Source organism: Micromonospora sp. NPDC047620, assembly GCF_043205005.1.
In the GTDB taxonomy this organism is placed as follows: Bacteria; Actinomycetota; Actinomycetes; order Mycobacteriales; family Micromonosporaceae; genus Micromonospora.
This window is the reverse complement of sequence record NZ_JBIDDG010000009.1, coordinates 56,611-169,417: the sequence shown is the minus strand read 5'-3', so window position 1 is coordinate 169,417 and position 112,807 is coordinate 56,611. Positions and strand designations below refer to the sequence as shown.

Genomic DNA, 112,807 nt, shown 5'->3' with positions numbered 1-112,807 from the left:
CATCTCCGTACTCGCTCGGCCGGACCGTCGGGTCCGCTGGTTTCCCGGGGCCGGCGGGAGGTCGCCGGTGCCCACGGGCACGTCTGTCGTACGGGCAGTCTCGCCCGTGACCGCGCCGCGCGCGGCGGGTTCCGCCCGGCGCCGGCCGTACGGCGGCTGCACGGTGCGGAACGGGCCGCCGCCGGTCTCCCGACGGCGGCCCGGAGGTCCTCAGCCCTGCCGCTTGGCGGGGCGGCCCTTCTTGGGGTTGGTCGGCTTGGCGCCCGGCTTGGGGCCGGCGACCTTCGGCGTGGCCGGCTTGGCCGGGGCCTGGGGAGCCGGCTTGGCGCGGCCCAGCAGGCCGGTCTTGGCCGGCTGCACCGGGTTGCGGGCCGAGGTGCCCGGCTTGCCGGTGGTGGCGCTCGGCGGCGGCGGGAACTTGCGCAGCACCCACTGCTGCTGCGCCAGGGTGGAGAGGTTGTTAATGACCCAGTAGATGATCACACCGATGGGGAAGATGGCACCGGAGACGAGCAGCGACAGCGGGATGCCGTAGAGCATCAGCTTCTGGATCATCCGCTGCTGCGGATCCTCGGCCCAGCCGGTCTTGAGGATCATCTGGCGGCTGGTGAGGTAGGTCGTGCCCATCATCAACAAGACCAGGATGCCGGCGATGACCTTGACGGTGGTGCCGTTGGCGTTCAGCGCCGCCAGCTCGTCGGCGGTCGAGCCGAACTTGCCGGCGATCGGCGCGGTGAAGAGCTTCGCGGCCGAGGCGCTCTCGAACTGGCCGACCGTCCAGCCGTAAAGGGTCTTGCCGCTCTCACTCTTCCCCGGATCGAGTCGGCGGAGCACGTGGAACAGGCCGAGGAAGACCGGGATCTGGAGGACCATCGGAAGGCAGCCCATGAGCGGGTTGGCCTTTTCCTTCCGGTAGAGCTCCATCATCTCCTTCTGGAGCGTCTCCCGGTCACCCTTGTGCTTCTCCTGCAGCGCCTTCACCTGCGGCTGGAGCGCCTGCATCGCCCGCTGCGACTTGATCTGCTTGACGAAGACGGGGAAGAGGATCACCCGGACGGTGACCACCAGGAAGACGATGGCGAGGATCCAGGCCCAGTTCGTGCCGAGCACCGCCGCGTCCGGCACCCCGATGGCCTCCCAGGCCCCATGCCAGGCCAGCAGGATCCACGAAATCGCGTAGTAGATCCAGTCGAGACTCAATTCTCAGGCTCCAGTCACATCGGCACGGCGGCGTCCGCCCGGCTCCGGCACCGGGTCGTGTCCACCTGGGTGGAAGGGGTGGCAGCGCAACAGCCGCCGGACCGTCAGGCCAGCTCCCCGGACAGCGCCGTGCCGCGCGACCGCCTCGAGGGCGTAGGCGCTGCACGACGGGTAGAACCGACAGCGGGCCGGCAGAGCCGGACTTATCCACCGACGGTACGCGATGATCGGCCCGCTCAGCACCCGGGCACCGATCGTCGCAGGCCGTGGCGCGGCCGGCCCGGCGGTCACCGCGACCGCCGTCCGCGGGGCGCCCGCGCGGCGGCGATCGCCGCGTCCAGGTCGGCGCCCAGTCGCGGGTACGCCGCCTCGGCCGCCGCCGGCAGCGCGCGGACGACCAGGGTGCTCCCGGGGGGCAGCTCCGTCAGCCGCTCGCGGACCAGGTGCCGCAGGCGGCGGCGGACCCGGTTACGGACGACCGCGTTGCCCACTGCCTTGGACACGACGAAGCCGGCGCGGGCCGGCGCGGAGGGTTGCTCCGCACCGCTGCTCCGCGCCGGCTCCGGCGAGGTTGCTGTCGCGGCGTCGGGGGTCGACGGCAGGCTCAGGTGGACGACGATCGCGCCACGGCCGGCGCGGCGGCCACCCCGGACCGCTGCGGCGAAGTCAGTGCTGCGCCGCAGTCGCTGTGCGGCCGCCAGCACGACTGCCCACGTCCCCCCGGACCTGACCCCGGTCGGCCTCAGGCCGACAGGCGGGCGCGGCCCTTGGAGCGACGGGTCGAGATGATGGCGCGGCCGGCACGGGTGCGCATGCGCAGCCGGAAGCCGTGGGTCTTCGCGCGCCGGCGGGTGTTCGGCTGGTAGGTGCGCTTGCTCACGTCAGGCTCTCCGTTTTCGTACGCCCCGGGCAAGGGGACGCCGGGGTCGTGTGGTGGTCCAGGCCACCTCGGCGGTGGCCCCCGATCGGTGCTGCCCGGCGATGCGGGACCTCGGCGATGCGGGGAAGCGACCGCGGACAGCAAGCACCCATCACCCTAGCAGAGGGCGAGAGAGCAGCCGATCCAGCCTACGCAGGCGGGCAACCACCGTCAAACACCCCCATCAGGGCGGACACCGGTGCTCCGCCGACGACCGAAGCGGCGGTTTTCGCTGATGTTGCCAAGGGTCGCCGCGCGTCGGCGGTTGATGGCGCGCGGACAACGCTGTTACCGTGCCCGATTGCGGTCAGCGTCGAAAGGTCCGGTCGTCGCTGGCGGGCAAGACCGGACAAGGTAGTGAATCGTTCGGCACGGTGAACCCGCTTCAGCGCCCGTTCAGGCAGGGGGGCAGGTCCGACCCGCATCCGGCGGGCGGCCACAATCGGTACGTACACAGGCTGTGGATAACTTGTGGACGAGGACCGGTCGGCCGTCCGGGTGGGTGTCGTTCCGCCCGTGAACGCGGCGGGCCCGGGGCGACCGACCGGAGAAGACGGCGGCGTCGGCGGAGCAGAGGCGAGGGGGTGGCACGACGGTGACCGGCACGACCGACCTTGCCGCGGTGTGGACGGCGACGACCGACGAACTCGCCGACGAGATCATCTCCGCGCAGCAGCGGGCGTACCTGCGGCTGACCCGGCTGCGGGCCATCGTCGAGGACACCGCGCTGCTCTCCGTCCCGGACGCCTTCACCCGGGACGTGATCGAGTCCCGGCTGCGCCCGGCGATCACCGAGGCGCTCACCCGCCGGCTGGGCCGGCCGATCCAGGTCGCGGTGACCGTACGCGTGGCCGACGACAACTCCGGCCGCCCGGCGGGCACCGTCTACCGCAGCGCCCCGGAGCCGGGGCCGGTGGACCACGACGGCGGGCCGCGCGACTTCGGCGACCGGCCGGTGGCGTTCGACGGCGCGGCGGTGGGCCTGCTGGACGGCGCGGCCCTCGACCCCGGGCAGCAACCGCCGCTCATCCCCGAGCAGGCGCACCCGGAGCGGCGGCCGGACGGCCCGGTCCCGGCCGCGCCGCCGGTCGACGACGGGCTCCGGCCCGGCCCGGGCGACCGGGACGGCCAGGAGGCCCTGTTCAGCACGGCGTTCGCCGAGCCGCCGCGGCCCGACCGGACGGCACCGGCCCGGCGCGCGCCCGACCGACGCGGCTTCGACGAGCAGGCCGCCCGGCTGGACCCGCCGACCGCGGACACCCGGGGTTTCGAGCCGCGTTACCGCGAGGACGCCGTCTCCCCCCGGGACCAGCACGTGATCCGGGCGCTGCCCCGGGACACCGGCACCGACAGCGGACCGGGCCGGGGTGGCGTGGATCACCGGCCCGGCGGCCGGGACGACCGGCGGCTGCCCGGCGGCGTCGAGAGCGGCGGCAACCGGCTCAACCCGAAGTACATGTTCGAGACGTTCGTCATCGGCTCGTCCAACCGCTTCGCCCACGCGGCGAGCGTCGCGGTGGCGGAGTCGCCGGCGAAGGCGTACAACCCGCTGTTCATCTACGGCAGCTCCGGGCTTGGCAAGACGCACCTGCTACACGCCATCGGGCACTATGCCACGACGCTGGGCAACGCCCGCTCGGTCCGGTACGTCTCGACCGAGGAGTTCACCAACGACTTCATCAACTCGCTCCGGGACGACAAGACCAGCGCGTTCCAGCGGCGCTACCGCGACGTCGACATCCTGCTGATCGACGACATCCAGTTCCTGGAGACCCGCGAGCGCACCCAGGAGGAGTTCTTCCACACCTTCAACACGCTGCACAACGCCAACAAGCAGATCGTGATCACCTCCGACCGGTCGCCGAAGCAGCTCGCCACCCTGGAGGACCGGCTGCGTACCCGGTTCGAGTGGGGGCTGCTCGCCGACATCCAGCCGCCGGATCTGGAGACCCGGATCGCGATCCTGCAGAAGAAGGCGGCGCAGGAGCGCCTCTACGCCCCGCCGGACGTGCTGGAGTTCATCGCCTCGCGGGTGTCGAACTCGATCCGGGAGCTGGAGGGCGCGCTGATCCGGGTGACGGCGTTCGCCAGCCTGACCCGGTCCACGGTCGAACTGTCGCTCGCCGAGGAGGTGCTGCGGGACTTCATCCCCGACGGCGCCGGGCCGGAGATCACCGCCGACCAAATCATGGTCTCCACCTCCGAGTACTTCGGCGTCAGCCTGGAGGACCTGCGCGGGCACTCCCGCTCCCGGGTGCTGGTGAACGCCCGCCAGGTGGCCATGTACCTGTGCCGGGAACTGACCGACCTGTCGCTGCCCCGAATCGGGCAGGCGTTCGGCGGGCGGGACCACACCACCGTCATGCACGCCGACCGCAAGATCCGCCAGCAGATGGCCGAGCGCCGCTCGCTCTACAACCAGATCGCCGAGCTGACGAACCGGATCAAGCAGAACACCTGACGCGTACGCCCACCGTCGCGCGGTGGGCGGGAAGTGACGGAAGCGCCCGGCCGGACCACCGGCCGGGCGCTTCCCCTTCTCCACAGCCGGCCCGTGCTTGACCCTCGACATGGTGGAGACCACACCATCGAAGCCGTGTCCGTCCACCGCCCGGATCGTTGTCCACAGCTCGTTGTCCACCGCCTGTGGATAACTACCGTCCGCACAATCCTCGGTTACCCACAGGTTGTGGAGAAACCCTGGGGACGACGCTGTGGACGCCTGGGGACAACGTCGTCGTTGTCCACCGACGACGGTCCGCCTGTGGGCAAGCTGTTGAAGGTTCTGGGGATGACGCCCGTCGAGCCGGTTCCGTCTGTCCACAGGACTGGGGAGAAAGTCCGTGGATTACCGGTGGAAAACCGGTGGACAACGGTGGAAAACCTGGGGGCAGTCGCCGCCTGTGGATCGCGACACGGGTTGTACCCCCGGTTCTCCACAGCCAAACCACCGGTGGATAACGTGTCTGACCTGCGCAGACGGCGGTTCTCCACAGTTTGCACAGGTGCGATGAAGATGACGAGTTATCTCTTCTAAGACAACAAAAACCAATCACCACCGTTGGACTTCCTGTGGATTGGCCGGACCCGCCGTGGGCGGGCCTCCGGCATCGGGAAGTCCACGGGGTCGGGCGCACAGCCGATGCCCGCGCGCCCTAAGGTGCAATGGGTACCCGCACGGACAGGCGGGTCGGTAGGCAGCGGTCGGCATGAGAGAGTTGTCGCTGACGTCGACGCGGAGGCATTGATGAAGTTCCGAGTGGAGCGCGACGCGCTCGCCGAGGCCGTGGCCTGGACCGCGAAGAGCCTGCCCAACCGGCCGTCCGTACCGGTGCTCGCGGGCGTGATGCTGCGCGTCACCGACGGAAACCTGCAGGTTTCCGGCTTCGACTACGAGGTTTCCAGCCAGGTGACCGTCGAAGTGCAGGGGGACGCCGACGGGGCCGCCCTGGTCTCCGGCCGGCTGCTTGCCGAGATCACCAAGGCGCTGCCGGCCAAGCCGGTGGACATCGCCGCCGTCGGGGCGCACCTCGAACTGGTCTGCGGCAGCGCCCGGTTCACCCTGCCCACCATGCCGGTCGAGGACTACCCGTCCCTGCCGGAGATGCCGGAGAGCGCCGGCACCGTCGACGCGGCCGCCTTCGCCGCCGCCGTCGCCCAGGTCGCCGTCGCCGCCGGCCGCGACGAGACGCTGCCGATGATGACCGGCGTACGCATCGAACTCTCCGGCGGAACGCTGGCCATGCTCGCCACCGACCGCTACCGGCTGGCCCTGCGCGAGATGGAGTGGAACCCGGACGACCCCGAGGTCAGCATCAACGCCCTCGTGCCGGCCCGGACGCTGCACGACACCGCCAAGGCCCTCGGCCCGCTCGGCGGCCAGGTCACCATGGCGCTTTCCCAGGGCGCGGCCGGCGAGGGGATGATCGGCTTCGCCGGCGGCACCCGGCGCACCACCAGCCGGCTGCTCGACGGCGCGAACTACCCGCCGGTGCGCTCGCTCTTCCCGGCCGCCCACAACGCCGAGGCCCGGGTGTCCGTCAGCACCCTGATCGAGGTCGTCAAGCGGGTCGCCCTGGTGGCCGAGCGGACGACCCCGGTGCTGCTCAGCTTCAGCGCCGACGGCCTGGTGGTCGAGGCCGGCGGCACCGAGGAGGCGCGGGCCAGCGAGGCCATGGAGGCCACCTTCACCGGCGACCCGCTCACCATCGGCTTCAACCCGCAGTACCTGATCGACGGCCTCGCCAACCTGGGGGCCCAGTTCGCCGTGCTCTCGTTTGTCGACGCCTTCAAGCCCGCGGTGATCTCGCCCGCCGGCGAGGATGGCGAGGTCGTCCCGGGGTACCGCTACCTCATCATGCCGATCCGCGTCTCCCGCTGATCGCGCCCGAGAAGACCCCGACGCACGGAGGTAGGAACACATGCAGCTCGGCCTGGTAGGGCTCGGCCGGATGGGCGGTAACATGCGCGAGCGGTTGCGCGCCGCCGGGCACGAGGTGGTCGGCTTCGACCACAACGCGGAGCTGAGTGACGTCGCGACCCTGGCGGAGCTGGCGGAGAAGCTGGAGTCGCCGCGCGCGGTCTGGGTCATGGTCCCCGCCGGTGTCACCGACGCGACCATCGACGAGCTCGCCGGCGTCCTCGGCGAGGGCGACATCATCATCGACGGCGGCAACTCGCGGTTCAGTGACGACGCGCCGCGTGCCGAGCGGCTCAACGAGCAGGGCATCGGTTACCTTGACGCGGGCGTCTCCGGCGGCGTCTGGGGCCGGCAGAACGGCTACGCGCTGATGGTCGGCGGCGCCCGGGAGCACGTCGACCGGCTCATGCCGATCTTCGAGTCGCTGAAGCCGGAGGGCGAGTTCGGCTTCGTGCACGCCGGGCCGGTCGGTGCCGGGCACTACGCCAAGATGGTGCACAACGGCATCGAGTACGGCCTGATGCACGCCTACGCCGAGGGCTACGAGCTGCTGGCGAAGTCCGAGCTGGTCACCAACGTGCCGGGGGTGTTCAAGTCCTGGCGCGAGGGCACCGTGGTGCGCTCCTGGCTGCTCGACCTGCTCGACCGGGCCCTCGACGAGGACCCGGAGCTGGCCGAGCTGAGCGGCTACACGGAGGACACCGGCGAGGGCCGGTGGACGGTCGACGAGGCGGTCCGGCTCGCCGTGCCGCTGAACGTGATCACCGCCTCGCTCTTCGCCCGGTTCGCCTCCCGGCAGGACGACTCGCCGGCCATGAAGGCCGTCGCCGCGCTGCGTCAGCAGTTCGGCGGGCACGCCGTCCGCAAGCGCTGACCGGTATCCACAGGCTGTGTACGTCCGCCGGCTCGAACTGGTCGACTTCCGCTCGTACGAGCGGGTCGGCGTGGACCTGGAGCCGGGGGCGAACGTCCTGATCGGCGCCAACGGCGTCGGCAAGACGAATCTCGTCGAGGCGCTGGGCTACGTGGCGACCCTGGATTCGCACCGGGTCGCCACGGACGCCCCCCTCGTCCGGATGGGCGCGGCCTCGGCGGTGATCCGTTGTGCCGTGGTGCACGAGGGACGCGAGCTGCTGGTCGAGCTGGAGATCGTGCCGGGCAAGGCCAACCGGGCGCGGCTGGGCCGGTCCCCGGCCCGCCGGGCGCGGGACGTCCTCGGCGCGCTGCGGCTCGTGCTGTTCGCCCCGGAGGACCTGGAGCTCGTCCGGGGCGACCCGGCGGAGCGCCGCCGCTACCTCGACGACCTGCTGGTCAGCCGCCAGCCCCGCTACGCCGGGGTGCGCGCCGACTACGAGCGGGTGGTCAAACAGCGCAACGCCCTGCTGCGCACGGCGTACCTCGCCCGCAAGACGGGCGGGTCGCGGGGCGGGGACCTATCGACCCTGGCGGTTTGGGACACCCACCTGGCCCGGCACGGCGCGGAGCTGCTCGCCGGCCGGCTGGAGCTGGTCGCCGCGCTCGCCCCGCAGGTGGCCAAGGCGTACGACGCGGTGGCGGCGGGCCGGGGGGCGGCCGGGATCGCGTACCGGCCCTCGGTGGAGCTGACGGAACCGACCACCGACCGGGAGGCGCTGGCGGCGGCGCTGGCCGCCGCGCTCGCCGAGGCCCGCACCGCCGAGGTCGAGCGGGGCACCACGCTGGTTGGCCCGCACCGCGACGAGCTGGCGCTGACCCTCGGTCCGTTGCCCGCCAAGGGGTACGCCAGCCACGGCGAGTCGTGGTCGTACGCGCTGGCGCTGCGGCTGGCCGGGTACGACCTGCTCCGCTCCGACGGCATCGAGCCGGTGCTGGTGCTCGACGACGTCTTCGCCGAGCTGGACGCCGGGCGGCGGGAGCGGCTGGCCGGGCTGGTCGGCGGGGCGAGCCAGCTGCTGGTGACCTGCGCGGTCGACGACGACGTGCCGGCGTCCCTGCGCGGCACCCGGTACGCCGTCGGCGAGGGGACGGTGCGCCGTGTCGGATGAGCAGCTGCCCCCCGCCCGCCTGGGCCCGGGGCGCGGCGGGCCGGCCGGCGGCGACTCCGGCAGGACGACAGGTGACCCCGGCGGCGCGGCGGGCGGCGGGGACGCTCCGGCCGGCGCCAGCGGGCCGGAGCTGGCCCGGGCGGTGCTCGACGCCGCCAGGGCCCGGCGGGAGGCGGCGGCGCGCACCCGCCGGCGTGCCCCCGGCGGTGGCGCGGGTGGCGACGGCGACGGCGGCCCGCAGCGTCGCCTGCGCGGCTACTCGGGCCCGGGGCCGGACCCGCGGGACCCGCAGCCCCTCGGCGCGGTGCTCAACCGGCTGGTGAAGGCGCGCGGCTGGCAGCAGCCGGCGGCGGAGGCGACCGTGTTCGGCGCCTGGGAGCGGGTGGTGGGCCCGGAGGTGGCCCAGCACAGCCGGCCGGTCAAGCTGGAGGACGGCGAGCTGACCGTGGAGGCCCGGTCGACCGCCTGGGCCACCCAGCTACGGCTGCTGGCCGGCTCGCTGCTCCAGCAGATCGCCCGCGAGGTCGGCCACAACGTGGTGCGCAAGCTGCACATCCACGGCCCCGCCGCGCCCTCCTGGTCGAAGGGCCCCCGCCGGGTACGCGGACGCGGCCCCCGGGACACCTACGGCTGACGGTCAGTGACCGCCGCGCCGGGCCTCCCGCTCGGCGCGCTTGCGCTCCCGCTGCTCGCGGCTCCACTGCTTGCGGCGCTCCAGGTCCTGCTTCCAGGCCTCGCGGGCCTCGTTGGAGCCACCCTGCACGGCGCCCTGCACCTCCGGCGGGCCGGCCCAGCGCCGGAAGGCCCACGCCATCAGCCAGCCACCCTCGCCAGAGCCGCCCTTCGGAGCCGGCTTCTCCTCGCTCATCGACTGACCCTTCCGTTAGCGTGCAAATAATTAGTACCCCAACCATTGGTACGATACCAACGACGACGAGGAGGTCCAGCCCGTGCCCGACGATTTCGACGGAAATCCCCTGGCGCTGGAGCAGCAGGTGTGCTTCGCGCTCTCCGTCGCCGCGCGCGGCGTGGTCGCGGTCTACCGGCCGCTGCTGGAGCCGATGGGGCTGACTCACCCGCAATATCTGGTGATGCTCGCCCTGTGGCAGTACGCGCCACTGTCCGTACGCGACCTCAGCCGCTTGTTGCAGCTTGACCCGGGCACGCTGTCGCCCCTGCTCAAGCGCCTGGAGGCGAACGGCTACGTCCGGCGGGAGCGTGATCCCGCCGACGAGCGCAGCCTCGCGGTGACGCTGACCCCGGCCGGTGAGGCCCTGCGGGAGCGCGCGGAGCAGATCCCGCCCGCGATCGTCGAGCGGCTGGGCCTGCCGATCGCGGACCTGCGTCACCTGCACACCGTGCTGACCCGGGTCATCACCGCCGCCAACCGCGCCGGCGCCGCAGCCCCGCCAGACCCGCGTGGGTCGGGCGGGGCGCCGGGTCAGGCGTCGGCGTAGACGGCGAAGCCGCGGTCGGCACAGCGCCGGTAGAAGGCGGCCAGCACGCTCAGCTCGGCACAGGTGAAGTTCCACTGCGGCGGCGCGCCGCTCTCGTCGCGTAGCGCGTCCAGCCGGCTGTCGAGCCAGCGCAACTGCTGCTCGGCCAGCCGCCCGTCGGCGAGCAGCGACCGCAGCACCTGGCTCACGGAGTCGAAGGTCACCGCCTCGCCGTGCGGGCGGTGGCCCGCCACGAACCGCTCGATGCCGCCGGCGACCCAGGCGCAGCCGTCCGGGTCGATCACCGGGTCCTCGTCCTCGGCGGCGGCGTCGGTGGCGTAGAGCACACCTTCGAGCCCGAGCAGCAGGTCCACCAGCTCGGTGTAGGCGGTGGCCCGGACGGTGCCGGTCTTGGCGATCAGCTCGGCGAGCGCCGCAGTCGGCGCGGAGATTCGCGGCATGTCGACGATGTCGCCGAAGTCGACGAACTCCGCCGGCGCGACCGGGTCGTAGAAGCGGCCGGTCCGCGGCCACTGCACCGCGACGTTGTCCAGCCCCATCTGGCGTCACCTCTTAATGAGCGTGTGTCGGTTCGATCGGGTCGATCGTCCGGTTCCGGCCGGAAAAGATCAAGGCCGGGCCGTCGGCGCGGCGGGGCGGGTCTTTCCTGCCCGTAGGCCGACACCGATCGTCGGCCGGTCGCGCCCTCGATCGGGCCCTGGCGTGTAGGGGGAGTCGCGGGCGGCGCGGTTCGGCCGGCTACGTCGGTCTGAGACGCCTCGCAGGGGTGCCGAGTGGTGGTTCTGTCGCTGCCGCACAGTAAGATTGACCCCGAGACGAAGACCCGGTGCGGAGCGACGAGACACGGGCCCGGTGCGGGGCCCGCGATCATTCTCCATGCCTGGTTGAGCCGATCGCGATCCGCGGGCAACCGCGGCGACCGGCGCGTTCGACCCGTACCCCGGAATTGTCCCCGGTGCCGGTCCGCGTGCCGACGTCGCGTCCTGTCCGCCGAACCCGCGCCCGACGCGCCACCAGGCGCGCACGGCGCGAGAAAGTGGCCGAGGGTGGCAGCGCAGGACAAGCAGGAGTACGGCGCAGAGTCGATCACCGTTCTCGAGGGTCTGGAGGCGGTCCGCAAGCGGCCCGGTATGTACATCGGGTCGACCGGCGAGCGTGGTCTGCACCACCTGGTGTGGGAGGTCGTCGACAACGCGGTGGACGAGGCGCTGGCCGGGCACTGCGACACCATCGACGTGGTGCTGCTCGCCGACGGCGGGGTCCGGGTCACCGACAACGGCCGGGGCTTCCCGGTGGACCTGCACCCGAAGCTGAAGAAGCCGGGTGTCGAGGTGGCGCTGACGGTGCTGCACGCGGGTGGCAAGTTCGACGGCAAGGCGTACGCGGTCTCCGGCGGTCTGCACGGCGTGGGCGTCTCCGTGGTGAACGCCCTCTCCACGAAGATGGCGGTGGAGATCCACAAGTCCGGCTTCGTCTGGCGGCAGCAGTACCACAACTCCAAGCCGACCCCGCTGGAGAAGGGCGAGACGACGGACCGGACGGGCTCCGCGGTCGCCTTCTGGCCCGACGCGGACGTGTTCGAGACGGTCGACTTCGACTTCCAGACCATCTACCGGCGGCTCCAGGAGATGGCCTTCCTCACCCGTGGCCTCACCATCCACCTGCTCGACGAGCGGGTTCCGGAGGGCGAGGAAGGCAAGATCCGCGAGGTCACCTTCCAGTACGAGGGCGGCATCGCGGACTTCGTCCGGCACCTCAACGCCTCGAAGAACCCGATCCACCGGACGGTGGTCGAGTTCGGCGCCGAGGAGGAGGGCATGTCGGTCGAGATCGCCATGCAGTGGAACGAGTCGTACGGCGAGTCGGTCTACACCTTCGCCAACAACATCAACACGCACGAGGGCGGCACCCACGAGGAGGGCTTCCGGGCCGCGCTGACCAGCGTCGTCAACCGGTACGGCGCGGAGAAGAAGCTGCTCAAGGGCGACGAGAAGCTCTCCGGCGAGGACATCCGCGAGGGCTTGGCCGCGATCATCTCGGTCAAGCTCACCAACCCACAGTTCGAGGGCCAGACCAAGACCAAGCTCGGCAACACCCCGGTGAAGAGCTTCGTGCAGCGGGTCTGCAACGAGTGGCTGGTGGACTGGTTCGACCGGAATCCGGCCGAGGCGAAGATCATCATCCAGAAGGCGTCCCAGGCCGCCCGGGCCCGGATCGCCGCCCAGCAGGCGCGCAAGCTGGCCCGGCGCAAGTCGCTGCTGGAGTCCGGCTCGATGCCCGGCAAGCTGGCCGACTGCCAGTCCACCGATCCGCGCGAGTCCGAGGTCTTCATCGTCGAGGGTGACTCGGCCGGCGGCTCGGCCAAGCAGGGCCGCGACCCGCGGACCCAGGCGATCCTGCCGATCCGCGGCAAGATCCTCAACGTGGAGAAGGCCCGGATCGACCGGGTGCTGAAGAACAACGAGGTCCAGGCGCTGATCACCGCGTTGGGCACCGGCATCCACGACGACTTCGACATGGAGAAGCTGCGCTACCACAAGGTGGTGCTGATGGCCGACGCCGACGTCGACGGCCAGCACATCCAGACGCTGCTGCTCACCCTGCTCTTCCGTTTCATGCGCCCGCTGGTCGAGCTGGGGCACGTCTACCTGGCCGCCCCGCCGCTCTACAAGATCAAGTGGAACAAGCGGGGTGACGACGCGCAGTACGCGTACTCGGACCGGGAGCGGGACGGGCTGATCGCGCTGCGCCAGCAGAAGAAGCCGAACGCGAAGCCGGACGACATCCAGCGGTTCAAGGGTCTCGGCGAGATGAACTACCCGGAGCTGTGGGAGACCACGATGAACCCGGCGACGCGTACGCTGCGTCAGGTCACGCTCGACGACGCGGCAACCGCCGACGAGTTGTTCAGCGTGCTGATGGGTGAGGACGTTGAGGCGCGCCGCTCGTTCATCCAGCGCAACGCCAAGGACGTCCGGTTCCTGGACATCTGACGGGGCTCGGCGGGCCGACCGGTCATCCACCGGTCGGCCCGGCAATCCACAGAGTTATCCACAGCATGGCCGGTTTCCACAGCCGTTATCCACAGCACGAAAACGACTCTGAGTCTGATAAGGGTTAACAGTGACCGATATCCCCGAGTCCACACCGAACGAGCCCGAGGTTCCCGAGACGGTCGGCGCCGTCGTCGCGCACGACCGCATCGAACCGGTCGGGCTCGAGGTGGAGATGCAGCGCTCCTACCTCGACTACGCGATGAGCGTCATCGTCGGGCGGGCGTTGCCGGACGTCCGGGACGGGCTCAAGCCGGTCCACCGCAAGATCCTCTACGCCATGTTCGACTCCGGCTACCGCCCGGACCGCGGCTACGTGAAGTGCTCCCGCGTCGTCGGTGACGTGATGGGTCAGTTCCACCCGCACGGCGACTCGGCGATCTACGACGCGCTGGTCCGCATGGCGCAGCCCTGGTCCCTGCGCTACCCGCTGGTCGACGGCAACGGCAACTTCGGCTCGCCCGGCAACGACCCGGCCGCCGCGATGCGGTACACGGAGTGCAAGCTCGACCCGCTGGCGATGGAGATGCTGCGGGACATCGACGAGGACACCGTCGACCTGCAGGACAACTATGACGGCCGGGCCAAGGAGCCCACCATCCTGCCGTCGCGGATCCCCAACCTGCTGGTCAACGGTTCCGAAGGCATCGCGGTCGGCATGGCCACCAAGATCCCGCCGCACAACCTGCGCGAGATCGGCGCGGCGGTGCAGTGGTGCCTGGAACATCCGGACGAGGACGAGGCCACCACCCTCGACGCGCTGCTGGACATCGTCAAGGGCCCCGACTTCCCCACCCACGGCCTCATCGTCGGCACCCAGGCGATCCAGGACGCCTACCGCACCGGGCGGGGCTCGATCCGGATGCGCGCCGTGGTGGAGGTCGAGGAGGACAAGCGTGGCCGCCCCTGCCTGGTGGTCAGCGAGCTGCCCTACCAGGTCAACCCGGACAACCTCGCCGAGCGGATCGCCGAGCTGATCAAGGAGGGCAAGCTCGCCGGCATCGCCGACATCCGCGACGAGTCCTCCGGGCGTACGGGCATGCGGATCGTGCTCGTGCTCAAGCGCGACGCCGTCGCCAAGGTGGTGTTGAACAACCTCTACAAGCACACCCAGCTCCAGGAGACCTTCGGCGCCAACATGCTGGCGCTGGTCGACGGTGTGCCGCGCACGCTCAACCTCGCCCAGTTCATCCGCTACTACGTCGACCACCAGATCGACGTGATCCGCCGGCGGACGGCGTTCCGGCTGCGCAAGGCCGAGGAGCGGGCGCACATCCTGCGCGGTCTGGCCAAGGCGCTGGACGCCCTCGACGAGGTGATCGCCCTGATCCGGCGCTCGCCCACGGTGGAGGACGCCCGGCAGGGCCTGATCCGGCTGCTGGAGATCGACGAGATCCAGGCGACCGCGATCCTGGACATGCAGCTGCGCCGGCTCGCCGCCCTGGAACGCCAGCGGATCCTGGACGACCTGGCCAAGCTGGAGCTGGAGATCGCCGACCTCAAGGACATCCTCGCCAAGCCCGAGCGGCAGCGGAAGATCGTCTCCGAGGAGCTCGGCGAGATCGTCGCCAAGTGGGGCGACGACCGGCGGACGAAGATCGTGCCGTTCGAGGGCGAGGTCTCGATGGAGGACCTCATCGCCCGCGAGGACGTGGTCGTCACCATCACCCGCACCGGCTACGCCAAGCGGACCAAGGTCGACCTCTACCGCTCCCAGCGGCGCGGCGGCAAGGGCGTCAGCGGGGCGACGCTGCGGCAGGACGACATCGTCAGCCACTTCTTCGTCTGCTCGACCCACGACTGGATCCTGTTCTTCACCAACAAGGGTCGGGTTTACCGGGCCAAGGCGTACGAGCTGCCCGAGGCCAGTAGGGTGGCCAAGGGCCAGCACGTGGCGAACCTGCTCGCGTTCCAGGCCGACGAGCAGATCGCGCAGATCATCGAGATCCCGAACTACCAGGTGGCTCCCTACCTGGTGCTCGCCACGAAGAACGGCCTGGTGAAGAAGACGAGGCTCGAGGAGTTCGACTCCCCCCGGTCCGGCGGCATCATCGCGATCAACCTGCGCGACGAGGACGAGCTGGTCGGGGCGGCGCTGGTCGCCCCGGAGGAGGACCTGCTGCTGGTCTCCAAGAACGCGCAGGCGATCCGGTTCAACGCGAGCGACGAGGCGCTGCGCCCGATGGGTAGGGCCACCTCGGGCGTGATCGGCATGCGCTTCAGCGAGGACGACGTCCTGCTGGCCATGGAGGTGGTCCGCGAGGGGCTGGACGTCCTGGTGGCCACGAACGGGGGTTACGCGAAACGTACCCCGATCGAGGAATACCCGGTCCAGGGCCGGGGAGGTAAGGGCGTGCTGACTGCGAAGATCACGGAGCGACGTGGTGGTCTGGTCGGCGCGGTGGTGATCGACCCGGACGACGAGCTGTTCGCGATCACCAGCAACGGTGGTGTCATTCGGACTCCGGTGAAGCCTGTACGCCGTACCCGTGACCGGAACACAATGGGGGTCAAGCTGATGGACCTTCCGGACGGCGTGACTATCGTGGCGATTGCTCGCAATGCCGACGAGCCTGACGAACAGGACTAGTTGAATGACGGAGACACAGGCGAAGTCGGGGAACACGGGGACCTCGGCCAACCCGGTCGACGAGGAGGCCGCCAAGAGCGGCACACCAGCGACCGGCCGCGCGGCCGTGGGCCGGGCCACGGTCCCCGCCGACGCGCCTGCCCCGAAATTCACCCGGGCTCCCGGCATGACACCGCCGCCGGACAAGCCCTCCGAGGACGCGGACGCGGCGGACAGGACCGAGACGGTGGGGGGCGACAAGCCGGCCCCCGCCGCCAAGCCGACCGCCGCCAAGCCGACGACGACACAGCCGCTCACGGTCGGCGCCGGCCAGCCGACCGGCGCCACCGGCACACAGCCGAGGGTCACGGGCACTGCCACCGGCACCCAGCCCCGCGTCACCGGCACGGCCAAGCCGCAGCCGGACGGTGGCCGTCCGACCGGCGCCGGCCGGCCGGCCAACGGCGGCGGCCTGCCGCCGGGCATCAGCGGCGCGGCCGCCGTCGGAGCCGCGCGCGTGGGCGAGGCGGTACGCGCAGCGCGTACGTCGGTCAGCTCGGCCGCGTCGCGTGGACCGCGCCGGGCCCGGCTGAACCTCAAGCGGATCGACCCCTGGTCCGTGATGAAGTTCGCCTTCGCCGTCTCGGTGGTGCTCTTCATCGTCGTGGTGGTGGCCACCTCGGTGCTCTACCTGGCCCTCGACGCGATGGGCGTGTTCGCCAGCGTCAACGACAGCCTGACCGACCTGGTCAGCGCGGGCGGCGGCCAGAGCACCAGCGGCTTCCAGATCACCGCCAAGAGTGTGATCCTCAGCTCGGCGCTGATCGGCCTGGTCAACGTCGTGCTGTTCACGGCGCTCGCCACGCTCGGGGCGTTCGTCTACAACGTCTGCGCCGACCTGGTCGGGGGCATCGAGCTGACCCTCGCCGAGCGCGACTGATCCACCTCGGGTAGCCGGGGCACCGCCGATGCGCGGAGCCCCGGCTTCCGTGCGTCGGGGGGCAGGCGCCGGGCGCGCCGTGCCGCGTGGCCGGCGAAATGGCCTGGGCCGGGCGCGGCGCCTCCGGTAGGTTCAGGGGCGACGGCGACACCCGATGTCCGGGTGGCCCCCGATTTGGGGCCGGGCGGGCGGATGGGTTAATGTTGCTCGTCGCTACGCGGGGCTATAGCTCAGTCGGTTAGAGCGCAGAGCTGATAACTCTGAGGTCGCTGGTTCGATTCCAGCTAGCCCCACCGCACATTCGTCCGACGGCAGTCGAGCGCGAGGGGTAGGCCCCAATGTTCAAGAAGCTTCTGATCCTGGCCGGCGTCGTCGGGGTGGCTGCCGTGGTCGCCAGGAAGATCAAGGCTTCCAACGACGAGCGCGCCCTCTGGCACGAGGCGACCACCGCGCCCGACCTGCGCTGATCGCACTAGCCACTGCCCGCACCGGCGGCATCGTCCGCCCCGGGGCCCTAGCTCAACTGGCAGAGCACTGCCTTTGCAAGGCAGGGGTTAGGGGTTCGAGTCCCCTGGGCTCCACCAGCACTTTCCTTGGTTGATCTCGGTGCCGAGTGCAGCCAATCATCACGCCGACCCTCCTGACCCAGGTGCTGGTGACTACAGGTATCTGATGCCGGCGTTGGTGATGTGAGCCGCCAGCATGCCGTGCGCCGAGTCGTCGGACCACATATCGACGTGTCCGCTCTCACGCACAAGATCGTCGCCTGTTACCGGGACGCCTCGTTCCCATTGCGCCGGCCAGCCCTCGAAACGGCGCACCTCGATGAGGCCGCGGGACGCCAACGAGACCAGGCCCGGCCCGAGGACCTCAGCCACCCGCTGCCGTGACGGTGCCTCGGCCCAGCCGAGTTCCCACAGGGATAGCGGCGAATCTTCCAGGGGAGAGAGGACCAGCTCTTCTGCGAGGTCCAGCCCTTCGTCACCGTCCATGGCACCCGGGATCAGGTAGTGCGACGCCGCGACGGCGTGCCGTCCGGATTGCCTCCGGCCCGGCGCAGCAGCGCGAGCAGCCCGTGGCCGTCCTCGATCCTCGCGTCCGGTTCGACGCCGGGAAGCGCCGCCTCCCGGTCCGTGCGGGGCGACCGCATCAGGATCGCCGCGCCGACTCCGGCGCGACGGGCGCAGACGACGTCACGGTGCACGCTGTCACCGACGAACCAGCAGTCGCCGATCGGCACCGCGAGCGCGCGGGCCGCCAGGAGCGCCAATTCCGGGTTCGGCTTCCGGGGGCCGGCTTCGTCGCTGTAGAACTCGGCCCCGAACAGGTCGGAGAGCCCTGCGGAGGCGAGGAAGTCCCGGTGGGCGGCACCGCAGAGCGTGTTGCTGACGACCGCCATCGGGAGGCCGGCCCCGGCGGCGTGGCGCAACGCCTCGGGGATGCCGGGACGCACGGCCCACTCCTCCCGCCAGGTCCAGGCGTACGCCAGCGCGGTTGCCTCCCGCTCGACGGCGTCGCGGGCCTCCTTCGGCCAGGAGCGGGTCACGAAGTCGGCCCACACCCGCCCGTGCGGCAGCTCTACGGGATCGCCGGTCCTGCCCACGTCGTCGCGCCACAGGGCGTACGACCGCGCGCCCTCGGTCAGGTCCCGGGCGATCTGCTCGCTCGGTACCGCGCCGTCGACGAGCCGGAACAGTCGTCGCACCAGCACCGGCGGGGCGGGCTGCTGTGGCGGCGCATCCGCCAGTACACCGCCGAAGTCCAGCAGCAGAGCCCGAGGAAGACGGAGCATGCCGCCATCCTCGCGTACGGATGGGAAAGAAGCAGCGGCCGGCGGTCACAGTTTTGCCTGGCCGCCCACTAGCCGCCCGCCCCGGCACGTTAGCGTCGAGCCGTGACCACCGGATCCCCGCGCGTGCTCCCGGCCGACAGCGGCATCGCCGAGGCCGCTTCCGTCCTGCGTACCGGCGGGTTGGTGGCCTTTCCCACCGAGACCGTCTACGGGCTCGGCGCCAACGCGCTGGACGCCCGTGCGGCCGCCCGGATCTTCGAGGCGAAGGCGCGGCCCAGCTTCGACCCGCTGATCACGCACCTCGCCGACGCGGCCGAGCTGGAGAAGCTGGTCGGGGCGGTGCCGGCGGCGGTGGCGGCGCTGGCCGAGCGCTTCTGGCCGGGGCCGCTCACGCTGATCGTGGACCGGCCGGCGGCGATCCCGCCGATCGTCACCTCCGGGCTGGCGACGATGGCGGTCCGGGTGCCGGACAACGCGCACGCGCGGGCGCTGATCGCCGAGGCCGGGGTGCCGGTGGCGGCGCCGAGCGCGAACCGGTTCGGTCAGCTCAGCCCGACCCGGGCCGAGCACGTGGTGCGGGGCCTTGGGGCGGCTGTGGACGTGGTGCTCGATGGCGGGCCGACTCGGTGCGGGATCGAGTCGACCATCGTGGACGCCCGGGGCGAGCGGCCGGTGGTGCTGCGCCTCGGCGCGCTGCCACTGGAGGCGCTGGAGGAGGCCGTCGGCCCGGTGACCGTACGCCCCGGCAGCTCGGGGCAGCCGGTCGCGCCCGGCACGCTGGCGGCGCACTACGCCCCGCGTACGCCGTTGCGGTTGGCGTCGGGCGGCGAGCCGCCGGCGGCCGACGGGGTCCGGCGGAGCTTCCTGGCCTTCCGCGAGCCGCCAGCGGGCGACTGGGCGGCGGTCGAGGTGCTCTCCGCCGCCGGTGACCTCACCGAGGCCGCCGCGCGGCTGTTCGACGCGCTGCACGAACTGGACGCCACCGGGGTCGGCGAGATCGTGGTCGAGCCGGTTCCGGAGGTCGGCGTCGGCCGTGCGATCAACGACCGGCTGCGCCGCGCCGCCGCCACCTGGCAGCCGGCGGACTGACGCCCGACCGGGGGCGGCGGGGCTCGACGAGGCGGCGATAGCCGCTGGGGATCGACCCCCTTGCCGGTTGTTGCCCGACGCGCCGGACGGCTCCTGACCGGCCCGGCCGGGGTCCTGTCGAGCTGCCCCGTTCATGAGACCGATGGGCGGGGCAGCCAGGTGAAGCCACGGGCCGGGCGGCCGGGCCCAGGTGAAGTTCACGGTGCGGCCCACGGCTGACGCCGACGGGCGTGCGGCGGACGGGCCTGCCCCGTCTGTGGGGCAGCTCGACAGCGTCGGCAGGGAAGGCTGACGGCTCAAGCGGCGGTCACCGCTGCGACGCCGCGTCGCCCGCGCCGCCGTCGGATTGTTCCGCGTTGCCGTCGGATTGTTTCGCGCTGCCCTCGGATTGTTCCCTGCTGCCCTCGGATTGTTCCGCGCCGTGCGGGCCGGACTGCGGCAGGCGTTCCACCAGGCGGCTGAGCGCCCCGTTGGCGAAGGTCGCGCCGAGCGCCGAGCCTGTGGCGATGGTCCAGCCGACCGGCCCGAGCGGCGTGCAGCCGAAGAACTGGCTGACCCCCGGGGTCTGCACGACCGCCGCCAGCGCTCCGAGCGACACGGCGGTGGAGGCGAGCACGGCCGGGCTGGTGCCGCCGGCCAGCACGGTCTGCCCGAGCTGGGTGCCGACCAGCGACACCAGCGCGACCGTGCCCGCCCGCCGGGGCCGCCCGGTGTAGCGGGCCAGCGTCCAGCCGGCGGTGGCGCCCAGCGTGGTGGCGGCCGCGCGCAGCCCGATCTCCCGGGTCATCGTCTCGCCGAGGGAGGTGTCCGGGCCCTCCCGCAACAGGCTGTCGGTGCGGTCCGCAGCCGGGGGCCGGATCGCGATCGCCAGCGCCGGAGCGAGGTCGGTGAGCAGGTTGACCAGGAGGAGCTGTCGCCCGGTGAGCGCCGACCGGCCGGTGGCGGCGGCGGTGAGCACGCTGAACGCGATCTCGCCGAGGTTGCCGCCGACCAGGATGCTGAGCGCGTGGCGTACCGAGGACCACATCGCCCGGCCCTCGACCAGGGTGGCGATGATGGTCTCCAACCGGTCGTCGGTGACCACCAGGTCGGCGGCCGCGCGGGCCGCCGGGGTGCCCCGCTGGCCGAGCGCGATGCCCACGTCGGCCAGCCGGATCGCCGGCGCGTCGTTGGCGCCGTCCCCGGTCATCGCGACCGTACGCCCGCACTTCTGCAACGCCTGGATGATGCGCACCTTGTGCGCGGGGGTGCACCGGGCCACCACGTCCGTGGCGGCCAGCCGGGTTGCGAGGGCCTCGTCGTCGAGCTGGTCGAGTTCCGTCGCGGTGACCACCCGCTGCCCGTCGTGGTCGCTGATGGTGGCCGCGATCGCCTCGGCGGTCGCCGGATGGTCTCCGGTGATCATGATGGTGTGCACGCCGGCCTGGCGGATCCGGCGTACGGCCGGGGCGGCGCTCTCCCGCACCCCGTCGGCGAGGGCCAGGTAGCCGAGGAAGGTCAGGTCGCGCACCTGCTCGTCGGTGACGCCGGGCGACGAGACCCGGCACTCCGCCACGGCGAGGATCCGGTGCCCCGCCCCGGCCCGGTCGGCGAGCGTCGCGTGCAGCCCGTCGCGCCCCTTGTCGTCGAGCGGCTCGTCGCGTCCCCCCGGCGTACGCCAGGCGGAGCATCGGGGCAGCACCGACTCCGGCGCCCCCTTCACGCTGAGCAGCAGCAGGCCCCCGCTGCGCCCCACCGTGGCGTGGTAGCCGCGAGACGGCTCGAACGGCAGGCCGCCGACCGACTCCCACCCGTCCGCGCCGGTCTGCTCGACCACCCCCGCCGCCTGGGCGCCGTAGCGGACGGCGCGGTCGGTCTGCTGGGCCAGCGCGTGCGGGTCGGCGGCGGCCGGGGTGGCCCGCAGGGCGGCGGCGAGGGTGGCGTGCTGACCGTCGTCGAGTCGGTCGACCGGGGCGTACCGGCTGTCGTCGCCGACCCCGGCGAGCATCAGCTGCCCCTCGGTGAGCGTGCCGGTCTTGTCGAAGCAGAGCACGTCCACCCGGCCGAGCGCCTCGATGGTGCGTGGGTTGCGGACCAGCGCGCCGTGCTCCGCCAGCCGCCGCGCGGCGGCCAACTGGGCGGCGCTGACCAGGAACGGCAGCCCCTCCGGTACGGAGGCGACGGCCAGGTTCGCGGCGGTCGCGGCGGTCTCCGCCAGCGGTACGCCCCGCAGCAGGCCCGCGCCGGCCACCGCCACCGCCGAGCTGGCGGCCAGCGGGATCGCCGCCCGGGTCAGCCGGCCCAGCCGGGCCTCCACGCCGCTCGCCGGAGGGGCCTGCCGGGCCATCGCCAGGCTCCGCCCGGCCTCGGTATCCGCGCCAGTCGCCACCACCACCGCCGTGCCCTGGCCGGCGGCGACGGTGGTGCCCTCGTAGAGCATCGACCGCCGGTCGGCGACCGCCGCGGCGACGACCGGCTGGTCGGTCTTGCCGACCGGCAGCGACTCGCCGGTGAGCGAGGACTCGTCGGTCTCCAGGCCGGCCGACTCCAGCACCCGGCAGTCGGCCGGGACGGCGTCCCCCGATTCGAGGAGGATGACGTCCCCCGGCACCAGGTCCTCGGCGGGCAGCACCCGTTCCGCGCCGTCCCGGCGCACCCGGGCGGTCACCGCCGAGCGGGACAACAGCTCGGCCAGCGACCGCTCGGTGTTGCGCTGGTGCACCGCGCCGAGCAGCGCGGACCCGCCGACCACCCCGCCGACCAGGGCGGCGTCGACCAGCGAGCCGAAGGTGGCGGAGAGCACCGCCCCGGCGGCGAGCACCGGTGTCAGCGGGTTGGCCAGCTCGTCGACGAAGGCGCGCAGCAGCCCGGTCGGCCCGGTGGGCTGCCCGGTCCCGCCGCTCCGGCGGCGCTCGGCCTCGGCCGTGGCCAACCCGCCCGGAGCGGTGTCGAGCTGGTCGAGAACGGCCGAGGACGGCATCAGGTGCCAGGCGGTGACCGCCGGCGCCGGGGCGTCCGCCCGGTCGGGCAGGCGGCGCGCCCGTACGACGCCGTGCGCGAAGGCCAGCGCGGCCGCGCCGTTCACGGCGGCGAGGGTGCGGCCGGGCAGCTGCGCGGGTGCGGCGGTGAACGCCCCCAGCGCGCCGAGGCCCGTGCCGGCCAGGGCCAGGCCGAGGTTCTGCCGGGTCATCCGGCGGGCCACCCCGGTCGCCTCGATCAGCAGCGCCACCACCCGCAGGTCGGTGCCGACCAGCAGGTGCGCGCCCCAGGGCGGCAGGTCCTCCGGGGCGGAGATTCCCAGGCCGCAGTCGGCGACGCCGAGCGCGGCCCGGTCGCCGGAGGCCACCATCACCACCGCCCCGGCGAACTGTAGCGTCCGCACCGACTCGGCCAACCGGTCGCCGCCGGGCAGGTGGGCGTCGGCGAAGCCGTACCGCCGGTCGTCGTCGCCGGCCACGACGACCCGTAGGCCGGCCTGGCGGGCGGCGGTCGGCAGGGCGTCCACGCCCGGCGCGGGCTCCGGGTCGACCCGCAGCACGGCGGCGAGGGTGTCGCCGTCGGCCAGGCCGAGCAGGGATCCGCCGCCCGCGCGCAGCCGATGGCTGTCGGTGGTGTCACCCGGGTCCTCGGCGTCCAGCGCGTCCAGCGGCCCGAGCCGCCAGCCGTCGGCGCTCCGCAGCTCCCACGGTGCGGCCGGGTCGAACAGCGTGAACGCGCGTGTCGCCACCTGTCCGACGTCCGCCCCGGCCAGCGGCGCCAGGTCCGCCAGCACGCCCCGGTCGGAGCCGAGCACCGCCGCGTCCAGCACCAGCGTGTCGATCCGGTCGAGCTCGCGCAGCACGCTGCGGTCCATCGCGATCACCCCGCGCCGGGCGAGGATCCGGCCGAGCTGTGCGGCGTAGCCCTCGCGGCCGCTGCCGGGAGCCTTCGGCAGCGCGGAGAGCCCCAGCGCGGCGGCCCGCTTCGGGCCCACCACCGGCGTGGCGGCGGCCGCGGCGGCGGCGCCGGCGGTGAGCATCCGGACGACGTACTTCTCGGCCGGGCCGTCCGGCTTCGGGCGGGGACGCTCGACCTTCGGCGTCCGGGCGACGGCCCGCTCCGGGTCCCCGGTCAGCCGTGGCTCCGCCTGCGTCCAGGCCCGGAGCTGGGCCCGCGCCTCACCCCACTGCACCACCCGCTGCGCGCCGTCGAGCACGATTCCGGTCCAGCCGCCGGTCAGGCCCTGCACGACCGCCTCGGCCAGCGGGAACAGCAGGTCGGCGCGCGGATCGGCGCGCAGGCCCCGGTCGGCCAGCGCGTGCAGCCTCGGGTGCAGGTCGACCGCGCCGAGCAGCCCGGCGACCTCCCCGGGCACCGGGGTGAACGGCAGGATCCTCGTGGCGGCGGAGATGGTCAGGCCGAGGGCGTCGGAGGCCAGCCCGCCGAGGGTGCGCGGCGTGCGCGGCCCCTCCTCGGGAGGGTGCGGCGGCGGGATCTCCGGGTCCGGCTCGTGCGGACAGGTGCGTTCCGCGCGGGCGACGGCCGCGACGAGGTCGCGCAGGCTCGGCTCCGGCGTACCGACGGCCACGACCACCCGGCCCGACGGGGCGTTGACCCGGGCCCATTCCACCCCCGGCATCCGCTCCAGCGCCGCCTCGACCTGCCGGGCGAGGGTGTCGCCGCCGTCCTGGCAGACGCCGTGCACCTCGATGTGGTGCCGCCCGGGCCGGGACCAGACCCGACGCTTGGTCAGCCCGGCAGCCCGGGCCAGCCGGGTGGCGGCGGCGCCGACGGTCCGGGACGCCTCGCCGACGACCTGCGGCACGGCGACGGACGGCAGGAGCCGGCCGGCGGCGCGGCCCAGCGAGGTCATCGAGGCGTACGACCGGACAGGCGCCGGCCAGGCCCCCCGCTGCTGCTGCTCCCGCCGTACGCCATCTCGCCTCCCACGCCTCCGCTCCGGCGCCCTGGCTTCCCGGCGGGCCGTCCGTTATGCCCTCCGAGCAGGGGAAGTTTCTCCCCCCGTCGGCGGTGCATGGACGGCCGCGCCGGTGGAATCCCGGATCCACTGTCACCGTCATCGGGGAGGCCGGATGAGCACACTGACGCGACCGCTCAGCGGGGCGCACGAGACGATCCGGGCGTTCACCCGGCGGGTGGAGATCCCGGGGCTGGGGGAGGTCGCCGTCCCGCCGCCGGACAAGCTCGCCTACTACGCGGGCCTCGGGGTGCTCGCCGCGCTCCAGGTCATCGAGTGGCCGCTGGCGCTGGTGATCACCGCCGGCCACCTGCTGGCCGACCAGCACCTGTCCGGGCTGGCGAAGGGGCTCGGGGAGGCGCTGGAGGCGGCCTGAGAGAGGCGGGTCACCCTTGACCTCAATGCGGGTTGAGGTCGGAGGCTGACCCCATGTTGATCGAACTGCTCCGCTCCGAGGCGGTGGGCCCGGCGGGCCCCCGGGTCCGCGCCCGCCACCGGCTGCCCCGTCCGGCGGGCCGGCGGTGACCGCCACGGCGGCGCCGACCGTCCCGGTTCCGCCCGCGGCCGGCCTCTTCGCGCCCCGGCTGCGCGCGATGACGGTCGGCAGCGTCGCGCTGGTCTCGCTGCTCGCGTTCGAGGCGCTCGCGGTGGGCACCGCGATGCCGACCGTCGCCCGCAGCCTCGACGGGTTGGCCCTCTACGGGATCGCCTTCGGCGGCCCGTTCGCGGCCGGCGTGCTCGCGATGGTGGCCTCCGGCATCTGGTGCGACGCCCGGGGCCCCAGGGCGCCGATGTGGCACGGGCTCGTCTGGTTCGTGGTGGGACTGGTCGTCGCCGGCAGTGCCACGGCCATGGGCGCACTGGTGGCCGGCCGGATCGTGCAGGGGTTCGGTTCCGGCCTGCTCTCGGTGGCGCTCTACGTCATCGTCGGGCAGGCGTACCCGGAGGCGCTGCACCGGCGGATCTTCGCGGCGTTCGCCGCCGCGTGGGTCGTACCGTCGCTGGTCGGGCCGGCGCTGGCCGGCCTGATCGTGGAGCACCTCGGCTGGCGGTGGGTCTTCCTGGCGGTGCCGGTGGTGGCGGTGCCGGCGGTGCTGCTGATCCACCCCGGGCTGCGCGCGATCGGCGCGGCCACGACGACGACGGGACCGCCGGCCGGCGCGGCGGCCCGGATCGGCTGGGCCTGCGGGGCGGGGGTGAGCGCCGCACTGCTGCACGTCGGGGGCCAGCAGCGCGGCGCCACCGCCGCCGGCCTGGTGGCACTGGCGCTGGTCGGCCTGCTGGTCTGCGCGCCGCGGCTGCTGCCGGCCGGGTTCCTGCGGGCCGGCCGGGGCCTGCCGACCGTGATCGGGCTGCGTGGGCTGGCCTCGGCGGCGTTCGTCGGCGCCGAGGTGGTGATCCCGCTGATGCTCGCCCGGGAGCGTGGGTTGTCGCCGACGGCGGCCGGCCTGGTCCTCACCACCGGCGCGCTCGCCTGGTCGGTGGGCTCCTGGGCGCAGGGGCGGATGCACGCGCCGCGCTCCCGGGCCACCCTGCCGAGAGCGGGGCTGGCCTGCATCACGGCCGGCATCGCCGTGGTGACGATCGCCGTCGCGCCGGCGGTGCCGGTGTGGGTCGGGGTGCTCGGCTGGGCCGGCGCGGGGCTCGGCATGGGGCTGCTCTACCCCTCGCTGTCGGTGCTCACCCTGGAGCTGTCCGCCCCTGGCGAGCAGGGCCGCAACAGCTCGTCCCTGCAACTGGGCGACTCGCTCTTCGCGGCGACCGTGCTGGCGCTCACCGGCGCGGTGCTCGCCGCCGGCGCGGCCCCGGGACCGGGCAGCTACGCCGGCACGCTCGCGGTGGCGAGCGGGCTGGCCCTGGTGGGCGTCCTGCTCGCGGGCCGGGTCGTGCCCGGGACGTCCGGAGTTCGCACGTCCTGCTGACCGCGCGTCCTGCTGACCGCGCGTCCTGCTGACCGCGCGTCCTGCTGACCGCGCGTCCTGCTGGCCGCGCGTCCGGCCGGGCCCGCGTCCGGCCGGACGCGTGGTGGAATGCGCCGGCTCCGGGCTTGCCGCCGTCCGCCCCCGGCCGGCACCGGGGATGTGGCGAATCGACCCGGGACGGACGGCGCGACCGGGAGGATGGGCGGGCGATGAACTTCCTGACCATCCTGCCGATGGCCGTGGTGATGGTCGCCGGGACCCAGCTGGTCGCAGCGGTCTTCCTCGCCTCGGCCGACCGGCCGCGTGCCGCCTCGCTGGGCTACCTGGCCGGCGCGGGGCTCGTGGTCTCGGCCGGGGTGACGGCGAGCTGGCTGGTCACCCGGGCCGTGAAGGTCAACGTCGGGGCCGGTGGGGGCGGGCGTCGCGCGGTCGAGAGCCGGATCGACGTGGTGGTGCTGGCGCTGCTGGTCGTCCTGGCGGTGGTGGTCTTCCTGCGCCGGCACACCGCGGGCACGCCGAGGTGGATGGGCGGGCTCCAGCGGGCCGGCCCCGGCTACGCGCTGCGGCTCGGCGTGCTGCTCTTCCTGGCCATGCCGTCGGACGACCTCACGATGGTCACCGTGGGGGCGAGCGCCGCCCGGCACGACCTGCCCTGGTGGCACCTGCTGCCGTTCGTCCTGCTCACCCTCGCGTTGCTGGCCCTGCCCCTGCTGGCGCTGCTGCTGCTCGGGTACCGGGCCGCGACGGTGCTGCCCCGGATCCGGGACTGGGCCCGGCAGCATTCCTGGGTGGTCAGCGAGATCGTGATCGGGTTCTTCGTGCTGCTGACGGCGGCCGACCTGCTCCGGTGAGCGGGGCGCGGCCGGTCACGCCATGCCGGTGGCCGATCTGCTCGGGTGGGCCGGCGCACAGCCGGTCACGCCCGTCGGGGCGGCGCCGTCAGCACCGTGGCCGCGCGGCGGGCGCGGGACGCCGGAGAAGGGGGAAACCATGCGGGTGCTGGTTACCGGGGCGGGCGGTCGGCTCGGGCGGGTGGTGCTGCCGCGGCTGCGCGACGAGGGCTGGAGCGTGCGGGCGACGAGCCGGCGGCCGCGTACCGATCCGTCGGCGGAGTGGGTGGTGGTCGACCTGGCCACCGGGGAAGGGCTGCCCGAGGCGGTGGCCGGCGTGGACGCCGTGCTGCACCTGGCCTCGTCGCCGAACCGGGGGCGGCAGACCCACCGGGTCGACGTGCTCGGCACCCGCCGGCTGGTCGTCGCCGCCGGTCGGGCGGGCGTACGGCACCTCGGCTACGTCTCGATCGTCGGGGTGGACCGGGTCCCGATCCCCTACTACCGGCACAAACTCGCCGCCGAGCGGGTCGTGGCGGCCGGGCCGGTGCCCTGGACGGTGCTGCGGGCCACCCAGTTCCCCGAGTTCCTCGACGGCATGCTGCGCGGCGCGAGCCGGCTCGGCCCGGTGATCGGCGACCCGGCGGTGCTCGCCCAGCCGGTCGACCCCGGCGAGGTCGCGGGCCGGCTGGTCCAGCGGCTCACGGCCGGTCCGCTGCACGGCGTCGAGGAGTACGGCGGGCCGGAGGTGATCCGCTTCGACGAGGCGGTCCGGGCCTGGAACGCCGCCCGGCGGTCCCGCCGCCCGCTGCTGCCGGTGCGGATCCCGGGGAAGGTCGGCCGCGCCCTGCGCTCCGGCGGCCTGGTCACCGAGGCGACCCCGACGGGTGCCCGGACCTGGGCCGACCACCTTGCCGACACGTACGGGGGAACCGGCGCAAGATGAACGGCCCGCGCGTTCACGTCCGGCCTACCGTGACGCCATGTTCGCCATGGTCGCCACCGTCATCCTCTACGTCGCCGGGTTCGTCTTCCTGTACGGCGTCATCCGACTCGCCATCCGCCACGCCCTGGAGGAGATGGAGGTGCGCCGGATCCAGGCCGAGCGGGCGGAGGAGTTGGCCGCCGCGCGGGACCGGACGCTGCTCCGCGAGAACGGTTTCCTCACCGGCAGTTGACCGACGTCCGACCGCCCGGTGACCGCTCGCCGGGCGGGCAGTCCCCGGCCGGGTGACCGGTCCCCGGGACGGGCTGGGCTCCGGTGGGCGGGGCGGGCGGAGCGGTGCGAGGATCACAGGCGTGATGGGGACGCTGAAGACCGAACCCGCCCGCACCCGGCTCGACCTGCTCGCCCCGCCGGTCGCCGCCGCCATCGGGCAGTGGCCCGTCGACGCTCCGGTGGACGTCGACGACGTGCTGGTGGCGCCGATCGACGCCGAGCTGGCCGACACCGCCGCCTTCTGTGCCGCGTACGAGGTGGGGTTGGACGTGTCGGCCAACTGCGTGGTGGTGGCCGGCAAGCGCGAGGGGGTCGTCCGCTACGCGGCCTGCGTCGTGCTCGCCACCACCCGCGCCGACGTGAACGGGGTGGCCCGCCGGGCGCTCGACGTCCGCAAGGCGAGTTTCGCGCCGATGGCCGACGCGGTGGAGCTGACCGGCATGGAGTACGGCGGCATCACCCCGATCGGCCTGCCGGAGCAGTGGCCGATCCTGGTCGACTCCCGGGTGATCGCCACGCCGCACGTGATCATCGGGTCCGGCGTACGGCACAGCAAGATCGCGCTGCCGGGGCCGGCGCTCGGCGTGCTGCCCGGCGCCCGCGTGGTGGAGGACCTGGCCCGACCGGCCTAGTCATTGCCCGGCGTCGATACCGTTGCACGTGAAACATCGGCGCCGGTCGGGTGGGTCGGTTCAGCCGGCGGACTCGCGGCGCTCCACCTCGGCCAGCGCGGCGAGCAGCGTCTCCGGTTCCTGGGCGCCGGTGACCGCGTACTTGCCGGCCAGGACGAAGGTCGGCACGCTGGTCACCCCGATCTGGCGGGCGGCGGCCAGCTCGGCGGAGACGTCGGCCACCCGCTCGTCGGAGTCGAGGAAGCGGCGCGCCTCCGCCGCGTCCAGGCCGACCTCGCCCGCGAGTGCGGCGAGCGCGTCCCGGGAGCCGACGTCGACCCCGTCGGTGAAGTGGGCGCGGTAGAGCGCGTCGACCGTCTCGGCGGCACGGCCACGGTCGGTGGCCCAGGAGACCAGCCGGTGCGCGTCGAAGGTGTTCGCCGCGACCGCGCGGTCGAAGTCGAGCTTCAGTCCGGCGCCCGCGGCCACCTCGGTGACGTGCCCGAACATCTGCCGGGCGCGGTCCTGCCCGCCGAACTTGGCGGCCATCGCCTCGACCAGCGGGCGCGGCTCGGGCACCGGCGACGGGTCGAGCTGGTACGGCCGGTAGCGGACGGTCACCTCGCCGTCGTACGACTCCAGGGCCTGCTCCAGCCGACGCTTGCCGATGTAGCACCAGGGGCAGACCACGTCGGCGTAGATCTCGATCTCCATGCCGGTTGACAACCCCCAGGTCAGCCGATCTGTTCCCGGACCTGCCGCTTCAGCCGGGCCAGGATCGCCGTGCCGCCGCGCACCCGCAGCGGGCTGATCGCCTGCGCCAGCCCCATCCGCTGGTAGAGGTCGTCGGGGACGGCGAGCACCTCGTCCGGGCTCGCCCCGGCCAGCCCCTCGGCGAGGATGCCGGCGAACGCCCGCGTGGTGGGCGCCTCGGGCGGGCAGTCGAAGAGGGTCTCCACCGTCTTCTCCGGCGTCACCCGGGCGCGCAGGAAGAACGCCGTCTGGCACTCGGGCACCTGCTCCATGCCCTCCCGGTCGGTGGAGCCGGCGGGCAGCGGCGGGACGACGTCGGCGTACTCCAGCAGCATCTCCAGCACCACGTCGCGGGGCGCGGCGGCGAACTCGTCGACGATCTCGGACAGCCGGGCCGGCATGGAAGACATGCCTTCGAGGCTACCGCCGTTAGGAAGGGCCCCTTCCTCTACCGGAGGCGTTAGGAAGGGGCCCTTCCTTACACCTCAGACGGTCGGGGCCTGCTCGCTGATCTCGCTCAGCGCCGATTGGGGGTCGAGCTGCATCGCGAGGTCGCCGAGGGAGACGATGCCGACCAGCTTGCGATCTGCGTCGCAGACCAGCACCCGCCGGATGCCCCGCTCCCGCATCAGGGCCGCCGCCTCGGCCGCGGTCGAGTGCTGCTCGATCATCACCACCTCCCGGGTGATGATCGAGCCGATGGTGGTGGCGGCCGGGTCGCTGCGTTCGGCCACCGCCCGCACCACGATGTCCCGGTCGGTGAGCATGCCGGCGAGGGTGGCACCGTCGGTGACCACCACGTCGCCGATGTCCGCCTCCTTCATCACCCGGGCCGCCTCGTCCAGGGTGGTCTCGGCGGGCAGGTAGATGACCTGCTTCGTCATCACGTCGCTGACCCGGTAACCGGTCATGAGAGCCTCCAGAGAACATCCGGCCGATCGGACTGCGGTACCCCGTGGCGCGCCCGCTACACCCCGTCCCCGCGCTCCCGGCGCACCTCCGCGACGAGTCGCTCCGCCAGCCCCTCGACCGGCAGTTCGACGCGCTCGTTGGAGGCCCGGTCGCGTAGCTCGACGTACCCCTCGGCGAGGCGGCGGCCGACCACGACGGCGCGGGGGACGCCGACCAGCTCGGCGTCGGTGAACTTCACCCCGGCCGAGACGTGCGTCCGGTCGTCGACCAGCACCCGCAGGCCGGCGGCGGCGAGCCGTCCGCCGAGCTCCAGCGCCGCCTCCAGCTGCGGTCCCTTCCCGGCGGCGACCAGGTGTACGTCGCACGGCGCGACCGCCGCCGGCCAGACCAGGCCCCGCTCGTCGTGGTGCTGCTCGGCGATCGCGGCCACCGCCCGGGACACCCCGATGCCGTAGCAGCCCATGGTCGGCCGGACCGGCTTGCCGGCCGGGCCGAGCACGTCGACGGCGAAGGCGTCCGTGTAGCGGCGGCCGAGCTGGAAGATGTGCCCGATCTCGATGCCCCGCCGCATGGTCAGCTCGCCTGTGCTGCAGGCCGGGCACGGGTCGCCGGCCCGCACCTCGGCCGCCTCGATCGTGCCGTCCGGCACGAAGTCCCGGCCGCAGACCACCCCGGTCGCGTGCCGGCCCGGCTCGTTCGCGCCGGTCAGCCAGGCGGTGCCCGGCACCACCCGCGGGTCGACCAGGTAGCGGATGCCGAGCTTCGCCATCACCTGCGGGCCGATGTAGCCGCGGACCAAGTCCGGGTGGGCGTCCCAACCGTCGAAGACGTCCACGGTGGCCGGCGCGACCGCCGCGCCGAGCCGCTTCAGGTCCACCTCGCGGTCGCCGGGCAGCCCCACCACCAGCAGCTCGGCCTCCTCCGCGCCGGGCCGGCGCAGGCGGAGCACCACGTTCTTCAGGGTGTCCGCGGCGGTCCAGTCGTCCCGGCCGCCCAGCCGCCGGGCGTTGGCCAACTCGACCAGGCTGGCGATGGTCGGGGTCTCGGGGGTGTCGTGCACCTGGGCCGCCGGCTGCGCGTCCGGGTCGCCGGCCGGCGGGGCGGGCGTGGTCACCGCCTCCGTGTTCGCGGCGTAGTCGCAGGCGGTGCAGCCGACGAAGGTGTCCTCACCGACCGGCGTCGCCGCCAGGAACTCCTCCGACGCCGAACCGCCCATCGCCCCCGACGTCGCCCGCACGATCGTGTGCTCCAGCCCGAGTCGGTCGAAGATCCGCCGGTACGCGCCCCGGTGCCGGTCGTACGCCGCCGCCAGCCCCGCGTCGTCGAGGTCGAACGAGTAGGCGTCCTTCATCAGGAACTCGCGCCCGCGCAGCAGGCCGGCCCGGGGCCGGGCCTCGTCCCGGAACTTCGTCTGGATCTGGAAGAGCGTCACCGGGAAGTCCCGGTACGAGGTGAACAGGTCCTTGACCAGCAGCGCGGCCAGCTCCTCGTGGGTGGGCGCGAGCAGGTGCTCGGCGCCGCGCCGGTCGGCGAAGGTGAAGATGTCGTCGCCGTACTCCGTCCACCGGCCGCTCGTCCGGTACGGCTCCGCCGGCAGCAGCGCCGGGAAGTGCACCTCCTGGTCGCCGATCGCCGTCATCTCCTGCCGGACCACCTCGGTGACCCGGTCCAGCACCAGCTTGCCCAGCGGCAGCCAGGTGTAGCCGCCCGGTGCGGCGCGACGGATGTAGCCGGCCCGCAGCAGGAGCCGGTGGCTCGGCACCTCCGCGTCGGCCGGGTCCTCGCGCAGGGTCCGGAGCAACAGGGTCGACATGCGTAGCAGCATTGGCGCAGCGTACGACCGGGCTGCCGGGCGGGCGATCGGATTTGGCCGGCTCGCCAGCCGTTCCGCATGCTGCGCACGCCGACCGGGGCGATCGACGTCGGCGATCCGGGGGTGCCCGATTCGCAGCGGAGTGGTTGCGCTACGCCGGTCAGCGCCGCCTGGTGAAGTCGACGAACGACTGCCACGCCTCGGGGGCGAAGCGGAGCGTGCCGCCGCTGCGGTCCTTGGTGTCGCGCACCAGCACGACGCCGGGCAGGTTGTCGGCCACCTCGACGCATTCGCTGTTGCCGCTGCGGGTGGACTTGCGCCAGGTCGCGCCGGTCAGGTCCATGACGTGATCACTTCCTTCACCAGCTCGGCCGACTGCCGCCGAGGCAGTGCCTCGCTGCGGACGCTCTCCCATCTGGCGATCAGGATAGCCATGTCTTCGTCCTTGTCGATCGGCGTGCCGCCGAGCTGGTTCTCCAGGTAGCCGACCCATCCGCCGTCGTCGCCCCGCGCGAGGGTGAACGGACCGGCGAGCCCGACGTGTGTGCTGACTTCCGCCGGGATGACGTGCACGCTGACGTGCGGACGCTCGACGCACTGGACCAGGTGGGCGACCTGCTGCGTCATGATCCCCCGGAAGCTCTCGTCGGCTCGGCGGAGAACGGCCTCCTCGATCACCGCCACGAGCTTGGGCGGCTGTGGCCGGCCGAGAACGGCCTGCCGCTCCAACCGGACCGCCACCCGCTTCTCCACCTCGTCGTCACTCAGCATGTCGTCGGCCCGGATCACCGCGCGGGCGTAGTTCTCGGTCTGGAGCAGGCCGGGAACGAGTGTCGGGTGGTAGCACCAGAGCTGCTGGGCATTGCGCTCCGCTTCCAGCCAGGGGCGTAGCCAACTGGGCTGGCCGTCCCGTTCGGCCAGCTTGAGCAGGGACGTCAGCAGGCCACCGGTCCCCAGCACCTCGTCCGCCCGCTTGAGGAAGAAGCGGTCCAGCGGCCGCTGCCCCAGCTCGACGGCGGACACCTGGGAACCGGAGAAGTGGACCAGTTTCCCGAACTCCTCCTGGCTCAGGTTGGCGTTAAGCCGCAGCCGCCGGAGTTGTGCCCGGATCAGCTCCGCGGTCGGCTCACCTTCCACGCTTCCTCCACGATCTTCCCGGCGTCGCCACGGCCCTGCCGCACGGACGGAACAGCCGACCTGACCTCGCCACGGCCGGCGCCGATACCTTCCGAGAGTAGTTACGTCCTCACCAGACTGTCACGTAGCGGACCCACTCCCGTCCGGTCCGTTCCGGGGCCGCCCGTGAATCCCCCCGGTGCAGGGGCGGCCCCGGCCTACACGTCATCGAGGAGGACTGAGGAGATGCCCAACCCGATCCGCTGGTTCCGGTGCCGTACCAACGGGGGGCGCTGGTGATCTCCGGCCAGCTTCCCGTGCCGCGCCTCGGCCCGTACGCCGACCGGCCTCGGGCGTATCCACCGGACCACCCGCCGCATCTGCCCATCCGCCCACTGTGGCTGTGCCGGGCCTGTGGCCTGCCGTGGCCCTGCGCCTCCGCCCGGCTGCTGCTCAAGGTCGAGTACGACGGCCGGCACCTGGACCTCGCCGTCTACCTCTCCGGCCTCTATCACGAGGCGAGCCACGACCTGTTCCGGCTGAACCCGCACGACGGCCCGACACCACGCGACCTGTTCGATCGGTTCGTCGCCTGGGGCCCCTACCGTCGGCCCCTGGTCGAGCCGGCGGATCCGCCTTCCTGACGCCGCCGATGACCTCCGCCACGTTTGTCGGGCAGGCGAGGCCGGTCGCGGCGGAAGCGGTGACAGACTGTCCGGCGCTACGGTTCGCCGGAGGTTCGGAGGGTCACCAGTGCGCTGGCGCAGCTTCGTGGCGGTGGGAGACAGCTTCACCGAGGGCATGGACGACGCGTACCCGGACGGCACGTACCGGGGCTGGGCGGATCTCGTGGCCACCCGGCTGGCCGCCGAGGCCGGCCCCGACTTCCGGTACGCGAACCTGGCCATCCGGGGCCGGCTCTTCCCGAACGTGGTGGCCGAGCAGGTGCCGGCGGCGCTCGCGATGAAGCCCGACCTGATCAGCTTCGCCGCCGGTGGCAACGACGTGCTGCGCCGCACCTTCGACCCGGACGCGCTGGTGGCCCGCTTCGCCGACGTGGTGCGGGACCTGCGCTCCGGCGGCGCCGACGTGGTCCTCTTCCGGTTCGCCGACGTGATGGCCCGGTTGCCCGGTCAGCGGCTCGTCGCGCCCCGGGTCCAACTGCTCAACCGGGCCGTCGGCGAGACGGCGGAGCGGCACGGCGCGATCCTGGTCGACCTGTACGCCGACGACACCTACCTGAACCCGATGTTGTGGAGCACCGACCGGCTGCACCTCTCGGCGGCCGGGCACCGGCGGGTGGCCGGGCAGGTGCTGACCGCGCTCGGCGTGGGCTGCGACGAGGAGTGGCTGTTGGTGCCGCCGCACCCGGCGCCGACGCCCTGGCTGGCCGCCCGGGCCGCCGACCTGCGCTGGGCCGGGCAGCACCTGGCGCCGTGGATCAAGCGCCGGCTCACCGGCCGCTCGTCCGGCGACACGGTCACCGCGAAGCGGCCGTCGCTCGGCCCGGTCACGGACTGAGCCGTGCTCACCCTGCACACCGCGCCGCTGCTGCGGACCGCTCCCGACGCCCCGCCGACCGCCGGGGCCGCCGTCGCGGTCCGGGCCGACCGGATCGTCGCGGTCGGGCCGCTGGCCGAGCTGACCGGGACGTACGCCGGGGCCCGGATCCGCCGCTGGCCGGGCACGCTCGGGCCGGGGCTGCTGCACGACGCCCCGTTGCCAGCCGCCGACACCCCGCGCGAGCGGGTGCACGCGCTGCTGCGTCGGGGAGTGACCGCGGTGCTGGCGCGACAGGTTGCCGATCCCGCGCTGCGGGCCGCCCTGGACCGGGGCGACCTGCGGGTGCTGCCCGCCGCCGTGCCGCCGGCACTGGTGCCGGGCGGTCGCGCGGACCTGGCCGTGTTCGACGCCGACGGCGCCTGCCTGGTGACCGTGGTTGCCGGCCGGATCGCCCACCGCCGCGCCTGACCACACCCCCGCATTCGCTGCTCGCACCCGTCTCCGGCGACCCGGTTGCCGATGGCGGGCCGCCGGCCCGCGATCCGGCGTACCTTGGGGATCATGTCTGTGCCGAGCGATCCCGATCCCCGACTCCAGTCGTACGCGGACCCGCAGCGGCTCGTCACCACCCAGTGGCTGGCCGATCACCTGGGCGACGAGGGCCTCGTCGTCGTCGAGTGCGACGAGGACGTGCTGCTCTACGACACCGGTCACATCCCCGGTGCCGTCAAGGTGGACTGGCACACCGAGCTGAACGACCAGGTGACCCGGGACTACCTCAACGCGAGGAGTTTCGCCGAGCTGTGCGCCGCCAAGGGCATCGGCCGGGACGACACGGTCGTCTTCTACGGCGACAACTTCAACTGGTGGGCCGCGTACGCCCTCTGGGTGTTCTCGCTCTTCGGCCACCCGGACGTGCGGCTGCTTGACGGCGGGCGGCAGAAGTGGGCCGCCGAGGGCCGGGAGCTGACCCGCGACAAGCCGTCCCGGCCGCGCGCCGACTACCCGGTGCCGCAGCGCAACGACGCGCCGCTGCGGGCGTACCGCGAGCAGGTGATGGCGCACGTCGCGGCGGGTCGCCCGCTGGTCGACGTCCGGTCGCCGGGCGAGTACACCGGCGAGATGCTGCACATGCCGGACTACCCGCAGGAGGGCGCGCTGCGCGGCGGGCACATCCCGGCCGCGGTGAACAAGCCGTGGAAGTCCGCCGCGAACGACGACGGCACGTTCAAGTCGCCGGACGAGCTGCGGGCGATCTACGCCGACCAGCTCGGGCTCGCCCCGGACGACGACATCGTGGCCTACTGCCGGATCGGCGAGCGGTCGAGCCACACCTGGTTCGTGCTGCGGCACCTGCTGGGCTACCCGCAGGTGCGCAACTACGACGGCTCGTGGACCGAGTGGGGCAACCTGGTCCGGGCCCCCGTCGTGAAGGGCGACCAGCCCGGCGGCCTGCCGAGCTGACGGTCGGCCGGGCCGGGCGGGGTCAGCTGGCAGGCTCAGCTGGCAGGCTCAGCCGGTGGCGAGGGAGACCGCGCCGTACAGGTTCCGCGTCACGCCGGTGACCTCGACGGTGTCCGGCCGCCAGCGCAGCAGCCCGCCGGGGCTGTGGCGGAGCAACACCGATCCGTCGCGGTCCCAGCCGAGCACCTCGCAGCAGCCCTTCCACCGGTCCCTGCCCAGGTTGAGCAGGTGGGTCACCACGCCGGTACGGGCGTTCAGCACCGCGACCCCCTCCAGCGAGCCCGTGTTGCCGATGGTGATCCAGCCGGCCCGGGCCACCAGGTCGCCGCGCTGCCAGCCGCGCCCGTAGAACTCCTCGACCAGGTTGCCCGGGGGCAGCGCGCGGAAGTCGAGCGAGCCGCTGCCCCGGCGCGTGCCGCCGCCACCCCACTCGATCTGCGTCAGGCTCGGCGGCATGCCGGTCAGCTCGAGCAGGACGTTCGGCCGGTCGTTCCGGCCGGGGTCAGCCGGGTCGCGCAGGTCCGGGGTGGCCGGGTCGGGCGTCACCACGTTCCAGGGCGACACCGGCAGCTTCCGGGCGGCGCCCGTGCCCGGGTCCACCTCGTACGTCGTCGCGTCGTCGCCGACGAGCAGCCGGTCGCCGGACCAGAGGACGTGCTCCAGGTAGCCCTTGAGCGGGAACCGGCGGACCGCCGCGGTGGTCAGGTCGACCACGATCACCTCGTCGGTCTGGGCGAAGGCGGCCGTCCGCCCGTCCCGGGAGAGGCTGCCGGTCTTCAGCGGCACCGCCTCGTTGCCCTCGGCGTCGCGGGTCCGGGCCGGGGTGACGACGTCGAGGTCGCGGACGATGCCGTCGTCGCCGAGCACCCGGATCCGCCCCTCGGCGCCGGTCTGCGGGTCGACCGGCTGGTGCAGGGCCAGCGCCCGGCGGACCGGCCGGGCCGAGAGCGTCGCGGCGACCGGGTCACCGAGCCGGCCCAGCGGGTCACCGGGGTAGCTCAGCTCGGCCGGCGGCGTCTGCACGGGCGCGGGGTGCCGGGTCGGGCTCGGTGTCGCGCTGGTGGCCGGTGGCGACGGATCGGCGGGGCGCAGTGCGATCGCCGTACCGCCGGCGAGCAGGGCGACCGCGAGCGCGGCGGCACCGGCGGCGCGGCGGGTACGGCGGACCCGGCGGGCCCGTTCCCAGCCCGCCGTCGCCGGCTGTGCCGGCCGGACGTCCTCGGCGGCCAGGGTCAGCAGTCGGGTCAGTTCCTCTTCCTTCACGACTTCACCTCCATCCCGCTCGCCAGGCCGTCGTCGCGGCCCAGTTCCGGCGCGACCTCGCGGAGCCGGCGCAGCGCCGCGTGGCACTGGCTCTTCACGGTGCCGACGGTGACGCCGAGGGCCTCGGCGGTGGCCGCCTCGGTGAGGTCCTCGAAGTAGCGCAGCACCAGCACCGCCCGCTGCCGGGGCGGCAGGTGGTCGAGCGCGTCGCGCAGCGCGAGCCGCAGCGCCCCGTCGCCCTCCTGCGCCGCCCGTTCCGGCGGGTACGCGGCGAGCCACTCCCGTCGGCGTCGCCGCCACCACGAGACGGCGTCGCGGTAGAGGATGGCCCGCACGTACGCGGCCGGGTCGCCGTGCCGCACGGTGGGCCAGCGCAGGGCGAGCTTGAGCAGCGCGTCCTGGAGCAGGTCCTCGGCCTGGTGCCGGTTGCCGCAGACCAGGTAGGCCGCGCGCAGCAGCCGGTGCTGGTGGCACTCGACGAAGGTGACGTAGCCGTCCCGCCCGTCGTCGGTCGTCGCCAGTCCCATCCGCCCTCCCTCCGGCCGGCCGTCGCGTGCGGCGTCACCTGGCAGACGCACGGGCCCCCGGAAAAGGTTGGGCGCCCCCGGCACCACGTTCCGATGCGCCAGGATGAGGCCGTGGCGCGGGGACCGGTGGCGTTTGTGCTCGGGGGCGGAGGAGCCCTCCGGCCGCACCACCGGGAGCGGGCGCCCGGCTAGGCTGCGCCGATGGCGCAGGTGTGGCGGGACTGGGGCGACGTCCTGCTCGCCGTGCTCGCCGGGCTGCCCCTGCTGGTCCTGGCCACCGTCGTGCTCGCCCGCAGCCGGCGGGACGCCGCGACCGCGCGGGATGCGTGGCGGCGCAGCGTCGCCGAGGTGGGCGCGGTGGCCGGCACCCTGCCCTGGGTGTGGATGATCCTCACCCCGCGCGCCGCGCCCCGCCAGGTCGACGCGGTGCCGCTGCGGGACCTGGTCGACCTGCTGACCGGGCCGCCGGCGACCGCCGTGGTCCAGGTGGTCGGCAACCTGCTGGTCTTCGCCGCCCTGGGCTTCTTCGCCCCGGTACGGCTGGCCGCGCTGGCCGGCGTCGGGCGGCTGTTCCTGCTCGGCGCGGCCGGCTCCGTGCTGGTCGAGTCGTTGCAGTACGCGCTCGACCTCGGCCGGGTCTCCTCGGTCGACGACGTGCTGCTCAACGCGACGGGTGCCGCCCTGGCCGGCCTGCTGTCCCGGCGGTGGTGGGCGGGGCGGCGGGCGGCACCGGCGCGGCCGGTCGCAGCACCCGCCACGCCGCGAGGGTGACCAGCACGAAGACGCCGGCCACCGCCGCCGCCACCGGCCCGACCCCGTACGCCGTCCCGGCCAGCCCGGCGAGCGCCGCCCCCACCGGTGCGGTGAGCAGGCCGACCATGCGCTGGGCGGAACCCACCCGACCGAGCAGGTGGGCGGGCACGCGGCCCTGCCCGTACGCGGCCCAGAGGCTGTTCCACACCGTGGTGCCGGCCGCGAAGACGGCCAGCGCCAGCCCGCCGGGCACCGGGTGCCGGGCCAGCGCGAGCGCGGTCAGCGCGACGGCCTGGGCGGCGAGTACGGCCCGGAGCGCGGGCACCGTGCCGAGCCGGGCGGCCAGCCTGCCCGCTCCCAGCCCCCCGGCGAGCCCGCCGAGGACGGCCGCCGCGGCGAACAGCCCGTACCCGGCGGGCGGCACCCGCAGCACGTCGAGCGCGTAGAGCACCAGCACCGCCAGCAACCCGCTGATCGCCAGGTTGCTCCCGGCGGTCAGCACGGTGAGCCGCCACAGCGTCGCGTCCCCGCGCACCCACCGCACACCCTCGACGACCTCCCGCCACACCGCCCCCTTCCTTCCGCCGCACCTCTGCCCCCGCCCACTCTCCGCGATCTTGCAGTTGTGGTCCTCGCTCTGCGGCGTATTGGCGGGTTTGTCGGGGCACAACGTGCAAGATCGCGGAGAGTGGGGGCGGGTCGGGCGCAGGGCGAGGGTGAGGAGGGCGGCGGCGGCGAAGGTGAGGGCGTCGAGGGCGAACGGCAGGGGCGCGGCGAGGGCGAAGAGCACGCCGGCGGCGGGGGCGCCGAGGAAGCCCCCGGCCACCGCCGTGCCGGCCTGGAGGCGGCCGTTGGCGTGGGACAGGGCGGCCGGCGGCACCACCGACGGCAGCATCGCGAACGCGGCGGCGTCGAACAGGGTGCCGAGCGCGGCGAGCAGGAACGCCGCCGCCACCAGCGCCGCGACGCCGGCCCGGTCGAGGGCGACCGCGACCGCCAGCCCGCCCACCACGGCGGCGCGCAGCCCGTCCACCGCCGCCATCGTGCGGCGGCGGTCCCAGCGGTCCGCGTACACGCCGCCGAGCAGGCCGAACAGCAGCGGCGGGAGCTGCCCGGCCACGGTCACCACCGCGATCACCCGGGGATCGCGGGTCAGCGTCACGGCCAGCAGCGCCAGTGCCGGCGTACGCAGGGCGTCGCCGAGGCGCGAGGACACGGCGGCGGACCAGAGCAGCCGGTAGTCGCGGCCGAGTGGGGAAGCGGTCATGACGGCGAGCCTCGGGGGTCGACCGGGTCGAGGGTCAAGCCGCCGGGAAAGGGGGACGCGCGTGTCGGTGATCATCGGTACGGTGGGCGCCGGCATCGGACCCGGGGAGCATTCCAGCGTGGACCACACCTTCCAGGTCGACCTCCGTGGCGTGGTCGACCTGCTCAGTCACCACCTCTACGGCAGCCCGCGGGTGTACGTCCGCGAACTCCTGCAGAACGCCGTCGACGCGATCACCGCGCGCCGCGCGACCGACCCCGACGCGCCCGCGCTGGTGCGCGTCGAGCCACCGGAGCTGACCGGCGACGGCACGCTGCGGGTGCACGACACCGGCATCGGCCTCACCGAGGCACAGGTGCACGAGCTGCTCGCCACCATCGGCCGCAGCTCCAAGCGCGACGAGCTGGGCTTCTCCCGGCACGAGTTCCTCGGCCAGTTCGGCATCGGCCTGCTCTCGTGCTTCCTGGTGGCCGACGAGATCCGGGTGGTCACCCGGCACGGCGACCACCCGACGGTGCACTGGACGGGTCACTCCGACGGCCGGTACGCCGTCGAGCTGGCCCCGCCCGGCGCCGGGCGGGCCGAGCCGGGCACCACGGTGACGCTGGTGCCCCGCCGCGACGCCGACCAGTGGTTCGGCACCCCGACGGTGGTCGACCTGGCCCGGCTCTTCGGCGCGCTGCTGCCGGTCACCGTCCGGGTCGGCGACGTGGTGACCACCTCCGGGCCGCCGCCCTGGCCGACGACCCCGGGCGCGCCGGTCGACCGTGCCGCGCTGGTCCGCTACGCCCGCGAGACGCTCGGCTTCGACCCCTTCGACGTGCTGCCGCTGTCGGTGCCGGAGGCCGGCCTGACCGGGGCGGCCTTCATCCTGCCGAACCCGGTGAACCCGGCGTCCCGGGCCGGCCACAAGGTCTACCTCAAGCGGATGCTGCTCGCCGAGCACGCCGACGGGCTGCTGCCGGACTGGGCCTTCTTCGCGCACTGCGTGGTGGACGCCAGCGAGCTGCGGCCGACGGCCAGCCGGGAGGCGCTCTACGAGGACGGCCTGCTCGCGGCCACCCGGGAGGCCCTCGGCGACCAGGTGCGCGGCTGGCTGGTCCGGCTCGCCAAGCACGACCCGCGGCGGCTCGCCGAGTTCCTCCAGGTGCACCACCTCGGGGTGAAGGCGCTCGCCCTGCACGACGACGAGATGCTCCGCCTGGTCGACCAGTGGTGGCCGATGGAGACCAACGTCGGCACGCTCACCCTGGCCGAGTTCCGGCAGCGGCACGGGGTGGTCCGCTACGCGGCCAGCCTGGACGAGTTCCGCCAGCTCGCCGCCGTCGCCGCCGCGCAGGACCTGGCGGTGGTGAACGGCGGATACACCTACGACACGGAGCTGATCGAGCGGCTGCCCACGGTGGACCGTGCCGTGCTGATCGAGCGGCTGGAGCCCAGCGACCTGACCACCCGCTTCGACAGCCTCGACCCGCAGGTCGAGCTGGCCCTGCGGCCGTTCCTCTCCGGCGCCCAGCGGGCCCTGGAACGGCTCGGCTGCGAGGTGGTCGTCCGGGCGTACGACCCGGTCTCGCTGCCGGCGCTCTACCTGGTCAGCCGGTCGGCGGCGTTCAACGACCAGCTCGCGGCGACCCGGGACCGGGCCGACGAGCTGTGGGGCGGGGTGCTGGACGCGCTGGCCGCCTCCGCGCCGCCGGACCGGCCACAACTGGTGCTCAACCACCGCAACCCGCTGGTCCGCCGGGTCACCACGCTGACCGACCCGGAGCTGGCCGGGCTGGCCGTCGAGGCGCTCTACGGGCAGGCGCTGCTGCTCGGGCACCATCCGATCCGCGCGGCCGACGCCGCGCTGCTGAACAGTTCCTTCCTCGGCCTGCTCGGCCGGGCCGTGCCGGGACAGGAGTGAGTGTGAGCACCGAAGACGAGGACCTGTGGCGGGTGCTCCGCGAGGTCGGCAACATGCCGTACGGCGCGGGGCAGATTGCCGCGACGGAGCAGTTGCTGCGCCGGGTGGACGCCGGCGACGACCGGGAGCTGGCCTTCGTGACCCGGATGCAGGCCACCACCGCGTACGTCTACGGGGGCGAGCCGGCCAAGTCCTTCGTCACCTTCTCGTGGTGCCTGGCCGAGTTCGACCGCGATCCGCAGCCCTACCACCCGCGCTACGCCCACCAGCTGCTCTGGCACGTCAAGTACATGGTCACCGGCCTGCTCCGGTTTCCCGAGGTGCCGCTGGACCGCACCTACGCGGTGCTCGACGACATGGAGCGCCGCTACCGGGAAGGCGGCCACAGCCTCCAGGCCGTCCACAAGCACCGGTTCCTGGTGGCGGACCACCTGGGCGACGCCGACGCGGCCGCCCACTGGTACCGGCTCTGGCAGACCACCCCCCGCGACGAGCTGTCCGACTGCGCCGGCTGCGACCCGACCACGCAGGTGCAGTACCTCGCCGACACCGGCCGGCACGCCGAGGCGGTCGCGCTTGCGGAGCCGGTCCTCGCCGGCCGGCTCAGCTGCACCGAGCAGCCGCAGGCCATCCTCACCGCGCTGCTGGTGCCCTACCTGCACACCGACCGCCCGGAGCAGGCACGCGACGCCCACCGGGAGGCCTACCGCCGACTGCGGGGCAACCTCTCGGACCTGTGGGACATCGGCAACCACGTCGAGTTCTGCACGCTGACCGGGAACGACGCCCGCGCGGTGGAAATCGTCGAGCGGCACCTCGACTGGCTCGACCGGGCACCCTCGCCGGCCGCCGCCATGCACTTCGCCGCTGCCGGTGCCGCCGCGCTGCGCCGGGCCGGCGAGCTGACCGTCTACCGGCGGGCGGCCGGCGACCGGCCGGCCGGGGAGATCACGGCGTCCGCGCTCGCCGCCGAGCTGACCGGCACCGCGACCGCGTTGGCCGCCCGGTTCGACGCCCGCAACGGCACCTCGTACCAGTCCGAGTGGGTGGCCCGTCGGCTCGCCGCCGAGCCGACGGGCGCGCACCTGCCGCTCTCGGCCAGCCTGCGCCGTCGGCCCGTCCGGACGGCGACGGCCGGTTCGTCCGGCGCGGCCGACCGCGCCCCGGCACCGGGTGCCGCAGGCGCCGCCAGCGTCCCGGTGCCGACCGACGCCGACGCCGACGCGCTGCTCGACTTCGCTGAGGAGCGGCTGCGCCGCCACGACCGCGAGGCGTTCCGGGCCGCGCTGGCCGGCTGGGACGACCGGTTCGGCGCCGGGGAACTCCCGGCAGGGACGGCGGCCCACCGGTTGGAGTTGCGCGCCGCCGAGCTGGGCGACGAGGACGCGCCGGCCACGGTCGAGGCCCACCGGGCGGCGATCGCGGCGTACCGGGAGCTGGGTGACGAGGTTCGGGCGCAGGTCGTCGCCGGGCGGCTCGGGGTGCTGTTGGCCATGGTCGACGAGAGCGCGGACGAGGGGCTGGAGCTGGTCCGGGCGTCCGCCGACGCGCTGGACCGGCGGGGCGACGACCGGCAGCGGGCCGCCGGGCTGGACCGGGTCGCGCTGGCGCTCATGCACCGGGAGCGCTGGGCGGAGGCGCTCGACGCCCTCGACCGGGTGCCGGCCGAGGCGGGCGGCGACCCGTGGCTGGCCGCCCGGATCGCGTTGCACCGGGCCCACACGCTCGAACAGCTCGACCGGGAGGCGGACGCCCGGGCCGCCGCCCACCGGGCCCGGGACCTCGGCCGGGACCTCGGTCTCGGCGACGTCGTCACCGCCGCCTGCCTGGCGTACGCCAGGACCGCCGACGATCCAGCCGAGGCGGTCGCCGCCTGCGACGAGGCGCTGCGGGTGGCGCCGACCGAGGCGTGGCTGCCGGTCCGGGTCGCGCGGGCGCGGGCCCTGATGGCCGCCGGCCGGGCCGCCGACGCGGTGGACGACTTCGCCGAGGCGGTGACCCTCTGCGTCGAGCGGGGCACGGAGGGGGACGCCTTCCTGCGCTGGGAGCTGGCGAACGCGTACCGGGTCGCGGGGCGGCTGGGCGAGGCGGCGGAGGTCGCGGAGGAGGCGGTGCTCGGGCTCGACCGGCTCGGCGCGCAGGCCGAGGCGGACCGGTGCCGGCACCTGCTGGCCGGCGTCTACGAGGGGCTGGGCGAGATCGACCCGGCGCTCGCCCTGCTCGACCAGCTCGCCGACAACCTGGACGGACCGGACAACCTCCCGCACCGGGCGCAGGTGCTGGAGGAGGCCGGCGGAATCCTCTACGACGCCGACCGGGACGCGCTGGCGGCGGGGCGGTTCGCGGCGGCGGCGACCGCGTACCGGCAGGCCGACCTGCCGCTCGACGAGCTCCGGGCCCGCCGCCGGCAGGCGTACGCGGAGTTCTGGGCGGGCGACGAGGCGACGGCCCTGCGCACCGTCGAGCTGCTGGACAGGCTGGCGGCGGAGCTGGCCGGCCAGCCCGACGAGCCACCGCCGGTGACGTACGAGCTGGCCTTGGCGGCCGAGGTCGGGGCGCGGGTGCTGACCGGGGAGGGACGGGAGGCCGAGGCGTACGACCGGCTGGCCGGGGTGCCCGCCCGGCTCCGGTCGATCGAGGCGTTCGGCGAGGCGGCGCAGGTGGAGGTCTTCACCGGCGAGCTGCTGCTGCGGCTGGACCGGCCGGCCGAGGCGGAGCGGCTGCTGCGCGAGGTGCTCGGCGGCCTGCCGGCCGGATCCCGCCCGGTGCAGCAGGCCGCCTGGCTGCTGGCCCGGGCGCTGGACCTGCTGGATCGCCCGGCCGAGGCCGCCGCCCTGCGGGCCGAGTACGACCTCGACCACGAGCACTGACGGTCGCGCCGTCCGGGCCGGGTTCTCCCAGGTGCCCGGCCCGGACGGAGGCAACCGGTGGGTAACCGAGCCTCCACGACGCCCGCGACTCGGTCTACGCTTGCCCGGTGACGGTCGAGCAGCAGGCACGGGGCAGGGCGAGCGGCACCGCGGGGTCGGGCCGGCGTCGGTCCCGCAAGGACGAGATCCTGGAGATCGCGGTCGGCCTCTTCGCCTCCCGTGGTTACCACGGCGTCTCGATGGACGACATCGGCGCGGCCGCGGGGGTCACCGGCCCGGCGCTCTACCACCACTTCGCCGGCAAGGAGGCGATGCTGGTCGCCGCGCTGATCCCGGTCAGCGAGGAGCTGCTCGCCGGCGGTCAGCAACGGTCCGCCGGCCACCCTGACGACCCGCGCGGCGCGCTGGAGTCGCTGATCGACTTCCACGTCGAGTTCGCCCTGGCCAACCCGGCGGTGATCGCCCTGCACCTGCACGAGCTGGACCGTCTCCCCGACGAGCCCCGCCGCCGGATCCGCCGGCTCCAGCGGCTCTACGTCGAACAGTGGGTGACCGTGCTGACCGCCCTGCACCCGGGCATGCCCGACGGCGAGGCGCGGGTGCTGGCCCACGCCGCGTTCGGCCTGATGAACTCGACGCCGTTCCTCGGCGGCGAGGTGGACCGGCGCCGCCGGGCCGAGCTGCTGCGCGGCGCCACCCTGGCCGCCCTCCTGGCCCACCCCAATCCCTGATCCCACGCGGGGGTGGCGACTCGTCAGTAACCGAGCGGTCATGGTTACCTGGCAGCCGTCCCGACCCCCGGACGCCTGGGAGGAAACATGATCGAGTCGCTGCTGGTCGCCAACCGGGGCGAGATCGCCCGCCGGATCATCCGTACCGCCAGGCGGCTCGGCGTCCGCGCGATCGCGGTGCACTCCGAGGTCGACGCCGGCCTGCCGTTCGTGACCGAGGCCGACGAGGCGGTGTGCGTGGGTCCGGCGAACCCGGCCCAGAGCTACCGCAACGTCGAGGCCATCCTCGCCGCCGCCAAGTCGACCGGCGCGCAGGCCATCCACCCCGGCTACGGCTTCCTGTCGGAGAACGCCGACTTCGCCCGTACGGTCGAATCGAGCGGGCTGATCTGGGTCGGGCCCGGCGCGGACGCGATCACCGCGATGGGCGACAAGATCAACGCCCGGAACCTGATGGCGGCGGCCGGGGTGCCGGTCGCGCCCGGCACCACCGACCCGGCGGCCGATCTGGACGCGGCCGTGGCCGCGGCGGCGGAGATCGGCTACCCGGTGATGGTCAAGGCCGCGGCCGGCGGCGGCGGCATGGGCATGGGCGTGGCGAAGGACGAGGCCGCGCTCCGCACGGAGTACGACAAGGTGCGCTCGTTCGCCGAGCGGATGTTCGGCGACGGCTCGGTGCTGATCGAGCGCTACTTCCCCCGGGTACGCCACGTCGAGGTGCAGATCCTCGGCCTGGCCGACGGCCGGGTGGTGGCTCTCGGCGAGCGGGAGTGCTCGGTGCAGCGGCGCAACCAGAAGCTGGTCGAGGAGTCGCCGTCGCCGGCGGTCTCGCCCGAGCTGCGGGAGCGCTTCCTGGCCGCCGCCGTGCGTGCCGGCGAGGCGGTCGGCTACCGCAACGCGGGCACGGTGGAGTGCCTGCTCGATCCTGCTACGAACGAGTTTTTCTTCCTCGAGATGAACACTCGGCTCCAGGTGGAGCACCCGGTCACCGAGCTGGTCTATGGCGTGGACCTGGTCGAGGAGCAACTGCGGGTGGCCGCCGGCCTGGCGCCGAACTTCGACCCGGACGCGCTCGCCCCGCGCGGGCACGCGATCGAGCTGCGGATCAACGCCGAGGACCCGAAGCGCTTCCTGCCCGGCCCGGGCGCGATCACCGCTTGGACCGAGCCGACCGGCGACGGCGTCCGCGTCGACTCGGGCTACGTCGCCGGCAACACGGTCACCCCGTTCTACGACAGCCTGATGGCGAAGCTGATCGTCAGCGGCCGGGACCGCGCGGAGGCAATCGCCCGGGCCCGCGCCGCGGTGGCCGCCTTCGAGCTGACCGGCCCGAAGTGCAACCTGCCCTTCTTCGCCGAGCTGCTGGAGAACGACGAGTTCCTCTCCGGCGACTACGACACCGCCATCGTCTCCCGCATGCGCTGACCCACCCACCCCTCCCACCCCCCCCCCCCCCCCCCCCACCCCCCCCCCCCCCCCGGCCAGCCCGCGTTGATCATGAAGTTGGCGGCGCGGTTCGCGGCTTTTGCCGGGACTAACTTCATGATCAACGTGGTCGGGTGCGGGACGGGCGGGGTGGGTGGGAGGGTGGAGGGGTCCAGCACAGCGCGCGTCACAGTGAGGTGGCCATGATGGAACTGCCAGGGTTCGTGTCGATACGGGAGGTCGGGCCGCGCGACGGGCTCCAGAACGAGGACCCGATCCCGACCGACGCCAAGGTGCGGCTGCTCGACGCCCTCTCGGGCACGGGCGTGCGGCGGATCGAGGCGGTCTCGTTCGTGCACCCGAAGGCGATCCCGCAGATGGCCGACGCCGACGAGGTGTGGCAGCGGGCCGCGAAGGCCGACGGGGTGCGCTACTCCGCGCTGGTGCCGAACACCCGGGGCGCGCAGCGCGCCCTCGCCGCCGGGTTCACCGAGATCGAGGTGGTGGTCTCCGCCAGCGACACGCACAACCGGCGCAACGTCAACCGCTCCACGGAGGAGTCGCTTGACGACATCGCCGAGCTGATCGACCTGCTGCACGGCGCCGGTGCCCAGGCCGAGGTGATCATCGCGACCAGCTTCGGCTGCCCGTACGAGGGGGACACCGACCCGGCCCGGGTGGCCGCCATCGTGGACCGGGTGGTCCGCGACGGCGCCGACCGCGTGGCGTTCGGCGACACCACCGGCATGGGTACGCCCCGCCGCGTCCGGGAGCTGCTGACCGCCGTACGTGACCGCAACGCCCAGGTTCCCGTGCTGCTGCACTTCCACAACACCCGGGGCACCGCGCTGGCGAACATGCTCACCGCGCTGGAGCTGGGTGTGACCGAGTTCGACGCCAGCGTCGGCGGCCTCGGTGGCTGCCCGTACGCGCCGGGCGCCAGCGGCAACCTGGCCACCGAGGAGGCGGTGCACATGCTGCACGACATGGGCATCGACACCGGCATCGACCTGGCCGCCCTGATCGAGGTGGCGGAGCTGGCCGAGCGCCTGGTCGGCCGTCAGCTTCCCTCCGGCGTCCTCCGCGCCGGCCCCCGCACCCGCCTAACCCCCCACCCCGCCTAACCCCCCACCGCCGCGCGATCTTGCACTTTGTGCCCCGGCGTAAGCCGTAAATGCCGCAAACGCGGGGCCGAAAGTGCAAGATCGCGGCGCGAGGGGCCGGGGTGGGGGTTGAGGGGTGTCGGGGGCGGGTCGATGCGCTAGCCTAACGATCGTTCAGGTGGTTCCGGTGCCCATGCGGCGGCGGGCCGTGGTGGCGGCGGTAGGGGGTCGGCGTGACGCTCGACGGTGAGGCTCTGGAGCAGCTGCGCAAGCGGGCCCGGGCCGGCGGTGCGGACAAGTACCACGCGGCGAACGCCGCCAAGGGCAAGCTCTTCGCCCGGGAGCGGGTCGCCCTCCTGGTGGACGAGGGCTCCTTCGTCGAGGACGGCCTCTACGCCAACGCGATGGCCGAGGGCCTGCCCGCCGACGGCGTGGTCACCGGCACCGCCACCATCGACGGCCGCCAGGTCTGCCTCATGGCGAACGACTCCACGGTCAAGGCCGGCAGCTGGGGTGCCCGGACCGTCGAGAAGATCATCCGGATCATCGAGCGGGCCTACTCCACCGGCGTGCCGATGGTCTACCTGGTCGACTCGGCCGGTGCCCGGATCACCGACCAGGTCGAGCTGTTCCCCGGCCGGCGCGGCGCCGGGAAGATCTTCTGGAACCAGGTCCGCGCTTCCGGCTCGATCCCCCAGGTCTGCGCGCTGTTCGGGCCGAGCGCGGCCGGTGGGGCGTACATTCCGGCGTTCTGCGACGTGGTCGCGATGGTCGACGGCAACGCCAGCATGTACCTCGGCTCCGATCGGATGGTCGAGATGGTCACCGGGGAGAAGACCACCCTGGAGGCGATGGGCGGGGCCAAGGTGCACTGCGCCGAGTCGGGCGTCGGGCACTTCCTCTGCAAGACCGAGGCCGACGCGCTCGACGTGGTGAAGCGCTACCTGTCCTACCTCCCGGCCAACTGGACGCAGGCGCCGCCGGCCGCCGAGGCCGTGCCCGCGCCGGAGAAGGCCGACCTCGCCGCGCTGGTGCCGGCGAGCGAGCGGCAGGCGTTCGACATGCGGCGGTACGTCAAGGGCCTGCTCGACGACGGCTCCTTCTTCGAGATCCAGGCGCTCTGGGCCAAGGAGCTGACCATCGGCTTCGGCCGGCTGAACGGCGAGGTCGTCGGCGTGGTCGGCAACAACTCCATGTTCAAGGGCGGGGTGCTCTTCGTCGACTCGGCCGACAAGGCGACCCGGTTCGTGCAACTCTGCGACGCGTTCAACGTGCCGCTGCTCTTCCTCTCCGACGTGCCCGGGTTCATGGTCGGCAGTGCGGTGGAGAAGCAGGGCATTATCCGGCACGGCGCCAAGATGATCACCGCGATCTCCGAGGCCACCGTGCCGAAGATCTGCGTGGTGGTCCGCAAGGCGTACGGTGCCGGCCTCTACGCGATGGCCGGGCCCGGCTTCGAGCCGGACGCCACGATCGCGCTGCCCACCGCCAAGATCGCGGTGATGGGCGCCGAGGCGGCGGTCAACGCGGTCTACGCCAACAAGATCGCCGCGATCGCCGACGAGGCCGAGCGGGCCGCCTTCGTCGCCGCGAAGCGCGAGGAGTACGAGCGCGACATCGACATCGTCCGGCTCGCCAGCGAACTGGTGGTGGACGCGATCGTCGAGCCGCACGAGCTGCGCGCCGAGCTGACCCGCCGGTTCGCCGCCGCCCGCACCAAGGAGCGGCACTTCTCCCGGCGCCGGCACGGCGTCACCCCGGTCTGATCCCGCCGCCGGCCCATCCGGCCGGCGCGGGCCCGACCCGCACCAGCGACCCGTCCCGGCGTCACGAGCGCCCGACGGCCCGTCACACAGGAGGAATCCATGGACTTCCGGCTCACCGAGGAGCAAGAGGCGCTGCGGGAGAGCGTGCGGGAATTCGCGCGCGAGGTGGTGGCCCCGGTCATCGCGGAGCACTACGAGAAGCACACCTTCCCGTACGAGGTGATCCGGCAGATGGGCAAGATGGGCCTGTTCGGGCTGCCCTTCGGCGAGGAGCACGGCGGCATGGGCGGCGACTACTTCGCGCTCTGCCTCGCCCTGGAGGAGTTGGCCCGGGTCGACTCCAGCGTGGCGATCACCCTGGAGGCGGCGGTGTCGCTGGGCGCGATGCCGATCTACCGCTTCGGCACCGAGGAGCAGAAGGCGCAGTGGCTGCCAAAGCTGCTCAGCGGCGAGGCGCTGGCCGGCTTCGGGCTGACGGAGCCGGGCACCGGTTCGGACGCCGGCGGCACCCAGACCCGCGCGGTGCTCGACGAGTCCACGGGCGAGTGGGTGATCAACGGGTCCAAGGCGTTCATCACCAACTCGGGCACCGACATCACCGCGCTGGTGACCGTCACCGCGGTCACCGGCACCCGCCCGGACGGCGCCAAGGAGCTGTCCACCATCATCGTCCCCTCGGGCACGCCGGGCTTCACCGTCGCGCCGGGCTACTCCAAGGTCGGCTGGAACGCCTCGGACACCCACGAGCTGACCTTCGACGACTGCCGGGTGCCGGCGGCGAACCTGCTCGGCGAGCGCGGCCGGGGCTTCGCCCAGTTCCTGCGCATCCTCGACGAGGGGCGGATCGCCATCGCCGCCCTGGCCGTCGGCCTCGCCCAGGGTTGCGTCGACGAGTCGATCAGGTACGCGAAGGAGCGCCAGGCGTTCGGCCAGCCGATCGGCAACTACCAGGCGATCCAGTTCAAGATCGCCGACATGGAGATGAAGGCGCACACGGCCCGGCTGGCCTACTACGACGCCGCCGCCCGGATGCTCGCCGGCGAGCCGTTCAAGCGGCAGGCCGCCATCGCCAAGCTGCACGCCAGCACCGTCGCCGTCGACAACGCCCGGGAGGCGACCCAGATCCACGGCGGCTACGGCTTCATGAACGAGTACCCGGTGGCGCGCTTCTGGCGCGACTCCAAGATCCTGGAGATCGGCGAGGGTACGTCCGAGGTGCAGCGCATGATCATCGCGCGCGACCTGGGCATGTGACGTCGCCGGGTCCGGCGGCGCCGGGCAGTCGACCCCCGCCGCCGGCCCCGGCCCCCGCGCTCCCGTCGACCGGCCCACGCCCGGACGCGGTCCCGCGCCCCCGTCGACCGGCCCACGCCCGGACGCGGTCCCGCGCCCCCGTCGACCGGCCCACGCCCGGACGCGGTCCCGCGCCACCGTCAACCGGCCCCGGCCGGGCCCGCTGTCGGATATCCGCACCGCAGCGTCGGCAGGGCGACGCTCGGCTGCCGCCGGTCGCACCCCGTCCGTACTCTTCCTGCCCATGACTCCGGTGCATGATCGTTCGCGGCATCCGGGCGGTCGTACCGGCTTGCCGGAGCTGTTGCGCGGGCACCGGCTCGCCGCCGGCCTCACCCAGGCCGAGCTGGCGGCCCGGGCCGGCGTCGGTGTCCGCACCGTCCGTGACGTGGAGCGGGGCCGGTCGTCCCGGCCGCAGCGCACCACCGTCGAGCTGCTCGCTGGCGCGCTGGAGCTGACCGGTGCCGCCCGGTCGGCGTTCCTCGCCGCCGCCCGGGGGCAGGCGCCGGCCGCGCCGCCGGTCGCCCTGGTCGGCGCGCCGCCGGCTCGCCTTGACGCCGACCATCACGTCGGTACGCCGGTCGCGCTCCCGCTCCCGGTTGCGCTGATCGGCCGGGACACCGACCTCGCCGAGCTGGTCGGGCTGCTCACCGACGGGCGCGGTCCCCGGCTGGTGAGCCTGGTCGGGCTGGCCGGCGTCGGCAAGACCGCGCTCGCCCTGTCGGTGGCCCACGCGGTCGTCGACCAATATCCCGGCGGGGCGGCCGGCGTGCTCATCGGCGAGGGCTCCGACGCCGCCGACGTGCTCGCCGCCTCCATGGCCGTCTTCGGGGTCGGCCGGATGTCCGAGCTGGCCGCCCGACTCGACGGCCGGCCGGCGCTGCTGCTCGTGGACGCGGCCGAGCGGGCGCCCGATGCCGTCGCCGAGACGGTGCACCGGCTCGCCGGCGCGGTGCCGTCGCTGCGGGTGCTGGTCACCGGCCGGCACCCGGTGGGCCTGCCCGGGGAGCGGGTGTGGCCGGTCTCCCCGCTCGACGTACCCCCGCCGGGGAACGAGCGGGCCGGCCCGTCGGCGCTGGCCGACTACCCCGCGGTGGCGCTGTTCACCGCCCGGCTCGCGCAGGTCCGCCGGGAGCCGCCCGGCCCGGCCGAGCTGCCCGCCCTGGCCGCGCTGGTACGCCGCCTCGGCGGCCTGCCGCTGGCCATCGAGCTGATGGCGGCCCGGGGCCGGATCCTCGACCTCAACGAGTTGCTCGACCGGTACGGGGACCGCGTCCTCGACCTGGCGACCTCGTCGGGGGCGGCCGAGCGTCCGGGCTGGGACACGGCGGAGCCAAGCCGCCCGGAGGGCCCCCGGGCGGCGGTGGCCGAGACGCTGCGGGACGCGGTGGCCACCAGCTACCGCCTCCTCGCCCTCGCCGAGCGGGCCGCGTTGCGCCGGCTCGCCGCCTTCGGCAACCGCTGGTCGGTCGAGCTGGCCGAGGAGATGCTCGCCGACGACGCCGACCGGGACGGCACGGTCGCGGTGGACCCGGTCCCGCTGCTGGACCGGTTCCTGGAACTCGGCCTGCTGAGCGTCCGGGGCACCGGGCCCTTCCGGTTCCGCCTGCTCGACGCTGTCCGGGACTTCGCCGCCGAGCAGGCCACCGGCGCCGGCGAGCTGACCGCGATCCGGCGCCGGCACGCCCGGGTCGTCGCGCGCCTGGTGGCCCGGACCGCGCCGGAACTGGCGGGCGCCGACCTGCCGGCCGCGGTGCACCGGCTGGACGAGGTGAGCGGCGACATCAGCTCGGCCCTGGCGCACGCCGCCGTCGACGACCCGTTGACGGCACTGCGGTTGGCGGCGGAGCTGTCCCGGTGGTGGCGCTTCCGGGGGCGGGACGTCCCTGGCCGGCAGTGGCTGCGCCGGCTGCTGGCGGACCCGCGCACCGCCGACGCCGACCCGGTGCTGCGGGCCTGGGCGTCCCTGGGGGTGGCCCGGATCGCCGCCGAGCACGGCGCCGGGGCCGAGGAGGTGCCGGCGGCGCTGGCGGCGCTGGCCGCGTTCCGGGACGCCGGCGACGTCACCGGGGAGGTGGAGGCGGGGGCCGTGCTCTGCGCGCTGCTGGTCGCCCTCGGCCGGCACGACGAGGCGCGGGAGCAGGCCGAGGCGGTGCTCGCGCTGGCCGGCCAGGGCGGCCGGGTCCGGGACATGGCGGTGGCGCAGAACAACCTCGCCTGGCACGACATCCGGGTCGGCGACCTCGCGGCGGCCCGCCGCCGGCTGGCCGCGGTCGACCGGCTCGCCGCGCAGTGCGGTGAGCAGCGGCTGCGGGTGCTCGCGCGGGCCAACCTCGCCGAGGTGTCCCGCCTGGAGGGCAGGTACGCCGACGCCGTCGACCAGGGCCGGCGGGTGCTGGAGGCGCCGGCCGACCTCGACGACCCCGGCCACCGCCGCCGGGTGCTCGGCACCGTGGGCCTGGCGCTGGCCCGGGACGGGCGCCTCACCGAGGCGGCCGAGGTGCTGGCCGAGCTGCGCCCGGCCGTGACCCCGGTGCCGCCGTCGCCGCGTCTCGGGGAGGCCGGGTGGCCCGGGGGCACCCGCTGGGCGCCGGTGCGCGGGACCCGCCCCGAGGACGGGATCTGCGCGTTGATCGAGGGAAACCTGGCGCTGCGCCGGGGCGATCGCGAGCTGGCGGCGGAGTGGTTCACCGCCGCCGCGGAGGCCGGCGCCGAGGGCCAGAACCGGCGCGACGTGGTGGAGGCGTTGGTGGGACTGGCCGCGAGCACGGCGGACCCCACCGTGCTGGACCGCCTCGACCGGGCCTGCCGACGCAGCGGCGTCCGACTGCTGCCGCAGGAGGAGGAACTGCTCTACGCGCTGACGGCGGGCCGGCGCGGCGGCGGCCCCGCGACCACGTAGACCGGCCACGGCTGGCCGCGCCGTGGCCGGGAGCGGGTGCGCCCCGCGGAGCGGGCCGGGGGTGGCGCGGGCGACGAAGCCCCTCTTGCTACCCCTCGCTCGTCGCCCGCGCCGTCACCCCCCGGTGCGTCCCCACTGCCCGAAGACTAGCCACCGCGCGCTCGCGACTCCGTCCGGTTTGATCGACTATCTCCCGCGGGCGCGGCACTTCTGCCGCTCTTTCTGCCGGTGCCCGGTCGCGCCCTGACCGACCGGTCAGGCCGGGGCGGTCGCGCCGTCCCCGGTCGGGGCCGACTCGCTGCTCCCGGCGGTGGCGCCCGGGTGGACGGCGTCCCGCACCCGGCGCAGGCCGTCGAGCAGGGCGGCCAGCGCCGCCGGCTCGAGCTGGCCGGTGAACCACTGCTCGATGATCCGCAGGTGCCCGGGCATGGTCTCGTCGAGCCGCTGCATGCCGGCGGCCGTGACCACCGCGTACGAGCTGCGCCGGTCGGAGGGGCAGGCGCGCCGGGTGAGCAGACCGTCGCGTTCCATCCGGTCGACCACCCGGGTGACCCCGCTCGTGGAGAGGGAGGTCTGGGCGGCCAAATCGGTCATCCGCAGTTGGTTGCCCGGCGAGCGGGCGAGCCGGGTCAGCACCTCGAACTCGACGGGCGAGAGGCCGTGCTCCTCGAACTGGGCGGCGAACCGGGCCGACAGCCCGGCGTGCGCCTCGTAGAGCAGGCCGACGGCGGTGATCCGGGGATCGTCGAACGCGTTCTGGTTCACCTGTTCATCCTAGCAGTACTTGACACAGGGAATATTGCTGCCTCTATAGTTGCTGCAACAGCCGTTGAGGAACTCAATCAAGCTTCCACGGAGGGCAGTTTCCATGACCAGCAGCACCGCACCGGTTACCCGCGACTGGGACGGCCTCACCATCCCCAGCGCCGGCACCTACGCGCTCGACGTGGCGCACAAGCGCGTGGGCTTCGTCGCCCGGCACATGATGGTCAGCAAGGTACGCGGTGACTTCGCGGACGCCTCCGCAACCATCACCGTCGCCGACGACCCGCTGCAGTCCTCGGTGTCCGCGACCATCCAGGCCGCCAGCATCAACACCAACCAGGCCGACCGGGACGCGCACCTGCGCAGCCCGGAGTTCCTGGACGTCGAGGCATTCCCGACCCTGGAGTACCGCAGCACCGGCGTCAAGTCCCGCGACGGCAACGAGTTCGTCCTCTCCGGCGAGCTGACGGTCAAGGGCGTCACCCGCCCGGTCGACCTGGAGGTCGAGTTCGAGGGCGTCGGCCGCAGCCCGTTCGGCCAGGACATCTTCGGCTTCTCCGCCTCGGCCGAGATCGACCGCGAGGAGTTCGGCCTGACCTGGAACGTCGCCCTGGAGACCGGCGGCGTGCTGGTCGGCAAGAAGATCAAGATCGAGATCGAGGGCGAGGCCGTCCGCCAGGCCTGATCCGCCGTACCGCATCCGGGCCCGCGCCGCACCACGGCGCGGGCCCGATGTGTGTCCACGGGCAAGAGCCCGGCCGGTGCGATTTGTCACGACTCATTTGCGGCCCGGTCCGCGTAGCGGGCCGTACGGGCTGGGTAGAGATGCCGTCGGGAGCGTGCTGGCCGGCCGGCTGTGGTCGTCCCGGCCGCTGGACAGCCGGGTTCCGCCTCTGGTCCCGGCGAGGTCGGCGCTCTTACCGTGGATGGTTCACCACGCGCATTCCGGGCCCGGCGCGGTCCCGGCTGCGCCTCGCGCCGGGAGGACACATGGGCAGGGACGTCGAGCAGGGCGCCTTCTCCCGGGAGGACCGGGTCCGTTACCGGCAGAAGGTCCGGCGGTGCCTGGACGTCTTCGCCCTGATGCTGGACGACTTCGGCTTCGACGCCGACCGCCCCATGACCGGGCTGGAGATCGAGCTGAACCTGGTCGACTCGTCCGCCGAGCCGGCGATGCGCAACGACCAGATCCTCGCCGACATCGCCGACCCGCTCTTCCAGACCGAGCTGGGGCAGTTCAACCTGGAGCTGAACGCGCCACCTCGGCTGATCGAGGGGTCGGGCTTCGCCGACTACGAGCGGGACCTGCTTAGCAGCCTCACCCGGGCCGACGGGCGGGCGACCCGGTCGGACGCGAAGATCGTCCTGGTCGGCATCCTGCCCACCCTCACCGAGCGGCACCTGGTGGTGGACAACCTCTCCACCAACGAGCGCTACCGGGTGCTCAACGACCAGATCGTCGGCGCTCGTGGCGAGGACATCGAACTCGACATCCGGGGTGTCGAGCGGTTGCAGACCCACACCGACTCGATCGCCCCCGAGGCCGCCTGCACCAGCCTCCAGTTCCACCTCCAGGTCGCTCCGGACAGCTTCGCCGACTACTGGAACGCCTCCCAGGCCATCGCCGGGGTGCAGGTGGCCGTCGGGGCAAACTCGCCGTTCCTCTACGGCCGGCAACTCTGGGCGGAGACCCGGATCGCCCTGTTCGAGCAGGCCACCGACACCCGGCCGGACGAGCTGAAGGCCCAGGGCGTACGCCCTCGGGTCTGGTTCGGGGAACGCTGGATCACCTCGATCTTCGACCTGTTCGAGGAGAACGTCCGCTACTTCCCGCCGCTGCTGCCGATCTGCGAGGACGAGGACCCGGTCGAGGTGCTGCACGGCGGCGGCGTACCGGAGCTGGGCGAGCTGCGCCTGCACAACGGCACCGTCTACCGGTGGAACCGGCCGGTCTACGACATCATGAACGGCCGCCCGCACCTGCGGGTGGAGAACCGGGTGCTGCCAGCCGGCCCGACCGTGGTCGACATGCTGGCCAACGCCGCCTTCTACTTCGGCCTGGCCCGGCAGCTGGCCGAGGCGGACCGGCCGATCTGGAGCCAGCTCACCTTCAGCTCGGCGGAGGAGAACTTCCACGCCGCCGCCCGGCGCGGCATGGACGCCGTCCTGCACTGGCCCCGCCTCGGCGAGGTGCCGGTGACCAAGCTGGTCCTGGACGTCCTGCTGCCCAAGGCCGCCGCCGGGCTGGACCGGTTCGGGGTGGCGTCGGCCGAACGCGACCGGCTGCTCGGCATCATCGAGCAGCGCTGCCGGACGGGCCGCAACGGCGCCGTCTGGCAGACCGAGGCGGTCTGGGCGGCCGAGCGGCACCGGGGCATGGACCGGGACGCCGCCCTGCACCACATGGTGCAGCGCTACGCCGAGCTGCAACGCAGCAACGAGCCCGTGCACACCTGGCCGGTCGACTGACCGACCCGCCGGGGCGGGACCCGGCCGGGCGAGCCCGGGTGGTGGCGCCGCTGCCCGGCACCCGTGAGGTCTCCTCAGCGGGTGCGGTGGCCGGACCGGGGACGGCGGCCGTCGGGCCCGCGATCCTCCGGGTCGGGGTCCGGGGACGCGGCGGGCTGCCCGTCGGACGTCGGCGCCGCCGGGTCCGCCCCGGAAGCCGGCGCGGCGGGTTCCCCGGTCGGCGCGGCCGATTCCCCGGCCCGCTCCGGGGCGTCGGACGTCGGGCGAAGGGCACCGGTGTCGGCACGGGCCGGGGTGCCGTGCTCCTCCGACACCGGGTCACCGGGCACGCCGGACGGCTCGCCGGTGCGCTGCCGGGGCACCGTCACCGGGCCGCGCCCAGCGGCCCGCCGGGCGGCCCGCTGGGCGAGCGCGGCGACCAGGACGGAACCGCCGACCCCGACGATCACCGCGTACGGGGCGATCAGGTGTGCCGACACCTGCTCCGGGCTGATCGCGGTCACCCTCGGCACCGCCAGGAAGTACGCGATCGCGACCAACAGGGGACCGGCCGCCCCCGAGGCGACCGCCCCGACCCGCCGGTCGGGCTGCCGGGCGCTGCCCCGAGCAGCCAGGGCCCCGATCACCAGCGCGGAGCCGAGCGACAGCAGCGCCCCGGGCCAGTAGAAGTAGTCCCGGATCCAGAACCGTCCGTCGTCGGAGCTGAACTGCCAGATGCCGAGTTGGGCGCTTGTCAGCCCGCGCCCGGCCAGCACCCCGTCGAGCACGGCGACCACGGCGAGCAGCCAGAGCCAGCCCACGGTGGCGATCACGTTGTTGGCGGCGGCCCGCGAGCGCAGCGCCCAGACGGCCGTCGACACCCCGACCAGGACGCCGACCGCCGCGTACGTGGCGGCGACGTTCCGGGGGGAGCCGGTGTCCGCCGCCACGGCCGTCCGCGCCGGCACGGCCACCAGCAGCACGGTGACCAGCGCGCCCACCCCGGCGGCCACGGCGAGCGCGACGTGCCGGAGGAGGCCGTCACCCGGCCCGGCGTCGGGCTCGACCGCCGTCGCGTCGTCGGGGGCGCCGCCGGGCACCGGGGCGCTGTCGCGCAGCCGCTGGGCGCACACCGCGCCGAAGACAGTCGAGGTGGCCGCGATCCAGGTGGCCCAGACCAGGCCGGCCACCCAGGCGGTCGCGCCGGCGGTGGCGTCCGCCGGTGCCCAGTTGATGATGCCCAGCCCGTAGCCGAAGCCCAGTTGGGCCGCGCCCGCGCCGGCAGCGACGCCGACCGCGATCGCGATCGATCCTCCCCAGCCCCGTCTGGCCATGCCGGGGAGCGTAACGTCCCGTGCTCGGCGCGGCGAGTCGTCACGGTTCCGCCTTGGTGACCGCGACCGCGTCGGGCTTGGCGGGGGCGGGTACGGTCGCCGGTGATCGAGGCGGTGGACGGCATGACGGACGGGTACACGGGCGGGGGCGCCGGCGCGCGGGACGACACCGGGGCGGGCCGGACGACCACCCTGCTCGGCGGCGGGCTGGCCGTCGTGCTGCTCGCCGCCGTCGGCGCGACGGGTGGCTGGCTCCTGGCCGGCGAGGATGACCCACCCATCCCGTCGGACGCGTCGGCGACGGCTTCGCCCACCGGCACCCGGAGCGCCGCCCACCCGACGCCGGGGCGGTCGTCGATGTCGTCGCCGGCGCGGACGAGCACGCCGACCCGCCCCGCCGGCCTGACGGTCCCCGAGGTGGTCGGGGAGGACTTCGCCGAGGCCCGCGACGAGTTGCGTGAGCGGCGGTTGGGCTGGCGACTGGTCTTCCTGGGCGGCGCGGGGCGGACGGTGGAGCGTGCCTCCCCGGCGGTCGGGACGCAGGTGCAGCCGGGGCGCACCGTGACGCTCTACGTGAGCGGCCCGGCCCCGGCCGCGACGGTGCCGGACGTGGTGGGCGACGACTGCGACGAGGCGGGGGACGACCTCGTCGACGAGGGCTTCTACCCGCAGTACGGTTCGGGTCGGACCGGCACCGTAACCCGCCAGGACCCGCCCGGCGACAGCACGGGCAGGTGGAACGACCAGGTGTCGATCTGGTGCGGTGCGGCACCGGCGGGCTCGGGCTCCGCCACCCCGACGCCGTGACGGAGCGTCCGGCACGCTGATCCCGGCCGATGGCCGTCCGGACCGCTAGGTTGGCGGTCAGGGGCCACGACGCCTGCCCGGGTCGGGAAGGGACGTGCGATGAGCGAGCGTCAGCGAGCGAATCATCGGTGCGGTGCGGTGGTGTCTCATGTCGGCACGCAGCGAAGCGGAGTGCCGGCATGAGCGAGCGTCAGCGAGCGAATCATCGGTGCGGTGCGGTGGTGTCTCATGTCGGCACGCAGCGAAGCGGAGTGCCGGCATGAGCGACGACCGCCAGGAACCGCCCGCCGGGGAACGCGACGACCGAACCCGCCCGCTGCCCCCGTCCGGCGACCCGTCCGTCGGGCCGGAGCCGGCCGACCGCACCCAGCGGCTGCCCGGCCCGGAGGGCCCTCCGACCGCCGGGGGCGACGCCACCCGGTCGATGCCCGTCGACCGCGCCGCCCCGCTGGACCGTACGGCCGCCATGCCGCCCGAGCGGTCCGGCCCGGCGGCCTGGTCCGGGCGCGCGGAGGTGCCGCCGCCCCGGCCGGCGGATCCCCGCGAGGCCGCCGAGTGGTACGCCGAGGAGCCCGGCGGCCGGCGCTGGTGGCTGCCGATCCTGTGGGGGGTGGTCGTGCTGCTGCTACTCGGCCTGCTCGGGCTCGGATTGTGGCTGGTCCTCCAGTCCGCGGACGACGACGGTCCGGCCGTTCCGGGCCTGTCGCCCTCCCCGTCGGTGACCCGCGCGTCGCCGACGACCCCCGCGCCGACCTCGGCCGTCCCGACCACCCCCTCGCCCTCCGCGCCGCCGACCACCTCGGCGGCGCAGGTGCCGATGCCGCCCGTGGTGAACCTGCCGCTGGCGACGGCGCAGGCGATCCTGGACGACCTCGGGCTGGGCCACCGGGTGGAGTACCGGGAGTCCGACCGCCCCGAGGGCACCGTGATCCGCACCGAACCGGAGGCCGGGGAACTCGTCCCGGACGGGGAGGAGGTCACCCTGGTGGTGTCCCGTGGCGCGCCGTCGCCGTCCGGCGGCGAACCCACGCCGACGACGGCCGGGCCGACCGCCACCAGGTGAGCCGCCGCTGACCGGGCTGCCCGGGAAGGTCACCGCTCCGGATGGTGCACGAACGAGCGGCGGCCGGGCCGGGTCACCACATCCGGCGTCTGGTTCCGACCAGGCCGAGACCGGCCAGCGAGATGGCCAGACCGAAGACCCCGGACCAGAAGAGGGAACGGTGGACGTCGTCCGGCGACTGTCGGGCGGCCTCGGCGTCGGTGCCGTCCGACGATCCGGCCGGCACGCCGGTCCCGGGCTCGTCGGCGGCGCCGAGTGCGCCTGCTTCGTCCGGGGAGTACGGGGCGTCGAAGGCGTCCTGCCCGTCGTCGCCGTCCGACGGGTCGTCGTCGGCCACGGTGATCTCCGGTGCGGGGACCGGGGTGGTCAGCCGGGTGGTGGACGACAGGGCGGGGTCGCGGACCACGACCACCAGTGTCGTGGCGGCGCCGATCAGCGCCAGGATTCCGAAGGCGTAGGCGATGCGGGAGCGGTGGTGCCGCCGCGCGGCGGACTGATTGACCATGGCCATCCCAGGTTCGGGGTCCTGGACGCGCGGGGTGGAACCTGCCGGGGTGGGCGTACCTCATTCTATGGCGGGGCACGCCCCCCGGCTGCCGATCGCGGAGCTCAGCCCACCCGGAGCGGGGTGCGGGCGACGGGCCGGCGCGGTGCCCGCACGGCGTGCGTACGGGGCTCGGGAGCCGCTTGCAGTTGGCGCAGACCCTCCCGCTGGACGAAGATCGACCGCCGGTTGACCGCGTCCCCCGAAGCGTTCAACTCGTAGCCGTCGAGCCAGATCCAGCCGTCGTAGGTCGGCCAGTCGAGCACCCGGATGACCCGGAACATGATGGGCCTGAGGAACTGGACACTCGCCGCGCGAGTCACGTGCAGTACGTCACCGGAGCGGGGAAGCACATGGGCTCCTGGGAAGGGTCGGCCGGCGGACGGGCCGGCGGGAGCGGGTCGGGGGACGTCTCGGTGGCCGGTCACGGGGTCGTGTCCTCGTGGACCGGTGGTGCGGGCGGTGGTGGTCGGGCCGTACCCGCTGGTGGCGAACCGCCACCCGACCATCACCCGGCTACTCCGGGTACCGCTCCCGCCGCCACAGCCAACTGGCGTGCAGCGGCGGGGTCATCAACCCGGGGCAGGTCTGGTTGTCGAAGGCCGGGCGGCCCCACCGGCGCGCGTCCCGGAGCCCGTGGGGTCACCACGGCGGGGGAGCGGACGGAGACGGTGAGTAACCCGTGCCATACGGACAGAGTGCATCAGCGACGTGCTTCATGCAAGTTGCACGTCGACTTTTGCCGATACGCGAGCGGCGCGCGCAGGCGGCGCTTGATGCCGTTCACGTATCGGCGGCACACTGGGGTCCGGTTTCGCCCGTCGCGGCCGGCCGATGACCGGCACCACCCCCTTGCCGCGAACGACGCCCGCCGTTCGACGGTCGCGCCCCCGGCGGGCGACGGCAGCGGCGCGCGCGACGCGGAGGTGGGCCGGTGAGGGCCGACAGCCGGTGGTCCCGACCAGCGGACGGGGTGGTGAGGCCGTGAGCGAGCGGCGCAGCCCGACCATCCGGCGCCGCCGCCTCGGCGCGGAACTGCGGCGGCAGCGGGAGGCGGCCGGGATCACCATCGAGGTCGTCGCCGAGCAGCTGGAGTGCTCGGCGTCGAAGATCTCGCGGATCGAGACCGGTCACACCACGGCGACGCCGCGCGACGTGCGGGACATGCTCCGGATCTACGGGGTGGTGGGCGGCGAGAGCGACGAGTTGGTGCAGATCGCCCGGGAGGCGCGGCAGAAGGGCTGGTGGCACCCGTACAGCACGGTGCTGGTCGGCGCGTACGTCGGCCTGGAGGCCGCGGCCAGCTCGATCCGCGCGTACGAGCAGCAGGTGGTGCCCGGCCTGCTGGAGACCGAGGCGTACGCGAGCGCGATGATCCGCGCCGCGCGGCCGGACTTCACCCCTGACCAGGTCGCACAACGTGTCCGTGTCCGGCTCGGCCGTCAGTCGTTGCTGACACAGGATGATCCGGTCGATCTGTGGGTGGTGCTCGATGAGGCGGTGGTGAGCCGTCCGGTGGGTGGGGACGCGGTCATGCGTGACCAGCTCAACCGGCTGGTCGAGGTGGCGGAACTGCCGAACGTGACGCTGCAGATCCTGCCGTTCGAGGTGGGGGCGCACGCCGGCATGGACGGGACCTTCACGATCCTCAGCTTCCCCGAGCCCGGTGATCCGGATGTCGTGTACGCGGAGAACGCCACGGGTGGGCTCTTCCTGGAGAAGAGCGACGAACTGCAGAAGTACAGCTTCATCTTCGATCACGTCCGAGCGGCGGCCATTCGTCCGGAGGAGTCCATCGCACACATCGCGAAACTGGCAGAGGAGCCGTTGTGGAAATGGCGACCAAGGGGTTCCCCGTGGACCTGACGCAGGCAGCGTGGTTCAAGAGCTCGAAGAGCGGGCCGAACTGTGACAACTGCGTGGAGGTGGCGTACGTGACGGGGGCGGTCGGCGTGCGGGACTCGAAGGACAAGACGGGTCCGGCCCTGGTCTTCGCCCCGGGCGACTGGCACGCCTTCGTCGCCGGCGCCAGGGGCGGCGGCTTCGGCCGGGACTGACGCGACCGGGAGGTGAGGCGGTGTCCCCGTCCGGCGGGCAGCCGGGCGGGGACACAGCCGTGCCCGCGTCCGGTCCCGACGCGAAGAAGCCCGGCCATCCCGTCGCCACATCGGGCCCGTGTCGTTGTACCCCTCGATACGGCGCTGGTCGACAACCCGCCGCACGAATCGCAACCGAACGAGGCAGGCGAGACGGATGACGACGATCGGGTCAGACAACCTCACCAACGGGCCGGGCAAGCCGGAGCGCTTCGGGGGCAAGTACCGCGGGGCGCGCCGGGACACCGTCCTGACCGAGGTGGTGTCGACCGACACGGAGGTCGGTGGCCGGGAGGCCACGACGGCCGCGCCGGAGCAGGCGGGGCCGCTCTCCCTGCCGTCGCTGGATCCGAACCCGTTGACCGAGCCGTCGTTCCCGCCGGGCGGCTGGTCGATGGAGCCGGCCGAGTCGCTGGCCGACCACCCGCTGCTCCGCGGGCTGCTGATGGAGCTGCCGCCGAAGGGCAGCGTCCCGCCGCCCGGATGGCTCGACCGCTGGTTCGAGGCGACCCGGGCGATCCTGGAACTGCTATACGTGCAGGGCCCCGGCCGCTCGCGGTGACGCCGGCCGGGGCGGCGCGGCCCGCTCGGCGAGGCGGCTGTGCCGCAGCGCGTGGCGTACGCCGATGGCGGCGACCGCCAGCACCCCGACGGTGATCGCCGGCCCGGTCACCCCGGGCCCGAACAGCGGTTCCGGGGCGCTCGCCGCCGCCACCGCGGGCAGGATCGCCAGGCCCGTGACCTGCAACGGAAGCCCGACCAGCGGGTGCGCCGCGGCGGCCCGGAGGCCGTGCGGGGCCGGGGTCCCGGGCGCCGCGGCGAACGCCCCCGCGCCCGCCCGCAGCCGGCGCACCCGGCGCACGGTGCAGGCCGCGACGACGAGCGCGGGCGCGGCGGCGAGGGTGAGGCCGGCGGCGGCCCGGTCCGCCGGGGCCGCGCCGGCGCTGGAGAGCCCGGCAACCAGCACGGCGGCCGTCAGGCCCAGGCCGGTCAGGGTCAGGGCGAGCACCCATCCCGTACGCCGGTGCAGGGCGCGGGCGCGGTCCAGCCGGGGCATCCCGTCCGCCAGCCAGCCGGCAGCGAGCCAGACGGCGGCCAGCGGCGCCAGCACGGTGAGGTGACTCTCCATGACGGAGAGCATTGCCCGTTCCCGACGCGCCCGAATCCGGGGCCGGCCCCCGTTCCTCCCGTAACGGCGTCCCGTAGGGGGCATCCTCCCGGTGTTATAGGGAAGCCGACATGTTTGTATCCCGATGACGCCGCTCTACCCTCAGCTCGATCGGCACTCATCGATTATCGCCACGGACGTCGATGATCGGGTGCCGGTCGGAGGGAGGTAGAAGATGGGTCTTCCACGTAGGTCCCTACTCGTCGGGGTGGCCACCATGGCCATGGTGGCCACCGCCACGCCCGCCATGGCCGCCGAGCCGGTCGGCACGATCCGGGCCGCAGGTGGCGCCACCGCCGTGGCCGACAGCTACATCGTCGTCTTCAAGGACACCGCGGTCGCCCGCGCCACCGTCGGTGACACCGCGCAACGGCTGGTCGGCCGGCACGGCGGCACGGTGGCCCGCACCTACGGCGCCGCGCTGCGCGGCTTCGAGGTCCGGGTTGGCGCCGGGGCCGCCGCCCGGATCGCCGCGGACCCCGCCGTGGCGTACGTCGAGCAGAACCACACCGTGTCGATCGCCGGCACCCAGACCAACCCGCCGTCCTGGGGCCTGGACCGGATCGACCAGCGGGCACTGCCGCTGGACAACTCCTACACGTACCCGAACACGGCGAGCAACGTGCACGCCTACATCATCGACACCGGCATCCGGTTCAGCCACAGCGACTTCGGCGGCCGGGCCACCTCCGGCTTCGACGCCGTCGACGGGGGCTCGGCCGACGACTGCAACGGGCACGGCACGCACGTCGCCGGCACCGTCGGCGGCTCGGCGTACGGCGTGGCGAAGGGCGTCCAGCTGGTCGGCGTCCGGGTGCTCAACTGCCAGGGCAGCGGCACGAACGCCGGCGTCATCGCCGGTGTCGACTGGGTGACCCAGAACGCGGTCAAGCCGGCCGTGGCCAACATGAGCCTCGGCGGCGGCGCGAACAGCACGCTCGACACCGCCGTACGGAACTCCATCAACTCGGGCGTGAGCTACGGCCTGGCGGCCGGCAACGACTCCGGCGGGAACGCCTGCAACACCTCGCCCGCCCGGACCGCCGAGGGCATCACCGTCGGCTCGACGACCAACACGGACGCCCGGTCCTCGTTCTCCAACATCGGCACCTGCCTGGACATCTTCGCGCCCGGCTCGTCGATCACGTCGGCGTGGTACACCAGCGACTCCGCCACCAACACGATCAGCGGCACCTCGATGGCGACGCCGCACGTGGTCGGCGCGGCGGCCCTGGTGGCCAGCGCCAACCCGTCCTGGACGCCGCAGCAGGTCCGCGACTACCTGGTGAACAACGCCACCAACAACGTGGTGGGCAACCCGGGCACCGGCTCGCCGAACAAGCTGCTCTACGTCGTCAACGACGACACCCCGCCGCCGACCAACGACTTCTCCGTCTCGGTCTCGCCGACCTCCGGCTCGACCGCGCCGGGCGGCTCGGTGACCGCCACGGTGGCCACCGCCACCACCAACGGCTCGGCCCAGTCGGTGAGCCTCTCCGCGAGCGGGCTGCCGTCCGGGGCGACCGCCTCGTTCAGCCCGGCCACCGTCACCTCGGGCGGTTCCTCGACGCTCACCATCAGCACCTCGGCGAGCACGGCGCCCGGCACCTACACCGTGACGGTGACGGGCACGGCGGCCTCCGGCAGCAAGAGCGCCACCTACTCGCTGACCGTGACCGGCACCGGCGGCGGCTGCTCCGGCACCAACGGCACCGACGTCGCGATCCCGGACACCGGTGCCACGGTGAGCAGCTCGATCCCGATCTCCGGGTGCGCCCGCAACGCCTCGTCGGCCTCGACCGTCGCGGTGAACATCGTGCACACCTACCGCGGTGACCTCGTCGTCGACCTGGTCGCTCCGGACGGCTCGTCCTACCGGCTGAAGAGCAACAACATCTGGGACGGCGCGGCCAACATCAACACCACCTACACGGCGAACCTGTCGAGCGAGGCGGCGAACGGCACCTGGCAGCTGCGGGTGCGGGACGTCTACTACGGCGACAGCGGCTACATCAACACCTGGACCCTGACCCTCTAACTGAGTGCAAGGAAGGGCCCCTTCCTATCGCCTGATGCATAGGAAGGGGCCCTTCCTAACGCCTGTCGGTCCGGGTCAGACGGCGAAGGTGGACGGCCGCTCGGCGGCCGGGGCCGGCGGGACCGCCTTCCACAGGCCGGTCTTCTGCCCGGCGAGCCGGGCCAGGTAGGCCGGGTTGAGGATCACGTACCGGCGCCACAGCCGCTTCGGCTCCAGGCCGAGGCGCCAGAACCACTCCAGGCCGGCCCGCTGCATCCACGGCGGCGGCTGGCGCAGCAGCCCGGCGTGGTAGTCGAAGGCCGCCCCGACCGCCATCAGCGGCATGTCCAGCAGCGGCCGCATGGCGTACGCGAAGACCTCCTGGCGCGGGCAGCCCAGCCCGACCAGGACGAGCCGGGCCCCGCTGGCCTTGATCCGGTCGGCGATCTCGACGTCCTCGCCCGGCTGCACCGCCCGGAACTTGGACGGCTCCACGCCGGCGATCTTGAGGGCCGGGAACATCCGCTCGAGCGCCGGGATCAGCTTCGCCAGGGTCTCCTCCGTCGAGCCGTAGAGGTAGACCGGGAGGCCCTCGTCGGCGAACCGGGAGAGCACGTGCAGGGTGAGCGTGGGCCCGTAGACCCGGTCGGTGAGCCCGGCGCCGTGCAGCAGGTTGAGCGCCCAGCGCACCGGCTGGCCGTCGGGGGTGACCACGTCGAAGGAGTTCAGCCGGGCGTTGTGCGCCGGGTCCAGCACCCCGGTCATCACCCCGTGCACGGCTAGCGCCGTCAGCGCCAGCGGGCGGCGCTCCTGCGCGGCCGCCACCACCTGCTCGGTCGCCGCGGCGTAGTCGGTGGCGTCGACCAGGACGCCGAGGACGTTCCGCTTGCCCCTGGCGGTCATGCTGCCGGCACCCACTTGTCCACGTTGGCCTCGTAGATCTCGCGCATGATCATGGGGACGTCGTAGACCTGCTTCCACTCCGGGTAGTCGGCCTGGAACGCCTCGTTCGAGCCGATCCACCACTTGTGGTCGCCGATCCGGTTGGCCTCGACGTACTCGGTGACCATCTCCTGGCCGGTGATCTGCTCGGCCAGCGCGAACGCCTCCCGGTTGGAGGTGTTGGAGTGCCGGCCGCCGCCGAGGTTGTAGACCGCCGCCGAGCGCGGGTTGCGGAAGAACGCCTCGAACGCGGAGACCACGTCCGAGCTGTGGATCGCGTCCCGCACCTGCTTGCCCTGGTAGCCGAAGATCTTGTACGTCCGGCGCTCCATGTTGGCGCGCATCACGTACCCGAGGAAGCCGTGCAGCTCGGTGGCCGAGTGCGCCGGCCCGGTCAGCGTCCCGCCCCGGAAGCAGGCCGTCCGCATGTCGAAGTAGCGGCCGTACTCCTGCACCATGACGTCGGCCGCGACCTTCGAGGCGCCGAAGATCGAGTGCAGGCAGCCGTCGATGGACATGTCCTCGCGGATGCCCTGCTCGTACGGGTGGCCCGGCTCGATCTCCCACCGGGTCTCCAGCTCGACCAGGGGCAGGCTGTTCGGCCGGTCGCCGTAGACCTTGTTGGTGGAGCAGTGGATCACCGGCGCCCCGATGCAGTGCTCGCGCACGTTCTGCAGGATGTTGAGCGTGCCGGCGGCGTTGACGTCGAAGTCGGTGAACGGGTCGCGCACGGCCCAGTCGTGCGACGGCTGGGCGGCGGTGTGGATCACCACGGCGACGGCGCCCGCGTACCGCTTGAAGAGCTTGCCCAGCGCGGCCCGGTCCCGGATGTCGATGCTGTGGTGCGAGTACGCGCTCCCCAGCTCGTCGGTCAGGCGCCGCACGTTCCAGGCGGTCGAAGCCTCCTCGCCGAAGAACTCCTGCCGCATGTCGTTGTCGATGCCGACGACGTCGAGACCGAGGCCGGCGAAGTGCCGGACCGCCTCGGAGCCGATCAGCCCGCCCGACCCGGTCACGAATGCGACACTCACACGCCACTCCTGGTCCTCGGAGGCAGAATCCATCGGAGCATAGCGTGACGTACGGCACGGCCCCGATACGCCGCGAGGGCCCCGCATCGCTGCGGAGCCCTCGCGTGTTGGTGGGGAAGGGGGGAGTTGAACCCCCACGCCCTTTCGGGCACACGGACCTGAACCGTGCGCGTCTGCCATTCCGCCACTTCCCCGTGGCCTGACCTCGAACACTGTAGTCTGTGCCGGTCCTGCTGTCTCCAGCGGGCCCCGGACATTCTACGTGGTCCGTGATCGTTGCGTCGATCGGTTACCGTCCGTCGAGGCGGTACCGTTCTCGGCGGACGAAAGACTAGCACGACGACAACGGCCCCATCGAACGGGCCGCCGCCAGCCGGCCGAGCGGCGTGTGAGCTGCGGACGCTCCGGCCGGATACCATCATGTCCTCGGGACCCGAGGAGGAGCCGGTGAGCGTGCTGCAACGCTTCGAGAAGCGTCTGGAAGGCCTGGTCGAAGGAGCCTTCGCCAAGGTCTTCAAAGGGGTGGTCCACCCCGTGGAGATCCTCAACGCCATGCAGCGGGAGGCCGAGGCGCACAAGGCGATCCTGGCCGGTGGGCGCACCCTGGTGCCCAACCGCTACGTGATCGATCTCTCGCCCTACGACCACAGTCGGCTGGCGCCGTACGCTGCCGCGCTGGCCCAGGAACTGGCCCAGTCTCAGGCGGAGTTCATCGGCGAGCAGGCCTGGACGGTCTACGGCGACGTGATCGTCGAGATCGAACGCGGCGAGGGGCTGGACACGGGCATGTTCCGGGTCACCGCCGAGGTTTACACCGGCGGCGAGGTCGCCCCGGTCTCCGCGCCCGGCTACGACGCCGGCCCGCCCGCCTACCCGGCGTACGACCAGGGCGGCGGCTACGGCCCCCCGCCCGGCCACGGCGGCAGCCGCAACGTGCGGCTGGTCTCCGGCGACGGGCGCACCTATCCCCTCCAGATGGGCTCGACCGTGATCGGCCGCGGCGACCAGGCCAACCTGCGCCTGCCCGACGTCGGCATCTCGCGGCGACACGCCCGGCTGGACTTCGACGGCGGTCAGGTCGTGCTGACCGACCTGGGGTCGACCAACGGCACGATGGTCAACGGCCAGCGGGTCTCCGCCGTCGCGCTCAACCCCGGCGACATGATCCAGCTCGGCACCACGACGCTGACCTTCCGCGTGGACGGCTGATCCGCCTTGCCGGAACTCGTCATCACCGTCGCCCGGTTCGGGTTCCTCATCCTGCTGTGGATCTTCGTGTTCACGGTGGTCGGCGTGATCCGCCGGGACCTGTTCGCGGGGGCCCGGTCGGGCCGGCTGGTGGCCGCCCCACGGGCGGTCGGGGCCTCGCTCGGGCAGGCGGCGAAACCGGCGAAGGCGAAGCGGGGCAGGGCGGCGCACCAGCTCGTGGTCACCGCCGGTCAACTGGCGGGCACGCGGATCACCCTTGGTGAAGCGCAGATCACCATCGGCCGGGCCGAGGATTCCACCCTCGTCATCACCGACGATTACGCCTCGGCGCGGCACGCCCGGCTGGTGCCACGCGACGGGCAGTGGTTCGTCGAGGATCTCGGCTCGACTAACGGCACCTACCTGGATCGCGCTAAGGTCACCGGACCAACCCCCGTCCCCCTCGGCGTGCCGATCCGGATCGGCCGCACTTCTCTCGAATTACGGCCATGACTCTGACCCTGCGCTATGCGGCCCACAGCGACCGCGGTCTGATCCGAGACGGTAACCAGGATTCCGTCTACGCCGGACCGCGGCTACTCGCCGTCGCCGACGGCATGGGCGGCATGGCCGCCGGTGACGTCGCCAGCAACATCGTCATCGGTGCCATGGCGCCGCTCGACGAGGACGTCCCGGGTGACGCCCTCGTCGACGCGCTGCGTTCGGCCGTGGGCACCGCCAACCAGCAGCTCCGCGACACCGTGGACGCCAACCCCCAGCTGGAGGGGATGGGCACCACGCTCACCGCCACCCTCTTCTCCGGCAGCAAGCTGGGCATGGTCCACATCGGCGACTCGCGGGCCTACCTCCTGCGCAACGGCGAGTTCGCGCAGATCACCAAGGACGACACGTACGTCCAGATGCTCGTCGACGAGGGCCGGATCAGCGCCGAGGAGGCGAGCAGCCACCCGCAGCGGTCGCTGCTCACCCGCGCGCTGGACGGCCGCGACATCGACCCGGAATACAGCGTCCGCCAGGTGCTGCCGGGCGACCGCTACCTGATCTGCAGCGACGGCCTCTCGGGCGTGGTCAGCGCCGACACGATCGCCGAGACCATGCGCGAGTACACCGACCCCCAGCAGTGCGTGGAGCGGTTGGTGCAGCTCGCCCTGCGCGGCGGCGGGCCGGACAACATCACGGTGATCATCGCGGACGCCACCGACCAGGACATCGTCGAGGCGAGCCCGATCGTCGGCGGCGCCGCGGCCCGGGACCGGGGCATGGCGACCTCCGCCGACGTCTCCACCCCGGCGGCCCGCGCGTCGGCGCTCTCCGCCCCCCGTCCCCCCGCCCCCGAGGAGCCCGCGGCCGGCGACGACGAGCCAGAACGCCCGAAACGCCGGCCCGTGCGCGCCGCCGCGACGACGCTGGCGCTGCTGGTGCTGCTCGGCGGGGCCGTCTTCGGCGGCTGGAGCTACACCCAGCGGCAGTACTACGTCGGGGCGACCGAGGAGGGCCAGGTCGCGGTGTTCCGGGGCATCCAGGGTGAGATCGCCGGGATGGACCTCTCCACCGTGCACTCCACCAGCCCGGCCGACCTGGACGACCTGACCCTGGCCGCCCAGGAGCAGGTGAAGCAGGGCATCCCGGCCAAGAGCGAGCCGGACGCCGAGCGTCGGCTGGCCGAGCTGACCAGCGACAGCCCGACGAACCCGAACCTGAAGCCGATCTGCCCGCCCAGCCCGAGCGCGGTGGCTGCCACCACGACACCGACGCCGACCGCCGGCCCGGCGACCCCGCCGCCGTCGGCCAGCGCGAGCCCGGCCGCCAGCGGCCGTCCGACCACGTCGGCCTCGCCGACCACCACACCCGACGCCCTGCCCTCCGACACCGTCTCGCCGACGCTCGACCCGGCCACCTGCCGGTCGCCGGAGTGAGTGTCGGGCTTCGAATCCGAGGACGATCCGTGACCGCAGCGGCCACCCCGGCACCCTCGCCCGCCACCACGGGCGAGCAGCCCGGCGTGCGCCTGGCCCGGTCCCGGCGTAACGCCGAGCTGTCGCTGCTGCTGCTGGCCATGGTGCTGGTGGCCGCGTACGGGGCGATGGTCGAGGCGAAGGTGCTCGACACCGTCACCGCCGACTTCTGGATGCCGGCCGCCGCGCTCACCGCGGTCTTCCTCGGTCTGCACCTGGTGATCCGGTTCCTGGCGCCCTTCGCCGACCCCGCCCTGCTGCCGGCGGTCGCGCTGCTCAACGGCATCGGGGTGGGCTTCCTGCGCCGGCTCGACCTGGGCAACGCCGCCCCGGCCGAGCGGGCGGACCTGGCCATCTTCGCCGGCACGGGTGGCCGGCAGCTCGCCTGGACGCTCGCCTCGGTCATCCTGGCCGCCGGGCTGCTCGCCCTCATGCGCGACCACCGGTCGGTCTCCCGCTACGCGTACACCCTGGGGTTGGCCGGCATCGTGCTGGTGATGATCCCGGCGGTGCTGCCCAGCCGCTTCTCCGAGATCAACGGCGCCAAGCTGTGGGTCCGGGTCGGCGGCTTCTCGATCCAGCCCGGCGAGTTCGCCAAGCTGGCGCTGCTGGTCTTCTTCGCCTACTACCTGGTGCGCAAGCGCGAGGTGCTCTCGCTGGCCAGCCGCCGGTTCCTCGGCATCGACTTCCCCCGCGGGCGGGACCTCGGCCCGGTGGTCGTGGTCTGGCTGATCAGCCTCCTGGTCCTCGTCTTCGAGAAGGACCTCGGCACGTCGCTGCTCTACTTCGGCATGTTCGTGGTGACGCTCTACATCGCCACCGAACGGGTCAGTTGGCTGCTCATCGGCCTGGTGCTCTTCTTCGGCGGCGCCTACCTGGCGTACGTCCTCGGCGACATCGTCGGCGGGCCGTTCGCCAACTTCTACCTGCGGGCGCAGATCTGGCTGGACCCGTTCGCCGACCCCTACGAGGACGGCTACCAACTGGTGCAGGGTCTGCTCGCGCTCGGCACCGGCGGGTTGTTCGGTGCCGGCCCGGGCGGCGGCCAGCCCGGCCTGCTGCCCGAGGTGCAGAACGACTTCATCTTCGCCGGCCTCGGCGAGGAGATCGGGCTGTTCGGCCTCTCCGCGCTGCTCGTCGTCTACCTGCTCATCGTCGAGCGGGGGCTGCGGGCGGCGCTGGCGGTCCGCGACTCGTTCGGCAAGCTGCTGGCCGGCGGCCTGGCGTTCACGCTCGGGCTCCAGGTCTTCGTGATCGTCGGCGGGATCAGCAAGCTCATCCCGCTGACCGGCCAGACCACCCCGTTCCTCTCCGCCGGTGGCTCCTCGCTGATGGCCAACTGGCTGCTCATCGCGGTCCTGCTCCGCGTCTCCGACGGGGCCCGCCGCCCCGTCGCCGGCGGGGGCGGCAAGGCGGCCCGACCGTCCGGCGGCCCGCCGGAGCAGCTGCACGGTGCCCCCACGGAGGTGATCAGGCCGTGAACGCACCCCTGCGCCGCGTGGGCGTCGTCGTGATGGTCCTCTTCGGGTTGCTCTTCGCCAACCTGAACTGGATCCAGGCCTACAAGGCCGACGAATACCGCACCAGCGACTACAACGGCCGGGTCCAGGTCGCCGAGTACGAGCGCAAGCGCGGCAACATCGAGGCCGGCGGCACGGCCCTCGCCACCAGCAAGGAGACCAGCGGTGAGCTGAAGTACCAGCGCACCTACCCGGGCGGCGCCAAGTACGCGCACGTGCTCGGCTACAAGCCGGTCAACCTGGCCGACACCGGCATCGAGAAGTTCGAGAACGACTTCCTGGCCGGCACCAGCGACCAGCTCTTCATCGACCGGTTCAAGGACATGTTCACCGGCGACAAGACCGGTGGCGGCAACGTGCTGCTCACCCTCTCCAAGCGGGCCCAGGACGTCGCGTACGAGCAGTTGCGCAACAACCGCAACGACGTCCCGAAGGGCGCGGCGATCGCCATCGACCCGCGTACCGGGGCGGTGCAGGCGCTGGTCTCCATGCCCAGCTTCGACCCGAACCCGCTGACCGGCCACAACACCAACGAGGCGGCGGCCGCGCACAACGCGCTGGAGCAGAACCCGAACGGCCCGCTGAAGAACCGGGCCATCGGCGAGGTGCTGCCCCCGGGTTCCACCTTCAAGATCGTGGTGGCCGCCGCGGCGCTGGAGAACGGCATCGGGCAGGACACCAGGATCCCGGCCGGTTCCAGCTACACCCCGCCGACCTCGGGCACGCCGATCCGCAACGCGGCGGCGTCGATCTGCCCCGAGGACGAGGTCACCCTGATGAACGCGGTCACCGAGTCGTGCAACACGGGCTTCGCGCAGCTCGGCGTCCGGCTCGGCGCGGACAAGATCAAGGAGAAGGCCCGGCAGTTCGGCTTCGAGCAGGAGGACCTCACCGTCGGCCACCTCGGGGAGGGCGGCCACCCGGTGGCGGCCAGCCGCACCGGCAGCATGGAGAACGCCGACGGCGGCGACGACCCCGCCGCGCTCGCCCAGTCCTCCATCGGCCAGCGCGACGTCCGGATGACTCCGCTGCAGGGTGCCCTGATCGCCGCCTCGGTCGCCAACGGCGGCAGCCAGATGCGGCCGTACCTGGTCCGCCAGCTCCTCGGCCCGGACCGCACCACCAGCTACTACACCGCCAATCCGCGCGAGCTGCGCCAGCCGGTCAGCGGCCAGGTCGCCGGCGACCTGCGGGAAATGATGGTCAGCGTCGTCGAGAACGGCACCGGCGAGAACGCGCGGATCAACGGCTACACGGTCGGCGGCAAGACCGGCACCGCGCAGTCCGCGCCCGACCGGCCGGACCACGGCTGGTTCATCGGCTTCGCGCTCGACAAGAACGGGAACCCGGTCTCGGCGGTCTGCGTCATGCTGGAGCAGGCCGGCCCGGGCGGCAGCGCCGAGGCGGCCCGGATCGCCGGGCAGATCATGCGTGCCGCCATCGCCGATCCCGGAGGCCGCTGACATGCTCAGCCCCGGGGTGCAGCTCGGCAACCGCTACCGCCTCGACGAGCGGATCGCCAGCGGTGGCATGGGCGACGTCTGGCGCGGCACCGACCAGGTGCTCGGCCGGACGGTCGCCGTCAAGAGCCTGCTCCCGGCGCTGCTCGACGACCCCGACTTCGCCGAGCGGTTCCGCGGCGAGGCCCGCACCATGGCGACGATCAACCACCCCGGCGTAGTCGACGTCTACGACTTCGGCAACGACCAGCAGATCGCCTTCCTGATCATGGAGTACGTCGAGGGCGACGCGCTGTCGGCAACCCTGGCCCGGGTGGGCCGGCTCACCCCGGCCCGCACGATGGCGCTGGTCGCCCAGGCGGCCGACGCGCTGCACGCGGCGCACGTGAAGGGCATCGTGCACCGGGACGTGAAGCCGGGCAACCTGCTGGTCCGGCCCAACGGCACCCTGGTGCTCACCGACTTCGGCATCGCCCGGTCGGATCTGGTCGCCCAGCTCACCGCGGCCGGCTCCGTGCTCGGCACCGCCTCGTACATCTCCCCCGAGCAGGCCACCGGCGGCGTCGCCACGTCCGCGTCCGACGTCTACGCGCTCGGCGTGGTCGCGTACCAGTGCCTGGCCGGCCGGCGGCCGTTCGAGGGCGACAATCCTCTCGAGATCGCCATGCGGCACGTCCGGGAGGCCCCCCGCCCGCTGCCCGCCGACATCCCGCCGCAGGTCCGGGCCGTGGTGGAGCGGGCCCTGGCGAAGGACCCGGCGGCCCGCTGGCCCAGCGCCGCCGCGCTGGCCGGGGTGGCCCGGCAGCTGAAGGCCCAGCTCTCCCAGCAGGCCCGCGGCGGTGGTCAGCCGATCTCCGCGGTCCCGGCGTCGCCCGCCGCCCCACCCGGCCGCGCCCAGGTGCCGGCACCGGCGGCGCACCCGCGGGTCCCGCACCGGCCGCCGACCGCCGCCCCGCAGCCGCAGCGCCCGCCCGTGGCGGCACCTCGCCCGGCCGTCGCGCACTCGCCACGACCGCCCGCGGCGGCACCCGGCCCGGCCGTCGCGCCGCACCGCCCCACGGTGGTCGCGCCCGCCGCGTCGGTGTCCCGCCCGCCCGTGGCCCCGCCCGGCTACCCGCGCGGCGCGGCGCCCGTGCCGCCGGCCCGCCCGATGGCGTACGCCGGGCAGGCGGCCCCTCCGCTGCCCCAGCCGGGCGGACGACGGTCCCGGCCGGGCATGGTGTTACTCGCCATCCTCCTGGCCGCACTGGTCCTCGTCTGCTCCGGCGTGATTTCCTACAAGCTGCAGGAGAAGTCGCAGTCCGGCGCGGCCGGCGCGGCCCTCCCGCAGACGGTGACGTCCGGCGCGCTGCGGCCCGACGGACGCGACGATCCGGCCGGGACGTCGTACCGTCGACAGGAACTGCCCCGGCCGGGCGGCGACGAGACGACGAGCGAAGGACGACAGACGCGATGACAGCGCAGGCCCGCCTGCTCGGTGGCAGGTACCAGGTCGGCGAGTTGCTCGGCTATGGCGGCATGGCCGAGGTGCACCGCGGTCGCGATCTCCGGCTCGGTCGGGACGTCGCGATCAAGATGCTCCGGACCGACCTCGCCCGGGACGCCACCTTCCAGATGCGGTTCCGCCGTGAGGCGCAGAATGCGGCATCCCTCAACCACCCGGCGATCGTCGCCGTCTACGACACCGGCGAGGAGACCGCGCCGACCGGCGAGACACTGCCGTTCATCGTGATGGAGTTCGTCAACGGGCGGACCCTCAAGGAGGTTCTCGGCGTCGAGGGGCGGCTCCAGCCGCGCCGGGCGCTGGAGATCTGCGCCGACATGTGCGCGGCGCTGGAGTTCAGCCACCGGCACGGCATCATCCACCGGGACATCAAGCCCGGAAACGTGATGCTTACCCAGACCGGCCAGGTCAAGGTGATGGACTTCGGCATCGCGCGGGCGCTGGCCAGCGGGGCCACCACGATGACCCAGACCAGCGCGGTGATCGGCACGGCGCAGTACCTCTCCCCGGAGCAGGCGCGGGGGGAGGCGGTCGACGCCCGGTCCGACGTCTACGCCGCCGGCTGCGTGCTCTTCGAGCTGATCTGCGGCCACCCGCCGTTCGTCGGCGACAGCCCGGTCAGCGTGGCCTACCAGCACGTGCGGGAGGCCCCGCCGACCCCGAGCGACATCAACCCGGACGTGAACCCGGCCGTCGACGCGATCGTGCTCAAGGCGCTGTCGAAGAACCCGCTGAACCGCTACCAGAGCGCCGGCGAGATGCGGGCCGACCTGCTCCGCGCCGCCGCCGGCCGCCCGGTGCTGGCCACCCCCGTGCTGCCGCAGGACGAGACGACGCGGGTCGTCCCGGCCGGTGCCGGCTACCCGGCCCCGCCCGGCGCCCCGCAGACCCGGCAGATCCCGGCTCGCGTCGGCGACCCGCGCCGGCGCAGGGCGTCGTCCTGGCTGATCGCGACCTTCGCCGCGGTGGGCGTGCTGGCGGTGATCGCCCTCGTCGCCGCGCTGCTGAATCAGGGCGACGACAAGGTCACCGTCCCCACGGTGACCGGCCTGACGCAGCAGGAGGCGTTCACCCGGATTCAGCAGGCCAACCTGGTGCCCAGGGAGGGCGAGCAGCACTTCGACGCCACCTGCAAGAAGGGCCAGGTGGTCAACCAGTCGCCGGCCGGCAACTCGGCCCTGGAGCCCAACCGCGAGGTCGTCGTCCAGGTCTGCGGCGGCCCGCGTACGAAGGCCATCCCGACGGGCCTCACGGGCTCCAGGTACGAGACCGCGAAGGCGCGGCTGGAGGAGGCAGGCTTCGAGGTCAGGAAGGTCGAGAAGGACAGCGCCGACCAGGAGGGCATCGTCCTGACAGTGTCGCCCGAGGAGGGGAAGCAGGTCGCCGAGAAGACGGTCGTGACCCTCACCGTCTCCAGGGGCAACGTCGGCCGGGTGCCGAACGTGGTCAACTCCACCGAGAAGGAGGCCAAGGACGAGCTGAAGGCCGCCGGCTACGACGTCGACGTCGAGCAGGGCCGGGAGGTGCCGGCGGCCGAGGCCGGGCGGGTCCTCTCGCAGACCCCGCGAGCGGGCACCAACCTCGCGGAGGGCAGGACGGTGACCATCGTGGTCAGCGTGCCGCAGGTCGAGCCGACGCCGTCCGACACGCCGAGCCCCACGCCCAGCGGCACGCCCTCCGGCGGTGGCGGCGGCTTCCCGCTGTTCCCGACCACCCCACCGGCCCGGCTCTCCGAGCAGTGACCCCCGGCGGGTGACGCCCCGCCGGGATCCGTCGGCCGGGCGTTGCCGGCCAGGTCCGTCGGCCGGGCGGATGCCCGCCCGGTTCGGGCCGCGTTGCACACAGAGAGGACGAACGGGGCGGATGCGAGGGTTCCCACCGGACGTTACTCGTGAGAGGGCCGGCGGGTCGGGCGAACGGTGGCGGCGACGCCTGACCCGCGCGGCGGTTCTCGCTCTGGCCGCGCTGCTGCTCGCCAGCCTTCCCTGGCTGTGGACGACGGTCGCCGCCCGCGGCCACGTGTACGACGAGGCCACCGCGCCGGCCGCCGACGTCGTGATCGTCCTGGGCACCGCGGTGGCGGCGGACCGACGCCAACCGGGCGACCGGCTCACCGGCCGCCTCGAAACCGCCGCCGAGCTGGTGCACAGCGGGCGGGCGCGGGTGATCCTCGTGTCGGGCGACGGGGGTGGCACCTCCGGTGACGAGCCGGCGGTGATGACCTCCTACCTGACCGAGCGGCTGGGTGTCGATCCGCGTCGCGTCGTGGCCGACCCGTTCGGCCTGGACACCTACGACAGCTGTGCCCGGGCGCGCGGCGTGTACGGGATCGAGCGGGCCCTGATCGTGACCCAGTCCTACCACCTGTCCCGGGCGGTCACGCTGTGCCGACACCTCGGCCTCGACGCCGAGGGAGTGACCGCTCGCTGTCCCGGCTGCGGGCCCGCCCTGCTCGTCGGGAAGGCGGTCCGGGACTACTTCGCCAGCGGCAAGGCGGCATGGGACGCGGTACGACGCCGGCCGCCCGCGGTCCGCTCGCCGGCCGACCCGGCGGTGCAGGACGCGCTGAAGGCCTGACCACGCCCTTCGCGGGTTCCGTCAGGGTTCGGGCTCGGCGTGGACAGTTTTGCCGGCTCAGCCAGCGGCGAAGGCGGCGCGGCGGCGCGCGTCCACCTCGGCGGCCAGTTCCGGGGCCCGCTCCAGCGCCTCCGGGTGGCCGCAGGCGGCGAGCCAGTTCGCCAGCATCAGGTGGCCGCCCTCGGTGAGCACGGACTCCGGGTGGAACTGGACGCCCTCGATCGGCAGCGACCGGTGGCGCATCGCCATCACCACCCCGGAGCCGGTCCAGCCGGTGACCTCCAGCTCCTCGGGCAGCGTCTCGGGCAGCACCGCGAGCGAGTGGTAGCGGGTGGCGGTGAACGGGTCCGGCAGGCCGGCGAGCACTCCGACGCCCTGGTGGCGGACCTCGGAGGTCTTGCCGTGCAGCAGCTCGGGGGCGCGGGTCACCGTGGCGCCGAACGCCTCGCCGATCGCCTGGTGCCCCAGGCAGACGCCGAAGATCGGCAGTTTGCCCGCGTACCGGCGGATCACGTCGAGGCAGATGCCGGCCCGGTCGGGGCTGCCCGGACCGGGCGACAGCAGGACGCCGGCCGCGCCGGCCCTGCCCACCTCGGCGACCTCGATCTCGTCGTTGCGCCGGACCTCGCAGTCCACGCCGAGCTGGCCAAGATACTGCACGAGGTTGAACACGAACGAGTCGTAGTTGTCGATCACCAGGACACGCATCAGGGGGCTCACTCGTCCGGGGAGGGGGGCGGGGTGTTGTTCCGTTCGGTGTCGTACGGCAGGTCGTGCCCGTCGCCGGGCGTCGCCTCCCCGTCGCCGGGCACCACGCCGACGTCGCCGGGTTCGCCGGACTCCTGGGTGACCTGCACGTCGTCGAAGGGCAGCAGGGGCTCGGCCCAGGGGAAGACCACGTACCAGAGCAGGGCCACCATCGCGCTGGCGATCAGCAGGCTGCCGACGAGCTTGCCGGGCAGCCCGAAGGGGAGTTTGCGCCAGATCCAGCCGTACACCGCCTAGCCTCCCAGTTCCGCCGGGCGACCCGCCGACTTCGGCTGGGTACGCGCCAACTCGGCGTGGATGATCAGGCGCTGGTAGTTGTCGAACTTCGGGTTGCACGTCGTCAGGGTGAGCATCGACTTGGTCGGCTTCGCCCCGGGCTTGCCCGGCACGGGCGCCACCACCTCGACCTGGGTGGGCCGGACGATCCGGCTCTGGCTCACCTTGTAGACGTACCAGTCGGTCTTGCTCTCCACCACGATGGCGTCGCCGTCGTTCAGCTCGTCAAGTCGCCAGAAGGTGGCGCGGTTGCGGTGCCCGGCGACGGAGAAGTTGCCCACCTGGCCCGGCAGGGCGCTGGACGGGTAGTGGCCGGGCGCGTACCGGATGTCCTTCTGGGTGACGCCCTCGACCACGACCCAGTTCTTGTCCAGCTTGGGGATGTAGAGCCCCGCCATCGGCTTGCCCTGCACCGGCGGCTTCGGCTTGGTGGGCGCGCTGGCCGTCGGCGCCACGGTCGGGTCGCCGTCCGGCCCCCACGCCTGCGCCAACTGCTGGCTGAGGTCGTTCTGGTGGGCGTCGACGATCGCCGACTTGCCCCACACCTCGTAGCCGGCGAAGAGCAGCACCACCATGCCGAAGGTGATCAGCACCTCGCCGGTGACCCGGATGCCGGCGCGCAGCCTGGAGCCCAGCGTGGGCCGGGTCAGCTCCGAGTAGACGCTCTTGTAGCCCTTGCCGGTCTGCTCCGGCCGGAGCTGGACGACGCGTTCGCCCCGGCGTGGCCGGGGCTGCTCGGTGCCGGTGTCGGGGATATCGGGTTCATCCGTTTTCGGGGGGCGCGGCACGGCCCCCATCAGGGCGGTCGACTCGAACAGGGCCGCCGAGCCGGCCGGCGTACGCCCGGGGACGGCCGGTATCACGGCGGTGGCCCCGGGGTCGGCCGAGCGGTCGGGGACGGTCGGCGAAGCCGGGGTGGACGGCCCCCCGACGGCCGCGCCGCTCTTCGGGATGAAGGCGGTCGGCCCGTCGGTGGCCGGCCGGTCGCCCTGGGCGGCGGCGCGGTCTACGGGCGGGCGGAGCGACCGTTCGCCGCCCTGCCCGGACGCCCGGGTGGCGTCCGGCTGCCCGACGGAGCCGGCCGGCGGCGCCGGGTGCGGCGGGGCGGCCGGCCGGAGCTGGCCGGCGCCCGACCATGGTGGTGGGGCGGGGGCACCACGGCCGGCGGCGCCGGTGGGCGGGCCGAAGTCCACAGGACGGGCCGGCGAGTCGACGTCTGGGCGGCCGGTGGGTGGGCCGAAGTCGCCGAGACCGGGGCGGCCGAAGCCGGCAGGGCCGTGGTCGGCGGGGCCGGGGCGGCCGTGGTCGGCGGGGCCGGGGCGGCCGTGGTCGGCGGGGCCGGGGCGGCCGTGGTCGGCGGGGCCGAAGTCCACGGGGCCGGGACGCCCGAAGCCGGCATGGCCGTGGTCGGCGGGGCTGGGGCGATCGGGTCCGAGGCGGTCCGGGTCGGCGGGCCGGGCCGGGTTGACGGTGGTACGGGCCTCGTCGGTGCCGGGGACGAACCGGCCGGGGTTCGCGGGACGACCGGGCTCCCGCGCGGGGCCGCCCGGGCGCGCCGGGTCGCCGGGCCGGACGGAATCGGCGGGGCGGGCGGGCCCGGCGAAACGGGCGGGGTCGGACACGGCACGCGCCCATTCGGCGGGTGGGCCGCCGGTCGGGCGGCCGTCGCCGACCGACGGGCCGGGACCGTGCGGGCGCGACGCCGGGGAGCGGGGCGGCAGCGTCGGCTCCGGCCAGGCTCCGGCCGGGGCGGGACGATTGACCTTGGGCAGGAACTCCGTCGGGCCGTCACCGTGGTCGCGGTGCCGGCCGTCGGGCTCCTCCGGCCAGTCGTCGCGGGTCACCGTGGCACCGCCGCCGACCGGAGCGTTGTCGAATCCTCGAACGCCGGCACGGCGACGGTGGAGACGGTCTCCTTGTAGCCGAGCTTGTAGTCGTCGACCAGGTCCCTGAACAACCGGACTCCCTCGGAGTCGGCGAGGGCCCGCTGAAGGGCAGCGGGATCGCCGATTGCTACGATCTTGAATGGAGGGGAGTACACCCGGCCGTGCAGCAGCAGGGTGTTACCGACGCAGCGTACCGCGCTGGTCGACAGCACGCGGACGTTCATGATGGACATGGCCTCGGCGCCACCCGCCCAGAGGGCATTCACCACGGCCTGCACGTCCCCCTGGTGGACGACCAGGTCGTCGTTGGTGGCTCCGGCGGGCAGGGTCCCGTCGTTGCGGCGGGGCGCGTCGTTGAGTTCCACCGTCACCCCGGGGCCGCTGAGCGCGGTGAATCCGGCGGCCTCCCGGCTGGCGGCCGCCCGGTCCTGCTGCTCCCTGATGGGGCCGTCCGAGCTGGCCAACGCCGTGGTGCGGTCCTCGACCTCCCCGCGCAGCCCGGCGGCGCGTTGCTCGCTGGCCGCCACCTCCGCGCGGCGGTCCTCGATGAGTTGGTTGAGCTGGGGGCGCCGGTCCTCGCGTAGGGCGGTGCCGCCGGCGGTGGTCGCCGTGGTGGTGAAGAGCAGCCCGGCTGCGGCGGCGATCAGCGGCACCCCGATCGACCAGCCCGGTCGGCGCTGCCGCGGTCGCCGTGGCAGGAGGCCGGCGACCACCCGCCGGAGCACCTTCTGCCAGGATGCCGCGCCGGATGTGTACTCCACCGAGCGTTCCTTCCCCGTCGTCTGGTTCAGCCCGCGAGGTGGCGGGCCGGTGCGGCGACCCGAACAGTCCCGCCTTTTCGGTCACTCCGAGCACCGGCCTGACCCCATTCGTGGCTTGGACGGCTCTTCGGGACTACGCTAGCTGTCGAACATTATTGGCCATGGACCGTCGCCCCCGCGCCCGGTTGTCAGGCCGGACGAGGTCGTCACCCCCTCTGGAGAGCGTCGTGCCCAAGTCTCAGGTCCGCAAGAAGAAGGTGTACACCCCGCCGACGGACGTCCGTCCGACGGCGACGGCGGCGACGCGCAAGCCTAGCCCGGTGTGGCTGCCGATCTCGGCGGTCAGCCTCATCGTCTTCGGCATCGGCTGGCTGGTGGTCTACTACCTCTCCGAGCAGGAGTACCCGGTCATGTCGTGGGGTTACTGGAACCTCGCGGTGGGCTTCGGCGCGATGGTCGCCTCCCTGATCCTGCTCTCCCGCTGGCGCTGAGCGGCCCCGCCCGGCGATTGCTGGCACCGGGCCACCCGAGCCGCTCTCGGCTCGGTGCAACCGTGCGGCGCGCACCTCTCGGTGCAGCCGTGGCCGGTCGGCACCGAGCCGTCGACCAGTCGCCCGATCCGGCCCCGCCGGGGCCACCCGGGGCGGTGCCGCACGTGAGCGTGTCACTCGGCGGAGACCCTGCCCGGCGGTTTCGGGTCGGGCCACCTATGGTGTGCGCAGGGCGGCGCGGCCGGAGTGCGAGATGACTCACGTTACCGCTGGGTAACCTTGCGCGTAGGCTGCACTGCATGACCGAGCGGAGCGAGGTCATCGACCGGTCCGGTCGAGGGTGCGGTGGCGGCGGCTCGCCGACCGCCCCCTGATCCGGCCCCGGTCGCCGAGCCGCTCGACAGGCAGCAGACCGGGAGGCCAACTCGATGGGCAGCGTCCAGATCGTCACCACGATCCTCGCGTTCGCCATCACCGCCGTGGCGGTGTGGCTTGCGGTACGCGCGGTCATGAAGATGGTGGCCGTCGTCCGGCTGGGTCAGCCGGACCCGACCCGGTTCGGCGACAAGGGCACCCGCACGAAGACCATGCTGGCGGAGACCGCCGGCCACACCCGCATGCTCCGCTGGAGCGTGGTGGGCGCGGCGCACTGGTTCGTGATGGTCGGCTTCATCGTGCTGTCGCTGCTGGTGCTGGAGGCGTACTTCGAGGTCGTCTCCCCGACCGGCGGGCTGCCCCTGGTGGGCGGCTGGGCGCTCTACGGCGCGGTGACCGAGCTGATCGGCATCCTGGGCATCGTCAGCATCCTGGTGCTGATCGGGATCCGGGTCCGCAACCGGCCGACCCGGCCGGGCGGTCGCTCCCGGTTCACCGGCTCCACCATGTGGCAGGGGTACTTCGTCGAGGCCGTGATCCTCTCGGTGCTGATCATGGGCTTCGTCATCCGGGGCTTCAAGGTCGCCACCGACCACTTCGAGTACCCGGTCTGGGCCGCCCCGCTCAGCCACGCGGTGGGCGCGATGCTGCCGAACTGGGACGCGGGCGTCAGCATCGCCGCCCTCGTCAAGATCGCCATCTCCATGACCTGGCTCATCGTGATCGCGCTCAACGTCACCATGGGCGTCGCCTGGCACCGCTTCCTCGCCTTCTTCAACATCTTCTTCAAGCGTGACCCGGGCCGCGCCGGCTCCGGCCTCGGCGCGCTGCGCCCGATGACGAGCCAGGGCAAGCCGCTCGACTTCGAGGAGGCCGACCCGGAGAAGGACCAGTTCGGCGTCGCCCAGGTCGAGCAGTTCAGCTGGAAGGGCCTGCTGGACTTCAGCACCTGCACCGAGTGCGGCCGCTGCCAGTCGCAGTGCCCCGCCTGGAACACGGGCAAGCCGCTGTCGCCGAAGCTGCTGGTGCTGAGCCTGCGCGACCACGCGTACGCCAAGGCGCCGTACCTGCTGGCCGGCGGCGGCAAGGACCTGACCGGCGAGGAGAAGGCCACCGCCGCGCAGCTCGCCCACGTCGACGTGCTCGCCCTGGCCGAGGGCGACAAACCGCTGATCGGCACGGCCGAGGAAGGCGGGGTCATCGACCCGGACGTGCTCTGGTCCTGCACCACCTGCGGCGCCTGCGTCGAGCAGTGCCCGGTCGACATCGAGCACGTCGACCACATCGTCGACATGCGCCGCTACCAGGTGCTCATCGAGTCGAGCTTCCCGTCGGAGGCCGGCGTGATGCTGCGCAACCTGGAGAACAAGGGCAACCCGTGGGGCGCCCCGCCGAACACCCGCGAGGACTGGACCAAGGGCCTGGACTTCGAGGTGCCGCGGGTCGGCGAGGTCGACGACTTCGAGTACCTCTTCTGGGTCGGCTGCGCCGGCGCGTTCGAGGACCGGGCCAAGAAGACCACCCGGGCGGTCGCCACGCTGCTCAACGAGGCGGGCGTCAAGTTCGCGATCCTCGGCGAGGGCGAGACCTGCTCCGGCGACCCGGCCCGCCGGATCGGCAACGAGTTCGTCTTCCAGATGCTCGCCCAGCAGAACGTCGAGACCCTCAACGAGGCGTTCGAGGGCCGGGAAAAGAGCAAGCGCAAGATCGTCGCCACCTGCCCGCACTGCTTCAACACCCTGGGCAACGAGTACGGCCAGCTCGGCGGCGAGTTCGAGGTGGTCCACCACACCCAGCTCCTGGCACACCTGGTCGCCACCGGCAAGCTCACCCCGGTGCAGCCGGTCGACGGCGGCGTGACCTACCACGACCCCTGCTACCTGGGCCGGCACAACCGGGTGTTCGCCCCGCCGCGCGAGGTGCTGGGGACCGCCATCGCCGGCGAGCTCACCGAGATGCCGCGCAACAGCGAGCGCTCCTTCTGCTGCGGCGCCGGCGGCGCCCGGATGTGGATGGAGGAGAAGATCGGCAAGCGGATCAACGTGGACCGGGTCGAGGAGGCCATGTCCACCGGGGCGCGGACGGTCGCCGTCGGCTGCCCGTTCTGCTCGACGATGCTCAACGACGGGGTGAACGGCAAGGGCGCCGGCGAGCAGGTCGAGGTCGTCGACGTGGCCAGCGTGCTGCTCCGCTCGGTGAAGCCCGAGCCGGCGGCAGGCGACAAGGAGACCGCGCCGGTCGCCGGCTGACGCGTACCCCTGGAACGCCCGACGGCGGCGGCACCTCGCGGTGCCGCCGCCGTCGTCGTTCAAGAGACGGCGGCAACCTCGGCCAGCCGGCGCCCGACGTGCGAGAATCGCGCCGAGGTGAGACGAGCATCGATGGCCTGCTGCTGACCACGCTGCTGCCCCTGGTCGGGTTCTTGCTGCTGACCGGCGGCAACGCGTTCTTCGTCGCGGCCGAATTCGCCCTGGTCACCGTGGACCGGCCCGAGATCGAGCGCCGCGCGACCTCGGGCGAGGGTCGGGCCGCGACCGTACGCCGGGCGCTGCGGGAGCTCTCCTTCCAGCTCTCCGGGGCGCAGCTCGGCATCACCCTCACCGCCCTGCTCACCGGCTACCTGGCCGAGCCGGCACTGGCCCGGCTGTTCACCCCGCTGCTGCGGCCGGTCGCCGGGGACGCCGCCGACCGGTTCACCCCGCTCCTCGCCCTGGCCCTGGCCACCCTGCTCTCCATGCTCTTCGGCGAGCTGGTCCCGAAGAACCTCGCGCTGGCCCGGCCGATGCCCACCGCGCTGGCCACCGCCGGCCCGATGCGCGGGTTCTCCCGCACCTTCGGCTGGCTGATCAGGGCGCTCAACGACTCGGCGAACCGCCTGGTCCGCGTGCTGGGGGTGGAGCCGCAGGAGGAGCTGGCCAGCGCCCGCTCGCCGGAGGAACTGGGCCTGCTGGCAGCCATCTCGGCACGGGCCGGCGCGCTGCCGCCGGACACCGCGATGCTGCTGCGCCGGACCATCCGCTTCGGCGACAAGCGGGCCGCCGAGGCGATGACCCCACGGGTGGACGTCGTCGCGCTACGCGCCACCGCCACGGTGGCCGAGCTGCTGGCACTGTCCCGGCAGACCGGGCGCACCCGCTTCCCGGTGTACGAGGAGACCCTCGACCTCGTGACCGGCGTCGCCGGGGTGCCCGACGCGCTGGGTGTGCCGCCGGCCAGGCGAGGCTCGACCACGGTCGGGTCGGTGGCCCGCGAGCCGGTGTACGTCCCGGAGAGCCTGGACCTCGACGGCGTGCTTGCCGCGCTGCGGGTGGCCGGCGCCGACCTCGCCATCGTCGTCGACGAGTACGGCGGGACCGACGGGGTGGTCACCACCGAGGACCTGGTGGAGGAACTCGTCGGCGAGATCGCCGACGAGTTCGACCCGGACGCGGTGGACGACGCCGGCCCGGTCGAGCTGACCGTGCCGGGCGGGGAGCGGACCGTCCTCGTCGACGGGGTGCTGCGTTCCGACGAGCTGGCCGAGCAGACCGGGTTCCGGCTCTCCGAGGGGCCGTACGAGACGCTCGCCGGGTTTCTGATGGCCCGGCTGGGGCACATTCCGGTGGCTGGCGAGACGGTCGAGGACTCCGGCTACGAGTTCACCGTCGTCGAGATCGAACGGCACCGGATCGAGCAGGTCCGGGTGGTTCGCCCCGAGGAGCCGGGCGACGATGCCTGAGCTGCTGGTCACGGTGGCGCTGCTGCTCGGCAACGCGTTCTTCGTGGGCAGTGAGTTCGCGCTGATCGCGTCCCGGCGCACGGTGGTCGAGCCGTTGGCGGCCACCTCGAAGCGGGCCCGCTGGGCGCTGTCGGCGATGAACCAGATCCCGCTGATGATCGCCGGGGCGCAGCTCGGCATCACCGTCTGCTCGCTGGGGCTGGGCGCGATCGCCGAGCCGGCCCTGGCGCACCTGTTGGAGCCGGCGTTCCACGCCGCCGGGCTGCCCGACCGGGCGGTCCACCCGGTGGCCTTCGTGCTCGCCCTCGGCGTGGTGGTCTTCCTGCACACGGTGGTCGGCGAGATGGTGCCGAAGAACATCACGCTGGCCGGGCCGGAGCTGTCGGCGCTCTGGCTGGGGCCGGCGATGCTGGCGTTCTGCCTGGCCACCAAGCCGCTGCTGCTGGCGATGAAGTGGGCGGCCCGCCGGGTGCTGGGGCTGTGGCGGATCGAGGCCACCGAGGCGGTGAAGACGGTCTTCACGGCGGAGGAGCTGGCCGGGCTGGTGGCGCAGGCGCGTACGGAGGGGCTGCTCGACGCCCAGGAGCACGCCCGGATCACCGGCGCGCTCGCCCTGCACAGCCGGACCGCCGCCGACGCCCTGCAACCCTGGTCGACGGTGACCACCGTCGCCGAGGACGTCTCGCCCGCCTCGCTGGAGGTGCTGGCCACCCGGACGGGTCGGTCCCGCTTCCCGGTGGTGCAGCGGTCCACCCGCCGGGTGCTCGGCTTCGTGCACGTCAAGGACGTCCTCGGGTACGCCGGGGTGAGCCGACGCGCCCCGGTGCCGGCGGAGGTCTACCGGCCGCTGGCGGTGGTGCCGCCGGACCGTACGCTCGCCGACCTGCTGCTGTCGATGCGCCGCGAGCGGCGGCACATGGTGCTGGTCAGCGACGGCCGCCGCCCGCTCGGCGTGGTGACGTTGGACGACGTATTGACCGCCATCGTGGGTCGCCGGGCCGACACCCTTGGTACGCAAACGGTTGCGCAGGCGTGATGTGAACGATGGTCGCCTTGATTCCGCTCGGCGCCTTCCCTAGTGTTGGGCACCGGCCGCTGTGGGTCGTCTGTCTCGCCCCTCTTTCCTCGTGCGAGGCGCCCGGCGGTCGGGTTGCAAAAGGAGTCGGTGCCGGTGGCAACCATGCCCCCTCATCGTCACGCACCGGGACGGTCTGCTCGTCCGGGTGGCCTGCGCCGGGCCGCCCACCGTCTGCTCACCCTCCTCGCCGCCGCGGTCGTCGGCGTCGGTGTGCTCGCCGCGCCCGCGTACGCCGAGCCCTCGGTCGACGAGATCGAGGCCGCGATCGACAAGAAGTGGGAGCAGCTCGAGCCCACCATCGAGCAGTACAACAAGGTGCGGGCGCAGCTGAAGGTCAACCGCAAGAAGTCGGCGGACCTGCAGAAGAAGATCCAGCCGTTGGCGTTGGAGACCGAGCTGGCGATGGACCGGGTCGGTGACCTCGCCGCCCGTTACTACATCTCCGGCCCGTCGCAGGAGATCGGCGCGCTGCTGGTCAGCGCCAAGCCGGACACGCTCACCGAGCAGCTGACTCTCCTGGACCGGCTGGCCGCCCAGGAGCGCAAGCAGCTCGAGGGCGTCACCAAGGTCCGCGACAAGTTCGACGCGGAGAAGCAGAAGCTCGACGCGCTGATCGCCACGCAGACGAAACAGCAGAACGACCTGGCGGCGAAGAAGAAGGAGATCGACGCCGAGATCAAGAAGCTCGAGGCGTCACTGCCGGTGACCACCGTCAAGACCGAGAACTGCCCGACCATCAACGGCGTGGTCAGCAACGCGGCCCGGATCGCGATCAGGACCGCGTGCGCCCAGGTCGGCGACCCGTACGTATGGGGTGCCACCGGCCCCAACTCGTTCGACTGCTCGGGCCTGACCCAGTACGCCTACAAGGCGGCGGGGATCCACCTGACGCACTTCACCGGCGCGCAGTGGAACGAGGGCAAGGCCATCCCGCGCTCCGAGGCACGCCCCGGTGACCTGATCTTTTTCAAGGCAGACCTGAGTCACGTCGGCCTCTACCTCGGTAACGAGAAGATGGTGCACGCGCCCCGGGCCGGCAAGCCGGTCAACGTCTCCAGCATCAACACGATGCCGGTGGCCGGGTTCCGCAGGCCCGGCTGATCCCGCACCACCCACGGAAGGGCCCCCGGTCGACTCGACCGGGGGCCCTCGTCGTGCTCGGAGTCGGGCTGCGCCAGCCCGGCGAGCGGTGGGTCAGTTGGGCGCGCCCAGCGCGGACGGCAGCACGTTCACGTCGTCCAGGTTGACGTACATGACCCGGTGGCCGAACTGGATCTGCACGTACCTGTTCTCGCCGCGGACCACCGTCCAGTCACCCGGCGACGACCCGTCGAACGTGACGGCCCGGTAGTACTCGCCGGGGAGCACCGTGCCGACGGCGTACCGCTGGCCGGCCGAGAGGGTGTACTGGAGCGGGGAGATCGGCTGGTAGGGCACGCCGGCCGGGTAGGCGGCCTGCTCCGGGTACGCCCGGCCGTACACCGGGATGGTGGCCTTGCCGTCCTTCGGGGTCACCACGAAGCCCACGGACCACTTCGCGGTCGGCTTCGAGGCGGGGTTGTGGAACCACGCCTTCTGGCCGAGGTACCAGATCGCGGTCCAGTCCCCCTGCACCTCGGCCAGGGCGTACGTCTGTCCGGCGGAGGCCCGGGCGCCGTGGTCGGAGATGTACATGGTGTTCGGGGTGCCGTCGGGTCGCAGCGCGATGTCGTTGACCAGCGGCGCGTCGTGGCTCGGCGCGCTGTGCAGGATCACCGCGGACGAGCCGCGCAGCGGGCAGGGAGCCGCCGGCGGGGGCGGGTTCGGCACGCCGGGCGGCTGCCGGTTGCAGCCGGTGAACTGCGGCTGGTTGGTGGCGAAGTCCGGGTCGATGGTGACCAGCCCCGTGTGCGGCGTGGCGGTCGACGTGAACGGCGCCTTGAGCAGGTCGAAGTAGTGCGACCAGTCCCAGTACGGGCCCGGGTCCCAGTGCATGCCGCGCACGGTCGAGGCGACGGTGCCGGGGACGTTGTCGTGACCGATGATGTGCTGCCGGTCCAGCGGGATGTTGTACCGCAGCGCCAGGTGGCGGACCAGCTTGGCGGAGGTGCGGTACATCGCCTCGGTGTACCAGGTGCCGTGCCCCGCGAAGCCCTCGTGCTCCAGGCCGATGGACTTGGCGTTCACGTACCAGTTGCCGGCGTGCCAGCCGACGTTCTTGGTCTTGATGTGCTGGGCGATGTGGCCGTCCACCGAGCGCAGGGTGTAGTGCCAGCCCACCCGCCTCGGGTCCTTGACCAGGTTGACGCTGGGCCCGAAGTAGCCCTCGGTGTCGTGGATGACGATGTACTCGATCTTCTGCTGGGCCGGCCGGTCGGCGAGGTCGTGGTTGCCGTAGTCCCCCACGGTCGGGCCGTACTGCGCGTAGGGCGCCGGGATCCACTCGCAGGAGATCGTGTCGGGGCACTCCAGCCCGTCGGGCCGGGCGACCTTGCGCAGGCCCAGCCGGTCCAGCCAGGAGCGTTCCGGCTGCACCGCGCGGGCGGCGAGGGTGACCTGCTGCCCGTCGTCGGTCAGCCGGCTGTCGCCGGCGGCGATGGTGGCGTACACCTCGTTGGCGAAGGCCGCCGCGGCGTCGGCGCTGTCCGCGCCCGAGTAGCGGGCCACCGCGCCGTACCAGGCCGCCGGGTCCGTGTCGGCGCCGACCGGGGCGCCGATCTCCTTCTGGTACGCGGCCAGCAGCGCCGCGCCGCCCCGGATGTTGGCCGTGACGTCCGTGCGCAGCGCCTCCTCGCTGGCGCCGGTCAGCCCGGCGGCGGCGTCGAGCGTCCGCAGCGAGGCTTCGGCGGGAGGCTGGGCAGCCGGCGGCTCGTGCGCCTCGGCCAGGGACGGGCGGGAGTCGTCGCCCCGCGGGTCCTCGGTGCCCTCGTCGTGGTGGGTGCCCCCGGGCAGCGCGGCGACGTACTCCGCGTCGGTGAGGTGCATCGGTCCGAAGCCGCCGCTGGTGCTCGGCGTTCCGGCGTTGGTGTCCCAGCGGGACTGCAGGTAGGAGACTCCGAGCAGGACGCTTTCCGGCACGCCGTACTCCGCAGCCGCGGCGGCGTACTGCTGCTGTCGGTCGGTCGTCGTCGCGGCGGCGGCGGTTCCGGCGGCGGTGAGCGGCGTCGCCGCCAGGGCGGCCGCCACGGCGGCGGCCAGCAGGACGCGTCTGCTCCTCGATGTCGCTGACAGGTGCATCAGACCCCCAGGTCGGACGGGCGAATGTGGGGCCACCTTCGCCCCGGGCGCCACCTCCGGTCAATACCTTTCCATGCGTCACTTACCGAAGAAGAAAAATTTCGTCCCCCGGAGTTGCGCGCTCCCACCGCCCGCATGAATACGGTGTGTCACGGCGCGATGGGTTGCGGATCGATAACGACCGTCTCTACTCTGGTCATTCGTCGGCCGGCGACAGTCCGCCCATCCGGGGCGGTAACGGTCCGACACCGCCGAGTCGCTCCCGAGCGAGCCGGGGACCCAGGTACCCCGGGGTGAATCCGCAGCACCTGCGGTAGGGCGTCCCCTTCCCGCCCGAACCCGTCAGCTAACCCGGTAGGCGGTACGGGAAGAAGGAGTACGGAGCCCGGTGGCACACCATGCCCCGCGGCCACCGTCGGCACGGTCGGCACCCGCCGGCCCGACGACGGCTGCGCCGCGCCCACGCTGGTACCGCTGCACCACCGCCCTCGCCGCCCTGGCCGCGTTCGCCGTCGTCCTGACCGGCGGCGCCACGGCGGCCCACGCCGAACCGACGGTCGCCGAGATCGAGCGCCAGATCGACGAGGACTGGAACAAGCTCGAACCGATCATCGAACGGCACAACGCCACCCGCCAGGACCTGGCCGCCAAGCGCAGGCAGGCAGACGCCCTCGCCAAGCAGATCAAGCCCTTGGAACGGCAGGTCGAGCAGGCGATGGAGGAGGTCAGCGCGCTGGCCGTCCGCGCCTACAAGGGCGAGAACGTATCCGCCGTCAACGCCCTGCTGGGCAGCCGCTCGCCCGACCAGATGGTCGGCCAGCTCGAACTGCTCGACCGGTTCGCCCAGCACCAGCAGCAGGACGTGCGGCAGGTCGCCGAGCTGCGCGACCGGCTGGCCGAGAAGAAGGCCCCGCTCGACGAGATGGTCGTCCAACTCGGCCGGACGGAGGCCCAGCTCGCCGCGAAGAAGAAGCAGATCAACGCCGAGATCGACCGGTTGCAGAAGCTGCGGCTGCGGATCTACGGCAGCGGCGGCGGCGGTTCGCTGCGCCCCGCCCCCTGCCCGGCCAGCTACCCGGGTGGCGGGGCCGGCACCGCGGTCAAGTTCGCCTGCGCCCAGATCGGCAAGCCCTACGTCTGGGGCGCCGAGGGCCCGAACGCGTACGACTGCTCGGGCCTGATGCTCGCCGCCTGGGCGAAGGCCGGGGTCTCGCTGCCGCACAACGCCGCGCAGCAGCGCCGGGTCACCGCGACCGTCACCCGGGGCGAGCTGCGCCCGGGAGACTTGGTCTTCTACTACAGCGACCTGCACCACGTCGGCATGTACGTCGGCGGGGGCTGGGTGGTGCACGCCTCCCGAGCCGGGGTGCCGGTCAAGATGAAGAAGGTCGACGACGGCCCGATCCACAGTTACGGCCGCCCGGGCTGAGGTGTAAGGAAGGGGCCCTTCCTAGCGCATTCGGTAGAGGAAGGGCCCCTTCCTAACAGGCGACCGTCGGGTCAGCGGGTCGGCCAGGTGCGCCAGTGCTGCCAGGAGCGGCTCGGGGTCGGTCCCCGCTGCCCCTGGTAGCGCGAGCCGTAGACGGCCGAGCCGTACGGGTGCTCGGCCGGCGACGAGAGCCGGAAGATGCAGAGCTGACCGATTTTCATGCCCGGCCAGAGGGTGATGGGCAGGTTGGCCACGTTGGACAGCTCCAGCGTCACGTGGCCGGAGAAGCCCGGGTCGATGAAACCCGCGGTGGAGTGGGTGAGCAGGCCGAGCCGTCCCAGGCTCGACTTGCCCTCCAGCCGCCCGGCGAGCTGGTCGCCGAGGGAGATCACCTCCAGCGTCGAGGCGAGCACGAACTCGCCCGGGTGCAGCACGAACGGCTCGCCCTCGGGCACCTCGACCATCGACGTCAGGTCGTCCTGCTGCATCGCCGGGTCGATGTGGGTGTAGAGATGGTTGTTGAAGACCCGGAAGAGCTTGTCCAGGCGTACGTCGATGCTGGACGGTTGCACCAGCGTGGGCTCGAACGGCTCCAGCGCGAGCGTGCCCGTCTTGATCTCGGAGACCAGATCGCGGTCGGAGAGCAGCATCGCACCACCTTAGCGAGCGATGTGCGTGACCTGCGTGTCGGACTACCTGTTCGTACACGTGTTCGATAGAATGTCGGCATGGCTTCCTGGTCCGAATTCGCCGCCGACGAGCCCCGCCTCGCCGACGGGATCCGCACCCTCATGCAGCAGTACGGGCCGGGCTTCGGCTACCTGGCCACCGTCCGCGCCGATGGCGGGCCCCGGGTCCATCCCGTCTCTCCGGTGATCACCGACGAGGGGCTCTTCTGCTTCGTGGTCGACTCGCCGAAGCGGCGCGACCTGGAACGCGACGGCCGCTACGCCCTGCACTCCTTCCCGCCGGAGGAGAGTGACGACGAGGCCTACGTCGCCGGCCACGCCCGGCCGGTCACCGACCCGGCCCGGGTCGCCCGGCTGGCCCGCAGCCACCGGGCCGCGCCGCAGGTGGACTGGCGGCTGTTCGAGTTCACCGTCGACGTGGCGATGCTCGCCCGTCGGGAGCCGGGCGTCGCAGGCGGCGCCGGCGAGGGGCACGGCCGGCCCGCCGTCCAGGTCTGGCTCGACCCCGGCGCGACCGCCGCGGTGCCCGAGACGCGGTCGGGGAGCGGCGGCAACCTCGCCGCCCGCCCGGCCGCCTGAGACGCGGTGCGGCGCCCCGGGCCGTCCCCGTCCGGGGCACCGCACCGCCCCCCACCCCACCCCGAAAACGACGGTGCCGGCCCCGTCGAGCGGGGCCGGCACCGGTCGTGCGGGGGAACTACGCCGCGCGGTACGCGTTCCAGGCGGTCAGCATGCGGCTGGCCTGCCCGGCGGTGAACTGGTGCATGCAGGAGTCGTAGGTGTAGTCCATGAAGTTGGTGATCGGGTCGAGGCCCGGGGCGGTGCAGGTGTCCCGGCCGGTCGGGCACTGGAACGCCGGGGATGCCTCGGGCGCGGTGTCGCTGACGCTGTCACCCGAGCCGGAGCAGCCGCCCTGGAAGGTGTGGTAGAGGTTCAGCCAGTGGCCGACCTCGTGGGTGCCGGTGTCGCCCTGGTTGTAATTGGTGGCCGTGCCGCCCGGCAGCGACTCGCTCAGCACGACGACGCCGTCCATGCTGCTCAGCTTCCGGGTCGGGAAGGTCGCCCAGCCCAGCAGGTTGTCGCTCAGCTCGCCCAGGTAGACGTTGAGGGTGTTCTTGCCGCCCTCGCGCAGCGAGGTCTTCATCGACCGCTCCGCCGAGGAGCCCTGCACGATCGGGTACCACGAGGGGTTCGTCACCCGGTTGATCTTCTGCAGCTGGAAGCTGAACGCGGTGGCCGCGCCGCCGGTCGCCCCGCTGTAGGACTGGTTCAGCACGTTGATCTGCGAGGTGATCATCGAGTCCGGGATGTTGCCGCCGGCCCGGGTGCCGTCCCGCTGGATCACGTGCACCACGACGGGGACGGTGACGGTGGCCGTGATGGAGGCGCCGGCGCCGGTGCGGAACCGGGCGCGCTCGCGCAGGGCGGCGGCCAGGTCGGCCTCGCGCTCGCGGGTCTCCGCCAGGGTCAGCTCGTTCGGCTCGTGCTTGGCCGCGCCGCCCGCCTTGACGCGGGAGTCCGAGTGGACGTCGGCCGGCTCGACGCAGACCTCGCTCGGGGCGGCGGAGAAGGCCGACGCGGCCGGTACGACGCCCACGGCGGCGGTGCTGAGCAGCAGCGCGAGGGTCGTCGACGCGACGCCGGCCGTACGCCGGGTCAGCAGGTTGGGACGGAGTCCCATGGGCCCACCTCTTTCTGGCCGGCGCGACAGGGGGTATGTCACGCCGTGGCTGAAAACGTTGGGCAGACGTTACAACCGATCGACGGATTTGAGAACGGCCATATGTTGCGGGGATGAAACTTTTTCCTGGCCGGCGCCGACTCGCGATCGACAATTGGCGATGAAACGGTGATTCTCGGTAGCGGCTCGTGCCGCCCGGCGGCTCGGTGGCGTCGATCTTGGGGTACCGGTCCGCCAGCCGGTGCGGACCACGGCGCGAACGGACCATGGCCGCCGTGGCGGGGCCGGCTCCCGGGCGGTGGCCGTGAGTCACCCCGGGGGGCCGCCGGGCGACACGGCGCGGCGTCGGAGGGGGTACCTGGGTGCGCCGGCGGGACGTCTCAGGTACAGTGGTGCCGCCTGCGGGTGTAGTTCAATGGCAGAACATCAGCTTCCCAAGCTGACAGTGCGGGTTCGATTCCCGTCACCCGCTCCACGCGAAAGGCCATGGTCAGGACGCAAGTTCCAGCCAGGGCCTTCGATTTTGCTCGGACCACGGGCACCCGGCGGGCCATCCACGGGCCACTAGGCACGCTTCTTGCTCTTGGTCTTTGGCTTGTCCGACGTGCCGGCTGCCGCCTTCTTGGCCTTCTTTCGCTCGGCCTTCACCGCGTCACTCACCGCCTGGGCGATGGCCCGATCCGCCTCCGAGGTGGCGTGCTGGTAGATCATGGCAGCCTGTGCCGAGTCGTGGCCCATCCGCGCCATCAGCTCCCGAATGCTCGCCCCGGTCCGCGCCGCGATCGTGTTGCCCGTGTGCCGCAGATCGTGGAAGTGGAGACCCGGCATGCCGAGCTTGCCGATCGCCGCCGACCAGCCAATGACCTTGTTGAGGTTGCCGCGCCAGATCGGCCGCCCGGACGGCGTGGTGAAGACCAGCGCATCCGGGTTGTCGTCGACGAACGCCGCCAAATGCTCGCGCAGCGCTGGCAGGATCGCCGCCGGCACCGAGGCAGCACGCCGACCAGCACGCGACTTCGGCGGGCCAAGGACCATACCGACGCCACGCACCTCCGTGAACGTTTGCCGAACGCGGACCACTCCGGTGTCGGCGTCGACGTCCTGTCGTTGCAGCGCGGATACCTCGCCCCATCGCAGGCAGGCGAACGTGGTCACCAGGACCAGCGCCCGGTACCGCTCGTCTACCAGCTCCGCGAGCTTGAGCACCTGGGCGAGCGTGAGCACGGGGCGCTCCGCCGCCTTCTCCTGATCCGCTCCCGGAATCCGGCACGGATTCTTGCGCAGCAGCTCGTCCTCGTTGACTGCCCGACGAGGAGATCCTCCCAGGACCGCCGGCACGGTTACCTGTTCTACCCTCGCTCCGTGCCCCCGCGAGTCTTTGTCCGCATCGCCGTAGTCAGTTCGGTGCTGGTCGGTGTTCTGGTGCTGTGTGGTCTGGCGGTTCTGCAACTCGCCGAGCCGATTAAGAGCCCGGGCGCTCGTGAGACCGAGTGCACCGATGCCGATCACCGGTTGGCCGAGCAGTTGGCGCGAGACGGGGTGCTGACCTCTCCTCCACCGGGCACCACCCTCGACCGTATCGATCAGGCCCCGTGCGGGGGTGAAAGCGACGATTGGGGGCGCGTTTCGGCGGACATCAGCTTGCCGCCCGGCACCTCAATGGATGCCGCCATCGACCACTATCGCACCTTGCTAATGGCGGGCCGTTGGAGGATCGTGCCGGGTCCAGATCCGGCAGATCGGTTGTGCGCCGACCGGGCGACAAGCGGGCAACAGGTGCGTCTGCTGCTGGTGTACGGGCGGTTCCCGCCGGGTCCGCACACCTACGGCAAGATTGAGATTGAGATCAGCTTTCCGCCTGGCGGGGAGGATCTTCGCTGCTTTAGCTGAGGGGCTGCCCCAGCTAGGGATTCGGGGGCGGCTTGGGCCATCCACGGGCCACATGACGGTGTCACCAGGGGCAAACCAGGCCGCTGGGGATCCTGCCGATGACGGGACACGCTGTGCCCGGATCCGATCTTGTGCGATTCCCAAGCTGACAGTGCGGGTTCGATTCCCGTCTCCCGCTCCAGCGCGAGGCCCCAGCTCAGGAATGTTCCTGGCTGGGGCCTCGATCGTTGCTACCGATTGACGTAGCGGGCCGGACGGTGGCCCGCTCACGAGGAGGAGTGGCTCAACGGTGAACGGGATGGCAAGACCTCCCTTAGCCGGTTCTTGCCACCCGCCCCACAATGAGCGGCATGGCGGAGATGAGCCCGCGTGTGGTTAGACGGCTGGGCCGGCTGTTCATGCTGGGACTCCCGCCGTTCGGGTTTGCCGTCGATTTCGTCCTCCTCCTTGTCACGTATCTGATGCTGGCCTCGATCGCTCCCAACGTGCTGGGTGAGGTGGTCGTGAGCCCTGCCAGGTTCGCTGCGTGGATCGCGCTGGTTAGGCTGCCGATGACGCTCGCCTACACGCTGACCGTTTCGAGGCGCGGCTGGATGGCCATGGTGACCACGGGCGAGGTCCCCGATCCTCCGGTACAGAAGGGTTGGCGTCTCACCCTGGTCAGGGTGCGCGACTGGGGGGCGGAACTCGCTTGGTGGATGATGGCCGCGCTGATCGTCTTCGACCATGTGGCTGATCCGGGCGGTGAACACGTCTGGCAGCTCGTCGCCGTGACTGCTGTCGGACCGTTCCTGCTGCCGGAGTCCGTGAAGAGATTGTTTCAGCTGCTGCGCTGGTGGTGGCGACGGAGGCACACATCCCACGGACGGCACGCCAAGCCCGCCGATGAGGAGTCCATCAATGCCTAACCTGGGCTCGACGATCGGCAGCCAGTGGACGCTGAGCGGTAACCCGGTGCCAAAGAGCCTGATCCCCCGGATAGTGCTCGGCCTCGTCGAGCGGTCCCCATCAAGGTCGTCGACCTACGGCACGTTTGGTCGGCGTGCCGCTAGCTCCGGCGAGCCGTACCCCCGCCGGGGTCGTCGCCCCGCTTCCGGCCCTTCCTGCCGCTGTCCGGTGAGGGGTCCCGCGGTTGCTCCTCCGATGAGGCGCCGCTGACTCATTCCCCGTGCGGCAGGCTCCACAGGTGGAGGGCGGTCCCGTCCCTGGAGACCGTGTACCAGGCGCCCCGCCCCGCCGAGCGGGGAGATCCCGAGACGGGGAAGGGGTAGGCGATCCGGCCGTGCACGGCCATCGCGCGGGTGTCGACCAACCAGTGGCGGGGAACATTCTCGTCGTACTCGGTGCCGACCACGGCGCTGTCGTCGTACGGGAACGCCGCCTCGTAGCCCCAGCAAACGCGGTCGTCCGCGGTTGAGGCAGGGGGCACGGCTTCGTCGGCGTTCAGCCGCCGCAGTTCCGTGCCGTCCTCCGCCCGGTGCAGGTAGAGGGCCCACTGCCCCGGATCCGTGGTCAGGAAGTGCTCCCCGGACGGGCTCACGGCGAGGAGGACCTCCTCGGCGAACTGCTGGACAGTGAGCGCCGCGCCGTCCCAGTGCCCCCACAGCACGGGCGAGTCCTCCTCGCCCGCGAGGACGGTCAGCCCCATGTACGCCGGGTCCGGATGGGGTAGGTGGATGGAGCCGGATGCCACGGTCGTCGTCCCGGCCCGGGTCAGCACCCTGCCGTCGGTGGGGTCGAGGATCAGCCATTCCTCTTCGACGTCGTCCCCCGCACTGTTGCGGACGTGGGCCCAGAGGAGCCTGCCGTCCGAGGAGAAGGCCGCCGAGCCGCTGTCCGCGTGACCGTGGTGGTGGTCGTCGGCGTACTCGGAGAACGAGGCATGGGACTCGGCGCACACGGCGGCCGACCAGCAACCGTGCCGGATCTCCCACCGCACGGTGCCGGTCGGATCCACCGCTCGCAACGCGTGGACGCCGACGAACACGGCGAGGTCGCCCGCAGGAGAGACCGCCGTCGAGCCGTACCGGCGGGGCCAGGGGGCGGGGAAGCGGATCTCCTTCCCCTCCCCGTCCATGTCGCGGACGGCCAGCTCGGTGTCCCCGCGCTGCACCAGCAGCCTGCGCCCCGGCCAGTGCAGCACCTGCGGAGCGTCCGCCGACGCGGAGTCGAGTGGAGCCGCGACGGTGGCCACGAGCTCGGCGGCGAACCCGGGCGAACGGGCAGGGGCAGCACCGTCTGGCGCGGTCATGTCAGGAACACCTGACCGTGACCAGCTGCGGGCGGTTCCCGATGTGGCATTCGTGGCTGAGCTGCACGGTCCCCGACCTGGTGAGGGCCGCGCCCTGCCCGTCGGCCGGCGTGGCGGTCAGCGTCCACGCGTAGGTGCCGTTGGGCATCGACCGGCGGCGGTCGTCCCTGCCGTTCCAGGTCGTGGCCACCACACCCCGCGTCAGGCCGCCGGAGAGGGTACGGACGACGGCGCCGCTGGTCTGACTCCTGATCACGAGCGTCCAGGAGGCGGCCGGCTTGGACAGCCACCACTTCGGGCTCCAGTGCCCGGTGGCGTCCTTGATGTGCGCCGAAGTGGCGACGGTGGCGTCGAGCTGGGCGAGGGGCGAGACCGGGACGCCGCTGGGGACCAGGTGGATGCCGTCGTCGGCGCCGAGGTGGGCGATGACGCCGGTGTACGGGTCGACGTCCCAGGGCCGCCACGACGCGAACGGCCCGGCGGTGTGCGACCTCGGCGTCCCGTCGCGGACGTCGGTCACCCTCAGTTGCCCGGCCACCTCGGCCGCGACGAAGCCGTCACCGAGCTTGGCCCACGACCAGTCGTCTCCGGAAACGAGTCGCAGGTTCGTCCGCTTGACGGTGTCGTAGACGCCCTGACCCGACGCCGAGCCCACGCAGGTCCACAGCAGCCACCGCCCGACGGCCTGGAGGTCCTCCAGGAGGCACCCACTGCCGAACCACACCTGAGCGCCCCGCTGCCCGGTCAGCACGTCGACGGGCGCCACGGCGTCGTTGCCGTCGCTCACCCACAGCGTCGTGCCCCACAGCGCCTCGACGGAGGCCGTCGTCGTGAACACCGTCTTCCCGGTGTCGAGATCGACGACCCGGGTCTCGTTACCCGTGCCGCTGGCGGCCGTGAGGGCCGCGAAGCGGCCGCTGACAGCCGCCACCGTGTGGTAGGTGCGGGAGCCGTCGATCCGCGTCCCGGGCATGGGCTGGTTCGGCGCCAGCAGGTGGGGCTGCCGGTCGTCGTCCGTACGCCCGTAGCTCAGGCCCGAGACGACCGTCCGGCCGTCGCCGGTGTCGTGAAGGTCGGGGCAGGCCGTGGTGTCGCAACTGGCGGGCGCGGGCCCCCGGGCGGTACGCGCCCCGACCGTGAGGGAGCCGGCCACGCCGATCTCCCGGGTGTAGAGGTGGCGCCGCTCCTGCCAGGCATTGAAGTACTCCAGGGTGGTCAGCCGCCCCTGCGTGAAGGTCAGCCCTGACACCGTCTGGACCTTCTGCGGGTACGCCTCGGCGATCTTGCGGATCGTCACGTCGCCGCCGTCCACGGCCTCCACGACGGAGACTCCCCACCGCTCCAGGTCGGGCCCGCCCTGGACGAGAAGCCTGCCGTCCGGGGTCGGCATGGGCAGCCCCTCCGACCTGGCCAGCAGCGTCTTCGTCGGACGACCGTCGAGGGCCACAGCCTCGACCCGCCAGACGGGATCCAGGTAGCTCAGGGGGCCCAGCGAGGGATCGTGCCGGCCCACCACGAGCGTCTCGCCGACCATCCCCAGCACCTGCGCGCCGCCGGGCAGCGGCACCGTCCGCGGGGTGGCGGTGAGATCTTCGCGCGAGTGGATGGAGACGGCTCCGTCGTGCGACCACAGCAGGTGGGTGGAGGTGAGCACGACGGTACCGGTGCCCGCGTGCCTGGTGTACGGGAGCGGGATCAGCCGGCCCTGCTCGATGTCGAGGAACCCGGTGCGTCCCGTGGTGCCCACCCGGTACTGCACGACCTGTCCGCGCGCGTCGCCCAGCGGCGCCCCGACCTCGGTCGGCCCTACGATCCCGTCGGGGACGCCCGCCACGGCACGCTGGGTGACCGAACCGTCGTCGTGGGCGTCGAAGAGGTGCCACGTGTAGTTGGCGTCGAACAGGTTTCCCGTCGTCGTCACGACCGTCGACCCCAGCGTGCTGACGTACGTGTGGCCGACGGGAATCGTGACCGTACGCGATCGGCCGGTCGCCATGTCCCGGAGCGTGACGGTCCTGGGATGGTCGAGTTCCGCGACGACGTCCGAGCCGGCGCCGAGGTCCGGGACCATGTTCGTATCAGGGGCGTACGAGTCGAGCTTCGTGTCGACGCCGGTGTAGCTCGTCCACAGGTAGCCCAGCGTGGACTCGTGACGGAGGAACCCCGAGGGTCCCGCGCTGAACAGTTGTGTCCGGGGGTCCAGGACGTAGGAGACGGGGATGACCACCTCTCCCGCGACCGGTTCGGCCTGCGCGCTGCCGGACGACAACGGGCTGAGGCCCACGGCGAGTGTGAACGACACGGCGGCGGCGATGCCAGCGCGGATGAGCGAGCCTCGGACCACGCTCGTCCTCCCTGCAAGACAGAGGATGAAGGGGTTCCGGCCACGGCCGGACGACGTCTCGCCGGGAGGTGGTTCCTGCGGTGCATCGATGCGGTGGCAGGTCACACATCAGCGATCCGCGCCGGCCGGAAGCCCCAGACAAGTGGCGGGAGCTTAGCAGTCGAAGCCGCGCCGAGACGGCCCCGTCCACTACGGAACCCGTGCGGTGCGGGTGGCGACTCCGACCCCGGCCCGCATCCGCCTCGGCGGGTCGGAAGTTCGTCGTACGGGCCTCCTACGCTCCTGCCATGATCACGGACCTGCCGCGCCTGCTCGGATCGTTCCCACCGAGGACGTTGCCGCCCGGCCGCCTCGTCGAGCCAGCAGACGGCGGATCGCCGCCGTACTGGTTGAGCGAGGCCCCGGTCGGAGCCGCGCTCTGGACGCGGCTGCGGTCACAGCACCGGCAATCCGGGCTGTGGCCGTTGCTGCTGAGTGGACTGTCGAGCGAGGAGACTCGTCCCTGGGCCGACGGGGAGGTGTTCCCGGCCGGCATGTCCTCGCCGGACCGCCATGACGCAGCCGAGTTGCTGGCCCGGTGGTGGACTGCGCACACGAGGACCGGCGAGGACGACATGCGGCCAGCGGCCGAACGCACCGCCGTCACCGATCCCTTCGGTGAGCGCTGGCCCGGGCTCGCCGTGCCCGGTGACGCCTCCGCGTCACCCGACGACTTCGCCGACCAGTACGCGGAGTTCCTCGTGATCAGGCCGGCGCGTCTCGGGCTCGTGCCGGCCGCTCGTGGCGCGGACACACTCGCCGTCAGCGGCTGGTCCGGTCCCTTGAACCACACCAACGACTCGGGAGAGATCTCGGCGGTGGTCCGGAGCTGGGAGGATCGCTTCGGTGTCCGGGTTGTCGGCGTCGGATTCGACACCCTCCATCTCAGCGTCGCCGCCCCACCGACCTCGATCGAGCACGCCCGCCAGGTGGCGGCCGAGCACTTCGCCTTCTGCCCCGACAACATCTGGCAGGGTGCTGGAACGCTCACTGCCTACGCCGAGAGAATCATGGGCGCGCACTCCTGGTCGTTCTGGTGGGACTGAAGGCGGCCCGACCCAGCGGGCCGGTATGAAACGAGGCGGATCAGGAACGTCGGCTCGCGCATCGCGGTCACGGGCGTCCCCATGTTCAGATCATCGATGCATGGCAAGCGCCCGCGTGGTGCGAGTCCGGGCCGGTGACGGCCGTTAGGCTGGCGATCATGCGGATTGGCATCGTGATCCTTCCCGACCAGCGCTGGTCCGACTCGCAGCGCCGGTGGCGGCAGGCGGACGAGTGGGGCTTCGACCACGCCTGGACGTACGACCACCTGGGCTGGCGGGACCTGGTCGACGGGCCGTGGTTCGACTCGGTGACCACGCTGACCGCCGCCGCGACGGTGACCACCCGCATCCGGCTCGGGACGCTGGTCGCCTCGCCGAACTTCCGGCATCCGGCGGCGTTCGCCCGGCAGGTCACCGCGCTCGACGACGTCTCCGGCGGGCGGCTGCTGCTCGGCCTCGGCGCGGGCGGGATCGGCTTCGACTCGGCCGTGCTCGGCGGGGAGACGCTGCCGCCGCGCCAGCGCGTCGACCGGTTCGCCGAGTTCACCGAGCTGCTCGACCTCATCCTGCGCGAGGACGGCACCACCTGGCGAGGGGACTGGTTCACGGCGATCGACGCGCGCAACAACCCGGGCTGCGTCCAGACGCCCCGGGTGCCCTTCGTGGTGGCCGCCAACGGACCCCGGTCGATGCGGCTGGCGGCCCGGTTCGGTCAGGGCTGGGTCACCACCGGCCCCGGCGGGGACGACCTGGAGAGCTGGTGGGACGGGGTGGCCGAGCTCTGCGCCCGGATGGACAAGACGCTCGCCGCAGCCGGCCGCGACCCGGGCACCCTGGACCGCTACCTGTCGCTGGACTCGGCGCCCGTCTTCTCGCTGCACAGCGCCGAGTTCTTCGCCGACCAGGTCGGCCGGGCCGCCGCCCTCGGCTTCACCGACGTGGTCACGCACTGGCCCCGAGCCAGCAGTTGGTACGCCGGTGACGAGGCCGTCCTGGTGGACGTGGCCACCCGCCTGCTGCCCGAGCTGCGCCGGGGCTGACCGGCCCTGGTGGGCCCGTTCGGCTCGGTGGCCGGCCCCGGCCGGGCCGGTCAGCTCGGTGGCCGGGCCGGCTCCGGGGCCGGCCCGGAGGCGACCGTCGGCCCGGCCGGGCGCCCTCAGGTGCCGAGGTCCCCGGTGGGGATGCCGCCGTCGCCGGCCGAGACCAGCCGGAACCGGATGCAGACGATCTCGCTGTCGCCGGTGACGGGGGTGCCGACCCGCGCCCAGTAGGCGGCGTGCCCCTCGCGCCACTCCTCGATCGAGCGGTCGCCCTCGCCCTCGGACCGGGCGAAGTCCCAGGTCACCTCGGCGAAGCCGACCACCTCGACGCCGGTGACCTCGACGACGCCGACCAGCGAGTCCTCGTCGTCCACGAGGGCCAGCCGCTCGCCGACGCGCTCCAGCTCCTCGCCCTCCTCGGCGTACTCGGTGAGCAGGCCGGCGGTCGCCGTCTTCACCCCGCCGAGCACCAGGGTGTTCAGTCGCGTCCGCAGGTCGCCGGGGGTGCCGAGGGCGAGGGTGCGCAGTTCACCGATCCGAGGCCACATCCTGCCGACGCTACCGCCGTCGTTGATCTCGTGCGGGCGCAATTCTCGCCGCCGGCGACCCCTTGGACGGTACGGTCGCACCACCGCGCCGTTCCTGCTGGTGGGCGGCACGGGCGACCGGGTCCTGGCGGGGCTCCGTCGCCCGCCGGCCCACCCCGCACCCGCTGGAGATCGAGCAGGCCGACCACGCGCTGATGGTGCCCGGCCCGATGGCCCGCTCGGCGGAGGTGCTCGGTCCGGGTCTGCACGGCGGTCGAGGAGTTCGTCCAGGTCACGTCAGGTCGTCGCCGCTGACCAGCCCCCGGATCCGCAGCTCGGCGGCGACCGCCGGCGGGCAGTCGAGCACGACGGCGGCGGTGCCGACCGGTTCGGCGCCGCGCGCGGCGCAGATCTCGTAGAGCGCACGGACCTGGGCTCCGGTGGCGACCCAGTCGTCCACCACCAGCACCCGGTCGCTGCGGTCGAGGCCGTGGTCCCGGACGGCCAGGTCCACCCGCCTGCCGCGGAAGTCCGGCGGGCTCTGCGCCCAGGTGAGCGGCCCGGCGGGCAGTCTGCCGTCGCCCGGCTTGTGCGCCGGCACGAAGCCGACCCCGAGCGCCGTGGCGGCGAGCGGACCGAGCAGGAACCCCGTCACCGCCGGCGCGACGACCACCGTGGGCCGCGCGGCCCGGAACGGCTCCACCAGGGCCGGCCCCAGCCGGGCGAGCACCTCGGGGTCGCGCCACCAGCCGGAGACGTCGCTGACCAGGTGACTGGCACCGGGGCCGGGATCGATCCACCGGACCAGCTCGGCGAGGCGTCCGCTCAGCTCGGGGGGCATGCCACCCATCCTGCGGCAACCGGCGCGGCCCGTGCAGGCCGTGGGTCGCCCGGGCCGCCCGGCCCACCTCGGGTCGGATGATCGGCTACACGTATCGCCGCAATTGCGGGCAAAACAACATGATCACGTTGACTTCGGAAGTGTTTCTCTCGTTATGGTCCGACCCGGTTTGTCGGATGACGAAAGGACCGGACCGGTGGCTGGCAGGCACTCCCGTACCCGCATGTTCTCCTCGCCGGCCGCCATCGCGGCCACCGCGGCGGTCGGGGTGGCCCTCGCCGTCGGCGGTACGGTCGGCGCCATCCAGCTGACCTCCGGCTCGGAGTCCGCGCGGCCGGCCGCCGTCGACCTGTCGCCCACCGGCGTGCCGAGCAGCGCGGCCCCCAGCTCGCCGGCCGCCTCGCCGAGCGCCGGCGTGGCGCCGAGCGTGACCGCCAGCCCGACGGCGACCCGGTCGCCCCAGGCTCCCTCCCGGAGCAAGCCGCGCACCGCCGCGCCGAAGCCCACGGCGACGAAGAAGACCAGCATCGCCCGACCGGTGGTGGACAGCGGCTCGTGCGGCGCCTCCTTCTACTCCGAGGGGCAGCTCACCGCCAACGGCGAGACCTTCGACCCGTCGGAGCTGACCGCCGCCCACAAGACCCTGCCGTTCGACACGAGGGTCCGGGTCACCAATCCGGCGAACGGCAAGTCCGTGACGGTGCGGATCAACGACCGCGGTCCGTTCGTCGAGGGGCGTTGCCTGGACCTGTCCCGGGCCGCGTTCGCCGAGATCGCCTCGTTGGACGCGGGTCACGTCGAGGTCCGCTACGAGGTGCTCGGCTGAGCCCTCGCCGGGCCGCGATCGGCCCGCCTGGGTGATCCGCGCGGCCAGAACATCCTCGGACGACGGGCCAGCTTCATTCACCCGTTCACGTCCATCAGGCATGCTGTCCCTCGTACGCACGAAACCCTTCCAGTCGGGCCGCGGCCCACTGAGCCCCGGATCCCGCGCCGGCCTCGGCGCGGCCGTCGTCCTGCTCGCGATCGTCTCGGCGGTCGAGTTGGCCGACGGGCGGTCCGCGAACTACATCGCGCTCATGGTCGCCGCGCCCTTCCTGGCCGCCGCGCTGGCGTCGTGGCGGATCGTGCTCGGGGTGGGTGCCTCCGCCACGGCGCTCGGGGCGGGCTTCGCCCTCGGCGAGCAGACCGTGTCGCTGTCCACCGCGGTAGCCGTAACGTGCATCGCGCTGGGCACCGGGATCGCGGCGGCCACGGCGGCCGTACGGCAACGGCAGGCCGAGCAGATCGCCGAGTTGTCCCGGCTGGCGGCGGTGGCGCAGCAGGCCGTGCTGCGCCCGCTCGGGCCGCAGGTCGGCAGTCTCTCGGTCGCCGCCCGCTACATCTCCTCCACCGCGACGGCCGAGATCGGCGGGGACCTGTACGAGGCGATCGACACGCCGTACGGGGTGCGGATGATCATCGGCGACGTGCGGGGCAAGGGACTGGACGCCGTCCGGCTGGCCAGCATCGTGCTGGGTTCGTACCGGCACGTGGCGTACGAGCGGGCCGACCTGCGGGCGATCGTGACCGACCTGGACCGGGCGGTGGCCCGGAGCGTGGGCGACGAGGACTTCGTCACCGCCGCGTTGGTCGAGGAGCGGGGCGGCACGCTCACCATCGTCAACTGCGGTCACCCGCCGCCGCTACTGCTGCGCCGGGGCGCCGTCATCCCGCTCGAACCGCCGGCCCCGGCCCCGCCGCTGGGCTTCATGCCGGTGGTCCGGCCCCGGGTCGAGCGGCTGGAGCCCGGCGACCGGCTGCTGCTCTTCACCGACGGGCTCGGCGAGGCGCGCCGGGACGGGGAGTTCTTCCCGACCGCCGACCGGGCCTGGCGGCTGCTCGGCCACGGCACCGTCGCCGACGGGCTCGCCTCGCTGGAGACCGCCCTGAAGGAATGGGTGCACGGCCGGCTCGACGACGACATCGCCCTGGTCCTGATGGAGTACACGGGCTCGCGCGGCGGCACGACCGCGGCCGTGCCGAGCTGGGAGGTCGGCGCGGCCGAGAGCTGAGGCCGCGCGGCCGCCGCGAGAGGGTGTCGGGGCGGTCTCGGCAACCTGAACGGGAACTGTGTAATCGCTGTCACTTCCGAGATCGGCTTGTCGCTGCCTACCCGCGAGTAATAGAGTCGGGGTTACTGATCGGTAACACCTGTCCGGAAGCGGGGCCAGCGAGCATGACCCACTACAAGAGCAATCTTCGGGACCTCGAGTTCAACCTCTTCGAGGTCTTCGGGGCGGACCGGGCGTTCGGCCAGGAGCCGTACACGGAGCTGGACGTCGACACCGCGCGCGACATCCTCGCCGAGGTCGACCGCCTCGCCCGGGAGGACCTGGCCGCCAGCTACCTGGACAGCGACCGCAACCCGCCGGTCTTCGACCCGGCCACGCACACCGCGCCGCTGCCCGAGTCGTTCAAGAAGTCGTACCGGGCGTTCATGAACTCCGAGTTCTGGCGGCTGGAGCTCCCGGCGGAGCTGGACGGCAGCAACGCGCCGCGGGCGCTGGTCTGGTCCCTCGCCGAGCTGGTGCTCGGCGCCAATGCCGCGGTCTGGATGTACTCCTCCGGCCCGTCCTTCGCGCACGTGCTGCACGTGGAGGGCACCGAGCAGCAGAGAAAGTGGGCCAAGCTCTTCGCCGACAAGCAGTGGGGCTCCACGATGGTGCTCACCGAGCCGGACGCCGGCTCGGACGTGGGCGCCGGCCGGGCCCGGGCCATCCCGCAGCCCGACGGCTCCTGGCACATCGAGGGCGTGAAGCGCTTCATCACCTCGGCCGAGCACGACCTGAGTGACAACATCATCCACTACGTGCTGGCCCGCCCGGTCGGCGTCGAGGGTGTCGGCGGCCCGGGCACCAAGGGCCTGTCGCTGTTCGTGGTGCCGAAGTACCACTTCGACGAGAACACCGGCGAGCTGGGCGAGCGCAACGGCGTCTTCGCCACCAACGTCGAGCACAAGATGGGCCTCAAGGTCTCGAACACCTGCGAGGTGACCTTCGGTGAGCACGGCGTGCCGGCCAAGGGCTGGCTGCTGGGCGAGAAGCACGAGGGCATCCGGCAGATGTTCATGATCATCGAGAATGCCCGGATGATGGTCGGCACCAAGGCGATCGCCACCCTGTCGACCGGCTACCTCAACGCCCTCGAGTACGCCAAGAGCCGGGTGCAGGGCGCCGACCTGACCCAGATGGCGGACAAGACCGCGCCGCGGGTCACCATCACCCACCACCCGGACGTGCGTCGCTCGTTGATGCTGCAGAAGTCGTACGCCGAGGGCCTGCGCGCGCTCGTCTGCTACACGGCGAGCTGGCAGGACAAGATCATCCTGGCCGAGACGGCCGGTGACGAGAAGGCCGCCAAGACGGCCAAGCGGGTCAACGACCTACTCCTGCCGCTGGTCAAGGGCGTCGGCTCGGAGCGTGCGTACGAGCTGCTCGGGCACGAGTCGCTCCAGACCTTCGGCGGCTCCGGCTTCCTGCAGGACTACCCGCTGGAGCAGTACGTCCGCGACGCGAAGATCGACACCCTGTACGAGGGCACCACCGCGATCCAGAGCCTCGACCTGATCTTCCGGAAGATCGTCCGGGACAACGGCAAGGCCCTGATGGTCGTCGCCGGCGAGATCCAGGAGTTCATCGCCACCGAGGGTGGCAACGGCCAGCTCAAGGAGGAGCGGCAGGCGCTCGGCAAGGCGCTCGTCGAGATCCAGAACATGCTCGGGGTGCTGACCGGCTGGCTGGGCGAGGCGCAGGGCGGCGACGCCCGGGCGCTCTACAAGGTCGGCCTGGCCAGCCGCCGGTTCCTGCTGGCGGTCGGCGACCTGGTCGTCGCCTGGCTGCTGCAGAAGCAGGCCGACGTGGCACTGAAGGCCCTGGCGGGCGAGGTCTCCGCCGCCGACAAGGCGTTCTACACCGGCAAGGTGGCCGCCGCCCGGTTCTTCGCCCGTGAGGTCCTGCCCCGCGTCGGCGCCGACCGGCGGATCATCGAGGGCACCGACCTGGACATCATGGATCTCCCGGAGGAGGCCTTCTGAGTCACGCCACGCCCGCGCTGCTGCGGTGTTGTGGCGGTGCTGCGGTGCTGCCGGGTGACGACCCGGCAGAGGCCAAGCACGACGGCCGGCGGGCAACAGCCCGCCGGCCGTCGGCGTCCCTGGAGGTGCCGCGCCCGCCGATCGGCCCGCGGCCACCACATCGATCACGCAGCGTTGCGGTCAGCGCGCCGACAGGGGATGCCCTCCTCCGCCCTTTGCTCTGCACCCACGGAGGCACCAGACACTCTCGGTGTCCGTCGCGTCCGTGGGTGCAGAGCAAAGGCGACGCGGAGGCATGGGGCTGGCGATGCCGAGCTGCACCGATACCGTCCCAATAGTTCGATTCGTGCCAACCTCGGGTCCAGTGACGGGCGGCGTGATCATGACTCTCCGTGAAGCTCCCAAGATTTTCCGGGTCCGTCACGCTCCGCGGTCGGCGCGATGCGGTCGGCCTCGGCACCTGTGGGCGAGCTGGGGCGGCATGCCTGGAATGTCTGGACGGCGATGGCCGCTGGGGAGAGCCGGCACCGCCCGAAGACGCTTCCGGAAGAGGGGGCGCCTCGGCTATTCGGTGGCCTCAGTCAGGTAGCTGGGCGGTGTGGCGGGTAACCGTCGCAGGACCACGGCAGAGAACGCCCAGAAGCCATCGCACGGGGGAGTGCAGCGCACATGGGCATTGGTAGCGGGATCTTCCTGATCGCGATCGGCGCGATCCTCACCTTCGCCATCAGGGCCAACGTCTGGTGGGTCGACCTGCGCGCGGTCGGCTGGGTGTTCATCCTGGCCGGGCTCGCCGTACTGCTGACCACGCTCTGGTTCTGGCAGGACCGCCGCAAGCGGGCGCGGACCCTGATCGTGGAGGAGAACCGGCTCTCGCATCCGACCGCGATGATGCCACCGCCGCCCGACCCGCCGCCGCCGACGGCGCCACCGTCCTGAGCCGACGCCACCGTCCTGAGCCGACGCCGTCGTGCCGCCACGACGCCTTCGTGCCGCCACGACGCCGTCGTGTCGCAACCTGAGCGGCGGTACGACGACCGGCAGCACGACCGGCACATCGAGCGGCCCCCTCAGCCATCCGCCAGCACCGGCGGATGGCTCAGCCGCGTGCGGTGTGCTGATCGGTGATCGGAGCCCGTCCCCGATCCAGGTCGGCCCACGCGACCGCGGGCCGGTGCACGACGACGTCGCTGGTACGCATACCGTCCTGGTCCGCGCGTAACGGGTCCAGGAGGGCGGAGAGCAGCGAGATGCCCGGGTTGTGGGCGATCAGCAGGACGGTGCGGGCTGCCGGATCGACCCTCCTGACCAGCGTCAACAGGTCCTCCATGTGCGCCTCGTACGCCTCCGCCTCGTAGCGTACGGCCGGGGCGGGGCCGGCCGAGCCGCCCTCGGGTGGTGACCCGGTCATGCCCATCGCCACGCCGTGCCAGGTCTCCCGGGTGCGCCGGGCGGTCGAGCAGATGACGACGTCCGGCAGCAGCGCGTGCTTGGCGAGCCAGGCACCGGCCGCCGCCGCGTCGGCGTGCCCCCGGGCGGCCAGCGGCCGGCGTTCGTCCGGCACCTCCCCCGGCTGCTCGGCCTTGGCGTGCCGGAGCAGCACCAGTGTCCGTCCTGCGACGTGAGCGTCCGTCATGTCCCAAGCTTGCCCGATTGGCGATCAGAGCGCCTGGGTATGTCGATGGATGCCGCACCCTCACCGATGGCCGCGGCGGAGGCAAACGCCAGGGACAGCCGAGGAGGCGACGACATGGGTTTTGGTGGCAGCATCTTCCTGATCGCGCTGGGTGCGATCTTCGCGTTCGCCGTGGAGGCGGATCTGGGTTGGCTCAACCTGGCGGTCGTCGGCTGGGTGCTGATGCTCGCCGGCCTGGCCGGCCTGCTGGTCACCCTCCACTTCTGGAACACGCGCCGTCGTACCGTCGTCGCCCGCCCGGTGGCCGAGGACCGGGTCGTCGCCGAGCGGGTCGTGCCGGTGCAGGACGACCGGGTCGTCGAGGAGTACCGCGAAGTGCGTCGGCCACGCCGCACGGTCTGACGTCCCGACGCCGATCTGACGGGGCTCCCCGGCGTGGCGGGGCCCCGTCGTCGCGCAGCCGGGAGCGCGGGCGGTGCGTCGGTCGGTGGGTCAGGCGAAGAGGGCGAAGTAGATGGCGATGTGGTGGCAGAGCGCCGCCACCAGGGTGCAGGCGTGGAAGAACTCGTGGTGGCCGAAGACGGTGGGCCACGGGTTGGGCCGGCGCAGCGCGTAGAAGACCGCGCCGACGCTGTAGATCGCGCCGCCGACGACGAGCAGCACCAGCGCGGTCACGCCGCCCCGGTGCAGGATGTCGGGCAGCATCGCGACCGAGACCCAGCCGAGCGCCAGGTAGAGCGGCGCGGAGACCCAGCGGGGGGCGTGCGGCCAGACCAGTTTGAGCGCCACCCCGGCGATCGCGCCGCCCCAGACCAGCGACAGCATGATCGCGGCCGGCCGGGGCTCCAGCAGCAGGACGCAGAACGGCGTGTACGTGCCGGCGATGAACACGAAGATCATCGAATGGTCCATCCGGCGCATGACCTGGTAGCCGCGCTCCGACCACACCCGCCGGTGGTAGAGGGCGCTGGTGCCGAACAGCCCGCACACCGTCAGGCTGTAGATCACGCAGCTCACCAGGGGTGCCCAGCCGGGCCGGGAGGCGGCGATCGCGCTGAGCACGATCCCGCAGACGAGGGCGACGAAGAACGCGTACGTGTGGAGCCAGCCCCGCATCCGGGGCTTACCGATGTCGACCGGCTTGAGTCGAAGCGGGGCGGAGGTGGTCACGCCATCAGGTTACGGCACCGTAGGTTACCTGAAAGTAGTGCGTCCGGTCACGCGAGATGGCGACCGTCGACCCTGGTGCCCCGGATCGGTCGTGGAGTATGGCGGGATGCGGATCCGACCCGTCGGGGCGCACGCCCTGCTGATTAACTGCGACGACGCCGACCAGGTGGAGGGATGGCGGGCAACGCTGTGGCAGCGGCGCGAACGCGGCGAGCTGAGCGCCGTCGAGATCGTGCCGGCGGCCACCACCGTCCTGCTCGACGGCGTGCCCGACCCGGCTGTGACCGCCGCGCGGATCGCCGCCTGGACACCCCGCCCGCCCGCCCCCGCCGGCACGGCCGCCGCCGAAACGGTCGAGGTCCCCGTGACGTACGACGGGGAGGACCTGCCCGTCGTCGCCGGCCACTGGGGCGTGGACGCGCCGGCGGTGGTCGAGCGGCTGACGCGTACCGCCTTCCGGGTGGCCTTCTGCGGCTTCGCCCCCGGGTTCGCCTACCTCACCGGGCTCCCCGCCGCACTGGCGGTGCCCCGGCTGCCCACCCCGCGCCCCCGGGTGCCGGCCGGCGCCGTCGCCCTGGCCGGCCCGTACGCCGGGATCTATCCGACGGCCTCGCCCGGCGGCTGGCTGCTGGTCGGGCGGACCGGCACGGCCCTCTTCGACGTGCACGCGGACCCGCCGGCCCGGCTCACCCCCGGCACCGAGGTGCGCCTGGTGGCCACGTGACCGGGCCGGCGGTCGAGGTGCTCCGCGCCGGGGCGCTGACCACCGTCCAGGACCTCGGCCGGGCCGGC

At 73.1% G+C, this 112,807-nt stretch carries 102 protein-coding genes, 4 tRNA genes, 1 pseudogene and 1 riboswitch (1 of these 108 cut by a window edge); of the genes and pseudogenes, 67 read left to right on the top strand and 40 right to left on the bottom strand.

Annotation, left to right across the window (positions count from 1 at the left end; genetic code table 11):
- Nucleotides 1–210: 210 nt before the first annotated feature.
- Genes yidC through rpmH form a run of 4 tightly spaced genes read right to left on the bottom strand, consistent with a single transcriptional unit; the run spans nucleotide 211 to nucleotide 2,080 of the window.
- Complete coding sequence (gene yidC, locus ACGF5C_RS13410) at nucleotides 211–1,200, bottom strand: membrane protein insertase YidC (protein WP_393300835.1); 990 nt, start codon at nucleotides 1,198–1,200, stop codon at nucleotides 211–213.
- 3 nt (nucleotides 1,201–1,203) lie between these two features.
- Entirely contained in the window at nucleotides 1,204–1,443 is a 240-nt protein-coding gene (gene yidD / locus ACGF5C_RS13405) for a membrane protein insertion efficiency factor YidD (RefSeq protein WP_350677800.1), read from the bottom strand.
- Nucleotides 1,444–1,487: 44 nt separating this feature from the next.
- Entirely contained in the window at nucleotides 1,488–1,904 is a 417-nt protein-coding gene (gene rnpA, locus ACGF5C_RS13400; RefSeq protein ID WP_393300832.1) for a ribonuclease P protein component, read from the bottom strand.
- Nucleotides 1,905–1,942: 38 nt separating this feature from the next.
- Nucleotides 1,943–2,080, bottom strand: coding sequence for a 50S ribosomal protein L34 (gene rpmH / locus ACGF5C_RS13395; protein WP_091100492.1), 138 nt, complete (start codon nucleotides 2,078–2,080; stop codon nucleotides 1,943–1,945).
- A gap of 634 nt (nucleotides 2,081–2,714) precedes the next feature.
- On the opposite strand from rpmH, the gene dnaA reads away from it, so the two are divergent.
- The 5 genes from dnaA to ACGF5C_RS13370 all read left to right on the top strand — a co-directional run bounded on the left by dnaA (nucleotide 2,715) and on the right by ACGF5C_RS13370 (nucleotide 9,197).
- The gene (gene dnaA / locus ACGF5C_RS13390) at nucleotides 2,715–4,580 is read left to right on the top strand and encodes a chromosomal replication initiator protein DnaA (protein ID WP_393300829.1); all 1,866 of its coding nucleotides are present in this window, start codon (nucleotides 2,715–2,717) and stop codon (nucleotides 4,578–4,580) included.
- A 786-nt stretch (nucleotides 4,581–5,366) separates the two neighbouring features.
- A complete protein-coding gene (dnaN, locus tag ACGF5C_RS13385; protein ID WP_393300826.1) occupies nucleotides 5,367–6,500 on the top strand; it encodes a DNA polymerase III subunit beta in 1,134 nt (377 codons plus the stop codon).
- Between the two features lie 40 nt (nucleotides 6,501–6,540).
- Nucleotides 6,541–7,413: a phosphogluconate dehydrogenase (NAD(+)-dependent, decarboxylating) gene (gnd, locus tag ACGF5C_RS13380; protein ID WP_393259547.1), complete on the top strand. Its 873-nt coding sequence runs from the start codon at nucleotides 6,541–6,543 to the stop codon at nucleotides 7,411–7,413.
- A 16-nt stretch (nucleotides 7,414–7,429) separates the two neighbouring features.
- Nucleotides 7,430–8,563, top strand: a complete 1,134-nt coding sequence (recF, locus tag ACGF5C_RS13375) for a DNA replication/repair protein RecF (RefSeq protein ID WP_393300823.1) — start codon at nucleotides 7,430–7,432, stop codon at nucleotides 8,561–8,563.
- A complete protein-coding gene (locus tag ACGF5C_RS13370; protein WP_393300820.1) occupies nucleotides 8,553–9,197 on the top strand; it encodes a DUF721 domain-containing protein in 645 nt (214 codons plus the stop codon). The genes recF and ACGF5C_RS13370 overlap by 11 nt, the downstream gene beginning before the upstream one ends.
- Before the next feature lie 3 nt (nucleotides 9,198–9,200).
- Here the strand turns inward: ACGF5C_RS13370 and ACGF5C_RS13365 are convergent, their stop codons facing one another.
- Complete coding sequence (locus tag ACGF5C_RS13365; RefSeq protein ID WP_393300817.1) at nucleotides 9,201–9,431, bottom strand: hypothetical protein; 231 nt, start codon at nucleotides 9,429–9,431, stop codon at nucleotides 9,201–9,203.
- Nucleotides 9,432–9,513: 82 nt separating this feature from the next.
- On the opposite strand from ACGF5C_RS13365, the gene ACGF5C_RS13360 reads away from it, so the two are divergent.
- Nucleotides 9,514–10,020, top strand: coding sequence for a MarR family winged helix-turn-helix transcriptional regulator (locus tag ACGF5C_RS13360; protein WP_393300814.1), 507 nt, complete (start codon nucleotides 9,514–9,516; stop codon nucleotides 10,018–10,020).
- On the opposite strand, the gene ACGF5C_RS13355 is transcribed toward ACGF5C_RS13360, so the two are convergent.
- Nucleotides 10,005–10,559, bottom strand: a complete 555-nt coding sequence (locus ACGF5C_RS13355) for a hypothetical protein (RefSeq protein WP_393300811.1) — start codon at nucleotides 10,557–10,559, stop codon at nucleotides 10,005–10,007. The genes ACGF5C_RS13360 and ACGF5C_RS13355 overlap by 16 nt on opposite strands.
- A gap of 507 nt (nucleotides 10,560–11,066) precedes the next feature.
- Here ACGF5C_RS13355 and gyrB point away from each other — a divergent pair.
- The 6 genes from gyrB to ACGF5C_RS13325 all read left to right on the top strand — a co-directional run bounded on the left by gyrB (nucleotide 11,067) and on the right by ACGF5C_RS13325 (nucleotide 17,166).
- Nucleotides 11,067–13,013 (top strand): DNA topoisomerase (ATP-hydrolyzing) subunit B, encoded by a 1,947-nt coding sequence (gene gyrB, locus ACGF5C_RS13350; RefSeq protein ID WP_393300808.1) that lies wholly within the window; start codon nucleotides 11,067–11,069, stop codon nucleotides 13,011–13,013.
- Between the two features lie 130 nt (nucleotides 13,014–13,143).
- Nucleotides 13,144–15,663 (top strand): DNA gyrase subunit A, encoded by a 2,520-nt coding sequence (gene gyrA, locus ACGF5C_RS13345; protein ID WP_393300805.1) that lies wholly within the window; start codon nucleotides 13,144–13,146, stop codon nucleotides 15,661–15,663.
- 4 nt (nucleotides 15,664–15,667) lie between these two features.
- Nucleotides 15,668–16,582 (top strand): DUF3566 domain-containing protein, encoded by a 915-nt coding sequence (locus ACGF5C_RS13340; protein ID WP_393300802.1) that lies wholly within the window; start codon nucleotides 15,668–15,670, stop codon nucleotides 16,580–16,582.
- A 219-nt stretch (nucleotides 16,583–16,801) separates the two neighbouring features.
- A tRNA-Ile gene (locus ACGF5C_RS13335) sits at nucleotides 16,802–16,875 on the top strand.
- Nucleotides 16,876–16,920: 45 nt separating this feature from the next.
- The gene (locus ACGF5C_RS13330; RefSeq protein ID WP_320068343.1) at nucleotides 16,921–17,049 is read left to right on the top strand and encodes a DLW-39 family protein; all 129 of its coding nucleotides are present in this window, start codon (nucleotides 16,921–16,923) and stop codon (nucleotides 17,047–17,049) included.
- A gap of 41 nt (nucleotides 17,050–17,090) precedes the next feature.
- Nucleotides 17,091–17,166, top strand: a tRNA-Ala gene (locus ACGF5C_RS13325).
- Between the two features lie 75 nt (nucleotides 17,167–17,241).
- Here ACGF5C_RS13325 and ACGF5C_RS13320 read toward each other — a convergent pair.
- Both ACGF5C_RS13320 and ACGF5C_RS13315 read right to left on the bottom strand, forming a co-directional pair.
- Entirely contained in the window at nucleotides 17,242–17,574 is a 333-nt protein-coding gene (locus ACGF5C_RS13320) for a hypothetical protein (RefSeq protein WP_393300799.1), read from the bottom strand.
- A gap of 11 nt (nucleotides 17,575–17,585) precedes the next feature.
- On the bottom strand, nucleotides 17,586–18,374 hold the full coding sequence (locus ACGF5C_RS13315) for an HAD family hydrolase (protein WP_393300796.1): 789 nt from the start codon (nucleotides 18,372–18,374) through the stop codon (nucleotides 17,586–17,588).
- A gap of 102 nt (nucleotides 18,375–18,476) precedes the next feature.
- Here ACGF5C_RS13315 and ACGF5C_RS13310 point away from each other — a divergent pair, with 102 nt between their 5' ends.
- Nucleotides 18,477–19,463, top strand: a complete 987-nt coding sequence (locus ACGF5C_RS13310) for an L-threonylcarbamoyladenylate synthase (RefSeq protein WP_393300793.1) — start codon at nucleotides 18,477–18,479, stop codon at nucleotides 19,461–19,463.
- Between the two features lie 307 nt (nucleotides 19,464–19,770).
- Here ACGF5C_RS13310 and ACGF5C_RS13305 read toward each other — a convergent pair whose 3' ends face one another.
- Nucleotides 19,771–24,294: an HAD-IC family P-type ATPase gene (locus ACGF5C_RS13305; protein WP_393300790.1), complete on the bottom strand. Its 4,524-nt coding sequence runs from the start codon at nucleotides 24,292–24,294 to the stop codon at nucleotides 19,771–19,773.
- A 220-nt stretch (nucleotides 24,295–24,514) separates the two neighbouring features.
- Between ACGF5C_RS13305 and ACGF5C_RS13300 the strand changes: the two genes are divergently transcribed.
- The 6 genes from ACGF5C_RS13300 (at nucleotide 24,515) to ACGF5C_RS13275 (ending at nucleotide 29,002) form a co-directional block, all read left to right on the top strand.
- Nucleotides 24,515–24,775, top strand: coding sequence for a hypothetical protein (locus ACGF5C_RS13300; protein WP_357450175.1), 261 nt, complete (start codon nucleotides 24,515–24,517; stop codon nucleotides 24,773–24,775).
- 145 nt (nucleotides 24,776–24,920) lie between these two features.
- A complete protein-coding gene (locus ACGF5C_RS13295; RefSeq protein WP_393300787.1) occupies nucleotides 24,921–26,321 on the top strand; it encodes an MFS transporter in 1,401 nt (466 codons plus the stop codon).
- A 209-nt stretch (nucleotides 26,322–26,530) separates the two neighbouring features.
- The gene (locus ACGF5C_RS13290) at nucleotides 26,531–27,172 is read left to right on the top strand and encodes a GAP family protein (protein WP_393300785.1); all 642 of its coding nucleotides are present in this window, start codon (nucleotides 26,531–26,533) and stop codon (nucleotides 27,170–27,172) included.
- A gap of 139 nt (nucleotides 27,173–27,311) precedes the next feature.
- Nucleotides 27,312–28,097 (top strand): SDR family oxidoreductase, encoded by a 786-nt coding sequence (locus ACGF5C_RS13285; protein WP_393300782.1) that lies wholly within the window; start codon nucleotides 27,312–27,314, stop codon nucleotides 28,095–28,097.
- A 37-nt stretch (nucleotides 28,098–28,134) separates the two neighbouring features.
- Entirely contained in the window at nucleotides 28,135–28,329 is a 195-nt protein-coding gene (locus ACGF5C_RS13280; protein ID WP_350702403.1) for a hypothetical protein, read from the top strand.
- Between the two features lie 124 nt (nucleotides 28,330–28,453).
- Complete coding sequence (locus ACGF5C_RS13275; protein WP_393300779.1) at nucleotides 28,454–29,002, top strand: YbaK/EbsC family protein; 549 nt, start codon at nucleotides 28,454–28,456, stop codon at nucleotides 29,000–29,002.
- 60 nt (nucleotides 29,003–29,062) lie between these two features.
- On the opposite strand, the gene ACGF5C_RS13270 is transcribed toward ACGF5C_RS13275, so the two are convergent.
- The 6 genes from ACGF5C_RS13270 to ACGF5C_RS13245 form a co-directional block, all read right to left on the bottom strand.
- The gene (locus ACGF5C_RS13270) at nucleotides 29,063–29,695 is read right to left on the bottom strand and encodes a DsbA family protein (protein WP_393300776.1); all 633 of its coding nucleotides are present in this window, start codon (nucleotides 29,693–29,695) and stop codon (nucleotides 29,063–29,065) included.
- A 20-nt stretch (nucleotides 29,696–29,715) separates the two neighbouring features.
- Entirely contained in the window at nucleotides 29,716–30,144 is a 429-nt protein-coding gene (locus ACGF5C_RS13265) for a SufE family protein (protein ID WP_393300773.1), read from the bottom strand.
- A 75-nt stretch (nucleotides 30,145–30,219) separates the two neighbouring features.
- On the bottom strand, nucleotides 30,220–30,645 hold the full coding sequence (locus ACGF5C_RS13260; protein ID WP_350702398.1) for a CBS domain-containing protein: 426 nt from the start codon (nucleotides 30,643–30,645) through the stop codon (nucleotides 30,220–30,222).
- A 56-nt stretch (nucleotides 30,646–30,701) separates the two neighbouring features.
- Nucleotides 30,702–32,471: a proline--tRNA ligase gene (locus ACGF5C_RS13255; RefSeq protein WP_393300770.1), complete on the bottom strand. Its 1,770-nt coding sequence runs from the start codon at nucleotides 32,469–32,471 to the stop codon at nucleotides 30,702–30,704.
- A gap of 148 nt (nucleotides 32,472–32,619) precedes the next feature.
- Nucleotides 32,620–32,802, bottom strand: a complete 183-nt coding sequence (locus ACGF5C_RS13250; RefSeq protein WP_393300767.1) for a DUF397 domain-containing protein — start codon at nucleotides 32,800–32,802, stop codon at nucleotides 32,620–32,622.
- A complete protein-coding gene (locus tag ACGF5C_RS13245; RefSeq protein ID WP_393300764.1) occupies nucleotides 32,793–33,596 on the bottom strand; it encodes a helix-turn-helix transcriptional regulator in 804 nt (267 codons plus the stop codon). Before ACGF5C_RS13245 ends, ACGF5C_RS13250 begins: the two co-directional genes overlap by 10 nt.
- A gap of 251 nt (nucleotides 33,597–33,847) precedes the next feature.
- Here ACGF5C_RS13245 and ACGF5C_RS13240 point away from each other — a divergent pair, with 251 nt between their 5' ends.
- The 4 genes from ACGF5C_RS13240 to ACGF5C_RS13225 all read left to right on the top strand — a co-directional run bounded on the left by ACGF5C_RS13240 (nucleotide 33,848) and on the right by ACGF5C_RS13225 (nucleotide 36,542).
- A complete protein-coding gene (locus ACGF5C_RS13240) occupies nucleotides 33,848–34,219 on the top strand; it encodes a hypothetical protein (RefSeq protein WP_393300762.1) in 372 nt (123 codons plus the stop codon).
- A 109-nt stretch (nucleotides 34,220–34,328) separates the two neighbouring features.
- Entirely contained in the window at nucleotides 34,329–35,096 is a 768-nt protein-coding gene (locus ACGF5C_RS13235) for an SGNH/GDSL hydrolase family protein (protein WP_393300759.1), read from the top strand.
- Between the two features lie 3 nt (nucleotides 35,097–35,099).
- Nucleotides 35,100–35,546 (top strand): hypothetical protein, encoded by a 447-nt coding sequence (locus ACGF5C_RS13230; RefSeq protein WP_393300756.1) that lies wholly within the window; start codon nucleotides 35,100–35,102, stop codon nucleotides 35,544–35,546.
- Between the two features lie 93 nt (nucleotides 35,547–35,639).
- Nucleotides 35,640–36,542 (top strand): sulfurtransferase, encoded by a 903-nt coding sequence (locus ACGF5C_RS13225; protein WP_393300753.1) that lies wholly within the window; start codon nucleotides 35,640–35,642, stop codon nucleotides 36,540–36,542.
- A gap of 48 nt (nucleotides 36,543–36,590) precedes the next feature.
- On the opposite strand, the gene ACGF5C_RS13220 is transcribed toward ACGF5C_RS13225, so the two are convergent.
- On the bottom strand, nucleotides 36,591–37,805 hold the full coding sequence (locus tag ACGF5C_RS13220) for a hypothetical protein (protein WP_393300750.1): 1,215 nt from the start codon (nucleotides 37,803–37,805) through the stop codon (nucleotides 36,591–36,593).
- Nucleotides 37,802–38,332, bottom strand: coding sequence for a SigE family RNA polymerase sigma factor (locus ACGF5C_RS13215; RefSeq protein ID WP_393300747.1), 531 nt, complete (start codon nucleotides 38,330–38,332; stop codon nucleotides 37,802–37,804). The genes ACGF5C_RS13220 and ACGF5C_RS13215 overlap by 4 nt, the downstream gene beginning before the upstream one ends.
- A gap of 201 nt (nucleotides 38,333–38,533) precedes the next feature.
- Here ACGF5C_RS13215 and ACGF5C_RS13210 point away from each other — a divergent pair, with 201 nt between their 5' ends.
- Nucleotides 38,534–39,103, top strand: coding sequence for a VanZ family protein (locus ACGF5C_RS13210; protein ID WP_393300745.1), 570 nt, complete (start codon nucleotides 38,534–38,536; stop codon nucleotides 39,101–39,103).
- Here the strand turns inward: ACGF5C_RS13210 and ACGF5C_RS13205 are convergent.
- A complete protein-coding gene (locus tag ACGF5C_RS13205; RefSeq protein WP_393300742.1) occupies nucleotides 38,994–40,352 on the bottom strand; it encodes an MFS transporter in 1,359 nt (452 codons plus the stop codon). The two genes, ACGF5C_RS13210 and ACGF5C_RS13205, sit on opposite strands and share 110 nt — an antisense overlap.
- Nucleotides 40,353–40,470: 118 nt before the next feature.
- Between ACGF5C_RS13205 and ACGF5C_RS13200 the strand changes: the two genes are divergently transcribed.
- From ACGF5C_RS13200 to ACGF5C_RS13165, 8 genes and pseudogenes are all read left to right on the top strand, one after another.
- On the top strand, nucleotides 40,471–42,258 hold the full coding sequence (locus tag ACGF5C_RS13200; protein WP_393301077.1) for an HSP90 family protein: 1,788 nt from the start codon (nucleotides 40,471–40,473) through the stop codon (nucleotides 42,256–42,258).
- A gap of 2 nt (nucleotides 42,259–42,260) precedes the next feature.
- Nucleotides 42,261–45,128 (top strand): hypothetical protein, encoded by a 2,868-nt coding sequence (locus tag ACGF5C_RS13195; protein ID WP_393300739.1) that lies wholly within the window; start codon nucleotides 42,261–42,263, stop codon nucleotides 45,126–45,128.
- 107 nt (nucleotides 45,129–45,235) lie between these two features.
- Nucleotides 45,236–45,859: a TetR/AcrR family transcriptional regulator gene (locus tag ACGF5C_RS13190; RefSeq protein WP_357700050.1), complete on the top strand. Its 624-nt coding sequence runs from the start codon at nucleotides 45,236–45,238 to the stop codon at nucleotides 45,857–45,859.
- Nucleotides 45,860–45,946: 87 nt separating this feature from the next.
- Nucleotides 45,947–47,284, top strand: a complete 1,338-nt coding sequence (locus ACGF5C_RS13185; protein WP_393300736.1) for an acetyl/propionyl/methylcrotonyl-CoA carboxylase subunit alpha — start codon at nucleotides 45,947–45,949, stop codon at nucleotides 47,282–47,284.
- Between the two features lie 203 nt (nucleotides 47,285–47,487).
- Nucleotides 47,488–48,408, top strand: coding sequence for a hydroxymethylglutaryl-CoA lyase (locus tag ACGF5C_RS13180; RefSeq protein ID WP_393300733.1), 921 nt, complete (start codon nucleotides 47,488–47,490; stop codon nucleotides 48,406–48,408).
- Between the two features lie 212 nt (nucleotides 48,409–48,620).
- On the top strand, nucleotides 48,621–50,153 hold the full coding sequence (locus tag ACGF5C_RS13175) for an acyl-CoA carboxylase subunit beta (RefSeq protein WP_357450102.1): 1,533 nt from the start codon (nucleotides 48,621–48,623) through the stop codon (nucleotides 50,151–50,153).
- A 99-nt stretch (nucleotides 50,154–50,252) separates the two neighbouring features.
- A complete protein-coding gene (locus ACGF5C_RS13170; RefSeq protein ID WP_393300730.1) occupies nucleotides 50,253–51,407 on the top strand; it encodes an acyl-CoA dehydrogenase family protein in 1,155 nt (384 codons plus the stop codon).
- Nucleotides 51,408–51,690: 283 nt separating this feature from the next.
- Nucleotides 51,691–53,971, top strand: a pseudogene (locus ACGF5C_RS13165) (ATP-binding protein); the annotation flags it as partial.
- 632 nt (nucleotides 53,972–54,603) lie between these two features.
- Here the strand turns inward: ACGF5C_RS13165 and ACGF5C_RS13160 are convergent.
- Nucleotides 54,604–55,113, bottom strand: coding sequence for a MarR family winged helix-turn-helix transcriptional regulator (locus ACGF5C_RS13160; protein ID WP_393300727.1), 510 nt, complete (start codon nucleotides 55,111–55,113; stop codon nucleotides 54,604–54,606).
- Nucleotides 55,114–55,216: 103 nt separating this feature from the next.
- Here ACGF5C_RS13160 and ACGF5C_RS13155 point away from each other — a divergent pair, with 103 nt between their 5' ends.
- Both ACGF5C_RS13155 and ACGF5C_RS13150 read left to right on the top strand, forming a co-directional pair.
- Complete coding sequence (locus ACGF5C_RS13155; protein WP_357700018.1) at nucleotides 55,217–55,798, top strand: YceI family protein; 582 nt, start codon at nucleotides 55,217–55,219, stop codon at nucleotides 55,796–55,798.
- A 305-nt stretch (nucleotides 55,799–56,103) separates the two neighbouring features.
- Nucleotides 56,104–57,582 carry a glutamate--cysteine ligase gene (locus ACGF5C_RS13150; RefSeq protein ID WP_393300723.1) on the top strand — a complete coding sequence of 493 codons (1,479 nt, stop codon included), beginning with the start codon at nucleotides 56,104–56,106 and terminating at the stop codon, nucleotides 57,580–57,582.
- 74 nt (nucleotides 57,583–57,656) lie between these two features.
- On the opposite strand, the gene ACGF5C_RS13145 is transcribed toward ACGF5C_RS13150, so the two are convergent.
- Nucleotides 57,657–58,895 (bottom strand): hypothetical protein, encoded by a 1,239-nt coding sequence (locus tag ACGF5C_RS13145; RefSeq protein WP_393300720.1) that lies wholly within the window; start codon nucleotides 58,893–58,895, stop codon nucleotides 57,657–57,659.
- Between the two features lie 123 nt (nucleotides 58,896–59,018).
- Here ACGF5C_RS13145 and ACGF5C_RS13140 point away from each other — a divergent pair, with 123 nt between their 5' ends.
- Nucleotides 59,019–59,702: a PASTA domain-containing protein gene (locus tag ACGF5C_RS13140; protein WP_393300717.1), complete on the top strand. Its 684-nt coding sequence runs from the start codon at nucleotides 59,019–59,021 to the stop codon at nucleotides 59,700–59,702.
- A gap of 259 nt (nucleotides 59,703–59,961) precedes the next feature.
- Nucleotides 59,962–60,765 carry a PASTA domain-containing protein gene (locus tag ACGF5C_RS13135; protein ID WP_393300714.1) on the top strand — a complete coding sequence of 268 codons (804 nt, stop codon included), beginning with the start codon at nucleotides 59,962–59,964 and terminating at the stop codon, nucleotides 60,763–60,765.
- A gap of 73 nt (nucleotides 60,766–60,838) precedes the next feature.
- Here the strand turns inward: ACGF5C_RS13135 and ACGF5C_RS13130 are convergent, their stop codons facing one another.
- Nucleotides 60,839–61,276: a hypothetical protein gene (locus ACGF5C_RS13130; RefSeq protein ID WP_393300711.1), complete on the bottom strand. Its 438-nt coding sequence runs from the start codon at nucleotides 61,274–61,276 to the stop codon at nucleotides 60,839–60,841.
- A gap of 98 nt (nucleotides 61,277–61,374) precedes the next feature.
- A complete protein-coding gene (locus tag ACGF5C_RS13125) occupies nucleotides 61,375–61,662 on the bottom strand; it encodes a hypothetical protein (RefSeq protein WP_393300708.1) in 288 nt (95 codons plus the stop codon).
- A 631-nt stretch (nucleotides 61,663–62,293) separates the two neighbouring features.
- Here ACGF5C_RS13125 and ACGF5C_RS13120 point away from each other — a divergent pair.
- The 3 genes from ACGF5C_RS13120 (at nucleotide 62,294) to ACGF5C_RS13110 (ending at nucleotide 63,967) form a co-directional block, all read left to right on the top strand.
- Complete coding sequence (locus ACGF5C_RS13120) at nucleotides 62,294–63,175, top strand: helix-turn-helix domain-containing protein (RefSeq protein ID WP_393300705.1); 882 nt, start codon at nucleotides 62,294–62,296, stop codon at nucleotides 63,173–63,175.
- Nucleotides 63,145–63,366 carry a DUF397 domain-containing protein gene (locus tag ACGF5C_RS13115; protein WP_357700003.1) on the top strand — a complete coding sequence of 74 codons (222 nt, stop codon included), beginning with the start codon at nucleotides 63,145–63,147 and terminating at the stop codon, nucleotides 63,364–63,366. Before ACGF5C_RS13120 ends, ACGF5C_RS13115 begins: the two co-directional genes overlap by 31 nt.
- Before the next feature lie 196 nt (nucleotides 63,367–63,562).
- Complete coding sequence (locus ACGF5C_RS13110) at nucleotides 63,563–63,967, top strand: hypothetical protein (RefSeq protein ID WP_393300702.1); 405 nt, start codon at nucleotides 63,563–63,565, stop codon at nucleotides 63,965–63,967.
- Here the strand turns inward: ACGF5C_RS13110 and ACGF5C_RS13105 are convergent.
- Nucleotides 63,935–64,534 (bottom strand): hypothetical protein, encoded by a 600-nt coding sequence (locus ACGF5C_RS13105; protein ID WP_393300699.1) that lies wholly within the window; start codon nucleotides 64,532–64,534, stop codon nucleotides 63,935–63,937. The genes ACGF5C_RS13110 and ACGF5C_RS13105 overlap by 33 nt on opposite strands.
- A gap of 214 nt (nucleotides 64,535–64,748) precedes the next feature.
- Between ACGF5C_RS13105 and ACGF5C_RS13100 the strand changes: the two genes are divergently transcribed.
- Entirely contained in the window at nucleotides 64,749–66,611 is a 1,863-nt protein-coding gene (locus tag ACGF5C_RS13100; protein WP_393300696.1) for a S8 family serine peptidase, read from the top strand.
- Nucleotides 66,612–66,686: 75 nt separating this feature from the next.
- Here ACGF5C_RS13100 and ACGF5C_RS13095 read toward each other — a convergent pair whose 3' ends face one another.
- From ACGF5C_RS13095 to ACGF5C_RS13085, 3 genes are all read right to left on the bottom strand, one after another.
- Complete coding sequence (locus ACGF5C_RS13095; RefSeq protein ID WP_393300693.1) at nucleotides 66,687–67,493, bottom strand: WecB/TagA/CpsF family glycosyltransferase; 807 nt, start codon at nucleotides 67,491–67,493, stop codon at nucleotides 66,687–66,689.
- Complete coding sequence (locus tag ACGF5C_RS13090; protein ID WP_393300690.1) at nucleotides 67,490–68,563, bottom strand: NAD-dependent epimerase/dehydratase family protein; 1,074 nt, start codon at nucleotides 68,561–68,563, stop codon at nucleotides 67,490–67,492. Before ACGF5C_RS13090 ends, ACGF5C_RS13095 begins: the two co-directional genes overlap by 4 nt.
- Before the next feature lie 108 nt (nucleotides 68,564–68,671).
- Nucleotides 68,672–68,757 (bottom strand) — tRNA-Leu (locus ACGF5C_RS13085).
- A gap of 226 nt (nucleotides 68,758–68,983) precedes the next feature.
- On the opposite strand from ACGF5C_RS13085, the gene ACGF5C_RS13080 reads away from it, so the two are divergent.
- From ACGF5C_RS13080 to ACGF5C_RS13045, 8 genes are all read left to right on the top strand, one after another.
- Nucleotides 68,984–69,772 (top strand): DUF3662 and FHA domain-containing protein, encoded by a 789-nt coding sequence (locus tag ACGF5C_RS13080; protein WP_091100240.1) that lies wholly within the window; start codon nucleotides 68,984–68,986, stop codon nucleotides 69,770–69,772.
- Nucleotides 69,773–69,778: 6 nt separating this feature from the next.
- A complete protein-coding gene (locus tag ACGF5C_RS13075) occupies nucleotides 69,779–70,264 on the top strand; it encodes an FHA domain-containing protein (RefSeq protein ID WP_111134465.1) in 486 nt (161 codons plus the stop codon).
- Nucleotides 70,261–71,688: a PP2C family protein-serine/threonine phosphatase gene (locus tag ACGF5C_RS13070; protein ID WP_393300687.1), complete on the top strand. Its 1,428-nt coding sequence runs from the start codon at nucleotides 70,261–70,263 to the stop codon at nucleotides 71,686–71,688. The genes ACGF5C_RS13075 and ACGF5C_RS13070 overlap by 4 nt, the downstream gene beginning before the upstream one ends.
- 29 nt (nucleotides 71,689–71,717) lie before the next feature.
- A complete protein-coding gene (locus ACGF5C_RS13065) occupies nucleotides 71,718–73,208 on the top strand; it encodes an FtsW/RodA/SpoVE family cell cycle protein (protein WP_393300684.1) in 1,491 nt (496 codons plus the stop codon).
- Complete coding sequence (locus ACGF5C_RS13060; RefSeq protein WP_393300681.1) at nucleotides 73,205–74,710, top strand: peptidoglycan D,D-transpeptidase FtsI family protein; 1,506 nt, start codon at nucleotides 73,205–73,207, stop codon at nucleotides 74,708–74,710. Before ACGF5C_RS13065 ends, ACGF5C_RS13060 begins: the two co-directional genes overlap by 4 nt.
- 1 nt (nucleotide 74,711) lies before the next feature.
- On the top strand, nucleotides 74,712–76,163 hold the full coding sequence (locus ACGF5C_RS13055; protein WP_393300677.1) for a protein kinase: 1,452 nt from the start codon (nucleotides 74,712–74,714) through the stop codon (nucleotides 76,161–76,163).
- Nucleotides 76,160–77,953 (top strand): Stk1 family PASTA domain-containing Ser/Thr kinase, encoded by a 1,794-nt coding sequence (gene pknB, locus ACGF5C_RS13050; RefSeq protein WP_393300674.1) that lies wholly within the window; start codon nucleotides 76,160–76,162, stop codon nucleotides 77,951–77,953. Before ACGF5C_RS13055 ends, pknB begins: the two co-directional genes overlap by 4 nt.
- 121 nt (nucleotides 77,954–78,074) lie before the next feature.
- Nucleotides 78,075–78,788, top strand: coding sequence for a vancomycin high temperature exclusion protein (locus ACGF5C_RS13045; protein ID WP_393300671.1), 714 nt, complete (start codon nucleotides 78,075–78,077; stop codon nucleotides 78,786–78,788).
- Nucleotides 78,789–78,845: 57 nt separating this feature from the next.
- Here the strand turns inward: ACGF5C_RS13045 and ACGF5C_RS13040 are convergent, their stop codons facing one another.
- From ACGF5C_RS13040 to ACGF5C_RS13025, 4 genes are read right to left on the bottom strand one after another with little or no spacing between them, the layout of a single operon-like run.
- The gene (locus tag ACGF5C_RS13040) at nucleotides 78,846–79,496 is read right to left on the bottom strand and encodes an aminodeoxychorismate/anthranilate synthase component II (protein ID WP_393300668.1); all 651 of its coding nucleotides are present in this window, start codon (nucleotides 79,494–79,496) and stop codon (nucleotides 78,846–78,848) included.
- Nucleotides 79,497–79,504: 8 nt separating this feature from the next.
- A complete protein-coding gene (locus ACGF5C_RS13035; protein WP_350702311.1) occupies nucleotides 79,505–79,786 on the bottom strand; it encodes a hypothetical protein in 282 nt (93 codons plus the stop codon).
- Nucleotides 79,787–79,789: 3 nt separating this feature from the next.
- The gene (locus ACGF5C_RS13030; RefSeq protein WP_393300665.1) at nucleotides 79,790–81,676 is read right to left on the bottom strand and encodes a class E sortase; all 1,887 of its coding nucleotides are present in this window, start codon (nucleotides 81,674–81,676) and stop codon (nucleotides 79,790–79,792) included.
- Nucleotides 81,673–82,479, bottom strand: a complete 807-nt coding sequence (locus tag ACGF5C_RS13025; protein WP_393300662.1) for a DUF881 domain-containing protein — start codon at nucleotides 82,477–82,479, stop codon at nucleotides 81,673–81,675. The genes ACGF5C_RS13030 and ACGF5C_RS13025 overlap by 4 nt, the downstream gene beginning before the upstream one ends.
- A 227-nt stretch (nucleotides 82,480–82,706) precedes the next feature.
- Between ACGF5C_RS13025 and ACGF5C_RS13020 the strand changes: the two genes are divergently transcribed.
- The 5 genes from ACGF5C_RS13020 to ACGF5C_RS13000 all read left to right on the top strand — a co-directional run bounded on the left by ACGF5C_RS13020 (nucleotide 82,707) and on the right by ACGF5C_RS13000 (nucleotide 89,242).
- Nucleotides 82,707–82,970 (top strand): cell division protein CrgA, encoded by a 264-nt coding sequence (locus ACGF5C_RS13020; protein WP_350702307.1) that lies wholly within the window; start codon nucleotides 82,707–82,709, stop codon nucleotides 82,968–82,970.
- A gap of 428 nt (nucleotides 82,971–83,398) precedes the next feature.
- Nucleotides 83,399–85,594 (top strand): heterodisulfide reductase-related iron-sulfur binding cluster, encoded by a 2,196-nt coding sequence (locus ACGF5C_RS13015; protein WP_393300659.1) that lies wholly within the window; start codon nucleotides 83,399–83,401, stop codon nucleotides 85,592–85,594.
- Between the two features lie 155 nt (nucleotides 85,595–85,749).
- A complete protein-coding gene (locus ACGF5C_RS13010) occupies nucleotides 85,750–87,063 on the top strand; it encodes a hemolysin family protein (RefSeq protein WP_393301074.1) in 1,314 nt (437 codons plus the stop codon).
- Nucleotides 87,056–88,099, top strand: a complete 1,044-nt coding sequence (locus ACGF5C_RS13005; protein ID WP_393259659.1) for a hemolysin family protein — start codon at nucleotides 87,056–87,058, stop codon at nucleotides 88,097–88,099. The genes ACGF5C_RS13010 and ACGF5C_RS13005 overlap by 8 nt, the downstream gene beginning before the upstream one ends.
- A gap of 129 nt (nucleotides 88,100–88,228) precedes the next feature.
- The gene (locus ACGF5C_RS13000; RefSeq protein ID WP_393300656.1) at nucleotides 88,229–89,242 is read left to right on the top strand and encodes an NlpC/P60 family protein; all 1,014 of its coding nucleotides are present in this window, start codon (nucleotides 88,229–88,231) and stop codon (nucleotides 89,240–89,242) included.
- A gap of 93 nt (nucleotides 89,243–89,335) precedes the next feature.
- On the opposite strand, the gene ACGF5C_RS12995 is transcribed toward ACGF5C_RS13000, so the two are convergent.
- Nucleotides 89,336–91,357 (bottom strand): N-acetylmuramoyl-L-alanine amidase, encoded by a 2,022-nt coding sequence (locus ACGF5C_RS12995; RefSeq protein ID WP_393300653.1) that lies wholly within the window; start codon nucleotides 91,355–91,357, stop codon nucleotides 89,336–89,338.
- A gap of 239 nt (nucleotides 91,358–91,596) precedes the next feature.
- A riboswitch (cyclic di-AMP (ydaO/yuaA leader) is annotated at nucleotides 91,597–91,733 on the top strand.
- Nucleotides 91,734–91,745: 12 nt separating this feature from the next.
- Here ACGF5C_RS12995 and ACGF5C_RS12990 point away from each other — a divergent pair.
- Nucleotides 91,746–92,786 carry an NlpC/P60 family protein gene (locus ACGF5C_RS12990; RefSeq protein WP_363709041.1) on the top strand — a complete coding sequence of 347 codons (1,041 nt, stop codon included), beginning with the start codon at nucleotides 91,746–91,748 and terminating at the stop codon, nucleotides 92,784–92,786.
- A gap of 71 nt (nucleotides 92,787–92,857) precedes the next feature.
- Here the strand turns inward: ACGF5C_RS12990 and dcd are convergent, their stop codons facing one another.
- A complete protein-coding gene (gene dcd / locus ACGF5C_RS12985) occupies nucleotides 92,858–93,436 on the bottom strand; it encodes a dCTP deaminase (protein ID WP_393300649.1) in 579 nt (192 codons plus the stop codon).
- 78 nt (nucleotides 93,437–93,514) lie between these two features.
- Here dcd and ACGF5C_RS12980 point away from each other — a divergent pair, with 78 nt between their 5' ends.
- Nucleotides 93,515–94,054 (top strand): pyridoxamine 5'-phosphate oxidase family protein, encoded by a 540-nt coding sequence (locus ACGF5C_RS12980; protein ID WP_393300646.1) that lies wholly within the window; start codon nucleotides 93,515–93,517, stop codon nucleotides 94,052–94,054.
- A 118-nt stretch (nucleotides 94,055–94,172) separates the two neighbouring features.
- Here ACGF5C_RS12980 and ACGF5C_RS12975 read toward each other — a convergent pair whose 3' ends face one another.
- Nucleotides 94,173–95,156: a zinc metalloprotease gene (locus tag ACGF5C_RS12975; RefSeq protein ID WP_393300642.1), complete on the bottom strand. Its 984-nt coding sequence runs from the start codon at nucleotides 95,154–95,156 to the stop codon at nucleotides 94,173–94,175.
- A gap of 401 nt (nucleotides 95,157–95,557) precedes the next feature.
- On the opposite strand from ACGF5C_RS12975, the gene ACGF5C_RS12970 reads away from it, so the two are divergent.
- Nucleotides 95,558–95,631, top strand: a tRNA-Gly gene (locus ACGF5C_RS12970).
- A gap of 89 nt (nucleotides 95,632–95,720) precedes the next feature.
- Here the strand turns inward: ACGF5C_RS12970 and ACGF5C_RS12965 are convergent.
- The gene (locus tag ACGF5C_RS12965; protein ID WP_393300639.1) at nucleotides 95,721–96,494 is read right to left on the bottom strand and encodes a tyrosine-type recombinase/integrase; all 774 of its coding nucleotides are present in this window, start codon (nucleotides 96,492–96,494) and stop codon (nucleotides 95,721–95,723) included.
- 24 nt (nucleotides 96,495–96,518) lie between these two features.
- Here ACGF5C_RS12965 and ACGF5C_RS12960 point away from each other — a divergent pair, with 24 nt between their 5' ends.
- Together ACGF5C_RS12960 and ACGF5C_RS12955 are read left to right on the top strand one after the other, a co-directional pair.
- Complete coding sequence (locus ACGF5C_RS12960) at nucleotides 96,519–97,046, top strand: hypothetical protein (protein WP_393300636.1); 528 nt, start codon at nucleotides 96,519–96,521, stop codon at nucleotides 97,044–97,046.
- A gap of 350 nt (nucleotides 97,047–97,396) precedes the next feature.
- Nucleotides 97,397–97,954: a hypothetical protein gene (locus tag ACGF5C_RS12955; RefSeq protein WP_393300633.1), complete on the top strand. Its 558-nt coding sequence runs from the start codon at nucleotides 97,397–97,399 to the stop codon at nucleotides 97,952–97,954.
- 251 nt (nucleotides 97,955–98,205) lie between these two features.
- Here ACGF5C_RS12955 and ACGF5C_RS12950 read toward each other — a convergent pair whose 3' ends face one another.
- Both ACGF5C_RS12950 and ACGF5C_RS12945 read right to left on the bottom strand, forming a co-directional pair.
- Nucleotides 98,206–99,297, bottom strand: a complete 1,092-nt coding sequence (locus tag ACGF5C_RS12950; RefSeq protein WP_393300631.1) for a hypothetical protein — start codon at nucleotides 99,295–99,297, stop codon at nucleotides 98,206–98,208.
- A gap of 1 nt (nucleotide 99,298) precedes the next feature.
- Complete coding sequence (locus tag ACGF5C_RS12945; protein WP_393300628.1) at nucleotides 99,299–101,641, bottom strand: FlgD immunoglobulin-like domain containing protein; 2,343 nt, start codon at nucleotides 101,639–101,641, stop codon at nucleotides 99,299–99,301.
- 287 nt (nucleotides 101,642–101,928) lie between these two features.
- Between ACGF5C_RS12945 and ACGF5C_RS12940 the strand changes: the two genes are divergently transcribed.
- Nucleotides 101,929–102,726, top strand: coding sequence for a DUF4253 domain-containing protein (locus ACGF5C_RS12940; protein ID WP_393300625.1), 798 nt, complete (start codon nucleotides 101,929–101,931; stop codon nucleotides 102,724–102,726).
- A 158-nt stretch (nucleotides 102,727–102,884) separates the two neighbouring features.
- Nucleotides 102,885–103,766, top strand: coding sequence for an LLM class flavin-dependent oxidoreductase (locus tag ACGF5C_RS12935; RefSeq protein ID WP_393300622.1), 882 nt, complete (start codon nucleotides 102,885–102,887; stop codon nucleotides 103,764–103,766).
- A 116-nt stretch (nucleotides 103,767–103,882) separates the two neighbouring features.
- On the opposite strand, the gene ACGF5C_RS12930 is transcribed toward ACGF5C_RS12935, so the two are convergent.
- On the bottom strand, nucleotides 103,883–104,314 hold the full coding sequence (locus ACGF5C_RS12930) for an ASCH domain-containing protein (protein ID WP_393300619.1): 432 nt from the start codon (nucleotides 104,312–104,314) through the stop codon (nucleotides 103,883–103,885).
- A 271-nt stretch (nucleotides 104,315–104,585) separates the two neighbouring features.
- Complete coding sequence (locus tag ACGF5C_RS12925) at nucleotides 104,586–105,134, bottom strand: phosphoribosyltransferase (protein ID WP_393300616.1); 549 nt, start codon at nucleotides 105,132–105,134, stop codon at nucleotides 104,586–104,588.
- A gap of 196 nt (nucleotides 105,135–105,330) precedes the next feature.
- Between ACGF5C_RS12925 and ACGF5C_RS12920 the strand changes: the two genes are divergently transcribed.
- The 4 genes from ACGF5C_RS12920 (at nucleotide 105,331) to ACGF5C_RS12905 (ending at nucleotide 110,148) form a co-directional block, all read left to right on the top strand.
- On the top strand, nucleotides 105,331–105,960 hold the full coding sequence (locus ACGF5C_RS12920; RefSeq protein ID WP_393300613.1) for a septal ring lytic transglycosylase RlpA family protein: 630 nt from the start codon (nucleotides 105,331–105,333) through the stop codon (nucleotides 105,958–105,960).
- Nucleotides 105,961–106,060: 100 nt separating this feature from the next.
- Complete coding sequence (locus tag ACGF5C_RS12915; protein WP_393300610.1) at nucleotides 106,061–107,188, top strand: PP2C family protein-serine/threonine phosphatase; 1,128 nt, start codon at nucleotides 106,061–106,063, stop codon at nucleotides 107,186–107,188.
- A 164-nt stretch (nucleotides 107,189–107,352) separates the two neighbouring features.
- Nucleotides 107,353–109,209 (top strand): acyl-CoA dehydrogenase, encoded by a 1,857-nt coding sequence (locus ACGF5C_RS12910; protein ID WP_393300607.1) that lies wholly within the window; start codon nucleotides 107,353–107,355, stop codon nucleotides 109,207–109,209.
- A 669-nt stretch (nucleotides 109,210–109,878) separates the two neighbouring features.
- Entirely contained in the window at nucleotides 109,879–110,148 is a 270-nt protein-coding gene (locus ACGF5C_RS12905; RefSeq protein WP_043961115.1) for a DUF6458 family protein, read from the top strand.
- A gap of 160 nt (nucleotides 110,149–110,308) precedes the next feature.
- Here ACGF5C_RS12905 and ACGF5C_RS12900 read toward each other — a convergent pair whose 3' ends face one another.
- On the bottom strand, nucleotides 110,309–110,845 hold the full coding sequence (locus tag ACGF5C_RS12900; RefSeq protein ID WP_393300605.1) for a SixA phosphatase family protein: 537 nt from the start codon (nucleotides 110,843–110,845) through the stop codon (nucleotides 110,309–110,311).
- Nucleotides 110,846–110,959: 114 nt separating this feature from the next.
- Between ACGF5C_RS12900 and ACGF5C_RS12895 the strand changes: the two genes are divergently transcribed.
- Entirely contained in the window at nucleotides 110,960–111,247 is a 288-nt protein-coding gene (locus tag ACGF5C_RS12895) for a DUF6458 family protein (RefSeq protein WP_350702267.1), read from the top strand.
- Nucleotides 111,248–111,337: 90 nt separating this feature from the next.
- Here the strand turns inward: ACGF5C_RS12895 and ACGF5C_RS12890 are convergent, their stop codons facing one another.
- The gene (locus ACGF5C_RS12890) at nucleotides 111,338–112,015 is read right to left on the bottom strand and encodes a hemolysin III family protein (RefSeq protein ID WP_393300602.1); all 678 of its coding nucleotides are present in this window, start codon (nucleotides 112,013–112,015) and stop codon (nucleotides 111,338–111,340) included.
- Between the two features lie 106 nt (nucleotides 112,016–112,121).
- Here ACGF5C_RS12890 and ACGF5C_RS12885 point away from each other — a divergent pair, with 106 nt between their 5' ends.
- Together ACGF5C_RS12885 and ACGF5C_RS12880 are read left to right on the top strand one after the other, a co-directional pair.
- Nucleotides 112,122–112,739, top strand: coding sequence for an allophanate hydrolase subunit 1 (locus ACGF5C_RS12885; protein ID WP_393300599.1), 618 nt, complete (start codon nucleotides 112,122–112,124; stop codon nucleotides 112,737–112,739).
- Nucleotides 112,736–112,807, top strand: partial view of a biotin-dependent carboxyltransferase family protein gene (locus ACGF5C_RS12880; protein ID WP_393300596.1) — the beginning only. Its footprint extends 789 nt past the window's final position; the window shows 72 of its 861 coding nt (coding positions 1–72); the start codon lies at nucleotides 112,736–112,738; its stop codon lies beyond the right edge, outside the window. The genes ACGF5C_RS12885 and ACGF5C_RS12880 overlap by 4 nt, the downstream gene beginning before the upstream one ends.

Coding starts and splice junctions, on each gene's coding strand:
- ACGF5C_RS13095 (WP_393300693.1), bottom strand. CDS start 67,493: ATGACCGCCAGGGGCAAGCGGAACGTCCTCGGCGTCCTGGTCGACGCC.
- ACGF5C_RS12980 (WP_393300646.1), top strand. CDS start 93,515: ATGGCTTCCTGGTCCGAATTCGCCGCCGACGAGCCCCGCCTCGCCGAC.
- ACGF5C_RS13145 (WP_393300720.1), bottom strand. CDS start 58,895: ATGGCCAGACGGGGCTGGGGAGGATCGATCGCGATCGCGGTCGGCGTC.
- ACGF5C_RS13205 (WP_393300742.1), bottom strand. CDS start 40,352: ATGACCGCTTCCCCACTCGGCCGCGACTACCGGCTGCTCTGGTCCGCC.
- ACGF5C_RS12900 (WP_393300605.1), bottom strand. CDS start 110,845: ATGACGGACGCTCACGTCGCAGGACGGACACTGGTGCTGCTCCGGCAC.
- ACGF5C_RS13115 (WP_357700003.1), top strand. CDS start 63,145: ATGGCGACCAAGGGGTTCCCCGTGGACCTGACGCAGGCAGCGTGGTTC.
- ACGF5C_RS13300 (WP_357450175.1), top strand. CDS start 24,515: ATGAGCACACTGACGCGACCGCTCAGCGGGGCGCACGAGACGATCCGG.
- ACGF5C_RS12915 (WP_393300610.1), top strand. CDS start 106,061: ATGCTGTCCCTCGTACGCACGAAACCCTTCCAGTCGGGCCGCGGCCCA.
- ACGF5C_RS13315 (WP_393300796.1), bottom strand. CDS start 18,374: ATGCTCCGTCTTCCTCGGGCTCTGCTGCTGGACTTCGGCGGTGTACTG.
- ACGF5C_RS13330 (WP_320068343.1), top strand. CDS start 16,921: ATGTTCAAGAAGCTTCTGATCCTGGCCGGCGTCGTCGGGGTGGCTGCC.
- ACGF5C_RS13040 (WP_393300668.1), bottom strand. CDS start 79,496: ATGCGTGTCCTGGTGATCGACAACTACGACTCGTTCGTGTTCAACCTC.
- pknB (WP_393300674.1), top strand. CDS start 76,160: ATGACAGCGCAGGCCCGCCTGCTCGGTGGCAGGTACCAGGTCGGCGAG.
- ACGF5C_RS13270 (WP_393300776.1), bottom strand. CDS start 29,695: ATGGAGATCGAGATCTACGCCGACGTGGTCTGCCCCTGGTGCTACATC.
- ACGF5C_RS13225 (WP_393300753.1), top strand. CDS start 35,640: ATGTCTGTGCCGAGCGATCCCGATCCCCGACTCCAGTCGTACGCGGAC.
- ACGF5C_RS12905 (WP_043961115.1), top strand. CDS start 109,879: ATGGGCATTGGTAGCGGGATCTTCCTGATCGCGATCGGCGCGATCCTC.
- ACGF5C_RS13275 (WP_393300779.1), top strand. CDS start 28,454: ATGGGGACGCTGAAGACCGAACCCGCCCGCACCCGGCTCGACCTGCTC.
- gnd (WP_393259547.1), top strand. CDS start 6,541: ATGCAGCTCGGCCTGGTAGGGCTCGGCCGGATGGGCGGTAACATGCGC.
- ACGF5C_RS13215 (WP_393300747.1), bottom strand. CDS start 38,332: ATGGGACTGGCGACGACCGACGACGGGCGGGACGGCTACGTCACCTTC.
- ACGF5C_RS13155 (WP_357700018.1), top strand. CDS start 55,217: ATGACCAGCAGCACCGCACCGGTTACCCGCGACTGGGACGGCCTCACC.
- ACGF5C_RS12950 (WP_393300631.1), bottom strand. CDS start 99,297: ATGACCGCGCCAGACGGTGCTGCCCCTGCCCGTTCGCCCGGGTTCGCC.
- ACGF5C_RS13365 (WP_393300817.1), bottom strand. CDS start 9,431: ATGAGCGAGGAGAAGCCGGCTCCGAAGGGCGGCTCTGGCGAGGGTGGC.
- ACGF5C_RS13320 (WP_393300799.1), bottom strand. CDS start 17,574: ATGGACGGTGACGAAGGGCTGGACCTCGCAGAAGAGCTGGTCCTCTCT.
- ACGF5C_RS13210 (WP_393300745.1), top strand. CDS start 38,534: ATGGCGCAGGTGTGGCGGGACTGGGGCGACGTCCTGCTCGCCGTGCTC.
- ACGF5C_RS13280 (WP_350702403.1), top strand. CDS start 28,135: ATGTTCGCCATGGTCGCCACCGTCATCCTCTACGTCGCCGGGTTCGTC.
- ACGF5C_RS13170 (WP_393300730.1), top strand. CDS start 50,253: ATGGACTTCCGGCTCACCGAGGAGCAAGAGGCGCTGCGGGAGAGCGTG.
- ACGF5C_RS13015 (WP_393300659.1), top strand. CDS start 83,399: ATGGGCAGCGTCCAGATCGTCACCACGATCCTCGCGTTCGCCATCACC.
- ACGF5C_RS13055 (WP_393300677.1), top strand. CDS start 74,712: ATGCTCAGCCCCGGGGTGCAGCTCGGCAACCGCTACCGCCTCGACGAG.
- ACGF5C_RS12955 (WP_393300633.1), top strand. CDS start 97,397: ATGGCGGAGATGAGCCCGCGTGTGGTTAGACGGCTGGGCCGGCTGTTC.
- ACGF5C_RS13070 (WP_393300687.1), top strand. CDS start 70,261: ATGACTCTGACCCTGCGCTATGCGGCCCACAGCGACCGCGGTCTGATC.
- ACGF5C_RS13045 (WP_393300671.1), top strand. CDS start 78,075: ATGCGAGGGTTCCCACCGGACGTTACTCGTGAGAGGGCCGGCGGGTCG.
- ACGF5C_RS12930 (WP_393300619.1), bottom strand. CDS start 104,314: ATGTGGCCTCGGATCGGTGAACTGCGCACCCTCGCCCTCGGCACCCCC.
- ACGF5C_RS12935 (WP_393300622.1), top strand. CDS start 102,885: ATGCGGATTGGCATCGTGATCCTTCCCGACCAGCGCTGGTCCGACTCG.
- ACGF5C_RS13100 (WP_393300696.1), top strand. CDS start 64,749: ATGGGTCTTCCACGTAGGTCCCTACTCGTCGGGGTGGCCACCATGGCC.
- ACGF5C_RS13290 (WP_393300785.1), top strand. CDS start 26,531: ATGAACTTCCTGACCATCCTGCCGATGGCCGTGGTGATGGTCGCCGGG.
- ACGF5C_RS12995 (WP_393300653.1), bottom strand. CDS start 91,357: ATGCACCTGTCAGCGACATCGAGGAGCAGACGCGTCCTGCTGGCCGCC.
- ACGF5C_RS13265 (WP_393300773.1), bottom strand. CDS start 30,144: ATGTCTTCCATGCCGGCCCGGCTGTCCGAGATCGTCGACGAGTTCGCC.
- ACGF5C_RS13285 (WP_393300782.1), top strand. CDS start 27,312: ATGCGGGTGCTGGTTACCGGGGCGGGCGGTCGGCTCGGGCGGGTGGTG.
- ACGF5C_RS13355 (WP_393300811.1), bottom strand. CDS start 10,559: ATGGGGCTGGACAACGTCGCGGTGCAGTGGCCGCGGACCGGCCGCTTC.
- ACGF5C_RS13255 (WP_393300770.1), bottom strand. CDS start 32,471: ATGCTGCTACGCATGTCGACCCTGTTGCTCCGGACCCTGCGCGAGGAC.
- ACGF5C_RS13180 (WP_393300733.1), top strand. CDS start 47,488: ATGATGGAACTGCCAGGGTTCGTGTCGATACGGGAGGTCGGGCCGCGC.
- ACGF5C_RS13005 (WP_393259659.1), top strand. CDS start 87,056: ATGCCTGAGCTGCTGGTCACGGTGGCGCTGCTGCTCGGCAACGCGTTC.
- ACGF5C_RS12975 (WP_393300642.1), bottom strand. CDS start 95,156: ATGGGACTCCGTCCCAACCTGCTGACCCGGCGTACGGCCGGCGTCGCG.
- ACGF5C_RS13105 (WP_393300699.1), bottom strand. CDS start 64,534: ATGGAGAGTCACCTCACCGTGCTGGCGCCGCTGGCCGCCGTCTGGCTC.
- ACGF5C_RS12895 (WP_350702267.1), top strand. CDS start 110,960: ATGGGTTTTGGTGGCAGCATCTTCCTGATCGCGCTGGGTGCGATCTTC.
- ACGF5C_RS12885 (WP_393300599.1), top strand. CDS start 112,122: ATGCGGATCCGACCCGTCGGGGCGCACGCCCTGCTGATTAACTGCGAC.
- ACGF5C_RS13260 (WP_350702398.1), bottom strand. CDS start 30,645: ATGACCGGTTACCGGGTCAGCGACGTGATGACGAAGCAGGTCATCTAC.
- ACGF5C_RS13110 (WP_393300702.1), top strand. CDS start 63,563: ATGACGACGATCGGGTCAGACAACCTCACCAACGGGCCGGGCAAGCCG.
- dnaN (WP_393300826.1), top strand. CDS start 5,367: ATGAAGTTCCGAGTGGAGCGCGACGCGCTCGCCGAGGCCGTGGCCTGG.
- ACGF5C_RS13140 (WP_393300717.1), top strand. CDS start 59,019: ATGACGGACGGGTACACGGGCGGGGGCGCCGGCGCGCGGGACGACACC.
- ACGF5C_RS12925 (WP_393300616.1), bottom strand. CDS start 105,134: ATGCCCCCCGAGCTGAGCGGACGCCTCGCCGAGCTGGTCCGGTGGATC.
- ACGF5C_RS13185 (WP_393300736.1), top strand. CDS start 45,947: ATGATCGAGTCGCTGCTGGTCGCCAACCGGGGCGAGATCGCCCGCCGG.
- ACGF5C_RS12910 (WP_393300607.1), top strand. CDS start 107,353: ATGACCCACTACAAGAGCAATCTTCGGGACCTCGAGTTCAACCTCTTC.
- ACGF5C_RS13130 (WP_393300711.1), bottom strand. CDS start 61,276: ATGGCCATGGTCAATCAGTCCGCCGCGCGGCGGCACCACCGCTCCCGC.
- ACGF5C_RS13250 (WP_393300767.1), bottom strand. CDS start 32,802: ATGGACCTGACCGGCGCGACCTGGCGCAAGTCCACCCGCAGCGGCAAC.
- ACGF5C_RS13305 (WP_393300790.1), bottom strand. CDS start 24,294: ATGACCTCGCTGGGCCGCGCCGCCGGCCGGCTCCTGCCGTCCGTCGCC.
- dcd (WP_393300649.1), bottom strand. CDS start 93,436: ATGCTGCTCTCCGACCGCGATCTGGTCTCCGAGATCAAGACGGGCACG.
- ACGF5C_RS13340 (WP_393300802.1), top strand. CDS start 15,668: ATGACGGAGACACAGGCGAAGTCGGGGAACACGGGGACCTCGGCCAAC.
- ACGF5C_RS12940 (WP_393300625.1), top strand. CDS start 101,929: ATGATCACGGACCTGCCGCGCCTGCTCGGATCGTTCCCACCGAGGACG.
- ACGF5C_RS13135 (WP_393300714.1), top strand. CDS start 59,962: ATGAGCGACGACCGCCAGGAACCGCCCGCCGGGGAACGCGACGACCGA.
- ACGF5C_RS13080 (WP_091100240.1), top strand. CDS start 68,984: ATGTCCTCGGGACCCGAGGAGGAGCCGGTGAGCGTGCTGCAACGCTTC.
- ACGF5C_RS13150 (WP_393300723.1), top strand. CDS start 56,104: ATGGGCAGGGACGTCGAGCAGGGCGCCTTCTCCCGGGAGGACCGGGTC.